The organism is Curtobacterium sp. PhB190, from assembly GCF_004365385.1.
Taxonomy (GTDB): Bacteria; Actinomycetota; Actinomycetes; order Actinomycetales; family Microbacteriaceae; genus Curtobacterium.
The window spans coordinates 1-112,804 of sequence record NZ_SODN01000007.1 but is presented as its reverse complement, the minus strand read 5'-3'; the positions used below and the strand labels follow the sequence as shown (position 1 = coordinate 112,804).

The window sequence follows — 112,804 nt, the reverse complement described above, 5'->3', positions numbered from 1 at the left end:
GTACGCGATGCGGTCGCTGTGCTCGGCGGCGAAGCGGACGGGGTCCGTGCCACCGAGGAACAGGTGCCCGGTGTCGAAGCAGAACGGGATCGTCGAGCCGGCGAGCACGGCGTCGACGTCGTCCTTCGTCTCGACGACGGTCCCGACGTGCGGGTGCAGGGTCGCCGTGACGCCGACCGCGGCCGCAGCCTCGGTGATCCGGTCGAGGTTGGTGAACAGCGTCGCCCACTGCTCGTCGGTGAGCGGCTCGCGCTGGGCGTCGTAGCCGGTCTGCTCGCTGTCCGCGCAGACCACGAGCACGGTCGCTCCGGAGGCCGCGTAGTCGGCGAGTTCCTGTTCGATCCGGGGCAGCGGGTCGGTGCCGGGCTGGTGTGCGATGACCGGCACGAAGCTGCCGATCGCCGTCATGCCGAACTCGGCGAGCCGGGCCGCCTTGTCCTCGGGCGCCGGGGGCAGGAACCCCTGGGCGCCGAGCTCGGTGGCCTCGAAGCCGAGGGACGTCATCTCGGCGAGGACGCGCTCCGGCGGCAGCTGGTGGCCCCAGCCGTCGACCTCGCTGACACCCCAGGAGATCGGTGCGGTCGCGATGCGGAGGCTCATGCGCGCACCCCGTCGATCTCGGCTGCGACGGCGCTGGTGTTGGCGGTGGTGCCCGGTTCGACGGGCAGGTCGACCCACAGACCCGACTCCGCCGATTCCTCGGCGGCGCTCAGCACGCGGGCCGAGGCGACGGCGTCGTGGATGTTCGATCCGGTGGCCTCGCCGCCGGTGGCCGCGGTGAGGAACTTCGCCGCCTCGATCACCTTGAGGTCGTCGTAGCCCATGCTCGTGCCGGAGCTCGGCTGGAACCGGGAGTAGTCGGGGAAGTACCCGTCGGCGAACGCGCGGGTGTAGCCGACGTGCTGCCCGGTGCGGGCGAGGGCCACCTCGAGCTCGTTGAGCCGCTCGAAGTCCCAGCGGACCGACCCCTCGGTGCCGAAGATCTCGAACGCGTACTCAGAACGCGGACCGACGGCGATGCGGGAGGCCTCGAGGTTGCCGATCGCGCCCGCGCCCACGGCGGAGTCGCCGAATCGGACGAGCATCGTGGCGTAGTCCTCGTTCTCGACGGGCAGCAGCTTGCCGGCGTCGGGCGTGCCGGGCAGCCCGGGGCGCTCGGTCAGGTAGGTGCCGGTCGCAGCCGAGATCGAGCCGATCGGGCCGAGGACGTAGTGCATGAGGTCGACGAGGTGCCCCATCAGGTCACCGAGGACCCCGCTGCCCGAGGTCGCCCGGACGAAGCGCCACGTCAGCGGGTCCGCCGGGTTCGAGGAGAAGCCGCCGAAGAACCGGCCACGGACGTTCGTGATCCGGCCGAGGGCACCGTCGAGGACGAGCTGGCGTGCGTGCTGCACGGCCGGGACGTGCCGGTAGTTGAAGCCGATCGTGGTGGCGACACCGGCGGCGTCGGCGGCTGCGGCGACGGCTTCGGTCTCGGAGGCCCCGCGGCCGACGGGCTTCTCGATCCAGAACGGCTTGCCGGCCTCGGCCGCGGCGATGCCGATCTCGGCGTGCAGCGAGTTCGGAGCGCAGATCGACACGACGTCGACCTCGGGGTCGTTCAGGACCTCGCGGTAGTCGGAGACGACCTTCTCGTAGCCGAGGACGTCCTTCGCGTAGTCGCGACCGGCCGGTGCCACGTCGGCGGCGACGACGAGGCGGGGACGGATCCCGAGCTCCGGGTAGACGAGTGGGAGGAGGGCGTAGGAGCGCGAGTGGAGGCGCCCCATCCAGCCGACACTGATGAGCCCGACTCCGACCGAGCGGGGTGCGCTGTTCTCTGCCACGGGTGCTCCTTTGCTTCCTGGCGAGGATTTTGAACCGGTCCAAAATCTGGACCGGTTCAATGTACGACCGCGGTTTCGCCGGTGTCAACCTCGGCGCATCACGCGCCGGTCGCGCACTGTCAGTCGCGCGGCACCGATGACGACCTGACGCGGAGCGTCGGCGCGATGAGCACCTCGCCGGGGTTCTCCTCCGAGAGCAGGAGTTCCGCGGCACGCCGCCCGATCGCAGCGTTGTCCGGGTCGACGGACGTCAGGTCCACTGCCCCGAGCGCCGCCAGGTACGTGTTGTCGTACCCGGTGACCGCGACCGAGCCGGAGAGTCCGCGCTGCCGGACGGCCGCTGTCACGCCGATCGCGGCCAGGTCGTTCACGGCCGTGATCGCCGTCGGCGGTTCGTCCCGGTCGAGCAGCTCGAGGGCCGCTCGGTAGCCGGCGGCCTCGGAGAAGTCGCTCTCGGCAACCAGCCCCCCGTCCAGCGCCCCGTCGAGCCCGTGTTCATGGACCGCGGCACGGAAGGCCTCCGCCCGTCCGGTGGCGACGCGACCCCCGGCTCCGCCCACGTGCCCGATGCGCCGGTGCCCGATGTCGACCAGGTGGTCGACGACGAGCCGGATCCCGACCTCGTCGTCCCCCCGGACCGTGGCCGCTCCCGCGAGTCGACCGGGTCGGGCACTGGCGATCACGATGCGTGCGGCACCCATCACCTGCACCACCCGGTCCATGGTGGGCACCGACCCGACGACGATGAGCCCCGACGGCTGCAGGTCCCCGAGCATGGCGACCGCATCGAGGTCGAGGCGCGGGCGTGAGGAACCGTTCGGCAGCACCGCACTGGTCATCAGCCCGAGGCGACCGCCCGCCGCCAGGGAGACCCGCGCCGCGTCGACGACCTCGGCGAGCACGGGGTTCCGCGAGTCTGCGACCAGGATGCCGACGAAGTCATCCCGGGCACCGTTGAGCGAGCGCGCCACGCGGTTCGGCCGGAACCCCAGCGCGTCGGCGGCGTCGAGGATCCGTGCGCGCCGCTCCGGACTGACCGAAGCGGGCGAGCTGAACGCGAGCGAGACGAGCGACTTCGACACCCCGGCACGGTCGGCGACGTCCCGCATGGTCGCGCGCCGCGCCGCCGTGGTGGACCCGTCGTCAGCCATGCTCCACATCTTGCAGCACGGTCACCGCTCGTCGCGAACTGCCCGCTTCGCCTTGCCCTTGATCGTGTCGATGTAGATCGCGCCGGTCGTGACCTCCTCCTCGAGCCGCTCGAGCGACCAACCTCGGGTCTCCGGCACCTGCGTCACGATGAAGGCCAACGCGATCGCACCGATCACGGCGAACAGGAAGAACGTTCCGGTGATGCCGACGCCTTCGATGAGCGACGGCACGTAGAGCGCCAGGACACCGTTCATCAGCCAGCCGGCGAACGCCGCGATCCCGGTCCCGAGGCCGCGCATGTTGAGCGGGAAGATCTCGGCCAACCACACCCAGACCGCGATGTTGAGGCATGACTGCATCGACAGCACGAAGGCGCAGATCAAGAACAGGAGCACGTAGGGGCGGATCGGGTTGCCGTCCGGGATGACCAGGGACGAGACGCCGATCAGGATGTGGCAGGTGGTCGTCAGGGAGAGCCCGAGGATGAACGTCTTCCGGCGGTCGACGCGGTCCATGTTCCGGAGGGCGATGAGCCCGCCGACGACGGCGAGGATGCCCGGGGCGATGTTCGCGATCAGAGCGGCGTTCGCCCCGAACCCGGACTCGATCAGGATGCGCTGGCCGTAGTACATGATCGAGTTGATCCCGGTGACCTGCTGGGCGATGGCGACGCCGCACCCGATCAGGACGATGCGGATGAGCCAACGACTGGAGAGCAGGGCCTTCAGACCGTTCAGGCGGGTCTCGCTCGGCTCCTCGGCCGTCACGCGACGGATCTCCTCGAGTTCGACCTCGGCGCGGCCCTCGTTGCGGACGGTCTTGAGGATCGCGAGCGCACGCTCGTCGTGACCGTGCTCGACGAGCCAGCGCGGGGACTCCGGCATCCGGAGCATGCCGATGAACAGTGCGGCGGCCGGGATCGCGCAGATGAAGAACATGACGCGCCACACGCCACCCTCGTCGCCGAGGATGATCCCGATGATCGCGTTGATGACGAACGCCGCGAGCTGCCCGCTGACGATCGCGAGCTCGTTGCGGCCGGTGATCATGCCGCGGATCTCGAGCGGCGCGAGTTCAGCCAGGTACACGGGGACGACGATCGACGCGGCTCCCACCGCCAGGCCGACGGCGATGCGCCCGGCAAGCAGCACCTCGAAGTTCGGCGAGAACACGGCGAGCAGCGTGCCGCAGAAGAAGAAGACCGCCATCGCGAGGATCGTGGAGCGCCGGCCGATGCGGTCGGACACCGGGCCCCCGATCAGCCCGCCAACGGCCGCGGCGAAGACGAGGGACGAGATCACGACGCCGAGCCCGATGTCGTCGAGCCCGAGCTGCGACTGGATCGAGATCTCGGCACCGTTGCTGACGCCGGTGTCGTAGCCGAACAGGAGCCCCCCGAGGCAGGCGACGACCGAGATGAGGCCGATCCGTTTCCGGTGCGGTCCCGTTGTCAAGGGAGGTAGTTCGAGCGCCTCGCGCGGTTGACCCTGTCCAGACATGTTGACTCCTTCGTCATCGACTCCCGCAGTTATCACTTCGCGGACGGACTGTTCACACGGTAGCAGGCGGCGGTTTTCGTCGCAGCCCGGCCAGTTCTCGATTTGGTGCTTGTGGAGGGGTGAGCGCGTGTCGTATCGTTCGGCGGACAAGTTGTTCGTTGGGTAGTAACCAGCGGATCCAGGCCACCAATGGAGGTGGCAGATGGAGGCCTTCAATGAAGAAAGTCGTCACACGAGCAGCGATCGCTGCCGCGTCAATCACGCTCCTCGCGGGGTCGCTCACCGCGTGCTCGAACGGATCCCAGGCATCGTCGTCGGGAGGCGGCGGATCCGCGACGAACGCGAAGATCGGGCTGCTGCTGCCCGACTCGGTCACGGCACGGTTCGCCAGTGCCGACCGTCCGCTCTTCACCGACCGCATCAAGGAGAAGTGCCCGGACTGCTCGGTGCTCTACCAGAATGCCGGCGGCGACGCGTCGAAGCAGCAACAGCAGGCCCAGGCGATGCTCACGCAGGGCGTCAAGGTGCTCGTCCTCGATGCGTTCGACGGCGAGGCAGCCGCCTCGATCGTCAGCTTGGCGAAGTCGAAGAACGTCCCGGTCATCTCGTACGACCGGCTGATCAACTCGGGCGATGTCAGCGCCTACATCTCCTTCGACAACAACAAGGTCGGCGAACTGCAGGCGACCGCGCTCGTCGACCGGATGAAGGACCTCGGCATCGCAGACGATGCGGGCGTCCTCGAGGTCAACGGCTCGCCGACTGACAACAACGCCTCCCAGTTCAAGGCCGGCGCGCAATCGGTGCTCTCCACCACCAGCTACGACGTCCTCGGCGAGTACGACACCCCCGGTTGGGACCCTGCCAAGGCGCAGAGCTGGGCGGCGGGCCAGATCTCCAAGGTCGGCGTCGACAACATCAAGGGGATCTACGCGGCGAACGACGACACCGCGGGCGGCGTGATCTCCGCGATGCAGGCGGCGGGCGCGACGGATCTCCCGCCCATCACCGGCCAGGATGCGACGCTCGCAGGACTGCAGCGGATCCTCGCCGGCAAGCAGTACATGACCGTCTACAAGGCGTTCAAGCCGGAGGCAGAGGGAGCGGCTGACCTGGCACTGGAACTCGCGGCGGGCAAGAAGGCCTCCACCACGAGCACCGTGAAGACCGCCAGCGGCAAGACCGTGCCGTCGGTGATCCTCACGCCGGTGGCCGTCACCGCGGACAACATCAAGGACACGGTCGTGAAGGACGGACTCTTCACCGCGAAGGACATCTGCACCACGCAGCTCGCCGACGCATGCACGAAGTACGGCATCAAGTGACCCGCAGGGAGGGGGACGCACTTCCGTCTCCCTCCCCTGAAGCCAAGGAGTCCCCCGTGACCATCGCGGAACCCACACCCGTCCCCGTCCAGAAGGACCTGGTGATGTCCCTCCAGGGCATCAGCAAGCGGTTCGGTGCCGTCCAGGCGCTCTCCGGGATCGACTTCGACGTCCACGCGGGCGAAGTCGTCGCCCTCGTCGGCGACAACGGCGCGGGGAAGAGCACCTTCGTCAAGATCCTCGCCGGCGTCTACACCCCGGACGAAGGAACCATCACCTTCGAGGGCGAGCCCGTCCACATCGGTTCGCCGGCGGCTGCGCAGGCGCTCGGGATCGCGACGGTCTTCCAGGACCTCGCACTCGCCGACAACCTCGACGTCGTGTCGAACCTGTTCCTCGGGCGCGAGGTCTCGCACTTCGTCCTCGACGAAGAGGAGATGGAGCGGAAGTCCTGGGAGCTGCTCCGACAGCTCTCGGCTCGGATCCCGTCCGTCCGCATTCCCATCGCGTCGCTCTCCGGCGGTCAGCGGCAGACCGTCGCGATCGCCCGGTCGTTGATCGGCGACCCGAAGATCGTCATCCTCGACGAGCCGACGGCCGCGCTCGGCGTCGCGCAGACCGCCGAGGTCCTGAACCTCGTCGAACGCCTCCGCGACCGCGGCCACGGCGTCGTGCTGATCAGCCACAACCTCGCCGACGTCCGAGCCGTCGCCGACCGCGTCGCAGTGCTCCGCCTCGGCCGCAACAACGGTGACTTCACCGTTGCCGACGTCAGTTACGAGGACATCATCGCCGCGATCACCGGCGCCACCGACAACGCCGTCACCCGTCGCGCCGCCGCGCAATCCGAACGAGAGACAGACCGATGAGCAGCACCCGCCAGAGCAAGCGGCCACGAGGCACCTCTCCGGACCCCGTCACCATGAGCACACCGACCTCCCGCGCCGCAGCAGACCTGCAGGACGAACGGCTGTTGCGCGAAGAAGGCGTTCGCGGCGCGATCACCAGCTTCAGTCGCCGGGTCCGCGCAGGCGACCTGGGAAGTCTCCCGGTCGTGGTGGGGCTCGTCGTCATCTGGGTCGCCTTCGGTCTCCTGACGCCCGGCGGGAGCTTCCTCTACGCGACGAACCTCGTCGACCTGGCCGTCCAGTGCGCCGCGGCCGGCACGATCTCCATCGGGATCGTCCTGGTGCTCCTGCTCGGCGAGATCGACCTCTCGGTCGGTTCCGTCAGTGGTCTCGCCGCAGCGATCCTCGGCGTCGGGCTCACACAGCTGCACTGGCCGCTCATCGCGGTGATCGCAGTCGCACTCGGCGTCGGAGCCCTCATCGGCCTGCTGTACGGCCTCCTGTACACGCGGTTCGGTGTCCCCAGCTTCGTCATCACACTCGCTGGGCTCCTCGCGTTCCTCGGTGTGCAGCTGCTCGTCCTCGGCCAGAACGGCTCGATCAACCTGCCGACGGAGTCCTTCATCGTGCAGTTCGCGCTGTTCTCCTACCTGCCACCCTGGCTCGTCTACGTGCTCGCGGCGCTGGCGGCTGGCGGCACCCTGTTCGCGGACCTCCGGCGAGATGCCCGACGAGCCCGGGCAGGGCTGTCGACGGGCTCGAAGTCGCTCGTCGTCCTCAAGGCGGCGCTGCTGCTCATCGGACTCAGCGCGATCGGTTGGTACCTCTCGACCGACCGCGGCACCGGGACGTCCTTCGTGTTCTTCGTCCTGCTGGTCGTCGTGATGAACTACCTGGTGAAGCGGACGAAGTGGGGCCGGTCGATCTACGCAGTCGGCGGCAACGTCGAAGCCGCCCGCCGGTCCGGCATCAAGGTGCGCCTCGTGTACATCTCGGTGTTCATGCTCTGCTCGGTGTTCGCCGTCATCGGCGGGCTCCTCGCATCGGCACACCTCTCGGCCGCGACGCTGAGTTCGGGTGGCGGCGACGTCAACCTCAACGCGATCGCAGCGGCGGTCATCGGCGGGACCAGCCTCTTCGGTGGACGCGGCAACATCTGGTCCGCACTGCTCGGCGTCATCGTGATCCAGTCGATCGCGAACGGCCTGAACCTGCTGAACTTCGAGGACTACACCCGCTACATCGTCACCGGGGCCGTCCTGCTCCTCGCGGTGATCATCGACTCCCTCTCCCGCCGCTCCCGAGCGAGCCACGGAGCCGCCTGACCGCGCGTGGCGCGAAGACGGGCCGCGGATGGACGGGAGGCCCGGTGCCAGCTGGCACCGGGCCTCCCGTCCGCGCGTCAGCGCTCCGGAGCCTCGGCAGCGATCACCACGCGACGTGCGTCGGTGAGACCCGTTCCCAGAACGCCGACGCGGCGAACCCGGATCAAGCCTCGGCTCCGCCTCCAGGATTCGAACCCGGACCTAACGGCACCAAAGGCCGTCGTGCTGCCATTACACCAAGGCGGAACGCACCCGTGGGTGCACGTCCATCCTCCCATGACCGACGAGGCTGGCCGTCCGCCCCGGGTTCGGCCAAGATGGAGGGATGCCGCACCAGGACGAGGTCGACCGGATCGTCGCGGCGTGGGGTCGTGAGCGTGCCGACCTCGACTTCGGCCCGCTCGAGGTCCTGTCCCGCGTCGACCGGCTCGCGCGGCACCTGGACCGCGCGCGGCGAGCAGCGTTCGACGCGGGTGACATGGAGCCGTGGGAGTTCGACGTCCTCTCGGCCCTGCGGCGGGCGGGTGAGCCGTACGAGCTGAGCCCGAAGACCCTGCTGCAGCAAACCCTGGTGTCGAGCGGCACGATGACGAACCGTGTTGACCGGCTCACGGCGCGGGGCTTCGTGGGGCGACGGACCGACCCGAGGGACGGCCGCGGCATCCTCGTGTCGCTGACGGGCAAGGGCCGAGTGGCGGTGGACGCGGCGATCGCGGACCTGCTGGCCGCCGAACGCGACATCCTGTCCGGGGTCTCCGCCGACGAGCAGGGCCAATTGGCCGGGCTGCTCCGCCGACTCATCCTGGGTCTCGGGGACTAGCCTCCGGGCCATGCACGCGATCACCCTGGCCGTCGCCGACGTCGCACGATCGGCGGACTTCTACCGCGCCCTGCTCGGGATCGAGGGCAGCGGCGTCATCGGCACCGAGTACCCGCCGACCGAGACCGAGGCGGGTGGCACCACGGCGATGTTCACCCTGGACGACGGTCTGATCGTCAGCGTCTACGGGCGGGACGACATGGCGAAGGACTCCGGGCTGGCACTCGCGACGGCACCGAGCAGCACGATCGGGCACTTCGTCGACAGTCAGGCCGACGCCGAAGCGTTCCTCGACCGGGCCCGGATCGCCGGCGCGACGATGCTCGCGGCGCCGTACACGCGGCCGTGGGGCATGTGGTCCGGCTTCTTCCAGGACCCGGACGGCCACCTGTGGGAGGTCGTCGCGAACCCCGGCGGCGGGGCCCCCGAGGATGCGAAGCCAGCGGAGTAGACCCGCTCAGACCCCGAGCAGCTCCGCGACCTCGAGCCAGCGCTCCTCGAGCTGCTCGATCTCGGCCTCGTGCGCGGCGAGCTTCGCCTGCAGCTCCCCGAGCCCGGCGTAGTCCGACTGGTCGTGGGTGGCGAAGTCGTCGAGCAGCTTCTTCCGGTCCGCGCCGACCTTCGCGATCTTGCGGTCCAGCGCCGACATCTCCTTCTCGGCCGTCCGACGCTCCGCGCCCGACAGGCCCGAGGCCGCCGCAGCCGACGCGCCGGAACCGGCCGACGCACTGGATCCGGCCACGGCACCGGCCGAGCCGGTCCCGCCTGCGGTGTCGGGCCTCCCGGCAGACGCGGCGGCAGCCGCAGAAGCGGTCCCGCCACCGGTGCCGGCCGCACGCAGCCGCATGTACTCGTCGACGCCGCCGGGCAGGTGCCGCAGGTGCCCGCCGAGCACGGCGTACTGCTGGTCGGTGACGCGCTCGAGCAGGTACCGGTCGTGGGAGACGACCAGCAGGGTGCCCGGCCAGGTGTCGAGCAGGTCCTCCATGGCGGCGAGCATGTCGGTGTCGAGGTCGTTGGTGGGCTCGTCGAGGATCAGCACGTTCGGCTCGTCGAGCAGGATGAGCATGAGCTGCAGGCGGCGCTTCTGGCCACCGGACAGGTCCTTGACCGGCGTGGAGAGCTGCTCCGCCGTGAAGCCGAGACGTTCGAGCAGCTGCGCCGGCGTCATCTCCTTGCCGTCCGCGACGTAGCTCGTCTTCTTGCGGGCGACCACCTCGCGCACGCGATCGTTCGCGAACTGGGCCAGGTCGGCGAGCTGCTGGTCGAGGATCGCGACCTGCACCGTCTTGCCCGTCTTCACGCGGCCGCTCGTCGGCGCGAGCGTACCGGAGACGAGGTTGAGCAGCGTCGACTTGCCGGCACCGTTCGGGCCGAGGATGCCGGTCCGCTCCCCCGGTGCGATGCGCCACTCGATGCGGTCGAGGATCTGGGTGCCGTCGAACGAGACGCTGACGTCGAGCAGGTCGACGACGTCCTTGCCGAGGCGGGCGGTCGCCGTCTTCGCCAGCGCGACCGTGTCGCGGATCGGCGGGACGTCGTCGATCAGGGCGTTCGCGGCGTCGATGCGGAACTTCGGCTTGCTCGTCCGAGCCGGTGCGCCGCGGCGCAGCCACGCGAGCTCCTTGCGGGCCAGGTTCTGGCGGCGCTGCTCGCTGGCGGCTGCCTGCCGGTCGCGCTCGACGCGCTGCAGGATGTACGCCGCGTAGCCGCCCTCGAACGGGTCGACGACGCCATCGTGGACCTCCCACGTGTCGGTCGACACCGCGTCGAGGAACCACCGGTCGTGCGTCACGACCACCATCCCGCCCTGGTTCGACGACCAGCGACGGTTGATGTGCTCGGCGAGCCACTGGATGCCCTCGACGTCGAGGTGGTTCGTGGGCTCGTCGAGGAACAGGACGTCCCAGTCGCCGACGAGCAGCCGCGCGAGTGCCACGCGGCGGCGCTGGCCACCGGACAGCTCGTCGACGCTGACGTCCCACGGGATGTCCGACACCAGGCCGCCGATGACGTCGCGGATCTTCGGGTCGCCGGCCCACTCGTGCTCTTCGAGGTCGCCGACGACGGTGCTGCCGACGGTCGCGCCCTCGGGCAGGATGTCGCGCTGGTCCAGGTAGCCGACGGTCAACCCGCGGCGGTGCGTGACACGGCCGTCGTCGGGTTCGAGGCGCTGGGACAGCAGCGCGAGGAGGGTCGACTTGCCGTCGCCGTTGCGTCCGACCACGCCGATCCGGTCCCCCTCGTCGATGCCGAGGGTGACGTTGTCGAAGACGACCTTGGTGGGGAACTCGAGATGCAGGTTCTCGGCGCCGAGGAGATGAGCCACGCGTCAAGGGTAGGCGGCGTGGCGGGGTGGTCGGTGCGGGGGGGGGTGTGGGTGGGGTCGGCCGGGGCCGGGGCGGGCGCACGGTGCGGGCTTGTTCGAGTGGTGCGAGGTTGACCGCTCGGTGCGAGGTTGTAGCGGCGCACGGAGTGGGCAACCTCGCACCAGCCGACCGACCGCGCACGGTGCGACGGTGCGACGGCGCATCGGTGCGTCGGCCTGGAAGCGCGGGTCAGCGCGGTCGCACGGTGCGGGCTTCGGCAGGTGGTGCGAGGTTGACCGCTCGGTGCGAGGTTGTAGCGGCGCACGGAGCGCACAACCTCGCACCGGCCGACCGACCGCGCACGGTGCGCCCGTCGCGTCGGTGCGCCGGCGCGTCGACCTGGAGGCCCGGGTCAGCTCGCGGGGGCCGGCGCGGCTCCGGCGGTCGGGTACGTCAGTTCGCCGGAGCGGCGTCGCCCTCGCCGGCGGCTTCCTTCGCGCGCTTCAGGCGAGCCTGCGCCTCCCAGTACTCGATCTCGCGCTCGAGCTCGGCGAGCTCCTGCTCCGTGCCGCTGATGCGCTTGGCGCCGTGGGCGTTGCGGGCATCGCCGAGGGTGGCGTACCGGTCCTCGTGACGGGCGGGCTCGATGTAGCGGCCGTGGTTTCGCTCACCCGGGGCCCAGTCGTGGCCGATGGCGAACCAGACGATGCTGCCGACGACGGGGACCAGGATCACGAGGATCACCCACGCGATCTTCGGCAGTCCGCGGATCTGGTCGTCGTTCTTCGTCAGGATGTCGATCAGGGCGAAGACCAGCAGGATGACGGTGATCCCGGGCAGCAAGACGCTCATGTTCGCGATTCTATGGAGAACCTGAGGGCTGTCGCCACGCCCCGAACGCGTGCCGGTGTTGCGATCCGGCCACGGTCAGCTGCGGGGCCGTACAGGGTCGACGTCCGTGCGGTGCTGGGCTGCGAGACAGCGCCGGGCGAGCACGGTGCGACGCACCGACCACAAGAACTGGGCACCCGTGAACAGACTTCCGGTCAGGTAGACCGGCCAGAAGGCCGTCCCCGCGACGCCGATCGACGACCAGACGACGAGCAACCCGGCCTGCATCGGGAGTGCGGCACCGCTCGCCAGGTCGGTCGCGACGGCGTCGACCACGATCCGTCGATCCGCCGGCGCGTCCGCCTGGCCGACCGCCGCACGGGAGACCGCACGCTGCTCACGCTGCAACAAGGACGCGACGACCTGCTCACGGACGACGGTGCGTCCTGCACGGCGCCGGAGCCGGACGGCTCGGATGATCTCCACCACCAGGATGAGCACCGCGATGCTGAGTCCGACGGTCGAGAGCATCAGCCGTGCATCGGAGTCCGGGGGCAGCGCGACGCCGACGAGCACCAGCAGCGCGATCACGAGGGCCACCGCCAGGACGAACCCGCGGATGGGCAGGTCACGACGATCACGCGACTGCGCGAGGTACGCCTTCGCCCGGATCTCCGCGTCGGCCCACCGCCGATCGGCGGCCGTCTGTGCTTCGGTCACCGATCTGAGCGAACCAGCTCGACCTGAGCATCCGTCACAGGGCGGCGACCCACTCGTCCGTGCCGTCGGTGAACCGCTGGTGCTTCCAGATCGGCACTCGCTCCTTCACCAGGTCGACCAGCTCCCCGCACGCTGCGAACGCCTGCGCCCGGTGCGACGACGCCACCGCTGCGGCGAGCGCGACGTCCCCGATGCCGAGCGACCCGACGCGGTGCAGCACGGCGATCCGGACGTCGGGATGGGCGTCGGCGATGGTGCGGGCGACCTCGGCGATGACGTCGCCGGCGCTGGGGTGTCGCTCGTAGTCGAGCGCGGTGACGCCCTTGCCGCCGTCGTGGTCGCGGACGACGCCGGCGAACGTGACGACCGCGCCGTCCTGGTCGGTGGCGACGACGGCGGAGACCTCGTCGACGGTGATCCCCCGGTCGACGACGTCAGCGAGCACGACACGCGCGTCCGGTGCCGGGGACGGGGCCGGCGACGCGCTCACGACGCACTCCGCGGCGCGTGGCCCTCGCCGTGCACCTGCGCGAGCACGTGCTCGACCAATCCGTCGAGCACGGCCAGTCCGTCCGCCACCCCGCCGCGCGACCCGGGCAGCGTGACGATCAGGGATCCGCCGGTGCTGATGCCGGCGATGCCGCGGCTCAGCAGTGCGGTCGGACCGGCCCCCGCGAGCCCGCGACGACGGACCTCTTCGAGGACACCGGGCAGCTCCAGGTCGATGAGGGGCGCGACGGCCTCGGGCGTCCGGTCGGTCGGGGTGACGCCGGTGCCGCCGGTCGTGATGACGATCCGGGCCCCGGCCAGCAGTTCGGCGGTCACGGTCTCGGTGATCGCCCCGCCGTCGGGGACGATCACGGGCTCGGCGACGGTGAAGTCCCGCTCGCGCAGCCACCCCGCGATGACGGGCCCGGTGCGGTCGAGTGCCGGATCGGCGGCGGCCTGCGTGGACACCACCACGACGGCGGCACGGCCCCTGGTCGGCTGCGAGGTCATCGGTTGCTCCAGTCTCCGGACCGACCGCCGTGCTTCTCGAGCACTCGGACGTCCGTGATCGAGGCCGCCCGGTCGACGGCCTTCACCATGTCGTACACGGTCAGCGCGGCGACGCTCGCGCCGGTCAGCGCTTCCATCTCGACGCCGGTGCGCGAGGTCGTGCGGACCGAGACCTCGATCAGCACGCGGTCGTCGGCGCCGGTGATGTCGACCTGCACCCCGGCGATGGGGAGCGGGTGGCAGAGCGGGATGAGGTCGGAGGTCTTCTTCACGGCCATGATCGCGGCGATGCGGGCGGTGCCGATGACCTCGCCCTTCGGCAGGGAGCCGTCGAGGATGCGAGCGACGACATCGGGCCGGGTGACGAGCGTGGCGGTGGCGGTCGCCGAGCGGTCGGTCACGTCCTTCGCGGACACGTCGACCATGTGCGCGGAGCCGTCGGCGCGCACGTGCGACAGCTCGGCCGCGTCGGACGGATCGGCCTGCTCGGACGGACCCGACTGATCGGACGGACCTGATTGATCGGACGTGTCGACGGGTGCGGTCATCGGAGGCTCCAGACGGTCAGGACGTCACCGGGTTCGACGGCGTCGGCCCCCACCGGGACGTGGACGAGGTGCGTGGCGGCGGCGTAGTGCGCGAGCAGGTGGGAACTCGGTCCGCCCACGAAGTGGACGACCCCGTCGGCCACCCGTCCACGCCGCACCTGGTGCTTGCCACCCGGTGACTGCGCAGCCGAAGCAGCGGGCAGGTGCAGCACGGGGCGGTCGGCCGGCAGCCCGACGAGGGGCGCGAGCAGCGGACGGAGGAAGACCTCGAACGAGACGAGCGCCGACACCGGGTTGCCGGGGAACGACACCACCGGCACCGGTCGACCGGCGAGCTCCACGCTGCCGAACGCCTGCGGCCCGCCGGGCTGCATCGCGACCGGGGTGACGGCGAGCCCGCGGGGTTCGAGTGCCTGCCGCACGACCTCGTACGCACCGGCACTGATGCCCCCGGTGGTGAGCACGAGGTCGGCCCAGTCCCCCACGGCGTCGTCGAGCGCGGTGACGAACGCGTCGACGTCGTCGGGAACCCGGACCGTGCGGGACGAAGCACCGACCTCGGCGAGCGCCGCCTGCAGCGCGATGCCGTTCGCGTCGCCGATCGTCGCCGCGTCGGTGTCCGCGCCCTGCAGCTCGGACCCCGTCGAGACCACAAGCACCCGCAGTGGTCGACTAACCTGCACGGTGGACACACCGGCGGCTGCGAGCGCACCGAGCAGGGCGGGGGTGATCGGCGCTCCGGTCGGAGCGATGGATGCACCGAGGGCCAGGTCGCTGCCGGTCGCCCGCACGAAGGTGCCCGGCACGAGGTCAGCGGGCACCGTGACGTGCACCAGTTCGAGCGCAGCCGGGAAGGACCCCGGCGACGTGGCCTCCACCGGGAAGACGGCATCGGCGCCGTCAGGGATCCGCGCGCCGGTCATGATCGGTGCCGCTGTGCCGGCGGAGAGCGGTGCGGGGACGACCCCGGCGGGGATGGGCGCGACGACCCGGACGTCCTGCCCGGCATCGGCCACCCGGACCGCGAAGCCGTCCATCTGACTGTTGTCGAAGGGCGGCAACGGGACCGGTGCGGCAACGGGTGCAGCGAGCACGCGGTGCCCGTGACCGGCACGGCCGTCGACGGCCAGGTCGTCGATCCGCCACGACGCACCCCCGAGGCCCGCCAGGACCGGCGCGAGCAGCGCTGCCAGGTCGTCGCGGTGCTGACCGATCGTTCGCACAGGTGCCTCCGAACAGGGATGGTGTCGCCGCTCCCGGTTCGTCCGGGGCCGGCGTCAGTAGCGTATCCAGCGCGCAGACCGCGCCGACGACCTTTCGGAGGACCTGTGGAGAACGACGAAGCCGTGACGATCGGTGTCATCGGGGGCTCCGGCCTCTACCAGCTGTTCGAGGAGGGGACCGCCGAGGAGCTGGACGTGCCGACGCCGTTCGGCCCGACGTCGAGCCCGATCAGCATCGGCACGATGTCCGGCCGTCGGGTCGCGTTCCTCACCCGGCACGGTCGTGAGCACTCCGTCGCGCCGCACCGCATCAACCACCGCGCGAACCTCTGGGCGCTCCGCTCCCTGGGCGTCCGGGCGATCGTGTCCTCGAGCGCCGTCGGTGGTCTGCACCCCGACTACGCCCCGGGCACCTTCGTCGTGACCGACCAGCTCATCGACCGCACCTTCGGCCGCGCGGACACGTTCTTCGAGGAGGACGTCCAGCACCTGTCGTTCGCCGACCCGTTCGACCCGACGCTGCGCCGCGCGGCCGTCGACGCGATCGCAGCACTCGATGTGCCGTTCCGTCCGACCGGCACGTGCGTGGTCATCCAGGGCCCCCGCTTCTCGACGCGCGCCGAGTCCGTCTGGCTGCGCGAGGCCGGCGGCCACACCATCAACATGACGATGACCCCCGAGGTCCCGCTCGCCGCCGAGCTCGGCATCGCGACGGTCAACCTGTCGTTCGTCACCGACGCCGACGCCGGCCTGGCCCCGACCGAGGACGAAGCCGCAGCCGCAGCCGCCCACGCGGCCACGGCGGACGCAGCGGCCACGGCGGGCACAGCGGCCACGGGCGACGCAGCCGACGACGCCGGCGCACCCGTCACACACGCCCTCGTGATGGAGCGTCTCGCCCGCGCCAACGAGGTGATCGTCCGCGCCATCGGCGGGATCGTCGGCGCGATCCCCGCCGACTTCACGCCGCGCGAACTCGTCCCGGCGAGCGCCAGCGCCAGCATCGTGCAGACCCAGCCCACCGCCGCGACCACGGGACCCACCGCATGACCCGCCTGCTCGTCACCGGCGGCGCCGGCTTCATCGGCTCCGCGATCGTCCGCCGCGCGCTGGCCGACGGCCACGAGGTCCGCGTCCTCGACTCCCTCCGCGACGACGTCCACGGCGATCCCGGCGAGGTCGTGCGCGCGCACCAGCAGCAGGGCATCGAGTTCGTGCACGGCGACGTCCGCGACCGGGTCTCGCTCGACGCCGCGCTCGACGGCGTCGACGTCGTCTGCCACCAGGCCGCCAAGGTCGGCCTCGGCGTCGACTTCCAGGACGCCCCCGACTACGTCTCGTCGAACGACGCCGGCACCGCGTACGTCCTCGCCGGCATGGACCGGCACGACATCGGCCGACTCGTCGTCGCGAGCTCGATGGTCGTCTACGGCGAGGGCGCCTACACGACGTCCGACGGCGAGCCCGTCCGTCCGCCGGCCCGCCGCCGCGAGGACCTCGACGCCGGTCGCTTCGACCCGATCGGCGCGGACGGTCACCCCCTGCTGCCCGGACTGATCGACGAGTCCGCCGCGCTCGACCCCCGCAACGTGTACGCGCAGACGAAGGTCGCGCAGGAGCACCTGGCCTCGAGCTGGGCGCGCGCGACGGGCGGGCGGGCGATCGCGCTCCGCTACCACAACGTCTACGGACCCGGCATGCCCGCGAACACCCCCTACGCCGGTGTCGCCTCACTGTTCCGCTCGGCACTGGCCCGCGGCGAGGCCCCCCGCGTCTTCGAGGACGGCGCCCAGCGTCGTGACTTCGTGCACGTCGACGACGTCGCCGGAGCGAACGCCGCCTCGATCGCCGCGACCGCCGACCTGCCCGCCGACTCGTTCCGCGCGTACAACGTCGGGTCCGGCGTCGTGCACACGATCGGCGACATGGCCGCGGCGATCGCGGGCCCCGACGGCCCCCAGCCGGTCGTCACGGGCGAGTACCGCCTGGGCGACGTCCGCCACGTCACGGCGAGCTCGGACCGCATCGCCGACGAGCTCGGCTGGCGCGCCGAGGTCGACTTCGCGGCCGGCATGCGCGACTTCGCGACCGCTCCCCTCCGGAGCGCCGTCCAGTAGCCCCACTTCGTGAGCAGGAATGGTCGGGTCGCCGGACGCGACCCGACCATTCCTGCTCACCAAGCGAGCGCACCGCGCGCCCCGCGCGCCCCGCGCCCAGCGCAACCACGCGGCGGACGCGACCGGACCAGAACGCCCGCCACGGACCTCCCGTCCGCCTGTCCCCCGTTCTGGGGACCCCGCCCCGAAACAGTGCGCTGACTGACCATCGGGTACAGATTTCCTGTACCCCGACGCGCGTCGTCGTGTTACGTCGAGTGCATGACAGGACACACCCGTCGATCTGACGACCGGCACCGAATGACGGACATGAGTGTCGACGTCATCCTCCCGTGCCTCGACGAGGCCGATGCCCTGCCGAAGGTGATCGCACGCCTGCCGGAGGGCTACCGCGCGATCGTGGTGGACAACGGCTCGACCGACGGTTCCGCCGACGTCGCCCGCGCCCACGGCGCCCTCGTCGTCACGGAACCGGTGAAGGGCTTCGGCTCCGCCTGCGCCGCGGGCGTCGCGGCCGCCACCGCTGACTTCGTCGCATTCTGCGACGCGGACGCCTCGATGGACCCCGCCGAACTGCCGCCGCTGGTCGACCGCGTCGCGAGCGGCCGCGTCGACCTGGCGCTCGGACGACGTGTCCCGACGAGCAAGGGCGCCTGGGCGCCGCACGCACGGTTCGCGAACCGCGTCCTCGCCGTCCTCATGCACCGCGCGACCGGCTACCGCCTGCGCGACCTCGGCCCGATGCGCGTCATGCGCCGCGAGGACCTCGTCGCCCTGGACCTGCAGGACCGCCGCAGCGGCTACCCGCTCGAGATGGTGCTGGCCGCGCACGCGGCGGGCTGGCGCGTCGACGAGTCCGACATCGGCTACGCGCAGCGCATCGGCGACAGCAAGGTGACCGGGACGCTCCGCGGCACGATCAACGCGGTCCGCGACATGACCCGCCTGCTGCGTGCGTACCGCCGGGAGGCCCGTGTCCGGGTCGTCGCACCGGCGTCCGTCCGCCACGTGGCCGGCTCCACCGCCGCGACCGGTTCCGCGGCACGGCCCGACTCCGCACCCGTCACCGCCTCGGTCGAGGGGACGCGCGCATGACCGCCGGCATCACCGTGGCCGTGGTCGCGAAGGAGTGCCTGCCCGGCAAGGTGAAGACCCGGCTGACCCCGGCGCTCTCCCCCGAGGGTGCCGCCCGTGTGGCGTCCGCGAGCCTCGCCGACACCCTGTCGACCGTCCGCGCCCTGCCCGCAGAGCGCCGCGTGCTGTTCTTCGACGGTGACGTCGTCCCGGAGTCGGCCGAGGGCTTCGACGTCCTCCACCAGCCCGGCGGCGGGCTCGACGAGCGCCTCGGGTTCCTGTTCGACGCCATCGACGGCCCGTTGCTGCTCGTCGGGATGGACACCCCGCAGGTGTCCACCGACGCACTCGCCCCGGTGTTCGACCAGCCCGAGCGCGACGCGTGGTTCGGCCCCGCCGAGGACGGCGGCTTCTGGTCGCTCTACCTGCAGGCCCCGACCGGCGACCTGCTCCGGGGCGTCCCGATGTCGCAGGACGACACCGGCGCCGTCCAGCTCGCACGTCTGACCGACGCCGGCCTCGACGTCGGGATCCTCGGCGAGCTGCTCGACGTCGACACGATGCCCGACGCCGAACGCGTCGCCGAACTCGCGCCGGACTCCGGCTTCACCCAGGCACTCCGTGCCGAGACCGCGGGGAGTCTCCGATGACCATGCACGCACCCGTCTCCTTCGGCGCCGGCGGCGGCGAGCCGTACGCCCGGGCACTGCGCTCGGACGGACGGCTCCGGCTGACCGACCCGGACCGCCCCGACGTCGTCACGACGATGGACGTCGGCCGGTGGAGCGCCGCGGCCGACCGGGTCGACCGCTCGCTGCTCGACGACGCCGACGGCCCCGTGATCGACATCGGCTGCGGCCCCGGGCGGATGCTCGTCGCCGCGCGCAACCGCGGCATCCCCGCACTCGGCGTGGACGTCTCCGCCGAGGCCGTGGCGATCGCCCAGCGGTCCGGTGGCACCGCGATCCAGGGGTCGGTGTTCGACGCGGTCCCCGACGAGGGGCACTGGGACACCGCCCTGGTCATCGACGGCAACATCGGCATCGGTGGCGACCCCGCCGCCCTGCTCGAGCGCTGCGCCGAGATCGTCCGCGCCGGTGGCCGGGTGATCGTCGAGACGAACCCCGACCCGCTGGCCGACCGGGTGTACACCGCCCGCGTGGTGGACGCCGACGGCCACGAGAGCGCCGGGTTCCCCTGGGCCGAGGTCGGACTCGACGCGCTGCACCGGCACGCGGCGGACGCCGGCCTCGTGGCGCGGCAGAGCTGGACGGTCGCGGGCCGGAGCTTCTGCGAGCTCATGGCCTGATCACGCACGTTCGTGCACTTGTTTTGCATCATGCAAGACAGTCACGTACGGTCGAGCACATGACGAACAGCACCTTCCCGCTCGGCGGCACCTTCGTGTCCGGACTCCGCGGCCGTGACGAGCGCGGGTCCTTCACGGGCACCCGCTCCACCGACTCGGTCGGCACCTACACGGGTGCGCCGATCACCGGACGCCTCGGGCGCTTCACCGACGTGCAGCGGTCGCGTCCCGGCACCTGGACCGCGTCCACCCGCACCGCGACGGGCTCGTTCCGCACGGCGACCGGCTCGTTCCGCACCGCCTGAGCCGTGCCGTCGACCCGGTCGGCGGACACGGCTCAGGCCGCGCTCTGCGGCCCGGGCTGTGCGCCGGCCGGACGCGTCCGGGTGCGCGATGCCAGGATGGACCCATGAACGACCGCGCCGGCACCCCCGCGACCGCAGACGACCTCGTCGACATCGACGCGCTCGTCGCCGCCTACTACGACCGTGTGCCCGATGTCTCCGTCGCCGAGCAGCAGGTCGTGTTCGGCACCTCCGGCCACCGCGGCTCCTCGCTCGACTCCGCCTTCAACGACACCCACATCGCCGCGATCACGCAGGCGATCGTCGAGTACCGGCAGTCGCAGGGCACCGACGGCCCGCTGTTCATCGGGCGCGACACCCACGCCCTGTCCGGCCCCGCCGAGCGCACCGCGCTCGAGGTCCTGGCAGCGAACGGCGTGCACGTCCTGGCCGACAGCGACAACGGCTACGTGCCGACCCCGGCGTTGAGCCACGCGATCATCCGCTACAACCGCGCCGGCAACCCCGACACGGCGGACGGCATCGTCATCACGCCGAGCCACAACCCGCCCCGCGACGGCGGCTTCAAGTACAACCCCCCGCACGGCGGCCCCGCCGACAGCGACGCCACGAGCTGGATCGCCAACCGGGCGAACGCGATCATCGAGGGCGGCAACGCCGAGGTGCAGCGCACCGAGCACGCCACCCCCGACCGCTACGACTTCCTGCACACCTACGTCGCCGACCTCGAGAACATCATCGACATCGCCGCGATCAAGCGTGCCGGGGTGAAGATCGGCGCCGACCCGCTCGGTGGTGCATCGCTGCCGTACTGGAACCTCATCCGCGACCACTACGGGCTCGACCTGACCGTCGTGAACCCGGACGTCGACCCGACCTGGTCGTTCATGACGCTCGACTGGGACGGCAAGATCCGGATGGACCCGTCGAGCCCCTCGGCGATGGCCTCGGTCCTGGCGCACAAGGACGAGTTCGACGTCCTGACGGGCAACGACGCCGACTCCGACCGGCACGGCATCGTCACGCCCGACGGCGGCCTGATGAACCCGAACCACTACCTCGCCGTCGCGATCGAGTACCTCTACGCACACCGTCCGGCCTGGCGCGACGACGCCGCCATCGGCAAGACCCTGGTGTCGTCGAGCATCATCGACCGCGTCGCAGAATCGCTCGGGCGCCGTCTGTGGGAGGTCCCGGTCGGCTTCAAGTGGTTCGTGCCCGGCCTGATCGACGGCTCCGTCGCGTTCGGTGGCGAAGAGTCGGCGGGTGCGTCGTTCCTGCGCACCGACGGCACGGCGTGGACCACCGACAAGGACGGCATCATCCTGGCGCTCCTGGCGTCCGAGATCGTCGCGGTCACCGGCAAGACCCCCTCGCAGCTGTACGTCGAGCTGACCGAGCGCTTCGGTGACCCGGTCTACCAGCGCGTCGACGCCGCGGCCTCGAAGGAGCAGAAGGCACGCCTGTCGAAGCTCGACGGCGACGCCATCACCGCCGAGACCCTGGCGGGCGACCCGATCACCGCGAAGCTGTCGAAGGCCCCCGGCAACGACGCGGCCGTCGGCGGCGTCAAGGTCGTCACCGACAAGGCCTGGTTCGCCGCACGACCGTCCGGTACCGAGGACGTCTACAAGATCTACGCCGAGAGCTTCGTCGGGCAGGAGCACTTGGAGCAGGTGCAGCGCGAGGCCAAGGAGATCGTGGACGCCGCGCTCGGCGCCTAGCCGACCACCCGCAGGACCCGCACTGGCGGCGGTCGAGGATCAGTCCTCGGCCGCCGCCAGTGCCAGTTCGCAGAACATCGCGTCGGCCCACGAGAACCACGGGCGCGAGAACTGTGTCGGGTCCTCGACGTCGAACGACTCGTGCATGTCGCCGGTCCCGCCGTCGGTCGCCACGAGCACGTCGAGCAGCTCCCGACGGCGCGCCGGCGACCCGGACACGAGGCCCTCGACCGCCAGGGCGATCGGCCACACCCGCTGCGGCAACGTGTGCGGGCTGCCGACACCGGCGGCCGCGGTGCCGCTGAACCAGAACGGGTTCGCCGGTGACAGCACGAAGTCCCGCGTCGCCGCCCACACCGAGTCGTCGAGCACCGACGGCGCCGACAACGGCAGGGACAGCAGCGACGGGGTGTTCGCGTCGTCCATGCGCAGCACACCACCGAGCCCGTCGACCTCGTAGGCGTAGACGTCCTCCCCCGCCGGCCCGGGCACGACGCCGTGCTGCCGGACGCCGTCCAGGATGCTCGCGCGCAGCACGTCGGCGTCGTCCGCCAGGCCCGTGTCGGACCAGACGTCCCGGGCGATCGCGGCGACGGCGAGCAGCGCCTCGGCGGCGAACAGGTTCGCGGGCACGTTGTAGCCGTACGTGCAGGCGTCGTCCGACGGGCGGAACCCGCACCACGTCATGCCCGTCACCGCGACCGGGGTGCCGCGGCCGTCGCGCGCGAGGGTCTCGGTCGGGATCGCCCCGTCGCGCACGAACCGGTAGGCCGATGCGTCGTGGTCCTGTTCGGTCCGCCACTGCGCCACGATCGTGCGGAACACCCGGTGCGCCCGTTCGTCCAGCACCGCGGTCGACCCGGTCGCCCGCCACAGCGCGTACGCGAAGGTCACCGGGTAGGCCAGGCTGTCGACCTCGTACTTCTGCTCCCACACCAGCGGGTCGGCGTTCAGGTCGTCGGGGTCGTAGTGCGCGCCGTTCGGCTCGCGGTTGAACGAGTTGGCGTAGGGGTCGTGCTCGATCAGCCGGAACTGCCGCCGCACGACCGCCCAGAGCAGGTCCGCGAGCGCCGGGTCGTCCGCCACGAACCGCAGGTACGGCGTCATCTGCGTCGTCGAGTCGCGGAGCCACATCGCCGGGATGTCCCCCGTGATCACGAAGGCGCCGTCGTCGTCGAGCGAGATCGTGTCCCGCAGCGTGCGGACCAGCGCGCGCTCAACGCGGTCGCCGACCTCGGTGCCGACCGCGGCTCGGACCCGGTCGGCGGCCGCCACCAGCGTCGGCGTGATCTCCTCGAGCTGCGTCTGCGTCACGACACCCATCGCACTGACTCCTGTCCGTCGGTGACGCGGACGGTCCGCGTCGACCCGGGTGGATCGAGCACGTCGTCCGTCCAGCAGTCGAGTTCGAGCGGCCGTGCACCGAGCCGGAGACCAGCGTCCCACGTGCCGAGCGCATCGAGTCCGAGCGCGTACGCGGTGTCGACGGTCCCACCGGCGGGCACGTCGACCGTCACCAGGGCGAGCAGTCGTCGTCGCCGCGGACGGACACCGGGTTCACGCCGCCGCCCCCACAGGGGCACCGAGACCCGACGGGGTGCGTCCGACGTGTTGCGCACCGTCACCGGGACGGTCACCGTGCCCCCGGCCAGGAGGCGCACAGCAGTCACCGCGTCGCTCCCCTCCGCCAGGCGGACGTCCACCCCGCCACCCGGCCCGGGTGCACCGGTCACGGTCGAGCGGCTGGTCACGTCGACGTAGCCGCGCGCCGTCTCGAGGCGTTCGTCGTGCGCCACGGGCAGGACGCCGTCGGCGCCGGGCCACGTCGCGGGGAGTCGCCCCTCGGCCGGGGCGCCGAACAGCACGTCCGCGACGGCTCGACCGCCGGAGGGCCCCGGGAACGGCACGACGAGCACGCTGTCGGCCAGGGCGAGCACCTCACTCAGGACCCGTGGTCGACCGTCGACGACGACCGCGACGACCGGCAGACCGCTCTCGCGGGCGGCGCGGAGCACGTCGAGCTGCGCGTCGGGCACGGCGATCGAGGCCAGGTCGACCCCCTCGCCGTTCGTGGTGTCCGGTGCCGGACCGCTGACGGCGCCGTTGTCCTCGAAGCCGTCGTCGTACGCGCGACGACTCGAGCCGCCGAGCACCACCACCGCCACGTCGGCGCCGAGGAGCGCCGTGCGGACCGCGAGGAGCCCGTCGGGGCCCGGCAGGGGCTGTCGGAGCCCGCTGCCCCGGGCGGTGCGGATCCGGGCGGGGCCGAGCCGGGCCTCCAGGGCGGAGCGGACGGTGGACGCACCGGGGTCGACGGGCGGCCGCGGAGGTGAGTAGTCGCCGAGCAGGGCGTCGACGTCGTCGGCGTTCGGGCCGACCACGGCGACGACGGCGTCGGGTGCGATCGCGGGCAGCGCTCCGCCCAGGGCGACCACGGCGCGGTGAGCGGCGCGTTCAGCGAGCGCGATGGTCGCGCGTTCCGGTGGCTCGGCGTTCTCGGCCGGGCCGGGTGCTGGTGCAGGTGCAGGTGTCGCCGGTGGTGCTGTCGGTGTCGCGAGCAGGCCGACGCGGCGCTTCAGGGCGAGCACCCGGTCCACCGCGCGGTCCAGGTCGCCGGTGCTGATCAGGCCCCGGTCCAGTGCCCCGTCGAGGTGCGTGTAGGACTCGTCCCACAGGCTCAGGTCGACCCCGGCACGGAGCGCGAGCGCAGCCGCCGAGGCCGGGTCGGGGGTGACGTCGCGCAGCCGGTCGATGGCGGTGCCGTCGGCCATCACGAGCCCGTCCCAGCCCCACGTGTCGCGGATCGTGGTGGTGAGCAGGTCGCGGTTGCCGCAGCACGGCACCCCGTCGACGTCGTTGTACGCCGCCATGAACCCGGCGACGTGTTCGCGTGCCGCGGCGAGCGCTGGCGGCAGGTGCACCTCGGCGAGCTCACGGCGGCCGATCGGGGCGCCGGAACCGTTCCGCCCACCGATGCCGGCGCCCTGCCCGGCCAGGTGCTTCGCGACGACCGCGACGTGTCGGTCGTCGATCGGGCCCGGACCGCCGCCCTGCATGCCCCGGACGGTGGCGGCGACCATGATCGCGGCGAGCGCGGCGTCCTCGGACCAGCACTCCTCGCTCCGACCCCACCGGGGATCGCGCAGGACGTCGAGCCCGGAGACGAGGGCGACGTGGGTACCGCGGGCGCGGACCTCGGCGGCGACCGCGGCCGCGAGGTCCTCGACGAGCTGCTCGTCCATCGCGGCGCCGAGGGCGAGGTTCACCGGCACTGTCGTGCCGCCGAGGGCCTGCAGCCCGTGCGGGACCTCTTCCACGAAGAGCGTCGGGACGCCGCCGTCACTGTGCGCGACGACGTGGTCCTGCACGGCGGCGTAGGCCTCGGCGGAGCGTTCGGGTGGGATGCCGTTGCCCCAGTGCACGCCGGACCAGGGGTCGGCGCGGAGCACACCGTAGACCGCGCCGATCCCGCCCCACCGGTCGACCTCGGCGCGCAGGACGTCGGTGATCCGCGGGCGGCCGTCGACCCAGCGGACGGCCTCCCAGCCCTTCAGGCGCTGGTTGAGCTGGCCGATGCGGGCGCGGACGTCGAGGCTGGTCGCGGTCGGGTGCGCGGTCTGGTGCTCGGTCATCCCTTGATCGCTCCGGAGACCAGAGCGCGCTGCATCTGGCGCTGCAGGATCGAGTACACGAGGTACACCGGCAGCAGCGTGAACAGCGTGCCGGCCATGAGCATCCCGTAGTCGGTGCCGGCGTCGACCTTCAGCGTCGGGAGCGCCACCTGGATCGTCCGCTGCGCCGTGTCCGGCCCGATGAGCACCAGGGCGTACAGGTACTCGTTCCAGAACGACAGGAAGTTCAGCAGCAGCACGGTGGCGATGCCCGGGATGCAGATCGGCAGGTACACCTGGCGCATCACCTGCCACGCCGAGGCGCCGTCCATCGACGCGGCCTCCTCCAGCTCGCGCGGGATCGTTCGCATGAACTGGGTCAGGATCACGACGGCCAGGGGCATCGCGGTCGCGGGCAACAGGAGCACGAGGAACGTCCGGGTGTGGAACAGCCCCATCCCGGCCGCGAGCAGGAACGTCGGGAACAGCGCCGCGAACGACGGGATGAGGAACCCGAGCGAGAACAGTCCCTCGACGATGCGTCCGGCGCGGCCGGTGGCCCGGGCGAGGGCGAACGACGCCGGCAGCGCGAGGACGAGGGTCAGCACCAGGGCCGCCACCGTCGTGATCGCCGAGTTCGCGATGGCCGGTCCGAGCGAGGCCTGGCGGATCGCCTCGGTGAAGTTCGACAGGTCCCACGACGCGGGCAGCGCCAACGGGGACTCGAAGATGCCGTCGTTGTCCTTGAACGACGACACCACGAAGTAGTAGAAGGGCAGGATCAGCAGGGCGGCGTAGATCCACGCCACGGTGCCGCTCGTGATGGAGCCGATCCGGTCACGCAGCCGGATGCCGGCGGTGGGTTTCGCCATGGTGGTCTCCCGGGGTCTGTCGGTCAGGGGCGGTCAGTGGGTCTTGCGCAGGACCCGGCGGATGACGAACATCCCGGCGAGTCCGAGCACGAACAGGACGACGCCGACGGCCTGGCTGTAGCCGAGGTCGGTGTCGACGAACGCCTTCTGGTACACGAGGTACGACAACGTCGTGGTCGCGGTGCCCGGGCCGCCCTGGGTCAGCAGGAGCACGTTCTGCGCCGAGCTGAAGAGCATCGAGAGGAACTGCAGCATCGCCACCACCCCGATGAAGTCGCGGGCGATCGGCCAGTACACACCCCACGCCAGCCGCCACGATCCGGCGCCGTCCATGCGGGCGGCCTGCACGACCTCGGTGTCGACGCCGTCGAGCCGGCTCGCGATGAGCACCGCCGAGTACCCGATGCCTGCCCACAGGTCGACGACGATGAGCGCGCCGAGGGCGGTCGCGGGGTCGGCCAGCCAGGCCTTGCCGCCGATGCCGAGCGTCGCGAGCACCCCGTTGACCAGGCCGTCGGGGTTGAGCATCGCGTAGAACATCATCGCCGTGGCCGGTGCCGAGATGAGCGCCGGGATGAAGAGCAGGTAGCGGAGCACCTTGTGCCCGCGCGGCTTCTGCACGACGTGGAAGGCGAGCAGGAACGCCAGCACGATCATGATCGGCAGCCCCACCACGATCTGCACCGTGCTGTTCCGGACCGCGGCCCAGAACGTCTCGTCGGAGAACAGCACCCGGAAGTTGTCGAGCCCCGCGAACGTCGGCGACACGAGCATGCCGGGCCAACTCAGGAAGGCGATCACGATCATCGCGACGACCGGCCCGATCATGAACAGGCCGTACCAGACGAGCGCCGGGATCGCGAAGGTCGGGAAGCTGCCGCGGCTGCTGCCGACGGCGCGGGATCCGCGGCGGGCGGGCCCGGGCGGGGTCGACGCCGACCGGACGGGTGGTTCCTCGACGAGCACTGCCATGGGGAGCTCCTTCTCGCAGGGTCGGGTGGGTCAGGCGGCCGTGTAGGCGCGCTCGAAGAGGTCGATGATGCGGTCGGCCGAGGTGCCCGAGCCGTACGCCAGGCTGGTCGCACGGATCATCGGCTCGTACGCCGAGTCGGGCACGAGCAGGTCGGGCAGCATCACCGGGGTGACCTGGTCGTCGGTGAGCTTCGACGCCTGGGCGACGAGCGGGAAGTCACGGCTGACGGTGTCGGTGATCCGGCTCATGTCGCGGCCGGAGTCGAGGACGAACTCGGTCGTCACCGCCGACGAGTACAGGTACTGCACGAACGGCTTGATGAGGTCGAGCTTCGCCCGGCCGTTCTCGCTGATCCAGATGCCGTGCCCGTTGTAGCTCTTGATGACGCTCGGGTGCGCGATGGCCGCGTGCTGCGAGGGGACCGGCCAGCCGCCCACGGTGACCTCCTTCGCGCGTTCCTTCGACACCAGCGCCAGCGCGGAGGACATCGCGGGGACGATCGCGGCCTTGCGCGTCGTGAACTGCGTCAGTTCGGAGTCCGAGGTGAACCCCTGCACCGAGTCCACGAAGACCCCGGCGTCGCGGAGCTCGACGAAGTGCTCGACGCCGCGGACCGCACCGGCGCTCTCCGAGATCCTGCCCGTGGAGAAGACCTTCGCCGCTTCGCCCTGGGACACGAACCCCTGGATCACCTGCATGAGGAGCTTCTGCCCGCTCCAGTCCGACCCGCCGACGGTGACCGGCCCGATGCCGGCGGAGCGCAGGCGGTCGGCTGCGGCGATGAGCGCGTCCGAGGTCGTCGGGATCTCGCTGACACCGGCCTGTTCGAGCAGCGCCGTGTTGAACGACACCGGCCAGTTCGTCCGGGTGAACGGGAACGCCCGGAGCCGGCCCTGGTCGTCGGTCCACTCCTCGAGCGCCTCCGGGATGATCTTGTCGCGCAGGTCCCACTCGTCGAGGTACCGGGAGACGTCGATCGTGGCGTCCTCACCCGTCCAGGACAACGTCCGCCCGACCATGTTCACGATGGCGACGTCGGCTTCCTTGCCGGCGAGGGAACTCGTCTCGAAGACGATCGGCAGGTCGGACCCGTTCGACAGCAGGGCGACCTTGCGGTCCGTGCAGCGGCGGTAGGCGGCGACGACGTCCGTGAACGTCTGCGCGCCCGCGACCGCGCCGCTGAGCTGGGTGTGCACGCTCAGCGTGCCGGGGCCGCTCGAGGCCGGGGTGAGGGCGCTGCACCCGGCCAGGATCGGCGCGAGGATGCCGGCGCCGAGCCCGGCCCCGATGAGGGTGCGCCTACTGATGCCGTCCGTCACGGTGCCTCCCTGGCAGTGGATGGTGGAGCGATCGCGATGCATTTGGTACAGCGGTGTACTTCAGGTGACGAGCAACGTATACCGCTTTACACGACGTGGTCAAGCCTCTACGCTCGACGGCATGAGCGACACCACCGCCGGAGCCGTCGACCGACGCCGCGTGACCATCGCGCAGGTCGCCAAGCGCGCCGGCGTCTCGACCTCGGCGGTCTCGCACGTGTTCAACGGGCGGCCGAACGTGTCCGCCGCCACCGCGGCCCGCATCCGCAAGGCTGCCGACGACCTGAACTGGCGGCCGAACCTGGCGAGCCGCAAGCTCTCCGGCAACGCGGGGCACAGCCTGGGACTGGTCCTCGCCCGCTCACGCGACACCTTCCAGCGCGACCCGTTCACGATGCGGCTGATCGCCGGGCTGACCGAACCCCTCGCCGCGATCGGGTGGTCGCTGTCCGTCACCCTCGTGCAGGCCGACGACGAAGCCGCCGTCTACCGGCAGTGGTGGACCGAGCAGCGGGTCGACGGCTTCCTGCTCGTCGACGTCCGTACCGACGATCCCCGCATCCCGATGCTGCAGCACCTGGCGGCCCCGGCCGTCATGCTCGGCGCACCGATCGCCGGCAGCACCGTCCCGGCGGTCACGGTGGGCGACGCCGACGCGACCGAGTCCCTGCTCGACCACCTCGGTTCGCTCGGCCACCGCCGGATCGCCCGCGTCGGGGACGGCCCGGCACTCGCGCACACCGGCGCCCGCGACGCCCGCTTCACCGCCGCAGCCGCGCGCCGGGGCGTGGACGCGCTCGTGCTCGGGTGGCGAGCCGACGCCGAGGACCCGGTGGCCGACCTGCTCGCCCGACTGGACCGCGCCACCGCGATCGTCCTGGACGGCGAGGCGATCGCGGCCGAGGTGATCGCGCACGCCCCCGAGCTCGGCGTCCGCGTGCCCGAGGACCTGTCCGTCGTCGCGTGGGAGGACTCGTGGGTCTCGTCGATCGTGCGTCCGTCGCTGACCGCCCTGGACGCCCCCGTCGAGGAGTCCGCCCGCACCGCCGTCGCCCTGGTCGAACGACTCGTCCGCGGCGACGAGGTCACCGATGCCGAGGTCGGCGGGCGCGCCCTGCACGTCCGCGGCTCGACCGGCCCCGCCCCAGCCGCCGCCACCGTTCCCTGACCGAAGGAGACCGATGACCACCGCCACGCGCTTCGGCGTGAACTACGTGCCCTCGACCGACTGGATGTTCCAGTGGCAGTCGGTGGAGGAATCCGCGATCCGCCGCGACCTCGAGGCGATCGCCACCCTCGGCCTCGACCACGTCCGGCTGTTCCCGCTGTGGCCGACCCTGCAGCCGAACCGCACACTCATCCGCCGACGGGCCCTCGACGACGTGGCCCTGGTGGTCGACATCGCCGCCGAGTTCGGGCTGGACGCCAGTGTCGACGTCGTCCAGGGGCACATGTCCGGCTTCGACTTCGTCCCCGCCTGGCTCGTGAACTGGCACGACGGCAACATGTTCACGGACCAGCCGGCGATCGACGCGCAGGCCGCCCTGGTCGCCGCCGTGTACGACGCGGTGCGCGACCGCCCGAACTTCACGGGGCTGACCCTGGGCAACGAGCTCAACCAGTTCCAGCCACCGAACCCCGCCGCGATGCCCGCCGACACCGCGCAGGTGACGCACTGGCTCGAGTCCCTGCTCGGCGCACCCCGCGACAAGGACCCGCGACACGTCGTCACGCACTCCGAGAACGACCACCTCTGGTACCGCGACGGCCACCCGTTCGTGCCAGCGCACGCCAGCCGCCTCGGGGACGTCACGACCGTGCACTCCTGGATCTTCAACGGGGTGGCCGGTCGGTACGGCGCACTCTCCGACGAGTCCGTCCGGCACGCCGAGTGGATGATCGAGCTCGCCCGCGCCTTCGCCACCGACCTCGAGCGGCCCGTCTGGCTGCAGGAGGTCGGGGCACCCGACCGGCACCTCGCCGAGTCCGAGATGCCCGAGTTCCTCGAGCGCACGGTCGCGGCGGCCCTCACGACCGAACGCCTCCACGCGGTCACGTGGTGGTGCTCCCACGACGTCTCCCGCGACCTGGGCGACTTCAAGGACCTGGAGTACTCGCTCGGTCTGCTCGACGTCGACAACCGCGTGAAGCCGCTCGGCCGGCGCTACGCCGAGGTCGTCGCCGACGCACGGCGCTCCGCCCCGGTCCCGACCCCGCGCACGAGTGCCGTCGTGGTCGACGTCGACGCGGCCGACCTGCCGATCCGTCGGGCGGACCTGGCGCCGGGCGGCCCCGTCTTCGAGCGCTGGCACCGCCTGCGCGCCGCCGGTGAGGCCGTGACCGTCGTGACGAGCCGGACCGCAGCCGACCCCGCGGCGCTGGCGGCACGGGGTGTGACCCGGGTCGTGGAGACCGCAGCGGTCTGACGGGGCCGAGCCGGGCCTCCTGGCCATTAACCGGGATCGTCACCGAGCCCGCGATCCGGGCGTACCGTGACTGCCGATCCACACAGGAAGCCGCTCCTGAGCAACCGAGCACTTGCGGCAGATGTAACTTTGCAGGCAGCGCAAAAATCGTTTCGCCAGCGCATCGGTACCGGGAGACCCTGCTCATGACCCAGACGGCGACCGCACCCGCGGCCCCCACCACGGCGTCCAACGTCGTGATGAACCACCGACAGATCCTGTTGGTGATCTACGGCCTGATGGCCGGGATGTTCCTCGGAGCCCTCGACCAGACGATCGTCGGCACCGCGATCCGTACCATCGGTGACGACCTGCACGGCCTCGACCAGCAGGCCTGGGTCACCACCGGGTACCTGATCGCCTCGACCGTGACGACGCCGATCTACGGCAAGCTCTCCGACATCTTCGGTCGGCGGCCGCTGTTCATCACGGCGATCGGCATCTTCATCGTCGGGTCGTTCGCCGCGTCGTTCTCGACCTCGATGCTCATGCTCGCCGGGTTCCGTGCGCTGCAGGGTCTCGGTGCCGGTGGCCTGATGTCCCTGCCGCTGGCGATCATGGGCGACATGCTCGCCCCCCGCGAGCGGGCGAAGTACCAGGGCTACTTCCTGGCCGTCTTCGGCATCTCGTCCGTGATCGGCCCGCTCGTCGGTGGCGTCTTCGCCGGCGCGAGCGAGCTGCTGTTCATCTCCGGCTGGCGCTGGGTGTTCCTGATCAACGTGCCGATCGGCGTCATCGCGCTGTTCATGGTGCTGACGTTCCTGCACCTGCCGAAGTTCGGCGACCGCGGCAAGCCCCGGATCGACTGGTGGGGCGCGACGCTCGTCATCGTCACCCTCGTGCCCCTGCTGCTGATCGCCGAACAGGGCCGCGAGTGGGGCTGGAGCTCCCCCGGCGCCTTCGCCTGCTACGGCATCGGTGCAGCCGGCCTGATCGCGTTCATCATCGTCGAACGGGCGATGGGCAGCGACGCGATCCTGCCGATGAAGCTGTTCGGCTCGCGGGTGTTCTCGATGTCCGCGATCCTGTCCGTGCTCGTCGGCTTCGGCATGTTCGGCGCGATGCTGACCATCCCGCTGTACCTGCAGATCGTGAAGGGCGTCACCCCGACCGAGTCCGGGTTCGCGATGCTCCCGATGGTGCTCGGCCTGATGATCTCGTCGATCGCCTCGGGACAGATCATCTCGCGGACCGGCAACTACCAGGTCTTCCCGATCACGGGCACGGCGTTCACGGCCATCGGCTTCACGATCCTGACGTTCCTGACCGCCGACCGCCCCCTGTGGTTCCTGATGCTCGGCATGTTCGGCATCGGCCTCGGGCTCGGGCAGCTCATGCAGACGCTGACCCTCGCGGCGCAGAACTCGGTGTCCCCGCGGGACATCGGCGTCGCCACCAGCGCCGCGACGTTCTTCCGGCAGATCGGCGGCACCATGGGCACCGCCGTGCTGCTGTCCGTCCTGTTCACCCTGATGCCGACGAACATCACCGCGGCGATGCAGAACGAGACCGACCTGAAGAGCGCCCTCAACGCCGCGCTCACGCCCTCGGTCGCGAACGCCTCCGAGAACAAGGGCGTGATGGACCAGATCTGGACGAAGATCGTCGATCCCGTGCAGAAGAACGTGCAGGACGGCCTGAACAACGGCGCCGTACAGGCGAAGGAAGCCGCCGACGCTGCCGTCACGAAGCAGGTCACGGCCGCCGTGCAGCAGCAGGTCGCGGCCGGCAAGCTCCCCGCCGCCGCAGCCGACACCGTCATCGCCCAGCAGGTCGACGACGCCAAGCCGGCCGCCGAGCAGCAGGCCCTCGAGACGGCTGCGGCCAAGGCGAACGCGACCGTCGTCGACGGCACGCTGCAGGTCGACTACTCGGACAAGGCACAGCGCGAGAACGTCGTCGACGAGGTCGCCCCGACGCTCATCAAGCAGCTGAAGAGCGGCGACTCGAGTGCGAGCTCGTCCGGTTCCGCGGCGACGAGCGACACCTCGTTCCTGAACGGCGCGGACAAGCGACTCACCCGTCCGTTCCTGGTCGGTTTCAGCGACTCGGCCGTCCGCGTGTACTACGTCGGCCTCGCGGTGATCCTGCTCGCGTTCGTGCTGACCTGGTTCTTCCGGGTGCCGCCGCTGCGCAAGACCTCGGCGCTGCAGGAGCAGGCGGACGCCGCACGGACCGCTGACGCTGACGCTGCGGCTGCCGGTGCGGGCGCGGGTGCTGCCGGCGCCGGATCGGGTTCGGCCGCGATCGCGTCGTCGGACTCGGTGCCGACCTCGCCCGACGTACCCGCCCAGCCCCGGTCAGCACGCGCAGTGGGATCCTCGGACGTGTCGGTGCTACCGAACGACGTCGCCACGGATGACACCCGTGCTCCCCTGCCCGACGCCACAACGCACGGCGCGCACTCGGCGGCAGCGCCCGTGGACGAACCCCCGACGATGACCGGTGCCATCCGGACCCGGGCTGCGCACGCTGCCCCGGTGGTGGACGCCGGCGCCCCTGCGACCGGGGCCGACGCTGCGGAGGCGAGTCGGGCCTCCCGGCTGGACGACGCCGACGACGCGGCGCACCCGCACGGGCGGCACTCGGCCGAGTAGGCGCTGGCGCAGGTCGGCCCTGCCGACTCGGAACGACAAGGTCGACGTCGCACGACGTCGACCTTGTCGTCTCTGCGCGCGTGCAACTGTTGCGGGCGCGCGGTTGCGTCAACCTCGATGTCGTACGACGTCGAGGGTGTCGCACTGCGCGCGCCCTCGGTGCGTGTGCATGTTCCGACGAACCACGCGTCGATCACCTCGTGGATCGTCGCAGCATGCACCCGCATCGTGTGCGTGCGCATGTTCCGACAGGACACGCGTCGATCACCTCGTGGAACGTCGCACGATGCACCCGCATGTACCCACGCGCGGCCGCGCACTCGCGCCGCCCCCGCGCCCCCGCGCCCCCGCCCGTCAGCCCGCCGGCACCGCTCCCGCGCGACCACCCGGGGCCGCACCCGCCACCTCGAACGACGCCCCCGGCAAGCGCTTCCGCATCACGTCGATCGCCGCCGGGTTGTCGTCCACCAGCACGTACCGCCGCCCGAGCGCCGACGCCACCGCGCCGGTCGTCCCGCTGCCGGCGAAGAAGTCGAGCACCCAGTCGCCCTCGCGCGAAGAGGCCTGCACGATCCGCCGCAGCACCCCCTCGGGCTTCTGCGTCGGGTAGCCGGTCTTCTCCTTGCCGGTCGGCGACACGATCGTGTGCCACCAGACGTCGGTGGGGAGCTTGCCGCGCTCGCGCTTCTCCGGTGTGACGAGCCCCGGCGCCATGTACGGCTCGCGGTCGACCGCCGACGAGTCGAACCAGTACTGCGACGGGTCCTTTACGTAGACCAGGATCGTGTCGTGCTTGGTCGGCCACCGCGACTTGGACTTGGCGCCGTAGTCGTAGGCCCAGACGATCTCGTTCAGGAACGACTCGCGGCCGAACAGCGCGTCGAGCAGGACCTTCGCGTAGTGCGACTCGCGGTAGTCGAGGTGCAGGTACAGGGTGCCGTCGGTGGTGAGGAGTCGCCAGGCCTCGATCAGTCGGGGTTCGAGGAACGTCCAGTAGTCCTCGAACCGGTCGTCGAACCGCATCAGGTCGCCGCGGACCCGCTCGTAGGTCCGTCCGTGGAACCCCATCACCGGCCCGTCGGCGCTGGGTACCGCGGACGAAGCATGCCGACGCTGGTACCGCCCCGTGTTGAACGGCGGGTCGAGGTACACGAGGGTGAACGTGCCGTCGGCGAGCGCCGGGGTCACGTCGAGGGCGTCGCCGAGGACGACGCGGTCCGGGCCTCGGTCGTCTCCCGTGTGCACGGGACCATTCTGGCGCAGCCAGCGGCGACTCGGCCTCGCGGCGTAGCCTCACCGCATGGCAGCACCCGAGGTCCGCAACGACACCGACAAGCAGCAGTACTCCCTGGTCGAGGACGGCGAGGTCATCGGCTTCGCGGCGTACGAGGTCGACGGCGACGAGATCCGCTTCGTGCACACCGAAGTCGACCCGTCGCACCGCGGTGGCGGGCACGCGTCGATCCTCGTGCAGCACGCGCTCGACGACGTGCGCGACGGCAGCCTCCGGGTCGTGCCGCAGTGCAGCTACGTCCACGCGTGGATCGAGCGGCACCCGGACTACCAGGAACTCACGACGCGCTGACGCGAGCGGCGAGCGGCGAGCGACCGCCGGCGGTTCAGTACGACCGGTTGTGCGTCCCGACGCGCGCTTCGTGCCGACCGGCGCTCCGCACCGTCGGCACCTTGATGAGCACGCTGCCGCTGAGCAGGTCGTGGTCGTCGTCCGCCGGTGACGGTGCCTCCTTCGGGAGGCGCGACTGCCGTTCGTACTCGGCTTGCGTCTCGTGGCGGGTCGGCGCGAACACCTCGTCGAGCATCCCGCCGATGCCTCCGGATCCGCCGCTGCGCGTGGACTTGTTCGACAGGTCGATCCACCCCACGCGATCGGCGATCCACACCACGACGGCCACGGCGGCCACCGCCCCCAGGAAGATCAACCAGTTCACGCGAGCGACGCTACGTGGACGATCCGGCCACGACATCAGCCGCGCGGGGGATTCTCATGATCCGCACGTGTGGTTCATGGAGTCGGTCGTCACACTGGTCGAGCGGCGGCCGGAGCGTCCCCCCTCTGCTCCGGCCGCCCACCACGAGCTCGCTCAGGGCACCCGCTCGAGCCACTCCTTCGTCGCGAACTTCGTCCGCACCAGCTCCTGCGCCTTCTCGCGCTCGGCATCGGTCACCGCGCCGGGAGTCGCCCCGTACAGCTTCGTGAACGTGCCGATCAGCCGGTCGATGATCTCGGCGCGGGACAGCCCGGTCTGCGAGCGCAGCGGGTCCACGCGCTTCGCGGCCGACGTGGTCCCCTTGTCGCTCATCTTCTCGCGCCCGATCCGCAGGACCTGGACCATCTTCTCGCCGTCCATGTCGTAGCTCATGGTGGCGTGGTGGAGCAGGGACCCGGTGCCGAGGCGCTTCTGCGCAGCGCCGCCGATCTTGCCCTTGGCTGAGGTGATGTCGTTGAGCGGCTGGTAGTACGCGTCGATGCCGAGGGACTTCAGCGCCTCGATCACCCACTCGTCCAGGTACGCGTAGGAGTCCGCGAACGTCATGCCCTGCACCAGGTCGGCGGGGACGTAGAGCGAGTACGAGATGATCGCGCCGGCGTCCATGAACATCGCGCCGCCGCCGGAGATCCGCCGCACCACCTGCACGCCGAACTTCTCGGCACCGGCCGGGTCGACCTCGTTCTTCAGCGACTGGAACGACCCGATGACGACGGCGGGCTGGTCCCACTCCCAGATGCGCAGGGTCGGACCGCGGCGTCCGGCGCCGACTTCTTCGGTCAGCACCTGGTCGAGTGCGAGGTGCTCGTTCGGGCTGATCGGGCCTTCGTGGATGATCTGCCAGTCGTAGTCCTGCCACGACGATGCGCGGGACAGCGCGCGGCGGACGGCGACCCCGACGGACTCGGGTGTGAAGCCGAGCAGCACGGCGTCGGCGGGGAGCGCCCCACGGACGGCCGCGGCGATGCCGGCGGCGTCGGTCGTCGCCGGCAGCCCGTTGACGGCCTCGTCGATGAGCGGCAGCGCGTCGTCGGGTTCGAGGAAGAAGTCGCCGGCGAGCCGGAACTCCTGGATGTTCCCGTCCACCACGTCGAGGTCGACGACGACCAGTTTTCCACCTGGGACCTTGTACTCACCGTGCACGCGTCGAGCCTACGCCCGCCACCTGTCGGACTGGAGGCGCGGGTCGGCGCCGCCACGGGCCTCCCGTCCGCCAGCCGGTACCGTCTCAGGACGCGGCGCGCGCCGTCACCCGGTCCAGCCACGCGACCAGGTCGGCCACGACCTCGTCGCGGTTCGTCTCGTTGTAGACCTCGTGCCGCGCACCCTCGTAGACCTGCACCGTGACGTCGGACAGTCGTCCGCGCCGCCGGTAGGCCTGCGCCAGCCGCTCGACCGACCGCGGCCCCCCGAGCGCGTCGTCGGACCCGACCTGCAGCAGCATGGGCAGGTCGTGCGGGATCCCCCGCCGCGGGACCCCGAGCAGCCGGAGTGTGTCGGGCAGCCCGAACAGGCCGATGACGTCGGCCTCGACGGCGAGCGGGTCGACGGACATCGCGTCGATGATCTTCCGGTCGCGGGTGAGCCACTCGAACTTGGTCGGACCGGAGCCCGCGTGCCGTGCGTTGAGGTCGCCGCTGTTCATCCAGCCGGGCAGCCGGTAGGCCGTGGCGGAGAGCACGACCCCGTCCCACGACTCCGACGAGCTGTTCACGATCCGCTGCGCCATGAGCGAGCCCCACGAGTGCCCGAGCAGCACCAGTGGCACGCCGGGGGTGTCCGCTCGGGCGACCTCCCCCATCTGCTCGACGGCGGCGATCGCGGCGCGCAGTCCGCCGGGGCCGAGCCGACCGAGCTTGGCGTGGTCGCCGTCCCACTGGCCGAGGCCGGTGCGCCCGTGCCCGCGGTGGTCGTTCGCGTGCACGGTGTACCCGGCACGCACGAGGTCCTGTGCCAACGGCTCGTACCGCAGCCCGTGCTCGCCGACGCCGTGCGCGATCTGCACGATGCCCTTGGGGCGCGCCGCTCGCCAGGTCGAGTAGACGATCTCGACGCCGTGGGCGTCGGTGAACGAGGCGTCGCCTCGCGCTGCGGAGAAGGTGGGCACGTGAGCATCTTCGCAGAACCGGGTGACCCAGCACCTGTTCATCCGGCGTTCACGCAGGGGCTTCGGGGCGGGCCTACCGTCCCCGGCATGGACGTCCTCGTCATCGTCGTGCTCGTGATCGTGGTGGCCCTCGTGTTCGACTTCACGAACGGGTTCCACGACACCGCCAACGCCATGGCCACGTCGGTCGCCACCGGGGCGCTCAAGCCCCGGACCGCCGTGCTCATCTCCGCCGTCCTCAACGTGGTCGGCGCGTTCCTCTCCACCGAGGTTGCCAAGACCGTCTCGCAGGGCATCATCCGCGAGGGCCAGGACGGCGTCCACATCTCCCCCACGATGATCTTCGCCGGGCTGGTGGGCGCGGTCCTCTGGAACCTCGCCACGTGGTACCTCGGGCTGCCCTCGTCGTCGACGCACGCGCTGTTCGGCGGGCTGATCGGCGCATCGATCATCGGCGCCGGGCTGAACTCGGTGGACTGGGCGACGGTGGTGTCGAAGGTCGTGCTGCCGGCGCTGCTCTCACCGGTCATCGCCGGGGTCATCGCCCTGGTGGCCACCTACCTGGCGTACGTGCTCACGAAGAACGCCACGACGCACGGTGCGGCGACGGGCTTCCGGCACGGCCAGACCGTCTCGGCATCGCTGGTGTCGCTCGCGCACGGCACCAACGACGCGCAGAAGACGATGGGTGTCATCACCCTGACGCTCATCGCCGCGAACTACCAGGACAGCGGGACCGGCCCGGCGCTCTGGGTGATCCTGGCCTGCGGACTCGCGATCGGCCTCGGTACCTACACGGGCGGCTGGCGGATCATGCAGACGGTCGGCAAGAAGATCTCCGACGTGCAGTCGCCGCAGGGCTTCGCGGCCGAGACGAGTTCCGCCGCGACGATCCTCATCTCGTCGCACCTCGGCTTCGCCCTGTCGACGACGCACGTCACCAGCGGTTCGGTGATCGGGTCCGGGCTCGGCAAGAAGCTCGCCGACGTGCACTGGTCGGTCGTCGGCCGCATCGTCGTCGCGTGGGTGATCACGTTGCCGGCGGCCGCGGTGGTCGGCGGGTTGGCGACCTGGCTCGCCTCGACCTCGGCGGTCGGCCTCGTGCTGGTGGCGGTGCTCGCCCTGGCCGGCGGGCTCACGTTCTACGTCCTCGCCAAGCGCAAGCCGATCTCGCACGACGACGTCGCCGCCGGATCGACCGAACCCACCGACCAGGCCGAGCCGCAGCCGGCCGGCGCGCAGGACTGAGGGGAACGACGATGGAGATCGACTTCACGAGCATCGGCCTGGTCGCGGGCGTCGGCTTCGTGGCCGCGGTGGGCATCGTGCTCGTCTACACGCTCGGCCTGCGGCTGCTCGGCGCCGGGCAGCCGCTCGACACCGGGGGTGAACGCACCCAGTACTCCGAGGAGACCCCGCGGTCCGGGCACACGCCGCCGGCAGCACTGGCGGGTGCCGTCCTGTGCTTCGCGGTCTGTGCGGCAGCCGTGCTCGCTGGCATCTGGCTCACGATCCCCCAGTTCCACTAGCACGTTCCTTCCCATCGCCCCCGCGCTGGGAAGCGGAAACGGGCGTACCTGGTCGAAACTTCCGACCAGGTACGCCCGTTTCGACCAGGTACGCCCGGAACGCCTACGCGACCGACGTCAGTGCGCGGAGTACCCGCCGTCGACCAGGTGGTAGCTGCCCGTGATGAACGAGGCCTTGTCGCTCAGCAGGAAGAGCACGAGCGCGGCGACCTCCTTGTCGGTGCCGAGACGCTTCGTGGCGTGCTCCGCTTCCAGCGCCGAGATGGCCTCGGGCGTCATGGCGTTGCGGAGCAGCGGGGTGTCGATGAAGCCCGGGCCCACGGCGTTGGTGCGGACGCCCTGCGCCGAGTACTCGAGCGCGGCGACCTTGGTCAGGCCGGCCAGGGCGTGCTTCGATGCGACGTACGCGGCGTTCTGCGCGATGCCGACCGTGCCGAGCACCGACGCCATGTTGACGATCGAGCCACCGCCGGCGGCGACCATCGCGGGCAGCTCGTAGCGGAGCCCGTAGAAGACGCCGTCGAGGTCGACCGCACGGACGCGGTCCCAGGCGGCGATGTCGTACTCGCCGATCTTCTGCGGGGCGGCGCCGATGCCGGCGTTGTTCACGGCGAGGTGCAGCGCGCCGTACGTCTCGACGGCGTACTGGACCATGCGCTCGTTGTCGGCGGCGACGGCGGAGTTGGCCTCGAACGCGCTGGCGGTGCCGCCGGCCTCCGTGATCTCGGACGCGACCCGCTGGGCAGCGTCGAGCTTGATGTCGGTGACGACGATCGTGGCACCCGCCGCGGCGAGCTCCTTCGCGACGGACTCGCCGATGCCGCTGCCACCACCGGTGACGATGGCGACCTTGCCCTCGAACTCGGACATGATTCCTTCTCTCTGAACAACACCTGTTGTCCAGGACAACGGTACACCCGAAAACCAGTTCGTTCACTGAACTAATGAGCTAGGCTAACGACCTGTGACCGACGCCACCGACCTCCGCATCGCCGTGAACCGGCTGTCCCGGACGCTCCGCGCGCAGAAGGCCGACACGACCGTCACCGACGCCCAGTTCGCGGCGCTCGCCCGGCTCCACCGCGACGGCGCGATGACCCTCGCCGACCTGAGCCGCCAGGACGGCGTCACCCCGCCCTCGATGACGAAGACCATCGCGGTGCTGGTCGAGCGTGGCCTGGTGTCCAAGGGCGGCCACGACGACGACCGGCGCAAGGTCGTCCTCTGCGCCACCCCGGCCGGGGCCGCGTTCGTCGAGGAGACCCGTCGCCGCCGTGACGGCTGGCTCACCCCGCGGCTCGCCGCACTCACCCCCGTCGAGCGCGCCACCCTCGCCGACGCCACCGAGATCATGAGGAGGTTGGCCCAGCAGTGACCGCCATGTTCCGCTCCCTCGCCGGACGCAACTACCGCATCTGGTTCGCCGGTGCCCTGGTGTCGAACGTCGGTACCTGGATGCAGCGCACCGCCCAGGACTGGATCGTCCTGACCCAGCTCTCCGACAACGACGCCGTCGCGGTGGGGATCACGATGGCGCTGCAGTTCGGCCCGCAGCTGCTGCTCCTCCCCCTGACCGGCCTCGCCGCCGACCGCTTCGACCGTCGCAAGATGCTCATGCTCACCCAGGCACTGATGGGCCTGCTCGGGCTGGGCCTCGGCGTCATGGTCCTCACGCACACCGCCACGCTGCTCGCGCTGTACGGTTTCGCCCTCGCGCTCGGCATCGTCGCCGCGTTCGACACCCCGATCCGGCAGGCGTTCGTCTCCGACGTCGTGCAGGGCGAGAACGTCGCGAACGCCGTCGCACTGAACTCCGCCTCGTTCAACGCCGCCCGCCTGATCGGCCCCGCGGTCGCCGGCGTGCTCATCGCTGCCATCGGCTCCGGCTGGGTGTTCGTCATCAACGCCGGCTCGTTCCTGGCGGTCCTCATCGCCCTGCGCTTCGTCGACCCCGCGCAGCTCGCCGAGCGGGTGCACGCCGGCCGCGGCAAGGGGCAGATCGTCGCCGGCTTCCGGTACGTGCGCACCCGGCCGGACATCATCGTCGTGCTCTGCATGATCTTCGTCGTCGGCACGTTCGGCGTGAACTTCCCGATCTTCACCTCGACGATGGCGCGCGTCGAGTTCCACCAGGGCGCCGGCGAGTTCGGCCTGCTCAACTCGGTGATGGCGATCGGATCGGTGTTCGGCGCCCTGATGTCCGCCCGCCGGGACAAGCCGCGGATGCGCACGCTGGTGCTCGCAGCCGGAGGCTTCGGCCTGGCGTGCACGGCTGCCGCCCTCGCACCCACGTACTGGACGTTCGCGTTCGTCCTGGTGTTCGTCGGACTCGCGGCGCTGACCTTCATGACCACCGCGAACGCCCTGGTCCAGACCACCACCAAGCCCGCGATGCGCGGCCGCGTGATGGCGCTCTACATGGCGATCTTCGCCGGCGGCACCCCGATCGGCGCCCCGATCGTCGGTGCCATCGCGGACGCGTGGGGTCCCCGCTGGGCCATCGCGGTCGGCGCGGCGTCGGGCTTCGTGGCGCTCGCCATCGCGATCGTCTGGCTCGTCCGCTTCCAGCGCCTCCGGCTCCGGTACGACGCGGACACCCGCCTGCACCTCGCGGTCACGCACGCGATGCCGGTGGTCGGCACTCGCGCCTCGCGCGCTGCGCTCCGCCGGGAGCTCGAGCGCGAAGAGGCGGTCGCCGACCGCTCCAGTGCCGTCTGACGCGTCCAGTCCGCGAAAGCGACAGATCTCCGAGACGCGGCAGCGTCCATCTCGCGAAAGCGACAGATCTCCGCGAACCGTTGGCGGGGCTCTGACGCTTTCGCGTGGCGGACGGGAGGCACGGGTCGGGCCCGCCACGGGCCTCCCGGCCGTCGCCGGTCCGGTCCAGGGCCGCGATCAGTGCGCGGGTTCGGTCACCGCGAAGACGCGCTCGTCGAGCGCCGCGGTGACACGGTCCGCAGCGGCCGCGAGCCGGTCGCCGGCATCGCCGACGACGCCGAGCGCTGCGTCCGGCGGGACGGCCTCGAGCCGGTCGCGGGCGGCGGAGAACGCCGCAACTTCCTCCGCGACGCAGGACGGAGCCACGTCGGCCAGGCACTCGGCGGCCCGTCGGACGGTGAAGCGCAGCGACCGCGGACTGTGCTCGTCCAGGAGCAGGAACGCCGCGGCGTCGTCCGGCACCGGATGGTGGTCCCGGCCACGCAGGAAGGCCTCGCCCGCACCGCAGGACCGGAGCGCCGCCGTCCACGAGGTGACCGAGTCCGGTTCGAGCAGCCCCGAGGCGAGCAGCCGGGCGGTCGAGGCGACCCGGGTCAGGGAGCGGCCCAGGGTGAAGAACTCCCAGACCTCGTCGCGACTGGCGTCCCCTTCGACCACGCCGATCGCAAGGGCGCTGCGTTCCCGAGCCCAGCCGAGGAACTCGTGCGCGCGGCCCGGGGCGATCTTGCGCGGCATGCGCGAACGGGTGACGTCGAGGCAGTCCCAGAGTTCGCTCGAGACGACCTCGCGGGCTCGACGGGCGTGGTCCCGCGCGACGGCGACCGCGGCGGCGATGGACGCCGGCTCGTGGCGGTCCAGCGCCAGGGCGTCGATGGTCGCGGACCGGTCGGCGTCGTTCGCCGGTCCGGCGGTCCCCACCACCGAACGGAGCTCCGCGGCGACGGCCCGGTCGTCCTCGACGGTGCCGGGTTCGCGTCGGGCGACGTAGACGTCGAGCAGGCGTGCGACCACGTCGGTGCGCTCGACCGCGCTCCCCACGTGGAAGACGTTCCCCGCGAGTCGGCTCAGCACGGCTGCTCCTGCATCCCCAGAACCTAACCAGCGGGCGTTGCGGGAGTGTTTCGGAGCCGCGTCACGGGTGTTGCAGTGTCCGATGTCCGCGCACGGGCCTGGGTCTCCGCCGCGATACCGACCCCTCGCTAGACAATCTAACTAGAGCGTCTAGCATTGCAGGATGACGTCCGAGGTCCTGACCAGCACCGCGGGGTTCTGGTACGAGGACTCCCCGGTCACCGCCGTCGACGTCCTGAACGCCCTGCGCCGGTACCGCACCGCCGAGAGCGCCGCGCAGCGTCGGGCTCGTGAAGCCCTGGGGATCGGCGAGAACGCGCTTCTCGCACTGCGGGTCCTCATCGACGCCGAGCACGACGGCCGGACCGTCAACGCGAAGGACCTGGCCGAGCGCCTCGAGATCACGGCGGCGTCGACCTCGGCACTCGTCGACCGGCTGGTCCGCAGCGGCCACGTCGAGCGGCACCAGGACCCGATCGACCGCCGCGGCGTGATCCTCACCGCCACGGGGACGTCGATGGGCCATGCCCTGCGCGTGATCGAGGAACTCGACGCCCGTGCCCTCGAGGTCACCGAGCACGTGCCGTCCGACGAGATGGCCGTCGTCGTGGACTTCCTCGACGAGATGGTCCGCGTGGTCGACGACGTCGACGCAGGCGCCCGCACGCTCCGCCGCGCGTAACCTGCTGTCCATGGACCCTCGCGGCACGCACGACCCCGAGGACGACATGCCGTTCGCCGAACTCGACTCGCGGGCCCGCGCCGACGCCGCACTCCGACGGATCCAGGGCGGGGCCGATCCGGCGCGCGAGGCCTTCGACCTGGCGAACACCATGAACGACGAGGCCGTGGGGCGGCTCACGGCACGGCTGCGACGGTTCCTCCGCCGCGACTGACGCGTCGACTCGCGCGCCGACTCGCGCGCCGACTCGCGCGCCGACTCGCGCGCCGACTCAGAAGGCGGTGCCGACCGCCGCGATGTCGTCGCCGCCGTGCCCGGCTGCGCTCGCGTCGGCGTAGACCCGCCCCAGGGCGTCGAGGAGCGTGGTGGACACGTCGTTCGCCCGCGCGGCCTCGGCGATCAGCCCGATGTCCTTCCGCAGCCCGTCGAGCGCGAACTGTGCCGGGAACTCCCCCGCGATGATCGCCGCGCCCTTGGTGTGCGCGTAGGCCGAGTCGCTCGCGCTGCCGTCGATCGCGTCGAGGAACAGCTGCGGATCGAGCCCGAGCGCCGCGGCGAGGGCGAGCGACTGCCCCGTGGCCGCGGTGATCGAGGCGATCCAGGCGTTGGCCGCGAGCTTGAGCGCGGTCCCGTCGCCGACCCGCTCGCCGGCGCGGATGGTCTTCGCGCCGATCGCGTCGAGCACGGGGACGACGCGGTCGACCTGGTCGGCGGGGCCGGCCGCCAGCATGGTGAGCTTCCCCTGCTCCGCCGGGGCCTTCGTGCCGAGCATCATCGCTTCGACCAGGGTGATGCCGTACTTCGCGGCGAGCTGCACGACGGTCTCGGTGCCGTCGACGCCGATCGTGGACGCCTGGATCCACACGGCGTCGGTCGGAGCGTCGCCGGCGGCCTGTTCGAGCACGTCGACCACGGCGTCGGTGTCGAAGAGGGTCAGGAGGACCACCTCGGCGTGCTCGACGGCGGTACCCGGGTCCGTGGCGACCGTCGCACCGTGCTCACCGAGCGGCGCGGCCTTGTCGGCACTCCGGTTCCAGACCGTGACCTGGTGCCTCTCGCGCAGCAGTGATCCCGCCACGCCGGCACCCATCGCCCCGGTCCCCAACACCGTCACTCGCACGTGCGTCTCCGTCCTGCCACGGCTCGGTGCCCCGGCGTTCCCGACGCTACGCGCTCGACCGTCGTCGCTGTCAGAGGAGCCCGCGGGCCTGCAGCCAGGTGGCCGGATCGACCGGGACCCCGCCGACGATGACCTCGAAGTGCAGGTGCGCCCCGGTGGAGACGCCGGTGTTGCCGACGGCGCCGAGGCGTTGACCGGCCGACAGGACCTGACCGGGTCGCACCCCGATCGCCGACAGGTGGCCGTACCGGGTCTGGGTGCCGTCGGCGTGCTGGAGCAGGACCTGGTTGCCGTAGCCGCCGAGGACCCCGGCGGAGACGACGCTGCCGGGCATCGCGGCGACGACGGTGGTGCCGATCGGAGCCGCGAAGTCGATGCCCTGGTGGTTCGTCGTGCAGGCGGAGCACCCGGTCACCCAGCGCGAGCCGAACCCACCGGCGGCCGGCACGTTCCCCGCGGTGGGGCGGGCCGCGGCATCCGACGAGCCGACGGCGGTCGCACGTGCCTGCGCGGCGGCAGCCCTGCCGATGGAGAAGCCGTCGCGGTCGACGGAGAGCCGGGCGGAGCCGTCGGCGACGAACTGCTGCACGCCGAGCACGGGGCTACTCGGCGACGGGGTCGATGCCATCGCGGTCTGCGGGGAGCCGACGGCGACGAAGAGACAGGTCACCGCGGCGGTCGCCGTCGCGGGCAAGGCGCGGCGGACGGAACTGCGGAAGGAGGAGGGGGAAGCCGGGGTGGCGGAAGGGGGAGCCACCACCCCGGCGGCTCTGGGGGCGTCCGGACGCGTGCCGTGCCCAGCACGGCGCCGCTCGGACGCTTCGGGTCGGCGAGTACGGGAGCGGTTCGCGGCCCGCCGCTCGGCACCGCGCGGGCGCAGCGGGAGGCCGTCAGCGGGCGTCGTCATCGCTCGGGGACCGCCGGGCTCAGACGCGGACGACGCCGTCGCGGGCGATCCGGTCGAGTTCGGTCGCGACGGCGTCGACGACCGCTCGGGTGATGGCGTCGGCGACGGTCTCGACCAGGACGAGCTGCTCGGGCTGCACGCGGAGCTCGGTGACCACCGACGGGGTGACGCGGACCGTGATGTCGTCGATCGCGGCGACGAGGGCCGCGGGCACGAGGGTCGAGTCACCGGCACGGACGGGAGCGGTCATCGGTGAGGTCGGTGCGGGCGCTGCGGCCGCGCGAGCCGGGGTCGGAACCGGTGCCGGGACGACGTGGGCCTCGGGCTGGTCGCGTCGCTGGGCGATGGAGTCGAAGAGCGGGGTGGAGGACATGCTGCTGACCGTCCGATCTGAGTCGTGGTTGCGGGCCGTTGTCGGGCGACCCGTCGGGGATGCGTGCCGTGCGGCACGTCCCTCATTCAACCATCGATATTTCAGATGTGCAATAGTGACCGAACAGATCGCGATCAGTCGGGGTCGACGGCAGCCGCGGTCGGGTCGTCGGGCTGCAGTGCCCGCTTGACCCGCTCGACGATCGTCGCCGGCGGGTTGTTGTACGTGTTCGCCGGCTCCTGCCCGCTGAGCTCCTGGATCGCGGTCATCACCGCATCGGTCGCGTGACGGCGCGCGCGTCCGGACGATGCCTCACCGAACGAGGACAAGTCGATCGGCTTCCCGAACTCGATCGTCACCTTCGCGAGCTTCGGCAGCTTCGAGCCGACGGGCTGCACGTCCTGCGTGCCCGTCAGCGCCACGGGCACCACGGGCGCGCCGCTCGTCAGTGCCAGCCAGGCCACACCCGTGCGGCCCTTGTAGATCCGGCCGTCCAGGGAGCGGGTGCCCTCCGGGTAGATCGCGAAGGCCTCGCCCTCGTTCAACCGCGCGAGCCCCAGGTCGAGCGCCTGCTGTGCCGCGGCCCCCGCACCGCGCTCGACGCCGATCGCACCGATGCCGCCGAAGAACGCCCGCGACACCGCGCCGCGGAACCCGGTGCCGGTGAAGTACTCCTGCTTCGCGAGGAAGGCGACCTTCCGCGGTGCCATCAACGTGATCGCCGGGGAGTCGATGAAGGAGCGGTGGTTGCTCGCGAGGATCACCGGTCCGCGCCTGGGGACGTTGCGGCGTCCGATGATCTTCGGTCGCCAGAGCATCCGCGCGAGCGGTGTCACCACTGCGCGGCTCAGCACGGTGGCGAACTTGGTCGAACCGGACACCGGGCCTCCTCGTCGTGACGGCGAACTCCCGAGTGTAATCACGCCTGCGAGCAGTACATGCCCACGGCGGCATGCGCGTCCGACCGTGGGGTCAGTCGGCCTCGGACGCGACGACGTCGAGCACCGCGCGGCCGTACCGCTCGAGCTTCGCGGCACCGACCCCGGAGATCTCGGCGAGCTGGTCGACGTCGGACGGACGCACCGCCGCGATGCCGCGGAGCGTCGCGTCGTTGAACACCACGTACGCCGGCACACCCTGCTCGCGCGCCTGGGCTGCACGCCAGACCCGGAGGGCCTCGAACAGGCCGACCGCCTGCTGGGGCATGTCGGTGACGACGGTCCGGCGGGACGACCGGCTCGCCCGCGGCGCCTTCACCGGATCGCGACGCATCCGCACCTGGACCTTGCCGGTCAGGACCTCGGCGCTCGTCGGGCTGAGGACGACCGTGCCGAACCCGTCGCCCGAGACCGCGGCGTAGCCCTGCGCGAGCAACTGCCTGGCCACAGCGCGCCACTCACCGTCGGACAGGTCGGAACCGATGCCGAAGGTCGCCAGGGACTCGTGCTGCAGTTCCTGCACCCGCGGTGACTGCTTGCCGACCAGGATGTCGACGAGATGGGCGACGCCGTACCGCTGACCGCGCTCACGCTCGAGCCGGACGACCGTGGACAGCAGCTTCTGCGCGGGCACGGTGCCGTCCCACGACTCGGGCGGGGCGATGCACGTGTCGCAGTTGCCGCAGGCCGTGGACGGCTGCCCGAAGTACGCCAGGAGCCGCACCCGGCGGCACTCGATCGTCTCGCACAGGCTCAGCATGGCGTCGAGGTGGGCGCTGAGCTGCCGACGGTGTGCGGCGTCGCCCTCGGACTGGTCGATCATCCGTCGCTGCTGCACGACGTCGTTCAGGCCGTACGCCAGCCACGCGGTCGAGGGCAGGCCGTCGCGCCCGGCACGACCGGTCTCCTGGTAGTACCCCTCGACCGACTTCGGCAGGTCGAGGTGCGCCACGAACCGGACGTCGGGCTTGTCGATGCCCATGCCGAAGGCGATCGTCGCGACCATGACGATGCCGTCCTCGCGCAGGAAGGTCGACTGGTTGCGCGCACGCACCCGGGCGTCGAGCCCTGCGTGGTACGGCAGCGCCTGGATGCCCTGTTCGGCCAGTGCGGTGGCGGTCCGCTCGACCGACTTGCGCGACAGGCAGTAGACGATGCCCGAGTCGCCGCTGTGCTCGGTGCGGATGAAGGTGAGGAGCTGCTGCAGCGCGCCGGTCTTCGGTTCGATGCGGTACTGGACGTTCGGGCGGTCGAAGTCGGCGACGAAGTGTGCGGCGTCGTCGAGGCCGAGCCGCGCCGAGATCTCCTGGTGGGTCTGCGGGGTCGCCGTGGCCGTGAGGGCGATCCGGGGCACGGTCGGCCAGCGCTCGTGCAGGACGCTCAGCTCGAGGTAGTCCGGCCGGAAGTCGTGGCCCCACTGGGCGACGCAGTGCGCTTCGTCGATGGCGAACAGCGACACCCGCGCCCGGTCGAGGAGCGCGCGCGTGGACTCGAGCCGGAGCCGCTCGGGCGCGAGGTAGAGCATGTCGACCTCGCCCTGGACGACCGCGCGCTCGACCCGGGCACGCTCGTCGGGCCCCTGCGTCGAGTTGAGGAAGGCGGCACGCACCCCGTTCGCCGCGAGGGCGTCGACCTGGTCCTGCATGAGCGCGATGAGCGGCGACACCACGACCCCGACGCCGTCGCGTACGAGCGCGGGCACCTGGTAGCAGAGCGACTTGCCACCGCCGGTGGGCATGAGCACCAGGGCGTCACCGCCGGCGACCACCTGGTCGATGATCGCCGCCTGCTCGCCACGGAAGTCGTCGTAGCCCCACACGCGGTGCAGGACGTCGAGCGCGGCGGCTCGCGAAGCAGACACGGCGGCGGGCGCGGGCGTGGTGCTCATGCCACGAGCCTACGGGCGACCGGCGACACCCACGGCACTGTCCACAGCGGCACGGTCCACAGCAGCTGCGTCGACATCGTTGGCGTTAGCCGGCGCGACGGCCCAGCCCGTGCCCGCCGGGCCGAGCCAGCGCTTGCCACCCGCCCACACCGGCGGCGTCCCGCGGAACCGCGGCGCCTGGTGCCCGGCGAACGTCCGGTCGAGCTTCCGCCACCACGCCAGGACCTCGACCATGCCCCAGAACGCGAGCGAGGTGCCGAGGGTGACGAGCCAGCCACCGAGCGTGCCGTTGGCGTCCGAAGACGCCAGGTCGATCCCCGACCAGCCCGGCGCCTGCAGCACGAAGATCATGATGTTGTTGAAGGCGTGCTGCAGCACGGTGGCCTCGAGACCGCCGGTGCGGAGCACGATGATCGCCGCGATCAGGCCGAACGAACCGACGTCGAGGATGCCCCAGACGTTGTAGCCGTTCGGGATGTGCAGCACCGCGAAGACGACGGTCGACACCGCGACGGCGATGATCGTGCCGGTGCGTCGCGGGATCCACGAGGCGATCGTCTGCATGAGGAAACCGCGGAAGATGAACTCCTCGGCCGCGCCCTGGAACGGGACGAGCAGCACGACGAGGACGAGCGTGAGCGTGAGGGTGCCGAGGGAGACCGACGACTGCCCGATCGCGGCGTGGTCCCAGCCGAAGCCGCCGTCGAACGTGAACATCCCGCTGGTCTGCACGAGGAACATCACCACGGCGATGACGAGGGTCGGCAGCACGCACCACGCCGTCCACGCCCACCGCACCCGGAAGCGCGTCGACGTCAGGATCGCGCCGGGCCCGAGCCGTGCGACCTTTACCGCCAGCAGGATGCCGGGCAGCAGGACGACCAGCGACACCAGGGTCAGCGACAGGATCAGCGGATCGGTCGGGTCCAGGGCTCCGCGCTGCAGGTCGTCGAGCAGGTCGTACAGGCCGGACTCGCCCCCGACCGCCGCGACCGGGACGAAGTACGCGACGGTGAGGAGCACCTGCGAGGCGAGGTACCAGCCCGCCAGGAACGCGAGGGCGACCAGCGGGCGCCACCACCTCCATCGTGCGTCGACACGGGTCAGGCGGTGGTAGGGAACACTCACGCCCCGCAGGCTACCGGGCCGGGCAGGATGGGACCCGTGCTCACCGTGCTGTTCGGCCTGACCGGAGCCGTCGTCTACGGTTTCGCCGACTTCCTCGGCGGGCTCGCCTCGCGGCGCATCCGTCCGGTGGCGGTCACCGCCGTCGCCGCGGCGATCGGGATCGTGCCGCTGCTGATCGGTCTGGCCGTGCTCGGGGGCACGCCGTCGTGGGCGGGCACCCTCTGGGGCGCCGTCGCCGGACTGTCCGGCGCGGTCGGGGTCCTGTTGCTCTACGCCGCGTTGGCGATCGGCCCGATGAGCGTGCTGTCCCCCCTGACCGCGGTGTTCGCCGCCGTCGTCCCGGTCCTGGTGGCCGTGGCCCGCGGGACCGTCCTGTCACCGCTGGCCGTCGCCGCGGTGGTCGTGGCCGTCGTCGCGGTGGTGCTGGTGGCGGCCGTGCGGGACACCTCGGGTGCACGACTCACCGTGCGTGGGGTCGTCGCGGCCGCGGTCGCCGGGTGCGGGTTCGGCGGGATCGTGCTGGCGTACGACGCGACACCGCCCGGCGCGGGCATCCACCCGCTCGTGGTCGCGCGGGTGCTGCAGACGGTGCTGCTGGGTGCGGCGGCGCTCGTGGTGACGGTGCGTGCCGGGCGCGGGGCGCGGTCTGGAGGCGCGGCAGACCCCGCAGCGTCGGTCGGCGTCGCAGGGTCTGCCGTGCCTCCAGGGCGCTGGTGGCCGCCGCGTCTGCTGCTGACGGTCGCGGCGTGCGGCGTCCTCGACGCCCTGGCGAACGTGTGCATCCAGGCGGGGCTGCACGCGAGCGACGACCCGGGCACCCTGCCCGTCGTGAGCGTGCTCAACGCGCTCTACCCCATCGGCACGGTCGTGCTGGCCGGGGTGGTGCTGCGGGAGCGGTTGACCGCGCCGCAGTGGATCGGCATCGCGCTGGCGTTCATCGCGTCGGTGGGCCTGGCCCTGGCGTGACCGGACGACTCAGACGTCGGGGATGAGTCGCTTGCCGAGCGACACGGTGCGGTCGTCGGAGTACCCGAGGGACTCGTAGAAGCCGAGCACCCGCTCGTTGCCGGCACGGATCTGCAGGTTCACCTTCGGGCAGCCGAGGTCGGTGAGCAGCCGCTCGAACTCGGCCATCAGTGTCCGGCCGAGACCGGAGCCCTGCAGGTCCGGCTGCACGGCGAGGTAGTTGACCCAGCCGCGGTGCCCGTCGAAACCGACCATCCCCGCGGCGACGACGGCGCTGCTCTCCGACTCCGCCACCAGGAAGAGCTCGGGCTGGACCGTGGCCTTGCGCGCGATGTCGCGGCGGGGGTCGTTCCACGGGCGGACGAGACCGCACGATTCCCAGAGGGCGACGACCGCGTCGGTGTCGTCGGCGCGGAACGGGCGGATCCGGTACTCCATCCCCCCACGTTACGGGGTGTGGAGAACGTCGTCACCGGACCGTCGTCGTGATCTGATAGACCTGTCCGACCGACCAGCCGATCAGGAGCCCCGTGACCGCACACGACACCATCCCGTCGCGCCGCAGCGCGCGGGACGACGACGGCGGCAGACGGTCCGGGCGCCGTTCCCCCCGGCGACGGCAGACGGTCGGTGGCGCGATCGTCTCGCTCATCGCCGAACTGCTCATCATCGCGGGTGCCGGCACCGGGCTGTACGTGGTGTGGACCGCGTGGTGGACGGACGTCGTGGCGGTCAACGAGCAGTCGAAGCTCGTCGAGGGGCTCGACCAGCTGAAGACCCCGGACGGGGCCGGAACCGAGCACCGCGGCACCGCACCTGTGCTCGCCGAGCCACCGGATCTCTCCGACGTGTTCGGCACGATGCAGATCCCCCGCTTCGGCAAGGACTACAACCGGCCGATCGGCGAGGGCACGGACCGTGAGAAGGTCCTCAACACCATCGGGCTCGGGCACTACCAGGACACCGCGATGCCCGGTGCTCCCGGCAACTTCGCCGTCGCCGGGCACCGCGTGACCTACGGCAAGCCGCTCAACCAGATCGCGGAGCTCAAGAAGGACGACTCCGTCGTCGTGCGGGTCACCGACGCGAAGGCGAAGTTCGACGTCTGGTACGTCTACAAGGTCACCGACAGCCAGATCGTCACGCCGGACCACATCGAGACGATCGCGCCGGTGCCGAACAAGCCCGGAGTCGACCCCTCGCCGTCGGACCGCTGGCTGACCCTGACCGCGTGCCACCCGATGTGGTCGGCAGCCGAACGGTTCGTCACGCACGCGAAGCTCGACTACTGGATGCCCGCTTCCGAGGGCACCCCGAAGGAACTCTCGGAGACGGCCAAGTGATCTTCCCCCTCGTCTGGCGGCTGCTGCCCGGCCCCACGTTCCTGAAGATGCTCGAGCTGCTCGTGCTGCTCGCCGCGATCGTGTTCGTCCTGTTCCAGTGGGTGTTCCCGTGGATCGCGGCGGACATCCTGCCGCCGCCGGACGGCACCGTGGAGTCCACGCCGACCCCGTGACGGGTTACACCCGGAACCAGGACCGGCGCCGGACGGCAGGCGGCGTCAGACCGTTGTCGTCACCTGCGAGCCGCCGGCCGCGGTGCGACGCACGGCGATCCGCTCCGGGATCCGCTGCTTGAGTTCCTCGACGTGGCTGACGATGCCGACCTGCCGTCCACCGGCGGTCAGTCGCGACAACTGCCCGATGACGTCGTCGAGGGTCTCCGGGTCGAGCGTGCCGAACCCCTCGTCGACGAAGAGCGTGCCGAGCGAGACGCCACCGGCCTCGGCTTGCACGACGTCGGCCAGCCCGAGCGCCAGGCACAGCGACACGGTGAACGTCTCGCCGCCGGACAGGCTGCGGGGGTCCCGCACGGTGTCGGTGGAGTGGTCGTGCACGGCGAGTGCCAGGCCGGTCCGGCGTGCCCGTGACCCGGACTCCCGCTCGTCCGAGGTCTCGAGCGTGAACCGCCCCGCGAGCATCGCCCGGAGTCGGTCGTTGGCCGCGGCGACGACGTCCTCGAACCGGCGCATGAGCACGTAGGTGCCCAGGGTGATCCCCGTCGGGTTCGCCGCGGTGACCCCGTTCGCGATGTCGGCGAGCCGGACCACGGCGCGGCTGCGTGCCGACGTCTCGTCACGGGCACGGGTCGCCCGGGTGACCTCGGTCGCGCACCGGTCGACCGCGTCGGCACGGTCGGCCGCGGAGACGGTGACCGCGGCGGCCTCGTCGAGTGCGGCGGCAGCGCGCTGGCGTCCGGCCCGGGCGCCAGCGCGCTGGCGTCCGGCCCGGGCGCCGTCGAGGTCGAGGCGTTCCGCGGAGTCGTCCGCCGCGGCGACCACGGCGGGTTCGGCCAGACCGGCCACGACGACGGCCCGCTCGGCCTCGGCCGCACTGATCAGCGCCCGCAGCCGGTCGGTGCTGTCGGGTTCGAGCCGTCCGGCCCGCGCTGCGGCGACGTCGGCGAAGTCCTGGTCGTCGAGGACCCGGTCGACCTCGGTACGGCGGTCGTCGCGGGCACGGGTCGCGGCGGCCACCCGTTCGTCGGCCTGCACGACCGCGCGGTACGCCTCGAGTCGCTCGTCGAGGAGCTCGACGGCTGTCCGGAGCGTCGCGGGACGCTCGTCGAGGAGTGCTCCGAGCCGCTCGAGCGCCGCGGCCACGGTGCCGAGGTCGGTGTCGAGCCGCTCGGCGTCGGCCAGCGCGGTCGAGACCAGGACGGTCCGCCGTGCGTCGAGGTCGTTCCGCTCGCGCTGGAGCCGTCCGGTCGTCGTGTCGTGCTCCGCCCGCTGCCGCTCGTGCTGCAGGACGAGCGCGGCAGCGTCGTGCGCGGCCCGGACCCGTTCGTCGGCGGCCGCGGTCAGGGCGTCGAGCGCGGCGGTGTCGACCGTGCCGACGACGTCGACGAGCCGCTGGTGTTCGGCACGTTCGACCGCCAGGTCCGACGCGGCGTCGGCGAGGTGCTGGTCCGCTCGGCGAGTGGCGTCGCCGGCGGCGTCGACGGCCGCGGTCGTGGGGTGGTCGTCCTGCGGGGTCGCCACCGACGGGTGCGCCGTCGACCCGCAGACCGGGCACGGGTCGCCGGCCGTGAGCGCCGCCCCGAGTTCTCCGGCGAGCCCGGCGATCCGGCGTTCGCGGAGTGCCCGCTCGGCCGTGAGGGCGTCGGTCGCCGACCGGCGCGCGGCAGCGACGGACTGCTCGGCCGTGGCGACCCGCTGCGCCACGTGGTCGCGCGCCACGAGGTCGGCTCGGAGGGACCGGATCCGGGTGACCTCGTGCGCGGCGGCGTCCGAGTCGGCTGCCGTGCGGGCCGCGGTGCGTGCGGCCTCGACGATGCGGGCCCGCTCGGTGGGACGGGCGTCGAGTGCGGCGTCGCGTTCGAGCAGCTGCTCGGCGATCTGCTCGGCGTCCGCGGTGGCCCCGGCGATGGTGGACCGACGGGCAGCGGCGCCGTCCTCGACCGCGACGAGGTGCCGGACGGCCGACAGGTCGTCGGCCAGGGCGTCGCGTCGCAGCACGACGGCGTCGGCGTCGGCGGTGATCCCGTGGCGGTCACGCAGCGACCGGGCCGCCGCAGTGGTCTCGTCGGCGCGCATGACTGCGGCGTCGAGTCCGTCGGCCACGGCGGTCACCCGGGCGGCGCGTTCGCCGAGTGCGAGGGCCGACCGGGCGGCGTCGACGGCGGGGGCGTCGTCGTCGAGCGCGGCCCGTCGCACGAGCAGTCCCGCGCGTCGTTCGAGGGCGGTCGCACGCGCCGTGACCGCCTGTTCGTGCTCGGCAGCGGTCGTCGCCGCCGCGGCTGCTGCAGCACGGACGGCGGCAGCGGCATCGGCCGCCGCACGGACCGACGCCACCGTCGACGGCACGACGGTCTCGTCGGCGTCGTCGAGACCGGCGGCCTGGGCGAAGCGGTTCAGGGCATCACGCACGCGGTCGTCGGCACCGTCGACCTCGGCCTGCACGGCACGGCGCCGCGCGGCGAGTTCGTCGGCCGTGCGGTCGTAGACCTGCGTGCCGAACAGGGACTGCAGGAGCTTGCGGCGCTCTTCGCCCGGGGACCGCAGGAACCGTGCGAACTCGCCCTGCGGCAGCACCACGGTCTGCAGGAACTGCGCGCGGTCGAGCCCGACGATGCGGCCGATCTCGACGCCGACCTCGGGGATGCGTGACGACATCGGTTCGCCGGCGACGTCGGACGGGTTCGCCAGACGGAAGAGCTGCACGGACGCCTGCTGCTTGACGGTGCCGGTCCCCCGTTGCTTCGGGCGGTCGTACTGCGGGGTGCGGCGGACCCGGTAGGTCCCTGCGCTGGTCTCGAAGACGAGCTCGACGAACGGCTCCACCGCGGGGTCGGCGTGCTGGCTGTGCAGCCGGTCGGAACTGGCGTCGGACCCGGCGAGCCCGCCGTACAGGGCGAACACGACGGCGTCGATGATGGTCGACTTGCCGGAGCCCGTCGGCCCCTCGAGCAGGAACACCCCGGAGGCCGCGAGCGCTGCGAAGTCGATGGACACCAGGTCGGGGTAGGGCCCGATGGCGCGGAGTTCGAGTCGGTGCAGGTACATCAGCGGTCCCCCTCGCGCTGCAGCGCCAGCACAGCGGCCTCGTGCGCCTCGGTCAGGACGGCGTGTTCGTCGTCGTCCGGGGCGGCACCGGTGGCGAAGGCCACGAAGTCGGCTGCGACCTCGACCGGGTCGGACGTCGCCGTGACCGCACGGGCCACCGAGGCCGGACCGCGGTCGGCGGGTTCGTGCGTGATCGCCAGCGCGTGCGGGAAGTGGTCCTTCACCCGGGCGTACATGCGCTCGGGGTGCACCGTGTCGGTCACGGCCACCCGCACCCAGGCGTCGGCGTCGGCCCGGAAGACCCCGGACTCGATGTCGTCGATGCTCCCGCGCACGTCGACCAGGCGGCGCGGCACGGGAGCGGGCACGAGTTCGACCGAGACGCCACCGGCCGCGTCGAGCTCGGCGATCGTCACCGACTTCTGCTGGTGCCGCTCGCCGAACGAGAACGCCAGCGGTGAGCCGGCGTACCGGATCCGTCCACCGTCGCCGACCCGCTGCGGGCCGTGCAGGTGCCCGAGGGCGACGTAGTCGAAGCCGTCGAAGACCGACTCGGCCACCCGGTCGACACCGCCGACGCGGATGTCCTGCTCGCTGTCGCTCGGGTCCGCCCCGCCGACGAAGGCGTGTGCGACGACGACGCTGCGGGTACCGCCGCGCAACGCGAGGTCGGACCGGATCCGCTCGGTGGCGGCGTGCACGACGGCGTGGTGCGACCGCGCGAGGGGCTCGTCCGGCACGTCGGCCAGTGCGTAGCGGGTGAGGTCGGGGTGCAGGTACGGGATGCCGTAGACCGCCACCGGGCCGTCGGCGTCGTTGACGAGCACCGGGTCCGCGATCCGGGCGGGTTCGGCCAGGATGCGGACGCGGCGGTCCATCACACCGGCGCCGAAGCCCAGGCGTGCGGCGGAGTCGTGGTTGCCGGGCGTGAGCACCACGGTCGCCGTCTCGGCCAGGCGTTCGAGCACCCGGGACAGCATCCGGACCGCGTCGATCGGCGGGATCGCCCGGTCGTACACGTCACCGGCGATCACGACCAGGTCGACGGAGCGGTCCCGCACGAGGTCGACGAGCCAGTCGGTGAACGCCGCCTGGTGCTCGAGGAGGTCTGCACCGAGCAGCGTGCGGCCGAGGTGCCAGTCGCCGGTGTGCAGGATGCGCATGCGGACACGGTAACGCCGGCCGGGGACATCGCCGGACGGCCGCGCGCCGCCTGTGGAGAACTCAGGGCACGCAGCTCGCCGACGCCAGGCCGAGGACCGAGACGACCCGCACCTTCACGGTCGGGGTGCTGGTCGCGGTCCAGTTGTTGCCGAGGTTCGTGCGGAGGTTCAGCGTGTAGGTCGTGCCCAGGTCGAGCAGGCCCGCCCCGCCGTAGACGAGCGAACGTTGTCCAGCGGTCGTGGCGGTCGCGAGCTGGGTCGACCCGTTCATGAGGTCGAACGAGTTCGGCACGGTGGGGTCCGTGTAGGTCCAGGTGATCGTCACGGTGCTCGACGACGCGGCCGTGCAGGTCAGCGTGGGGACACCGGTGGCCGTGCCCGCCGTGAAGTTCGAGACGGGGTTCACGGTCGTCCGCGACCACGGCACGGCAACCGCCTGCGCCGGCACGAGCACGCCGATGCTCCCCGCGATGACGAGGACCGCCGCCGCACCGCCGAAGCGGCGCAGCCGCTGCACGCGACGCTCGTGCACCCGGAGCGAGCGACGGGTGACGACGGTGGTCCCGCCGGACGGGAGGCGCGTGGCGGCGTCGTCCCGCGCCTCCCGTCCGGCATCGGTACCGTCCGACGGCCCGTCACCCGACCCGTGGGCGGTGTCGCCCCCGTCCGAGCCGTCGGCGTCGTCGTCGTCGATCGCCGTGAGGCGGCGGAGCGACCCGTCGACCGTGCAGAGCGCCAGCAGCGCGGTCAGGCCGAGTGCGAGCACGACGACCCTGACCCATTCCCCCTGCCGGAGCCACAAGATCGGCGCCCCGACGAACGGGATGCGCAGGAAGGCGACCCCGTGCACGGCCGAGCGTTCGAGCGGTGTGGAGTCCTGCTGCGGGTTCGCGTCGCCCTTGGTGACCAGGGTGCCTCCCGGGCCGTCCTCGACGTAGCGGTGCATGCGGAGGTGACCCGGCTGGTCCGGGTCGTCCGCGAGCAGGATCTTGCCCGTCCGGACCTCACCGGACGCGACCGGGCGCGAGACGACGACGTCCCCGGGCGTGAGGCGCGGCTCCATCGACCCGGTCATCACCGTCGTCGGTTGCCAGCCGATCAGCGCGGGGGCTGCCGCCCACAGGGCGAGGCCGAGGAGGGTCGCGACCACACCGCGTGCAACGGTGCCGACGACGACGCGCCCCCAGTCGACGACGTCACGGAGCACGGCGTGCGGTGTGGGACCACCGTGCACTGCGATGCTGCTCATGACTGCCTTCGACCGGGGGCGCGTTCTCGGGGGTGGTGACCGAGGCGGGCTCGGGCCGAGCCCCGGTCACCGGGTGGGGAGGGCTCCCGGCTCAGCTGTTCTGGGCCTCCCAGGTGAGGCCGAGGGACGCGGTGCCGCCCTGCACCGTGTTCGGCGCGGTGCTCGAGACCGTGTAGGTGAAGCGGTAGACGCGCGACTCGGACGCGGACCCGGTCGGGGCCCAGGTGCCGAGGCCGGTGGCGAAGTTCGTCGAGCCGGTGCCGAACGCGGCGAGGGTGCCGTTGTAGAGCGTTCCGCTGGTCGCGGCCGGGGTGAAGCCGGTGCAGGAGCCGAAGCCACCGCCGGTGCCCTGCTCGACCTGCAGGTTGATGTTGCCCGAGAGGTTGTTCGTGGTGGCCGGGTTCGTGCCGTACAGCTTCACGGTCGAGGCCAGCGAGCCGGTCGACGTGACCGTGATGCAGTTGGCGCCGGTGGAGCCGGGCTTGAGGCCCGTCGCGGTGAAGAGCGCGGTGTTGTTGTCGTCGTCGGTGAGGGCGACGCTGCCGGCGGTCCAGTTGCTGGTCGGGTTGACGGTGGTGGCCGAGAACGCCGAGTAGGACGCGGTCGAGACGACGACACCCGAGGCGACGAGGGCGGCGGGGATGGCGATCCAGGCCGCGAGACGGGCGGCGCGAGGGGTGACACGAGACATTGCGGGAGCTCCTGATCCGGAAACGGTGGCGCCGTGGTCGCGGTGGTTGGTCGCGTCGGTGCCGTGGTGTTTGCTACGACGATCAAGTTACTTTTCCGCCGAGCAACTCACAAGGGAAGGAACCACCCCGTGCTGGGGGTATCTTGACGAGTGAGATACTTGTTGACTGAGTCTTCCCACCCCCTGCCGAGAAGAGCCGCCGATGACGGACACCACCCAGCCCGTCCTGCCCGACACCCTGCCGCCCGCGCCCGTGTCGCCGACCGTCTCCGTGCCGGAGCGCGTGGACTCGGACACCGACCTCGCGAAGCTCCTCACCGCCTTCCGCCTGCTCCAGACGCAGCACGCCCGCGTCCTGCACCACGAGAGCGTCGTGCGCGGGCTGAACGCCACCGACACCCGCTTCGTGTTCTTCCTGGCCGCGGCCGACGGCGAGGGGATCACGCCGAAGCAGGCCGGCGAGTACCTCGAGCTCACCACAGGCGCCATGACCTCGCTCGTCGACCGGCTCGAGCAGCGCGGACACCTCGAGCGCCGCCCGAACCCGCAGGACCGTCGCAGCGTCCTGCTGCACCTCACGGCCTCGGGCGCCGAGGTGGCCCGGCAGATCGGCGCCGTCTACTCGGACGCCTTCCGCGAGGTCGTCGCCCCCGCCGACCGGGTCCGCCTCGCCGCCGCGTTCGCCGGGCTCGGCGACGCCCTGGACCGCCACTCGCGCGCGGAGACCGCAGCCCGCTCAGCGTGACGGTCGGCGCGACGATCTGCGTGACCTCGCGTGTCGGGGCGCGCGCGTAGCGTGGTGCGCATGACACCGTCCGAAGTCCTGATCGAAGCGTTCTCCCGCGTCCCCGAGACCGTCGAACGTGCCGTCGACGGCCTGTCCGAGGACCAACTCGCAGCGCGTCCGGCCGCCGGGGCGAACACCCTGGCGTGGCTCGCGTGGCACACCGCCCGTGGGCAGGACGTCCAGATCGCCGACCTCGCCGGCACCGCGCAGGTGTGGACCGCCGACGGCTGGTACGAGCGGTTCGGCCTGCCGTTCCCGGCCGAGGCCCTCGGCTACGGCATGTCCCGCGACGACGTCGGTCGCGTGCGTGCTTCGGCCGAGCTGCTCACCGGGTACCTGCGTGCCGTCCACGACCGCACCGTCGCGTACCTCGGCACGCTCGGCCCGGACGACCTCGACCCCGTGGTCGACGACGCGTGGGACCCGCCCGTCACCGCCGGTGCCCGGCTCGTGAGCATCCTCGACGACTGCACGCAGCACGCCGGCCAGGCCGGTTTCGTGCGCGGGTTGCTGTTCTTCAACCGCTGACGCGGTCGCGCGCACGCGAGGGCGTGCTCGCTTCGTGAGCAGAAATGGTCGGGTCCGATTTCGGGACCCGACCATTTCTGCTCACCACGTGACGGACGGGAGGCCCGGTACCAGCTGGTACCGGGCCTCCCGTCGTGCGTCTGGTCGCGACTAGCGCGCGGCGAGCTCCGACACGATGCCGTCACCGGGGGCGGCCTGCACGAGGTCCGCCGCGATCTCGGCACGCTCGAGGATGCCCTCGATCTTGCGGATGCGACCACGCGGGACCAGGGTCACGACGGTGCCCTCCTTGCCGGCACGACCCGTCCGGCCGGAGCGGTGCATGTACGCCTTGTAGTCGTCCGGGGCGTCCGCCTGCACGACGAGCGACACGTCGTCGACGTGGATGCCGCGGGCGGCGACGTCGGTGGCGACGAGCACGTTCACCCGGCCGCTCGTCAGGAGCTGCAGGTTCCGGGTCCGGCGCGACTGGTTCAGGTCGCCGTGGAGCGACGTGGCACGGATGCCGGCGTCCTCGAACTGGTCGGCCAGGCGCTCGGCGTAGGCACGGGTCCGGGCGAAGACGATCGTCTTGCCGTCGCCGGCGACGAGCTCCTCGAGGACACGGTCCTTCTCGCGCTGCTCGACCACGAGGACACGGTGGTCGATGGTCGAGGACGCCTGGTCCTCACCCGCGACCTCGTGCACGCTCGGCTCGTGCAGGAACTGCTCGACGAGCGCCGCGACCTGGGTGTCGAGCGTCGCGCTGAACAGCAGCTTCTGTGCACGGTTGCCCTGCGGGGTGACCTCGGCGGTGGCGGAGAGGATCTCCTGCACCGGCTCGAGGAACCCGAGGTCGCACATGTGGTCGGCCTCGTCGAGCACGGAGATGACGACCTCGCTGAGGTCGAGCTTCCCCTTGTTCATGAGGTCCTGCACACGACCAGGGGTGCCGACGATGATGTCGACGCCACGCTCGAGCGCGCCCTCCTGGCGGCCGTACGGCACGCCGCCGTAGATCTGCGTCGTGAAGAGGCCCACCGAGCGGGCGATCGGCTGCACCGTGCGGTCGATCTGCAGGGCCAGCTCGCGGGTCGGCGCGAGGATGAGCGCACGCGGGGCGCGGCCCATCTTGCGCTTCGTGCCGCCGCCGTGCTCCATGAGCTTCTCGACGAGCGGGGCGCCGAACGCGATGGTCTTGCCGGAGCCCGTGCGGCCACGGCCGAGGACGTCCTTGCCGGCGATCACGTCGGGGATCGTCGCGGCCTGGATCGGGAACGGGCTGCTCGCGCCGAGCTCCTGCAGGGCGCGGGAGATGTTGCCGCCGATGCCGAGGTCGCCGAAGGTCACGCCCTCGACGTCCGACGCCACGGTGGACTCGGCCTGGAGCTTCGCGAGCTTGACGTCGTCGGCGGGGACGAACTTGCCGCGCTCCGGCTCGTCGAAGGAGCGGCGGGGAGCGCTGCGGTCGTCGCGGTCGAACTTACGCGGAGCGCGGTCGTCGCGATCGAACTTGCGCGGGGCGCGGTCGTCACGGTCGAAGCTGCGACGGGGACGGTCGTCGTTGTCACGACGCGGAGCGCGGTCATCGCGGTCGAAGCTGCGACGCGGGCGGTCGTCGTTGTCACGACGGGGCGCACGGTCATCGCGGTTGAAGCTGCGGGGAGCGCGGTCGTCGCGGTCGAAGCTGCGACGGGGACGGTCGTCGTTGTCACGACGCGGGGCGCGGTCGTCGCGGTCGAACGAACGACGGGGACGATCGTCGTTGTCACGACGGGGCGCACGGTCGTCGCGGTTGAAGCTGCGCGGGGCCCGGTCGTCACGATCGAAGCGACGCGGACGGTCGTCGTTGTCACGACGGGGCGCACGGTCGTCGCGGTCGAAGCGACGGGGAGCGCGGTCGTCACGGTTGAAGCCGCGTCCACCACGGTCGTCGCGCTCCGGGCGGCGCTGGCCGCCGCTGTCGCGGGGCTCCCAGTTCGGGCGCGCGGGGCGCTCGCCCTGCGCCGAGCGGCCGCGACGCTCCTCGGCGTCCCAGCGCTGCTTCTGGCGCGGCGCGGTCGGCTCGGCGGCGCGGAACCCGCGGTGCTTGCTGCTGCGTGCGGCGGGGGTGCCGTTCGGGTGGCGGGGACGATCGGAGGCGCGGTTGTCCGCGCCCTTGTTGTACGGAGCCATGACTGCTTTCTCGGGTGCGCAACGAACCGCAGCGCCCGACAGCGACATCGGCGGGGGCTGCTTGCGGAGAGGGGGTTCATCCCGTCGCGATTCGACGTGATTCCAGCCCTCGAGCAACACACACCCAACAAAAAGCCCGTGATCACGATGTCACGGCGTCGAAGGCCGACCGAGCGAGTCTACGCGACCCCGCGCTCTGATGCCAGCCCCGTCGTCGACGGACGGCCGCGAGCCGGACCCGGCCCGTGCCTCCCGGCCTGCCCGTCGGTCAGGACTCGGCGAGCCGCTGTCGTTGCTCGGCCACGTCGAAGTCCGCCTTCGGCCACGAGAGCTGCATGTCCTCGAGGGCCCGGAGCAGGAGCTGCTGCACCGCCAGGCGGGCGTACCACTTGCGGTTCGCCGGCACGACGTACCAGGGCGCCTGCGGGGTCGAGGTCCGGTCGAACACGATCTGGTACGCGTCCTGGTAGCGGTCCCACAGCAGGCGCTCGTCGATGTCGGCCGGGTTGAACTTCCAGTGCTTGTCGGGACGGTCGAGTCGCTCGCCGAGGCGTTCGCGCTGCTCGTCCTTCGAGATGTGCAGCATCACCTTGACGATGGTGGTGCCCTCGGCGGTGAGGCGGTCCTCGAACTCGGTGATCGCGCCGTACCGTCGTTCGATCTCGTCCGGCGCCGCGAACGCCCGGATGCGCTGGATGAGGACGTCCTCGTAGTGCGAGCGGTCGAAGACGCCGAGCTGCCCGGCACTCGGGAGCTGCCGCTCGATGCGCCAGAGGAAGTCGTGCTCGCGCTCCTCGGCCGTCGGGGCCTTGAAGCCCGCGTACCGCACGCCGTTGGGGTCGACCGCACCGACGACGTGCGAGACGATGCCGCCCTTGCCGGCGGTGTCCATCGCCTGCAGGACGAGCAGCACCCGGCGCTGGTCGCCGGCGGTCGACGCCGCGTACAGGCGCTCCTGCAGGGCGGCGAGGCGGGACGCCCCCGCGGCGAGTGCTTCGAGCCCGTCGATCTTGCGGCCGGGGAAGCCCGGCGTCGCATCCGGGTCGACCTGGTCGAGGCGGAAGCCCGGGTCGACGCGGAGCAGTGGTTCGGGATCGGCGTTCCAGGCCTTGCGACGGCTCACGGGTCCTCCTGCGGTCCTGGCGGCGGGTGCCCCCAGCTCTCATCCTGGCACTGTGGCGGTTCCGCCGTCGGGCTGCGCCGTCCGGTTCCGCCGTCGGGTTGCGCGGTCGGGTGCGCGGTCGGGGTTCCTCCGCTCGGGTGACGTGGCCGGCCTCGGGTGCGGCTACCGTGGAACCGATGAAGTCCGGCCGTCGCACAGTGCTCGCGCTCGTCGCCGCGGTCGTGGCGCTCGGCGCGGTCGCGTCCTGCAGTACGGACCCCGTCGGTGACGAGAACGCGACGGTCACCGCGGACAGCGTCATCTACCCGCTGTCCCTGCAGTACCACGGCATCGACGTGGTCGCGGATGTGCCGTACGGCACGGCTCCGCTGCAGCGACTCGACGTCTGCCTGCCGGCCGACAGCGCCCCGGAGACGACCGCGACCCCCACGGCGACGCCGTCCGCCACCCCGACGGCCGACCCCGCCGAGGCCGCAGCCAGCACCGGTCGGCCCGCGGTGCTGATGATCCACGGCGGCAGCTGGTCGCACGGCGGCAAGGCCACGGCCGCCTACCGGTCGGTGTGCAAGTACCTGGCGTCCGAGGGCTTCGTCACGTTCAACGTCGACTACCGGCTCGCCCCCACCGACCCGTTCCCGGCCGGTCTCGACGACGTCCGACGGGCACTCGACTACGTGTTCCGCCCCACGACGCTGTCCACGTACGACGTCGACTCCCAGCGGGTCGGGGTGTTCGGCGGGAGCGCGGGCGGCAACCTGGCGGCGATGCTCGCGGTGACCGACCACGAGTCCGCCGCCTACGCCGAGGGCGACCGGATCCGTGCGGTCGTCGACCTGAGCGGCCCCACGAACCTGACGTCACGCTCGACCCGGGCCGACGGGGTCTCCGCGTCCTTCCAGCGGAAGCAGCTGCTGTACCTCGGCTGCCGGACCTACGCGAAGTGTCCGGCGGCCACCCGGGCGTCGCCGGAGTACCACGTCACCTCGGACACGGCGCCGTTCTTCATCGGGCACTCGACGGACGAGTTCATCCCGCTGTGGGAGTCGCAGGAGTTCGCGGCGACGCTCCGGTCGCACGACGTGCCGGTCACGTTCGTGCAGGTCGAGGGGACGGCGCACTCGATCGCGCAGCTCGACGAGGCGATGAGCCGCCGCGTGGCGACGTTCTTCCGGACCCAGCTGGGCTGAGGCGCTGCGGGGGCGCCGTGCGCACGGCCGCGGGGGCGCCGTGCGCGGGTTCGGCCGCGGGCGGGTTGTGTGCCGCCGAAGCGACATTTCTCGCCGACGAGCGGCCGTCCGTGCCGCGAGAGCGACGTTGTGCCGCCGATGTTCGGCGGAGAAGTGTCGCTTTCGCAGAGACGCCAGAGCGGGCGCGCTCGCGGAGCCGCACTGCCGCGTGCCCCGGGTGGGTGGCACCCGGAGTCGGGACTACTGCCGGCAGCCACCACGTCGCAGACTTCCGGGGTGACCGACACCTCCACCCGCCCTGCACGCGCCGCCGCGACCCGCTGGGACCGTTCCGCGCTGCAGACCTCCGCGGAATTGCTGCTCGGGCTGTCGTTCGCCGCCACCATGGCCTTCGGCGGGTACGCGGCTGCGACCGGGCACCTCGCTGTGTTCGCGCAGGGTGCCGGGATCGTCTTCCTGGTCACGCTGACCTGCGTGCTCGTGTCGTGGTTCCGCGCCGTCGAGCGCGAGGAGCGGGCCGACCGTCCCGCCGTCTCGCCCCTCGCCGCGATCGACGCCGAGTACCGCCGCTAAGCCGCGCTGTCGGAACGCGCCGCTCGACGCCGCTGTCGTTCCGCCCGATGCTCCGCGCGTTCCTGGCGTCGCTCAGCGCGCGCCTGCTTCCGGGTCTTGCCCGCGGCGATCCGGTCCGCGTTGCGCTCGCGTGCCCGCTCGACCACGAAGTACAGCGCCGGCAGCACCACGAGCGTCAGCAGTGTCGAGGACACCAGCCCGCCGATCACGACCAGTGCCAGCGGCTGCGAGATGAACCCGGACTTGCCGGTCAGGCCGATCGCCATCGGCAGCAGCGCGAAGATCGTCGCCATCGCCGTCATCAGGATCGGGCGGAGGCGTCGCGTCGCGCCCTCGATCAACGCCTCACGCACCCGCAAGCCGCGCCGTCGGTACTGGTTGACGAGGTCGATGAGCACGATCGCGTTCGTCACGACGATGCCGACGAGCATGAGCAGACCGATGAGCGACGCGACGCCGATCGGGACACCGGAGGCGATCTGCAGCAGGATCGCGCCCGTCGCCGCGAACGGCACCGACACGAGCAGCAGCAGCGGCTGGAGCAGGCTCCGGAACGTCGCGACCATGATCACGTATACGATCAGCACCGCGACCAGGACCGCGAGGCCGAGCTGCGAGAACGCTGACGACTGGCTGGCGGCGACGCCACCGATGGACGCGGTCGCGCCCTTCGGCAGGTCGAGCTCGTCGACGGCGGTCGTGACGGACTGCACGGCCGCACCCAGGTTGGTGGCGTCCGGCGACACGGTGATCGTGGCGGTGCGGGCGGCGTTCGTCGTGGTGACCGTGGTGGGACCCTCGGACTCCTCCACCGTGGCGACGTCGGAAAGCGGGACGGTGCCGGTACTCGTCGGGACGTCGAGGGCACGGAGCACGGCGATCGTGGTCGGCGGCTCGGGGTCGGCGATGTAGACGTCGAGCGTCGCGTCGTCGATCTCGATGCTGCCGGTGTCCCGCGGTGAGACGGCGGCGGCGACGAGGCCACCCACCTGGGTCTCGGTGAGGCCGAGCGACGCGGCCTTCTGCCGGTCGACCCGGACGGCCAGGAACGGCTCCGCGGCCGACAGGTTGCTCGTGGCGCTCGTGGTGTCGGGGACCGACTGCATGGTCTTCAGCACCTGGCGCGACGCGGTCTCGAGCTGCGCCTGGGTCGGCGCGGTCACGTCGACCTCGATGTCGCTGCTGCCGCCGAACCCGCCGCCGGACGACGCGATGGTGACCTCGCCGACGTCGTCGATCCGCGCGATCGACTTCCGGGCGTCGGCTTGGATCGTGGGCTGGTCGGCCTCGGCATCGGTCGTGACGGCGTACTGCACCGACGCGCTGCCGCCACCGCCGAACGCCGCCTGGATCGACTGGCCGCTCGTGCCGATGGTGGTCTGCACGGTCTCGACGCCGTCGACGCCCTGGAGCGCCCGCTCGACCTTGCGCGCGGATTCGGACTGGACGGCGAGGCTGGAGCCGGCCTTCAGGTCCTGCGTGACCGTGAAGGTGTTCTGCCCCGAGTCGCCGAGGTAGTTCGTGGTGACGAACGGCAGCGTGGCGACCGTGCCGCCGAGGACGATCACGGCGAGCAGGATGACGACGACCGGCTTGCGGACGACCCACCGGAGCACCGGCAGGTACACGCGGCGCAGGCGGTCCACCCGGCCGGCGTCGTGCAGGTCCGCTGCGGAGGCGAGCGCTCCCTCTGGACGATCGCGCTCGGCATCGACCGCCGACGGTACCGCCGCCGCTTCCGCGTCCGTGTCCGCCGCCGCTGCCGCCGCGTCGCCCGGCTTCACCTTCGACGGGCGCAGCCACCAGTACGCCAGCACCGGGACGATGGTGAGCGAGACGAACAGTGACGCGACGAGCGCCAGGGTGACCGTCACGGCGAACGGACGGAACAGTTCCCCTACGAGTTCGGCGACGAAGGCCACCGGCAGGAACACCGCGACGGTGGTCAGGGTCGAGGCGGTGACCGCTCCGGCGACCTCGCGCACGGCCTCCCGCACGGCCTGGCCACGGTCGACTCCGGGGAGCATGTGCCGCTTGATGTTCTCGATGACGACGATCGAGTCGTCGACCACGCGGCCGATCGCGATCGTGAGTGCCGCCAGCGTGATGATGTTGAGCGTGTACCCCGCGGCGCGCATGCCGATCGCGGCGAGGAGCACCGACGTCGGGATCGAGATCGCGGTGACGAGCGTGGAGCGCCACGACAGCAGGAAGACCAGGATGACGATCACCGCGAAGGCGAGCCCGAGCAGCCCTTCTTCGGCCAGGGAGTCGATGGACTGCTGGATGTAGGGCGCCTGGTCGAAGACGACGGTGAAGCGGGGGTCGCCCTCGATCTTGTCCTCGATGCCGGGCAGGGCGTCGCGCACGGTCTTCGAGACGTCGACGGTGTTGGCCTCCTGCGTCTTGGTGATCGAGATCGTCAGGGCCTGCTCACCGTCCACCCGGCTGATCGAGGTGCGCGGTGACTCCGTGATCGCGACCTTCGCGACGTCGCCGAGCGTGGTGTCGGTCGGGGTGGCGGCGGTCGTGGACCCGCCCGTCGCGGCGTCACCCGTGGGCGCGGAACCGGTCGCACCCGTGCCGGTCCCCGTCGTACCCGTCCCCGTCGTACCCGTCCCGGTCGCGCCCACGGCCGTACCGTCACCGGACGCCGTCCCACCGGCGCCAGCGGACCCGGCCCCGTCCGAACCCGACGAACTCGACGAGCTCGACGAACTCGTCAACGGCAGCGCGCGGATGTCCTTGAGCGAGGCGATCCGCTCGCCCGTCTGCACCGACAGCGTCGAGCCGTCCTCGGTGATCGTGCCGCCGGGGATCAGGGTGCCGTTGTCGTCGAGGGCGTCCGAGATCGCCGTCTGGGTGAGGCCACGGGCGGCGAGCTCGTCCTGGTCGGGCGTGATGACGACGCGACGGCCCGGGTTGCCGAAGACGTCCGCCTGCCGCACGCCGTCGAGCTTCTCGAGGTCGGGGATCGCCGAGGCCTGCAGCCGGTCGACGAGCTGCTCCTGGTTGCCGGACGCCGAGACCGCGACCTGCAGCACCGGCAGGTCGTCGAAGGACCCGGTGACGATCTGCGTCTGCACCGAGTCGGGCAGCGACAGCGCGTTCACCGCGGTCTGGATCTTGTCCTCGGCGCTGGCCAGGTTCGATCCGTACTGGAACGACGCCGACACCACGCTCTGTCCGGTGGACGAGGTCGCGCTGGTGGACTCGAGGTCCGGGACGACCTGGATCGCCTGCTCGATCTTCGTCGAGACGTCGTTGGACACCACCTCGGGCGTGGCACCCGGGTACGCGCTGACGATCGCGACCTGCGGGAACTCAACGCTCGGGATCAGCTCCTGCTTGAGGTTTGACAGCGCGATGCCGCCGAAGATCGCGACGACGATGGTGACGAGCGCGATGAGGGCCCGGTTGCGGAGGCTGAAGACCGAGAGGAGGTGCACGTCATCGATCCTCGCAGCCGTAGCCCGTGCGCGTCCGCATCAGGCCTTCGGGTCAGCCGTCGGGTCAGCCACCGAGCAGCAGGTACGCGCCGAGCACGCCGACGGTGCCGAGCACGCCGCTGCCGAGGGCGATCACGCGGCCGACCGACGACCGGGCGGTGGCCACCCCGACGACGAGCACGAGGATGCCGACGACGATCTCGACCACCCAGGTCACCGGGCCGGTCGTGGCCACCACCTGCAGCAGCGCCCGCACCCCCTCGCCGATCAGGATCGCGGCGGTGACCCCGAACGCTCCGGCACGCCAGCGGGCGTCGCGGGAGCGGACGAACACGGCGACCGCACCGGCGAGCAGCCCGGCGGGGACGCCGAGCAGCACCCACAGGTTTGTGACGGACAGGAAGTCCGGGTAGCCGCGCAGGTTCGTCGTGGCCCAGTAGCCGACGTGCATGAGTTCGAGCAGCACGACGCCGAGCAGCATCGCGAGCGGCAGGGCGAACCGGCCGGCACGGGCTCCGGCGCCGATGCACAGCGCGACGGCGACCAGGAACCAGGGGCCGGCCGAGTTGGCGACCGACGACAGTGCGGGCACGGTCTGCCCGAACGAGGTCAGCACACCGGCGAGCAGCGCACCGCTCAGGGCCATCGTGACGCGCACCAGAGCCGGCACCGCGGGGCACGGCTCGGACGGCGACGCGGACGACGGGGACGCAGCAGCGGCCGGAGCACCGGCGGACAGGGTCGCGTTCATGGCATCAGCATCGCGTCGTCCGCCGCCGCGCACATCACCCCACGGAGCGAGAACGACCCCGGCCCATCACCCCAGAGGATGACCCCACGACTGCTCACACCACCGCGGCGAGCGACCCCCGCACCCCGGCGGACTCCCCACCGACCCGAGCCCACGCCCGTTCGAGCACGTCCACCAGACGACCGCGGTCCGCCGGCGCCATCGTGAACGGCACCCGCAGGAACCGTTCGAACCCGCCGTCCGGGCCGAACACCCCGCCGGACGCCAGCACCACGCCCTCGGACCGCGCGGCCAGCACGAGCGCACTCGACACCGGTCGCCCGAGGCCCACCCACGTCGTCAGCCCACCTGCGGGCGACGGCACGTCCCATTCCGGCAGTCGTGCCCTGAGCGCGCCCACGACGTCGTCGCGACCCTGTCGCAGGTACTCGCGCCGCGCCTCCAGGACGGCCGCCGTGCGTGGGACCAGCTCCCGCGCGACCAGCTGGTCGAGGACGGGGGTGCCGAGGTCGCCCGTCGGGCGGGCGGCGAGCAGCCGCTGCAGGAGCGCCGGTGCGGCCCGGATCCAGCCGATCCGCAGGCCACCCCAGAAGACCTTGTCAGCCGACCCGATCATCACGACCGACGCCCCCGACGGGTCCGCTGCTGCCAGCGGCAGCGACGGCGCGCCGTCGATCCGCAGCTCGCCCATCGTCTCGTCGGCGACCACCGTCGTGCCGACCGACGCCGCGACCGACAGCAGCAGCTGGCGGGTCGACACGGACATGGTCGCTCCGGTCGGGTTGTGCAGCTCGGGCATGACGTAGGCGACGGCCGGGGCGGTCCGGCGCAGCGTCGTCTCGAGCGCGGCGGCGTCCCACCCGGTCCGCGCGTCGACGGGCACGCCGACGAGTCGTCCGCCGGCCTCGCGGAACGCCTCGTGCGCGTGCGGGTAGGTCGGGGACTCGACGAGCACGGCGTCACCGCGGCGGACGAGCACCCGGGCGAGCAGCGCGATGGCGTGCTGCGCGCCGATCGTCACGATCACCTGGGACGGGTCGGTCGGCAGTCCGCGCTCGGTGTACCGGTCGGCGATGGCGGCGCGGAGCCCGGGGTCGCCGACGGTGTCGTACCCGATGCCGGCGAGCGCCGCGGGCACGTGTCGCACCGCCCGCTCGACGGCCTCGGCCATCCCCGGTGCCGAGTGCAGCGCGGCCTTCCGCAGGTCGAGGAGCTCGCCGTCGACCACCCCGCCGAGCCGTTCCGGGTCGGGACGGCCGATCAGGGACGCGGGCAGGTGGACCACGCTGCCGGAGCCACGGACCGACACGACGAACCCGTCGGACCGCAGTCGGGCGTACGCGTTCGCCACGGTCGTGCGGGAGATGCCGAGCGCGGTCGCGAGTCCGCGCTCCGCCGGCAGTCGCACGCCCTGTGCGACCCGGCCGTCGATGACGAGGACCCGGATGGCGTCGGACAGGGCCTCGTACGCCGGGGCGTCGGTGCCGTCGCGCCAGTCGGTGAGCAGCAGGGCAGCAGATCGGGCACTCAACAGCACGGGTGTCATGGGTCCACGGTAGCGCGATTGGCTCTCGACCAGCAGTCCAATCCGCATCGACGATGAACCCATGTCCCGCAGCACCGCCCTCACGTTCCGCTTCGTCCAGCTCTTCGTCGGCCTGTTCCTCTACGGCGCCTCCACCGCGCTGCAGGTCCGAGCGGTCGTCGGCGTCTCGTCGTGGACCGTCCTGACGCAGGGCCTCGAGAACGTGGTGCCGTGGTCGTTCGGCGTCATCACCGTCGTGTCGAGCGGCGTGATCCTGCTGTTCTGGATCCCCCTGCGCCAGAAACCGGGCATCGGCACGCTGCTGAACGCGCTGGCGATCGGGCCGAGCGCCGACCTGGTGCTCTGGCTCGTGCCGGAGCCGTCCGGTCTACTCGCCCGGATCGCCCTGTTCGTCGCGGGACTGGTGCTGCTCGCCGTGGCGACGGCGTTCTACATCGGCGCGGGGTTCGGCACCGGGGCCCGTGACGGCCTGATGGTCGGGCTGCACGAGCGCCTCGGCTGGCCGCTCTGGCTCGCGCGCACCCTGGTCGAGGTGTCCGTCGTCGTCGTCGGCTGGATCCTCGGCGGGAACGTCGGGGCCGGCACCGTCATCGCCGCCTTCGCGATCGGCCCGATGGTGCAGCCGCTCATGCCGTTCTTCCGGCGGTTCCCGTGGAGCCCCGAGCGCCGGGTCGTCCGGGAGGCCCGCCCCACTTCCGTCGCGCACGCTTCGTGAGCAGGAATGGTCGGGTCGCAGGGCCCCACCCGACCATTTCTGCTCACCATCCGCCCGGCATCCTTGCGCCGCGTCGAGTCGCGATATAGCGTGACTCGCACAGACGCGATACATCGCGAGTTGGAGGAAGCAACATGACGCAGGAGAAGTGGCTCGTCGACGAGCCCAAGGTCATCGACACCGGCATCGTCCGCACACTCCGTGTCGGACTCGTCGGTGGTCAGGTGGACGTCGTGGCACACGACGAACCCACCGCACGGGTCGAGGTCCACAGCGTGTCCGGCAAGCAGCTGAAGATCGAGGTCGACGGCGACACGCTCACCGTCGACCACCCGCAGATCCGGTGGGACGACCCCATCGGGTTCCTGAAGTCGTTCCGCGGCAAGGCCCACGCGGACGTCAGCATCCTGGTCCCTCGCGACGCCTCGGTGCACCTCGGTGTCGTGTCGGCCGGTGCGCTGCTGTCCGGCACGAACCGCGGCGCGATGCTCAACACGGTGTCCGGTGACCTCGTCGTCGACGGTGTCGCCGGCGACGTCACGGTCAACGCCGTGTCGGGCGCGACGACCATCCGCGAGCTCGACGGCGCGCTGACGGTGCACACGGTCTCGGGTGACGTCGTGGCCACGGGCGAGATCCCGCGGTTCCAGGCGGACGGTGTCTCGGCCGACGTCGTGCTCGACCTGCACGGCGTGCCGGAATCGGCGCGCGTCAACACGGTCTCCGGTGGCGTGAGCGTCCGGCTCGAGGACGGCGTCGCCTACCAGTGCACCGTCAGCACGGCGTCCGGCAAGCTGCAGTTCGACGACTCCGAGATCCGCGGTGTGCGCGGCTCGTACGTCAAGCAGGGCGGCGAGCTGGCCGGCCAGTGGCTGGACCTGCGCGTGAACTCGGTCTCCGGCGACATCGCGGTGCTGCACGCCCCGCCGGTCGCCGCCGAGCCGACTGCACCGACGACCCCGGCCGCACCGACCACCCCGACGGCCCCGACCGCCCCGACCAACGACGGCGAGGTGCCCGCATGAGTCCCGTCTTCGCCCACGGCCACCTCCGCCTGTACCTGCTCGTGCTGCTGGCGGACCACCCGATGCACGGCTACGAGCTCATCCAGGCCCTCGGCGACCGGTTCGGCGGCACCTACGTGCCGAGCGCCGGCACCGTGTACCCGCGGCTCGCGAAGCTCGAAGAAGAGGGCCTCGTCTCGAAGACCGCCGACGGCCGCAAGACCGTCTACGCGATCACCGAGGCCGGCCGCACCGAACTCGCGGCCCGTGCCGACGAGATCGCCGCGGTCGAGTCCGGGGTCGCCGACTCGGTGAAGTCCCTGGCCGACGGCGTCCGCGCCTCGGTCGGCGAGGCGATGCGGTCCCTCCGAGCCGACCTCGCCGCCTCGGCGGAGAGCCCCGGCGCCGGTTCCCACGAGGACCCCGTCTCGGTGCCGTCGGAGAGCGCCCGTGCCCTGCGCGAGCTCGAGATGGCGTTGTCGTCGTTCCGGCAGCAGGTCCGCGCGGACCTGCGCCGACGTGCGACCCGCGGCACACTCCGTGCGGACACCGTGACGCGTCTGCGTGACGGCCTGGAGGCCCTGCGCAAGTCGCTCTGACGGCCCGCGGCCGACAGGCGGTCGCGCCCAGGGCCTCCCGGCCGCCCGTCGCACCGCCCCACCCCGCACAGCCCCACCCACGGAACCAGGTTCCGGACACAGCACCACGCCGATCCGTGGTGTCGTGACCGGAACCTGGTTCCGTCTGCGCACTACGGCCCGCGGTTCGTGCGCTACAGCCCGCGGTCGGCGAACGCGACCATCGCGTCGCGCAGCGCACGTGCCGCACCCGCTCCGGCCCAGTCGTAGGCGTGCGCGAACCGCTCGTCGTGCACGTACATCTCGGCGAGTGTCCGGAACCGCTCCGCAGTGAGGTCCGCCGGCGGCGTCGACTCGGCGAGCCACGCGAACTGCCGCCGCGCCAGTGCCTGCGCGGCCGGCGAGTCCGGGCCGTCGCCGGACGCGGCGAGCGCTGCGGCGTCCTGGGCGATCGCGCGCAGTTCGTCCTGGAACGCCTGCTTGCCCGCGGTGTCCTTCGCGTCCCACCAGGCGGTGCCGCGCTGCCAGGCGTCCGCTCCCCAGCGCTCCTCGACCTCGTGCTTGAAGCGGGTCTGGTCGAACCCGTCGAAGGTGTCCGTGGCGTTCATGGTGTCCCCGTTCTCGATCCTGGTGATGGTGGTGCGCACGGCGGCGAGTTGCCGGGCGAGGCGGTCCCGCTCGCGTTCGAGCCAGGCGACGTGTGCGGTGAGCGCGGCGACGTCGTCCTGCTCGCCGTCGAGGACCCGGCGGATGTCGGGCAGCCCGAGGCCGAGGCCGCGCAGCAGCAGGATGCGCTGCAGCCGGACGAGTGCCCGGTCGTCGTAGCGGCGGAGTCCGCCGTCGCCGACGGCGGTGGCCGGCAGCAGCCCGATGGCGTCGTAGTGGCGGAGCGTGCGGCTCGACACCCCGGCGGATCGCGCCACGTCGGCGATGCCGTGCGGTGCTTTCGCAGCTGCGGTGGCGATGTCTGACGGATCCCTCATGCAGCCCACCGTAGAGGTTGACGCAACGTCAACCGCAAGAGGTGATCGGGGTGCGACGTCGACGACACGCGACCGAGCGGGAATGACCGCCCGGGCACCCGTGTTGACTCCCGCCCGGAACTGAGTAGGTTTGCCGCTCGTGACGAACGAGGTCCGGTCGCTGAAAGCGCGACTGATCGGGGATCCCCTCCCCTCTGAGAAGCTCGAAGGACAGCTCCTCCCGAAGCACCTGGCACTGCCGATCTTCGCGAGTGACCCGCTGTCCTCCGTCGCGTACGCACCGCAGGAACTGCTGATGATCCTGCTGCTCGGCGGGATGTCGTTCCTGACCTTCGCACCGTGGGTGGCCGCGCTCGTCGTGCTGCTGCTCGTGGTGGTCGTCGCGTCGTACCGGCAGCTCATCAAGGCGTACCCGTCCGGCGGCGGCGACTACGAGGTCGCGCACCGGAACCTCGGCGAGAAGGCCGGGCTGGTCGTCGCGAGCGCGCTGCTCGTCGACTACGTCATGACGGTCGCCGTGTCGGTGGCATCCGGCGTGGACAACATCATCTCGGCCCTGCCGATGCTGAACGACGTCCGCGTCGAACTCGCGCTCGTGTTCGTCGTGCTCCTCGCCGCCACGAACCTGCGCGGCGTGCGGGAGTCGAGCAAGGCGTTCGCCATCCCCACCTACCTGTTCGTGGCGTCGGTGTTCGTCATGGTCGTCACCGGACTGGTCCGCGTCGCCGCCGGGCACGCACCGGTCGCCGAGTCCGCCGGGTACACCGTCGACAACGTCGAGCACACGACGCAGGCGGCGTTCATCCTGCTGCTCCTCCGGGCCTTCGCCTCCGGCTGCTCGGCCCTGACCGGCGTCGAGGCCATCGCGAACGGCGTGCAGGCCTTCCGACGCCCGAAGATCAAGAACGCGCAGGCGACCCTGGTGGCGATGGGCGGCATCGCGATCGTCCTGTTCATCGGGCTCATCACGCTCGCGCTCGTGTCCCGCGTGCACTACGCCGAACGCGCCTGCGACCTGCAGGGGTTCGCGGACTGCGCCACGACGCCGCAGCGCTCCCTCATCGCCCAGATCGCGGCGGCGACGTTCGGTGACAACTCGGTGCTGTTCTTCGTCATCCAGGCGACGACGGCGGCGGTCCTGCTCCTCGCCGCGAACACGGCGTTCAACGGGTTCCCGCTGCTCGGCTCGATCCTGGCCCGCGACTCCTACGCCCCCAAGGCCCTGTCCACCCGCGGCGACCGGCTCATCTACTCGAACGGCGTCATCGTCCTGGCGCTCGTCGCCGCAGCGCTGCTCGTGGTGTACCGGGCGAACGTCACGAGCCTCATCCAGCTCTACATCATCGGCGTCTTCGTGTCGTTCACCCTCGGGCAGACGGGCATGGTCGTGCACTGGACGCGACTGCTGCGCGCGGACCGGGCCGGCACCGCCGATCCGTCCGTCAACCGCGCGCAGGTGGTGCGCTCCCGCACCATCAACGCGATCGGCGCCACGTTCACCCTCGTCGTCCTGGTCATCGTCACGATCACCAAGTTCACGCACGGCGCCTGGCTCGTGTTCCTGATCATGCCGATCCTGTACGTGCTCATGCTCGGCGTGAACCGTTACTACCGCGACGTCTCGCACGAGATCGAGGCCGACGTCGAGACCGAGTTCGGTGCCACCGGCGACCACGCCGTCGTGCTCGTGAACAAGCTGCAGAAGCCCGTGCTGAAGGCCCTCGACTACGCGATCGCCGCCGAGCACGCCAGCTGCGAGGCGGTCCACGTCGCGATCGACGACGCCGACGCCCAGAACCTGCGCGACCAGTGGGCCGAGTACGGCATCCGGATGCCGTTGACCATCGTGCCGAGTCCGTACCGCGACATCTCGATGCCGCTCATCAAGTACATCAAGGCGCACCGGCTCGAGCACGGCTCCGAGGTCGTCACCGTCTACACCCCGATCTTCATCGTCGGTCACTGGTGGGAGGGCCTGCTCCACAACCACCGCGGTCGTCGCATCCGCAAGAAGCTCCTGCTCGTGCACGGCGTCACCGTGGCGCTGGTGCCGTGGCTGCTCGACTCGTCCGAGCTGCTGTACGGCCGCCGGTCGCGTCCGCTCCCCGGCCAGGAGCGTCGCGGCGAGCCCGTGCGGCCGCCGCTCCGCCGGTCCCTCGCCGGCTCGGCCGGAGCGCCGGTCGACGGTGTCGTCGACGATCGCCTGGCCCGGTCCGCGCAGCGGAACAGCCTGCAGCCGCGTCGCGCGACCCGACCGGCCGGTCCCGCCGAAGGCGTCGACCCCGCGCAGTGCACCGGTGAGCTGCACGCGCTCGTGCCGACCTCGCCGCGCCGGGGCGACGAGTCGTAGCATCTGACGTCATGACGATCACCGACCTGCGGACGTTCGCCACGTTCGACGGCCACGGCGGCAAGGTGTCGAAGCGCGTCGAGGTGCTGGACCACGAGCCCGTCGCGGGCAGCCGCCACGAAGGACTCGTCGCCGTGCGCGGCGAACACCCCCTGGGTGCGCTCGACGAGCGCGCCGCCGACGAGTCGGCAGCGCTGTCGCGCGGCGTCCCCAGCGTCGGGTGGGTCGACCCGTCGACGCTCCGCGACTGGTACCGCCCGGACCGCGTGGTCATCACCCGGCTCGAAGCGCGGCAGTCCGGCATCGAGCCCGGTCTCTACGCCGATTCGCGCGGTCGCGGACGGGTCCGGATCGACGGCCTGGAGGCACGGCTCGCCCCCGACGGTCGCCCCGCCTTCCGCGCACTGGCCGGTTCCGAGGCGCCCTGGGTGGTCGACGTCCCCCTGCCGACGGACCAGGCGGTGCGCCTCGTGGCGGTCGCCGAGGTCGACGAGGGCTTCGAGGTCGTGACCGCTCCGGTGTCCCCGTTCCTGCAGCCCGGCGAGTACGCCGCGTACGACGACGACGTCCCCGGTCTGCCCCCGCGGCCGTCCAGCGGCCGGGTCGTGGTGTCCGCGACCGTGCTGCTCGACGGCTCGCTGCACGAGGTCGAGCGGATCGACGAGCAGGCCGCGACGATCTGGGTCCGTCGCGAGGGACGGACCGTGCCGATCGCCACGAGTGCGGTCGGACCGGACCTGGTGCGGTACTCGGCCACGCCGGTCTGACGGGGGACAAGGGCCTGCGGGGTGCGTCGGAGGTGCGGCGTAGCGTCCTCGGCATGAGTGATGCAGAAGAGACCCTCGGCGGCGCCCGTCCGGACCCGTCGACCGACGCGAGCAAGGACCCCGAGCAGTGGGTCACCGGTGACGAGCCGATGACCGGACCCCAGCGGAGCTACCTCGACACCCTGGCCCGCGAAGCCGGCGAGGAGCTCTCCGCTGACCTGACCAAGGCCGAGGCCTCGGAGCACATCGACCGCCTGCAGCAGCAGACCGGACGCGGCACGGACGCCACGGGTTCCTGAGAGCGGGTCCGCCCTTCGGCGGACCCCAGCCTGGGCATGTTCTGGTGATGTCCGGGCAGACCCCCGGACGAGGGGGTTCGATGACGCGTCACCGGTTAGCTTCGTGGCCATGCGAACGACATCGACCTCCATCGGCCTGACCGCGCTCCGCATCGTCCTCGGGGTGGTGTTCATCGCCCACGGCGCGCAGAAGTTCGCCCAGGGCATCCCGAACGTGGCCCAGGGCTTCTCCGGCATGGGCGTCCCGCTCGCCGACGTCGCTGCACCCCTGGTGGCGGGCCTCGAACTCGTCGGCGGTGTGCTGCTCGTGCTCGGCATCGCGACCCGCGTCGTGGGCGTCCTGCTCGCCGTCGACATGGTCGTCGCGGGGTTGCTCGCGCACGCGTCGTCCGGCTTCTACTCGCAGGACGGCGGCTTCGAGTACGTGCTCGTCCTGGCAGTCGGGTCGCTCGTCGTGGCGCTGACCGGCCCGGGGCGGTTCTCGCTCGACGCCGTGTTCCTGGCGTCGTCCCGTCGCCGTCGTGGCGTGCAGGAGCCCCTGCCCGCCTGACCCGCGCTGCGCCGCCCTGCGCCCCCTGGTGCGAGGTTGATCACTCGGTGCGCCGAAAGAACCTCGCACCGGGTGGTCAACCTCGCACCAGGCGGAGCGGCTCACGCGGCGGCGAGCACGTCCATCACCTGGCGGGCGATGAGCCGTCCGGCCCGGTTCGCCCCGATCGTCGACGCCTGCGGCCCGTAGCCCGCCAGGAACAACCGCGGCTCGTCGACCGAGCGCCCGTCCGCCACGACGACCCCGCCGGCCGCGGTCCGCAGGTGCAGCGGCGCGAGGTGCCGCAGGTCGGCCCGGAACCCGGTCGCCCAGAGCACCGCGTCGGCGTGCACGTGCGCGCCGTCGGCCGTCACCACGCCGGTCTCGTCCATCCGGGTGAACATCGGCTGGTCGCGAAGCACCCCGCGGTCGATGCCCGCGCGGATCCGCCGCGAGACCGGCACGCCCGTGCCGCTCACGATGCTCGGCAGCACCTCGCCGGCACGGGCCGCCCGGTCCTGCTCGTCGACCGCTGCGACCGCCGACTCGAGGTCGAGCGACGACGAGTCCGCCCACACCGTCGGCCGTCGGGTGAACCAGTGGGTCGACCGGGCGACGCCGTCGAGTTCGAGCAGGAATCCGATGGCACTCGTCCCGCCGCCGACCACGACGACGTCCTGCCGGGCGAACTCCGCGGCGCTGCGGTACTCGGTCGTGTCGAGCTGTCGTCCGCGGAACGCGCCTCGGCCCGGGTACCACGGCACGAACGGCGTGCCCCACGTGCCCGATGCGTTCACCACGACGTCGGCGCGGATCCGGGTCTCGGTGCCGTCGGCGGAGCGGGTCGTGACGCACAGTCGGCCGTCTGCGGTGCGCGAGACCGACGGCACCGAGACCGGACGCCGGACCCGCAGGTCGTAGTGCTGCTCGAACCGCCGGTAGTACTCCCCCACGACGTCCCGGGCGGGTCGTGACCGATCGGCGTCGTCGAACTGCAGCCCCATCGCCCGCATCCCCGGCAGGTCGTGCACGCGGTGCGCCGCGCCGAGGCGCAGGGCCTCCCACCGGAACTGCCAGGCGCCGCCCGTGCTCGGGGCACGATCGAGCAGCACCAGGTCGGTGCCGGGCACGAGCCCCAGCCGGCGCAGGTGGTATCCCACCGACAGTCCGGCCTGCCCCGCACCGATGACGACGACACGGGCGGACTGGTCGGCTGGGTTCTCGAGGGGTTCGGTCATCACTTCGATTCTCCTGTGCGCGGAGCCGTCGCGGCGACGTCCAGATCGAGGTACATGGTAGAGTGATCGGCAGATTTCAAACCACGAACCGTCTGGTTCCCCGAGTGATCTTCCGTCATTCGCCAGGACCGGACCAGAGCCGAACGAGGGGGTCACGCATGGGGCGCGGCCGTCAAAAGGCGAAGCACACCAAGGTCGCCCGTGAGCTGAAGTACTTCAGCCCGCAGACGAACTACGGTGCACTCGAGCAGGAGCTCTCCGCCGGACAACACTCCGATGACGATCTCGTCGACCGCTGGGCGGACCAGTACGGTCCCGAAGCGGCAGACGAATCCGACGAGTTCGAGACCGAAGCGGACCAGAACAAGTCCGCCTGACCGGCACAGCCGTCACGCCGCGCGCCTCCGGGCAGCGCGGCGTTTCTGCGTGCCCACGCGGATGACGCGGACCGGTCACGACTCCCCACGCGGGGAACGCCGAGTGGTCACGAAGTGCCGCCCGCGGCCGGACCGAGCGGCACTTCGTGACCACTCGGCGGACACCTGACGGCAGGTCGTGCGGCCTGGAGGCACGACGAACGCCCGCCACGCGGCCTGCGTGACGGGCGTGGCCGGCTCGCTCAGGCGGCGTAGCTCCCGACGAGCCGCACGGCACCGCCGTCGACGCCCTTGGCGCCCTGCTCGAAGCCGGTCAGGTCGCGGGCCGACGTGGCGATCGTGCCGACGGGCCACGCGGGCATCCCGGCCACGCCGAGCGACTCGATGACGTCCACCGCGGCGCTGGCGGACACCACGGCGAACATGCCGATGCCCAGGTTCCAGGTGCCCTCGGTGTCCTCGATCGGCGTGCCGGCCATGTCGGCGAGCACGCGGAAGACCGGAAGCGGCTGCCAGGTCGAGCGGTCGACCTCGATCCACGAGCCGACGGGCAGCACGCGCGCCAGGTTCGCCGCGATGCCACCACCGGTCACGTGCGACAGGGAGTGCACGGCGCCCGGGTGCTGCTCGAGCAGCTCCAGCAGCGGCGTCGTGTACAGGCGGGTGGGCTCGAGCAGGGCTTCGCCGACCGAGACGCCGCCGAACTCGGCCAGCTGGTCGGTGTACCCGACCCCGCGCGACGCCAGGATGTGCCGGACGAGCGAGTACCCGTTCGAGTGCAGCCCGGACGACTCGATGGCGAGCACGACGTCGCCGTCCTGCACCAGGTGGGCACCGAGCTGCGAACCGGCCTCGACGACACCGGTCGCGGCGCCGGCCACGTCGTAGTCGTCCGGGCCGAGCAGCCCGGGGTGCTCGGCGGTCTCGCCACCGACCAGCGCGGTGCCCGTCGCCGAGCAGCCGCGGGCGATCCCGGCGACGATGTCGGCGATGCGGTTCGGCACGACGCGCCCGCAGGCGATGTAGTCGGTCATGAACAGCGGCTTCGCACCGACCACCACGATGTCGTCGACGACCATGCCGACCAGGTCCTGCCCGATGGTGTCGTGCTTGTCGATCGCCTGGGCGATGGCGACCTTGGTGCCGACGCCGTCGGTCGAGGTCGCGAGCAACGGGTGTGAGAAGTCCTTCAGGAACGACACGTCGTAGAGTCCGGCGAAGCCGCCCACGCCGCCCAGCACGTGGCTGTTGTGCGTCGCCGCGACTGCGGACTTCATGAGTTCGACGGCCAGGTCACCGGCAGCGGTGTCCACTCCGGCTTCGGCGTACGGGTTGGGCATGCGGAGTCCTTCGCGGTGACATGGCAGACTTGTTCGGTACCCCCCGATTCTACGGTCTGGAGCACACCCGCGAATGTGCGGCATCGTCGGCCTCGTTGCACAGGGCCCCGCCAACCAATCCATCTACGACGCACTGCTCCTCCTGCAGCACCGCGGGCAGGACTCGACGGGCATCGCCACGGTCGAGGGTCACGTGCACCACATGCACAAGACCCGCGGCCACGTGCGGGAGTCGTTCCGAACCCGTGACATGCGCGCCCTCCTCGGCACCATGGGCCTCGGCCACGTGCGCTACGCCACCAAGGGCGCGGCGAGCAACGAGGAAGAAGCGCAGCCGTTCTACGTGAACGCGCCGTACGGCATCGTCCTCGTCCACAACGGCAACCTCACCAACACGCGGGAACTGACGCGTGAACTGTTCGACATCGACCGTCGGCACCTCAACACCACGTCGGACACCGAGCTCCTGGTGAACGTGCTGGCGCACGAGCTGCAGGGACAGGTCCGCGGCACGGACCTCGATCCCGGGCAGGTCTTCGACGCCGTCGAGCGCGTGCACGAGCGGGTCGAGGGCTCGTACGCCACGATCGCCACGATCGCCGGCCACGGGCTCCTGGCCTTCCGCGACCCGTTCGGCATCCGGCCGCTCATCCTCGGCCACAAGTTCGACGAGGCCGGCCAGCCCGAGTGGGTCGTCGCGAGCGAGTCGCTGGTGCTCGAGTCCGGCGGCTACGAGATCGTCCGCGACGTCGCCCCGGGCGAAGCGATCTTCATCGAGATGAACGGGCAGATGCACGCCCGGCAGTGCGCGAAGAACCCGCGGCTCGTGCCGTGCTCGTTCGAGTACGTGTACCTGGCCCGTCCCGACTCGGTCATGAACGGCATCTCGGTCTACGACGCCCGCCTGCGCCTCGGCAACCGGCTGGCGGACACCATCGAGCAGTACGCGCCGACCGGTGACATCGACGTCGTGATGCCGATCCCGGACTCGTCCCGACCGGCCGCCATGCAGGTCGCGCGGAAGCTCGGCATCGAGTACCGCGAGGGCTTCTACAAGAACCGCTACGTCGGCCGGACCTTCATCATGCCGGGCCAGGCGGAGCGCAAGCGGTCCGTCCGGCAGAAGCTCAACGCGATGTCGTCGGAGTTCAAGGGCAAGAACATCCTGATCGTCGACGACTCGATCGTGCGCGGCACGACGAGCAAGGAGATCGTGGAGATGGCCCGCGCCGCCGGTGCGAACGAGGTCACCTTCACGAGCGCCGCTCCCCCGGTCCGGTTCCCGCACGTGTACGGCATCAACATGCCGACGCGCGACGAGCTCATCGCGCACGACCGGAAGATCCCGGAGATCAACCGCGTGCTCGGCAGCGATCACCTGATCTACCAGGAGATCGGCGACATGCGGGACGCCATCATCGAGGGCTCCGACGTGACCGACCTCGAGATGAGCTGCTTCACGGGCGAGTACGTCACGGGCACCGTGAGCCCGGAGTACCTGTCCTGGGTCGAGGCGAACCAGCTCAGCTAGGTCGCGTCCGAAACGGAGCCAGACGGACGGACAGGAGGCCCGTTGCCAGCTGGCAACGGGCCTCCTGTCCGAAGACGGTTGCGGCTACGGCCGCTGGTCGCCGTGCTCGTCGATCTCGCCGTCGACCGTCTCGGGCGGCAACTCGACCTCGACACGCTCCGCCGTCAGGCGGGCCGCGCGCCGGGCGAAGACCCGGTCGAACACGACGGCGACGACCGCGCCGACGAAGGCACCGATCGTGACGCCCCACAGGCTGAAGTAGCCCACCAGGCTGCCGAAGCTCGACTCCTCCTGCTGGCCACCGAGGTTCATGGTGAGCGAGACGACGATCAGGGTCGCGATGAACCCGAGCACCGCACCGCCGACGATGAACACCCCGAACTTCGGGGCACGACGGATCGTGACCTCGTCAGAGGTGGAGACGGCGTTCGGCGCAGGGGCCGGGACCGGCTGGTCGTCGGGTCGATCGGTGTTGCTCACCCACCCATTGTCCCCCACTGTGGGACGTCTCCCGGCCTGTCCGCGCAGTCCGATCCAGGAGAGGATGATCCGTACGCGTTGGTATCCCAAGGGCTGGAGGTGACACGGATGCGAGAACGGACCGTACGGGGGCGAGGTCGCACCCCGAGCACCCCGGCGCGCGTGACCTGGCCCGTGATGCAGCGCCACGAAGAGGACCGTGCCGTGTCCGTCGTCGCGGAGCACCAGTGGAGCGTCGCGCTCGTCGGCGCCCCGGGTCTCGGCAAGAGCACCGTCGCCGCCCGCGTCACCGACCGCGTCGCCGGACGGGACGCCACCGGGCGCACGGTCGTGGTGCCCATCACCGCCGTCGCCTCCGGGCGGTCGATGCCCTTCGGCGCGATCTCGGACCGCTTCGGTGAGCTGCCGGCGACCCTGTCCGAACTGTCCGACGACGCCGGGGCCGAGCAGCGCCTCCGGGCGATCGCCGACCTGGCGGACCGCGACGTCCTGCTGCGCGTCGACGACGCCGACCACCTCGACGCGATCTCCGCCCGGTACGTGGCGTGGCTCGTCCGGCACCAGGGTGCGCGGCTCGTCCTGACCTGCCGTGACTTCACCGCGCTGCCGGAGCCGCTCCGCGCCCTGTGGCAGGACGACCTGCTCGAGCGCATCGACCTCGAGCCGCTCACCCTGCGCGAGACGTCGGCCCTGGTGGCCGAGGCGCTCGGCTCGCAGCTCGAGAACGCCTCGGCCGAGCGGGTGCACCGTGCGACCGCCGGCAACCCGCTCTACCTGCGCGAGGTCGTCCGCGCCGCCCGCTCCTCGGGTGCCCTCGAGCACACGGCGTCCGGGTGGTACTGGCGCGGCCGGGTGACGGCGTCGAACAGCCTCGCCGACATGTACCGGACGGAACTCGGCTCGTTGCCGGAGGACCTGCGCGACGTCGTCGACATCGTGGCACTGGCCGACCCCATCCCGCTCGCGCGGCTGCTCGGCCTGGTCAGCGGCGGCGACGTCGACCGCGTGGTCGCACTCGGGCTGGTCCGGATCGACTCGCTCGACGACGGCGCCGCGGTGGCCCGTCCGCAGCACCCGCTCGTCGGCGACGTGATCCGCGGCCTGGTACCGGTCGCCCGCCGCACGGCACTCTTCGCCCGCGCGAACGCCTTCCGCACCGACAGTCCCGAGGGCGCCCCGCCCGCCGCACGGTTGCGGTCAGCGCTCTGGGCACTCGACTGCGGTGTCGTGCCCCCGGTCGAGCAGCTGCTCGACGCGGCGCAGGTCGCGGTGCGGCTGCAGGAGCACGAGAGCGCGATCGCCCTCGCCTCCGCAGCGCTCCGGCGGACGCTGCACCCGAACGAGCAGGTCGCCGCGCGCTGCCTGCGGTCGCTGGCGTACTCGTACACCGACGGGCGCGAGGCCGGTCGCGCCGACGCCGAGGCTGCCTGGGCCGTCGCCCGCGCGGACCCTGGCACGGTGGACGACGCCCTCGTGGTCGAGGCCTGCGAGATCCTCGCCAACATCCGGCAGTTCCACGACGACGACGTGCTGGCAGCGGTCGCGCTCACCGACGTCGCCAGCCGGCTGGTGTCCGGCGACGCGGTCGAACGGCTCCGCCTGCTGCGACTCGCACACCTCGGGTGGGGCGGACGGTTCGACGAGGTGCGGGCCGAACTCGAGCGCAGCGGCATCGTGCACGCCCCGACCATCCCGTTCGCGTTCCTGTGCGTCGCCCCCTGCGCGATCATGGCGCTCGCCACGGCCGGCCGGCTCGACGACGCCTCGGCCCTCGGTCGCCGGGCACTGGCCACCGCGATCGAGCACCTCGAGGACGCACCGTGGAGCGTCGGCGAGATCTTTTCAGTGCTGCACCAGGTGCAGGTCTGGCGCGGCGACCTCGCCGACCTGCTCACCGAGGTGCCGGTCCGCCGGTCGAACCCGTACCTGAAGTACGACTTCACCCTCGAGCTCATCGGCGACGGCAACCTCGCCATCGGCCAACGGCGCTGGGACGACGCGATCGCGGCGTTCTCGGCTGCCTGCGAGCGGTACGACGTCGCGGACCACGGCGGCTTCGCGGCCTACCCGTGGGCACGACTCGCGATGGCGTACGCCTACGCCGGTCGAACCGAGGACGCGACACGTGCGCTCGACCGGGCGAGGGCCACCCCGCAGCGGGCGATGCGGATCACGGGCGAGCAGGTCGCGGTGACGATCGCCTGGACCGAGGCGGTGCTCGGCAACCCGGCCGGGCTCCGGCACGCCGACGACATCATCGACCGCGGGACGGCGAGCGGTGGGTGGACGCACGTCATGTACGCGCAGACGCTGCACTACGCGATGGACATGCTGAACGGACGCGAGACTGGTACCTCGCTCGGTCGCATGCGCGAGGCAGCGGCTCGGGTCGACGGTCCGCTCGCCGCGGCGATCGTCGAGTACGCCGACGCCCTGACCGCACGCGACCGGACGCGGGTGATCGCGGCGCAGGGGGCGCTCGCGTCGCACGGCATGGCGGTCACGGCCGGCCGGCCGAAACCACCGCTCACGAACCGCGAGTACCAGGTCGCCGAGCTCGCGGCGCAGGGGTTGAGCAACCGCCTGATCGGCGAGGAGCTCGGGCTCTCGACGCGGACCATCGACGCGCACCTGTCGCGCGTGTTCGGCAAGTGGGACCTGCATGCTCGTTCGGAGCTCGCCGGACTCTTCTGAGTCCACTCGTGACGCAAGAACGTTGCGCATTGCAGCACGACGCGCCGCGGCGGTTGACACGTTGTGTGGAACATCGCGTACCTTGGTCCCTGTCGCCGGGTTCGGACCCGTTCGGGTCGGGTCCGAATCCCGGCGACTTCAAGCGTAGGTTCGCAGTGCATGCGCCCGCATCGGTAGGGACTACCTAATTCGGTTCGTCCGCCTAGGTAGTGCTGAACGCGACTAGAGCGCGACCCGCACCGGCAGGAACGCCGTCAGGTCCGCACGCGAGCCGGAAGCGCTGACGCGTGACTGCGCGACGGCTTCGTCCCAGGTCAGCTCAGCGGTCGCGAGCGCGAGCCAGGTCGTGGCGTCCGTCTCGACAACGTTCGGCGGCGTGCCACGGGTGTGGCGCGGGCCGGGGACGGCCTGGACCGCGGCGAACGGCGGCACCCGCACCTCGACGCTGTTGCCCGGCACGTCGTCGGCGAGGCGCTGCAGGGTCCACCGGACGGCCGTCGCGACGGTCGCCCGTGCCGTGTCGCCCTGCTGCACCGCGGTCAGTGCGGCGCGGCCGGCGGCGTCCTCGATCCTCCTGGGTGGCATCTCCACAGGCTAGCCGTCGCCTCGCGGCGGGAGAGTCCTGATCGGTAGGGTGATCGGGTGCGAATCCTCGTCCTCGGTTCCGGTGCCCGCGAGCACGCGATCATCACGGCCCTCCTCGCTGAACAGGCGGGCCACGTCATCACGGCTGCTCCCGGCAACGCCGGCATCGCCGCCGATGTCGAGACCGTCTCCCTCGACCCCACCAACGGCGCGCTCGTCGCCGAGTACGCGATCGAGAACGGCGTCGAACTGGTCGTCGTCGGGCCCGAGGCGCCGCTCATCGCCGGTGTGGCCGACCCCGTCCGCAGCCGGGGCATCCCGGTCTTCGGGCCGGGCAAGGCCGCCGCGCAGCTCGAGGGCTCGAAGGCCTTCGCGAAGCGCATCATGTCCGAGGCGAACGTGCCCACCGGCCGCCCGGTGTACGCCGGCACGGCGGAAGAGGCCATCGCCGCGATCGACGAGCTCGGCGCACCGTACGTCGTGAAGGCCGACGGGCTGGCCGCGGGCAAGGGCGTCCTCGTGACCGAGGACCGTCAGGCCGCGATCGACCACGCCACCTACTGGCTGCAGCACGGGCACGTCGTGGTCGAGGAGTTCCTCGACGGCGAAGAGGTCTCGTTGTTCTTCCTGAGCGACGGCCACGACGTCCGCCCGCTCAGCCCCGCGCAGGACTACAAGCGCCTGGCTGACCGCGATCTCGGACCGAACACCGGCGGCATGGGCGCGTACTCGCCGCTGCCGTGGCTGGCCGATCGTTGGGCGTCCGAGCAGGCCTTCGTCGACGAGGTCACCGAGCTGGTCGCGCTGCCCACCGTCCGTCGCCTCGAGCACGAGGGCACCCCGTTCGTCGGGCTGCTCTACTGCGGGCTCATCGTCACCGAGCAGGGCGTCCGGGTCATCGAGTTCAACGCCCGCTTCGGCGACCCGGAGACCCAGGTCGTCCTCCCCCGCCTGGCGACGCCGCTGAGCGGACTGCTGCTCGCCGCCGCGACGGGCCAGCTCGGGGGGACCCCGGCACCCTCGTTCCGTCCGGATGCAGCCGTCACGGTCGTGCTCGCGAGCGAGGGCTACCCGGAGAACCCGCAGACCGGCCGTCCGATCACCGGCATCGACGCCGCGAACGCCCGCGACGGCGTCTCCGTCGCACACGCCGCCACCGGGGTGCTCGACGACACGCTCGTCGCCACCGGCGGTCGCGTGCTCAGCGTCGTCGCGACCGGAGCCGACTTCGCCCAGGCGCGCGAGCGCGCCTACGCGGGTCTCGGCGACATCACCCTGCAGGGCGCGCAGTACCGCACCGACATCGCCGCGAAGGTCACCCGATGAGCGCCGCGCCCGTGATCGCCGGCTGGGACCACGTCTCGTCGGGCAAGGTCCGCGAGCTCTACGTGCCGACCGGTACCGCCGACCTCCAGAGTGCGTCCGAGCTGCTGCTCGTGGCGTCCGACCGGGTCAGTGCCTACGACTTCGCCCTCGAGCCACCGATCCCCGGCAAGGGCGAACTACTCACCCGCCTGTCGCGCTTCTGGTTCACGCAGCTGAGCGACGTGCCGAACCACATCATCGGCCCGTCGTCCGGTGGCACCCCCGTGCCGGCCGAGGTCGAGTCGCGGTCGATGCACGTCATGCCGCTCGAGATGTTCCCCGTCGAGTGCGTCGTGCGCGGGTACCTGGTCGGCAGCGGCTGGGCCGAGTACCAGGCGTCCGGCAGCGTCTGCGGCGTCGCCCTGCCCCAGGGGCTGTCGAACGGCGACCGGTTGCCCGAGCCGATCTACACCCCCGCCTACAAGGCACCGCAGGGCGAGCACGACGAGAACATCTCGTACGAGCAGACCGTCGACCTGGTCGGCGCCGAGGTCGCGGCGACCCTGCGCGACCTGTCGCTGCACGTGTACACCGAGGCAGCGGCGATCGCCCTCGAGCGCGACGTCGTGATCGCGGACACCAAGTTCGAGTTCGGGCAGGACGCCGACGGCCGGATCCGGATCGCGGACGAGGTCCTGACCAGCGACTCGAGCCGGTACTGGGACGCCCGGGCCGACGGTCGGACGGACTCCTTCGATAAGCAGATCGTGCGCGACTGGCTCAGCGCCAACTGGGACCGCCAGGGCACGCCCCCGGTGCTGCCCGAGGCGATCGTGTCCCGCACCGCCGCGCGCTACGCGGAGCTCATCGAGCGCCTCGGCGCTTAGTCGGTTCCTGCTGCGGGCCTGCTGCGCGGACCCCGAGCGGGCCCCGACCGGTCACGACACCCCGCTCACGTCCGGCGACCGGTCACGAGCCGTCGTTCAGGCCCCCGGTACCCGACCGTTCGTGACCGTCCGGCGGCGCGCCGACGGCACGTCGTGACCAGTCGACGAGCGACCAGTCCTGACCTGCCGACGACCTGCCGACGGCTCGTCGTCAGAGGTCGCGCGCGACCACGACGACGGTCAGGTCGTCGCCCGGGTCGTGGTCGACCGCACGTGACCGCACCCGCTGCAGGAACGTCGCGATGTCCGGCGAGCCGCGGTAGAGCTCCCCGAGCTGCGACAGCGACGCGAGCGTGGAGTCCCACAGCTCGAGCGCGCCGTCGCTGACCACGATGACCACGTCGCCCGGGCGCATGACGAGCGACCCGGAGGCACGTTCGATGCCCGCGGGGTGCAGCCCGATCGGCAGGTCCGACGACCGCAGGATCCGCTCGGCGCCGTCGTCGCGGAGCTGCAGGACGAGTCCGTGTCCGGCGTCGGTGAAGTCGATCCGGCCGGTCGAGGGCGTGAGCCGGCCGTGGAACATCGTCGCGAACGACTCGGCGCGGCTGAGGTCGGGTGCGACCTGCGCCTCGAGCTCGGCGACGGCGACGTCGGGTGCCAGGTCGCCGCGGGCGAGCAGTGCACCGCGGATGTTCGCGGCGAGCAGCCCAGCCGACATGCCCTTGCCCATGACGTCCGCCACGGTCAGGTGCACGGCGTCGTCACCCGAACGGTGCCAGTCGTGGAAGTCGCCGGAGACGACGCCGTGCGGCACCGACAGCCCGGCGATCCGGTAGCCGGGCACGTCGACCGTGCCGGGTTCGAGCCCCGCGAGCACGGACCGCAGGCGGTCCTCGTCGGCGCCGGCTGCCAGTTCCCGCTCGGCCCAGACACCGAGTTCCTGGAGCAGGGCGACCTCGTCGGCGTCGAGGGTCCGCGGTTCCGGGTCGATGAGGCAGAGCGTGCCGACCTTGACGTCGTCGTCGCCGAGCCGCAGCGGGACCCCGGCGTAGAAGCGCACGTTCGGGTCGCCGACGACCATCGGCATGTCGGAGTAGCGGGCGTCGATGCGCGCATCCGGCACGAGCACGGGGCCGCGCTCCCCCAGCGTCCGCCCGCAGAAGGTGTCCTGCAGCGGGATGACCGGTCCGAAGTGGCTGTCGCTCTGCTGGGACTTGATGGTCAGCGAGGTCTCGCCCGCCAGGTTCAGGAAGGAGCCGGAGACACCGAGGGCTTCACGCGCGATGCGCGTGATCCGGTCGAAGCGCTCTTCGGCGCCACCCTCGACCACGTCGAGTGCGGCGAGCAGCGCTGCGCGGCGCACGGCGTCGGTCGCGCCGGTGACTGGGACGGTCGTCGCTGTCTCCGAGTGCATACACCCACGCTAACGCGCCAACCGGACAGGGCCTGTCCCCACTACGGAGGACGCACCACCCCAGTCCGCGGGGCAGGCTCGCCGAGCGCTCGGCCGTCGACCCTGGATCGGCGCGACCCGGCGCGGCCCGGCGTCGGACTACCCTGGACGCGTGTCCCGCCGTGTCCTGCCCGCTGTCGCCCTCGCTGCGGCGGCTCTGGTGACGCTCGCGGGGTGCGGCGCCCACGACTCGACCGGCCAGGTCTCGGTCACCGTGTCGGACAACGCCGCCGACCACCCGTACGAGGTCAAGGTCTTCGCGTCGACGGGCAAGCTCTCCGAGCACCAGCGGGTGTTCCCCGGAGGCACCGCGGACTTCGCGGGCGTCCCGCTCGGCAAGGTGACGGTCCGCGCGGGCTCGCTGTGCCCGCAGACGACGACGGTGACGAACGACGCCGTCGCGACGGTCACCCTGACGACGACGGGCTGCTGAGCGCGGGTCGGTTCAGACTGCGCCGGGACCCCGCGCGATCGTCTCGTGCGGCTGCTCGCCGAAGCGTGCGCGGTAGTGGGCGGCGAAGCGACCGAGGTGCGTGAACTGCCAGCGCCGGGCGACGTCGCTCACCAGCAGCCCGCCCGAACGCGATCGGCCGAGTTCGAGGTGGACCCGGTCGAGCCGGACCTCGCGCAGGTACTGCATCGGCGTCACCGCGAGCCGCCGGCGGAAGAGGTCCTGCACGCCGCGCTCACTCAGGCCGCACGAGTCCGCGATGTCGGCCACCGAGAGCGGCTGGTCGGCCTGGTCGTGCACGAAGCGGATCGCACGACGCATCCGGTGCTCGACGTCGGACCGTGACGGCGAGAACGTCGACAGCACGACCGTCGCGATGCGTCGGTTCAGGGCGGCTCGCTCGTCGACCGGCAGCGCGGGGTCGAGGACGCGACCGGTGACGTCGCGGAGCAGTGCTCGGAGGGGTTCGATCCGAGGGTCGGCGGCGTCCGGTTGCCGGAACTCGGCCGATGGGCGGTCGCCGCCGCCGTCGCCGTCGCGTCCGCCGAGCAACGCCGGCGACAGGTGCAGCAGGGTCATCGCCGTGGCGTCGGTATCGAAGCCGTACGCCACCGAGGCGGAGAGCATCATCGGGCGTTCGGCGCCGACGTCCCAGCTCGAGCCGTCGTCCGCGGTCAGGCGGGCACGGCCGTCGGCGAGCCAGAAGACCACGTGGTCCGGTCGGGGGCCGATCGTGCCGGAGCGGTGTCCGTGCGTCCCGATGCGCCGGATCGACAGCTCTGCGTCACCCCCGGTCACGTAATCGAAGGGCACAGCGTCCATCGGAACAGTGCCTCCGCTCACCCCGCTGCGGACGGTCCGGCACGGGAATCGGAACGCTACCGCACCGGACGACCGGGGCGGGCAACGACCGCCCCGAACCGCCCCGGACCGCTCAGGGCCGCTCAGGGCCGCTCAGGACGGGTCCGGCACCTGGTCCCACTCGTCGGCGTACCGCGAGAGCACCGTCCACCGCGACACCGGCCACGTGGTGATGAACGCACGACCGACCACGTCGTCGACCGGCACCGTGCCGTGCACGCGGGAGTCCGCCGAGTTGTACCGGTTGTCGCCCATCACCCAGATGCGCCCCTTCGGCACGGTGATGTCGAAGTCGGTGCCGGAGACCCGGTCCGACCCGATCTCGGGCACCACGTAGGGTTCGTCGACCGGGTGGCCGTTCACCGACAGGTGTCCGCCCGTGCCGCAGCACGAGACGGTGTCGCCGGGCAGGCCGATCACGCGCTTGATCAGGTCGTCGCCCTGCCCGGTGCCGAGCCAGCCGCCCGGGTCCTGGAACACGACGACGTCACCGCGCTGCAACGGCACGGCGCCGGGGACGAGTTCGTTGACGAGCACGCGGTCGCCGATGAGCAGCGTGTTCTCCATCGATGCGGACGGGATGTAGAAGGACCGGACCAGGTAGGTCTTCACCAGGAACGACGCCAGCAGCGCCACGACGACGATGACGACGAGGTCGCGGAGGAACTTCCAGCCGGCCCGCTTCGGCTTCGGCTCGGATTCGGTGGCGCTCAATGCGTCAACACCACCTTCACGAGACCGATCACGAACGCCACGGCGGCCAGCACGATGCCGCCCCAGAGCCCGAGGAACGTGGGCCGCTTGCCGCTGAACCGCTGCATGAAGACGCCGACCATGCCGATGCGCACGACCAGGATGACCAGGGCGGCCGTCTGCGCCCACCCCGTCGGGATCCACCCGATCCACGCCACCGCGTACAGCACCGCGGGGATGAGCCCGGACGTCGCGATCGGGTTCGCGTTCCGCATGATCGTCACGACCGATTCACGCCGGGCGTCGTCCGTCTGGGAGTCGTCGCCGCCGAGGCCGTGCGCCACCAGGTGCGCGAGCACGTGCGCCAGGTAGGTCAGGACCGCGGTCGCCAGGACGGCCCAGATCGCCGACCCGTGGTGGATCGCGGCCGGGTCGACGGCGATCGCGGCGGCGAGCACCGTGATGTTGCCGTAGATGTAGGACGACATCCGGTCGCGGACGTGCTCGATCGGCAGGTCGCGCGGGTCCGGACGACCGCCGCGGGGTCCGCGTCCGCGTCCGAGCGGTGGTCGTGTGCGTGGCATCCGTCCATCTTGGCCCTCGCGTGCCGGTCCTCGCCGACAGGACACCGAGTGCGATGGCCACGCGCGTGGCCGGTTCCGGCAGACTGGGTGGCGATCGGTGCGACGGCGCACCGGACAGGAGGCCCGTATGACGTCCGCACGACCACTCGCCCTGGTGACCGGTGTGGGCCGCAGAGCCGGCATCGGCGCGGCGCTCGCCACCCGTCTGGCGACCGACGGCTGGGACCTGGCCATCTCGTGGTGGGGCCCGTACGACGACCGCGTGAGCGGTGGGGCGGATCCCGACGGGGTCGAATCCGTCGTGCAGGAGTGCGAGTCGGTGGGTGCACGCGTGACGCGCCTCCCGGTCGACCTGGAGGACCCGGACCAGGCGGCCGCCCTGGTCGGCCGCGCCGAGACCGAGGCGGGCGCCCCCGTCACCGCGCTGGTGATGTCGCACTGCGAATCGGTCGACTCGGACGTCCGGACCACGACGGTCGAGTCGTGGGACCGGCACTTCGCGGTCAACGCCCGCGCGCCGTTCCTGCTCGTGCAGGCGTACGCGGCCGCACTCGAACGAGTTGGCGACGCCGCACCGCGGGACCGCCGGCGGATCGTCGCGCTGACGAGCGACCACATCGCGTACAACCTGCCGTACGGGGCGTCGAAGGGGGCGCTCGACCGTCTCGTGTTCGGTGCCGCGAAGGAGCTCGGCAGCCTCGGCGTCAGTGCGAACGTGGTGAACCCCGGCCCGAACGACACCGGGTGGATGTCCGACGACGTCAAGCGCTGGGCGGTCGAGGGCACGCCGCTCGGCCGACTCGGACGACCGTCGGACACCGCTGCACTCGTCGGGTTCCTCTGCTCGGAGCAGGGGCGCTGGGTGAACGGGCAGCTGCTGACGTCGGACGGCGGGATCTCGAACCGCGCGTGATCCGGGCGGCGGACCGGGTCAGCCGCGACCGGGCGCGGTCACCTCGATGCGGTTCGCCCACGGGTCCTCGAACGCGACCGTCCGGCCGTCGTCGGCGGTCTGCACCCCGGTGTCGTGCATGCGTGCGACGAGGGCACCGAGGTCGTCCGACCCGGGCACCTCGATCCGCACGAGCCCCAGCCCGAGCGCGAGCTGACGGCGCCCGGCCCCGCGGGAGTTCCAGGTGTTCATCGCCATGTGGTGGTGGTACCCGCCGGCGCTGACGAACAGGGCCTCGCCCCACCCGGCCGTCGTCGCGAAGCCGAGCTTGTCGACGTAGAAGTCCTTCGCGCTGGCGACGTCGCCGACCGACAGGTGCACGTGGCCGACCCGACCCGGCGCGTTCGGCGCGGACTCCAGCGCGTCAGCCGTCAGGTGCTCCTGGAGGAACGCGTTCGGGTCGACGTACTTCGTGTCCATGTCGACCATGCCGTGCGTCCACGACCACTCCGTGCGGTCGCGGTCCCAGTACAGCTCGACGCCGTTGCCCTCGGGGTCGGTGAAGTAGAACGCGTTGCTCACCAGGTGATCGGCGCTGCCGGTGAAGGTCTGCGGGAACTTCGTCGCGACCGAGTACAGCGCGGCGGCCAGGTCGGCCCTCGTGTCGAACAGGATCGCGGTGTGGAACAGGCCGGCGTCGTGCGGGCCGGCGTGCTGCATCGACGGCGCGTGCTCGAGGATCACGATCGGGACCGCCAGGCCACCGGCGCCCGGTCGCCCCAGCACGGCGACGCCGCCCTCGTTCGAGAGCAGCGAGAGCTGGACGCCGTCGCGGTAGTAGCCGATCATCCGGTCGAGGTTCGCGACGCGGAGGGTGACGGCACCCATCCCGGTGTCGGCGGCGAGGAGGTCCTGCGTGTGCATGGGACCAGTGTGCGCCCATTTGGTTGACGCGTCAACCAAATGGGCGCATCGGTGGTCACGGCGAGTTTCGTGGTGGGCGACACTTCTCGCGGCCCGGCGCCCGAGATGTGTCGCTCAGCGCGAACTGAAGTGGCGCAGCACCCGGCTGCGGTCAGCGGGAACGGAAGTAGCGGTGCAGCGCGCGCTCGCGGATCGCGGCCGCGGCGAGCGCCCCGCCGAGCAGCGCGCCCACGAGCCCGAGGGACGCGATCGCGATCGCCTCGCGCACGATCGGCAGTGCGTCGTCGACGTCGAGGCCGCGCACCGACACCACCGCGACGCTCGTCGCGACCAGGGTCCCGACCGATCCCCAGACCAGGTGCTGCAGGACGATGCCGAGGACCTGCGCGCACCGCGGCACCCCGACGTGCCGGTCGGAGGCCAAGGCGAGCCGGCGCCGTGCGACCGCTGCCGCGCCGATCGTCAGCCCCACGAGGACCGCTGCACCGAACGGGACGAGCACTGGCTGCCGCGCCGCGGGGGTGAAGACCGCGCCCAGGGTCGGGTTGAGCTGCCCGGCGGTGGGTCGGTCTTCGCCCTCGGCCCCGCTCGCCGGCAGGACGGTGCGCCGGAGCATGGAGACCGTGTCGTCGCGCTGCGGCCACACCGTCGCCCAGCAGGCGTCGAACGGCGACCCGTCGTCCACCGTCGGCGCGAGGACCGCGTACTCCAGGTCGGGGTCCCGGCCGTCGTCGGGGTAGTCGTACACACCGGCGACTCCGGTGCCCGCGCCGCCCACCGTCACGAGGCGATCGCCTGCGGCAAGCCCCAGGGTCTCGTGCACCGCGGGCGAGATGATCACTCCCGCGGCCCCGTCGGCAGCCGAGCCACCGAGCAGGCCACGCACCCCGGCGGTCACCTCGTAGGTCGGGATCGCCGAGCCCGGCAGCGCGGCGGGGACGACCCCGGCGTCGAGGCGACGGAACGCGCCAGACGCGATGACCCCTTCGGCATCCGCGAGGGCATCGCACACGCGGCCGTCGATCCGGCCCTCGGCCCGCTGGACGGTCGTCCCCGCACCGCTCGCGACGAACACCGCAGCCGCTCGGACGTCACCGGCGACCGCTGCGGCGCGCAGGCCCACGACACCGCTGAGCAGCACCGCGAGGACGGCAGCGGTCACGGCTGCCCACGAGGCTCCGGAGGCGATGTCGCGCCACGCCTCCCGCCAGACCTCGGTCACCTGCATCCGGCGGGGGCTCATCGGTACCGCCCGAGGTCGAGCACTCCGTCGCAGGCGTCGCGGGTCGCGTCGTCGTGCGTGGCGACGACGACGACCGTCCCCGACGCGGCGAGCGCACCGATCCCACGGTTCACCTCGATCGCGGTCGCCCGGTCGAGTTGCGCCGTCGGCTCGTCGACCAGCATCAGACCCGGCGCGCTGGCGATGGCGCGCGCGAGCATCAGGCGTTGCGCCTCGCCACCGGACAGCTCGGCGAACCGCGCGTGCGCCCGCGAGCCGAGCCCGAAGCGCTCGAGGACCTCGAGCGCCCGGACGTCCGCGGTCCGACGATCCGCGCCCTGGGCGACGAACGGCAGCGCGACGTGGTCGAGCACGCGGCGGCGGGCCACCCCGTACGGGTTCTGGAAGACCCAGAGCGGCCGACAGCCCGGCGGACGGACGGCGGCACCGCGCGTCGGACGGAGCATCCCGGCGAGGATCGCGAGCAGCGTGGACTTGCCGGAGCCACTCGGCCCGACGACCGCGGTCACGCTCCCCTCGGCGAAGGCGCGGTCGACGCGGTCGAACAGCACGGTGCCGTTCGGCCAGACATGTCCGACGCCCTCGAGCGTCACCGACACGAGCTGGACCGGTCCGGCGCGGCACGGATCCGGTCGAGCGTTCGTCCGCCGGGCACCCGGACGAACGACTGCCCGAGTTCCGACCCGAGGACCTGGACCCGGAGCGGCCGCCCCGTCGTCGGTTGCACGCACGCCCGGTCACCCTCGAGGTCCCAGAGAGCCGTCGGCGGCACCACCTGGACGGTCCGCGGGCGACTGAGGGTCCACGTCGCGGCCACCGTCGGTGCACCGTCCGCCGAAGCGACCGTCGCCGCGTACTCCGGCAGGGCGCTGATCGCAGCGAGGTCCGTCGGCGAGGAGACCACCCCGGCGTCGTCGATCGGGATGTCGGCGTTCCCGATCCGCAGCACGCGCTCCCCCGGCGCCGGATCAACCGGGAGCGCCTCGATGCGCGCGCCGCGGAGTTCGGCCGGGAGTTCGACGAGGACACCGTCGGCGCCGACCGCTGCCCCGACGACGGCCACGCACGCCAGGACGGCGTTCTCGGCGGCTGGCACCCATGCGAACGGGTCCCGCGGCACGACGTCGTCGGGCAGGTCGTCGCGGTCGACACCTCGGTCGAGCAGGAACTGGTGCGCAGCTCGGAGCGTGCCCGGGCCGAGGACGCCGTCGATACTCAGTCCGGCACCGAGGCGCGTGAGTTCCCGCTGCAGCCCCGTGACGTCGGCCCCGCGGTCGCCGAGCTCGAGGTCGCGCCACAGCGGCTCGTCACTGGCGAGCGCGATCACCGGCCGCCCGTCGACCCGCGCGAGGACGTCCCCGCTCCGCACGGGCGCCCCGGTCGAGCACGTCGACGTCGTCACCGTGCCGGTCCGCGACGTCACGACCGCCCGTGGGGCACCGGTGGCGAGTGCGAGCTGCACCTGTCGTTCATCGGCATCGGTGCGCTCGGTCACCCGGACGGTGCTCGTGGGGGCCGCCGTCCGGAGTGCAGCCGGGACCTCGGCCGGCACAGCGACCACGATGGCGGCGGCCGTCGCCGCCGCGACCACCATCGCCCCGAGCGCCAGGAGCGCGGCAGACGGGAAGCGCATCACTGCCGCCAGAGTCCGAGGGGGTCCAGCCGACACTGTACGGCTCCGGGGTCCCACTGCGAGAAGGAGAAGTTCCCGTCGTCGTTCTGGGTGCGCCATTCACGTTCGGTGTACGTGTCGTCGACGAGTCTCACGGCACGGAGGCACGCGACGGTGATCTCTGCCTCGTCCTGCTTCTCCGGGTTCCGCCGGACTTCGTTGAACAGGTACGTCACGTCGCTGTCGAAGTCCTTCGCGCACTTCGACTTCGAATCGTTGATGGCCGTTGCGTCTTCAGCCTTCCGCCCTGGGAGCGGCGACGCTTCGGACGTGCCGTCCTCTGCTGTCGTGTAGTCGTAGCCGAGATCCCGCATGCATGCGCTCATGCGGGACTGGGCATCTGCGACCTCCCGCGCCGAGATCGTTCCGTCCGAGAGGATCTGCCGCTGGTACGGGCTGGTGTCGGCGGCTGATTCCGCGAACTCACCCGCCCACGGCCCGGCCACTGAGAAGCCTGACGGATCGACGACCCGGGGCGCAGCATCTGCGGAGGCGCAGCCAGCGAGCCCCGTGGCGGCGATCACCACGACGACCAATGCTCCCCGAGCACGGTTCCGAACCACCGCGTCAGGCCCGGACCATGCCGTACCGGGCGATGTTGGTCCAGCAGGCAGCCTCGTAGGACCACTTGTTGCCACCGACCACGTTCCCCCACTTCATCGTCCCGCTCTTCAGCCGGTTGAAGTGCTGAGCACGGCCACACCCCGACTCGTTGAAGCCCATGCTCTGCGTCACCTTCCGCCAGCACGTCGCAGCACTTGCCTCCGGCGCCGTCACGGTGTCGACCGCGATCCCGCCGCCCACGACACTCCCCAGCACGACCGCACCCAGTACGACGTTCTTGATCGACATCGATCTCCCCTTTCATCGCGACATCGCCCCGATGTCACCGTTAACGTATTACCGGTCAGTACGCGAGCGCAACGACCATCAGCACATCCGTGCAGGATGGACGCGTGACTGATGACATCCAGTGGGAGGTGGTCGAGGAGAGCTCCCTCTCGCTCCCGGACCACGAAGCGATCGCAGCACTGCTCGCGCAGGCGTTCCCGGACTGGTCCCACTGGTACGTGGGCGGCCGCAGCTGGTCCGGCATGCAGCCCGAACGCCGGGTCCTCGCCCGCGACCAGGATGGCGTCGTCCTGGCGCACGTCGGGATCCGCCGCATGTTCATCACGGTCGGCGGGCGCGACGTCCTGGTCGGCGACACCGGCCTCGTCGCCGTGTCGCCCAGGCTCCAGGGATCGGGCAAGGGCCGGGAACTCATGGAGCGCACGCACGCCGTGCTCGACGGGCTCGCGGTGCCGTACGGCTTCCTCGGCGCGGGCGAGAACCGCATCCCCTTCTACGCGAAGCTCGGCTGGCACGAGTTCCCCGAGGTCGTCGGCACCTTCTCGGCGTTCACCGCCGAGGGCGCCGGCATCACGAACACGGAGCAGGGCGGCTGGATGGTGCGGCCGGTGGCCGCAGCCCTGGAGGACTGGCCGGCCGGCCCGATCTGGCTGAACGGGCAAGAGGTCTAGAACGCAACGACAGACGGACGGGAGGCCCGGTGCCAGCTGGCACCGTGCCTCCCGTCCGTCAGGTGGTGGACCGGGGCTCACGCCCCCGCGTCCACCGGACTACGCCTCGACCGCAACCGTCTCCGGGTCCTCGTTCGAACCCGGCGCGCTCGGCACGACCGCGGCGCGCACGCGCGCACCGAGGTCGGCGTCGACGTTCGTCCAGTACGCGAACACGCGCTCGCGCAGGTCGTCGCGCGTCACCTTCGAGACGTGACCGGCGATGTTGCCGACCAGGCGCTCACGGGCGGCGTCGTCGAGGACCTCTCGGACGAGCGTGCCGGCCTGACCGAAGTCGTCGTCCTCCGGGTGCAGGGTCGCGGCGGAACGCTGCAGCGCGCCGTCGGACTCCCAGCCGGGCACGTCGTCGGTCGCGGTCGGGTCGGCGTGTGCGCCACCGAGCGAGTTCGGCGCGTACACGGGCACCTCGGACTTCTGGAAGTCGAAGCGCATCGCGCCGTCCTTCGAGTACGAGTGCACCTCGTTCTTCGGGGCGTTGACCGGCAGCTGCGCGTGGTTGGTGCCGACGCGGTAGCGGTGGGCGTCCGCGTAGCTGAAGATGCGCGCGAGGAGCATCTTGTCCGGGCTGGCAGCGATGCCGGGAACGAAGTTCGAGGGGGCGAAGGTCGCCTGCTCGATCTCGGCGAAGTAGTTCTCCGGGTTGCGGTTGAGCTCCATCGTGCCGACCTCGATGAGCGGGTAGTCCGCGTGCGGCCACACCTTCGTCAGGTCGAACGGGTTGAAGCGGTAGGACTCGGCGTCCCCGTAGGGCATGACCTGCACCTTGAGGGTCCAGCGCGGGAAGTCCCCGCGCTCGATCGCGGCGTGCAGGTCACGGATGTGGAAGTCCGCGTCCTCGCCGGCGATGCGGTCGGCGTCCTCCTGCGTCAGGGTCTTGTGGCCCTGCTCGGTGATGAAGTGGTACTTCACCCAGAAGCGCTCGCCCTCGGCGTTGATCCACTGGTACGTGTGCGAGCCGAAGCCGTCCATCTCACGCCACGACGCGGGCAGGCCGCGGTCGCCCATCAGCCACGTGACCTGGTGCGCCGACTCGGGCGACAGGGTCCAGAAGTCCCACTGCATGTCGTGGTCGCGCAGGTGCGAGCCGGGCAGGCGCTTCTGCGAGCGGATGAAGTCGGGGAACTTGATGCCGTCGCGGATGAAGAAGACGGGGGTGTTGTTGCCGACGAGGTCGTAGTTGCCCTCGGACGTGTAGAACTTCAGCGCGAAACCGCGGGGGTCGCGCCACGTGTCGGGCGAACCCTGCTCACCGGCGACGGACGAGAAGCGCGTGAGCATCTCGGTCTGCTGGCCCGGCTGCAGGAACGCGGCGCGGGTGTACTTGCTGACGTCCTGCGTGACGGTGAAGGTACCGAAGGCGCCGCCGCCCTTCGCGTGGACGACGCGCTCCGGCACGCGCTCGCGGTTGAACTGGGCGAGCTTCTCGACCAGGTAGTGGTCGTGCAGCGCGAGGGGGCCGTCGGCCCCGACGCCCATCGAGTGCTCGTCGCTCGAGACGGGAGCGCCGGAGTTGGTGGTCGTGGTGGGGGTGCCGGCCGGCTGGCCGGGCGTCGTGTTCTGGTCGGACACGGTTCCTCCTTGGGTGGAACGGTTGGTTCGGTCAGGGGTGCTCGGGTGGTTCAGGGGACGCGCGGGGCGTCGGGCGCGGCTGCGTCGGGCTCGTCTGCGCTTGCGCCTGCGTCGCTTGCGCTTGCGCCTGCGTCGATTGCGCTTGCGCCTGCGTCGATTGCGCTTGCGCCTGCGTCGCCGGCTGCGTCATCGCCCGCGTCGTCGCGCTCGGCCGCGGCGCACCGCTCGCAGATGCCCCAGTAGGTGACCTCGGCGGTGGTGACCGCGAAGCCGTGCGCGTCCGACGGGGTCAGGCAAGGCGAGTGCCCGACGGCGCAGTCGACGTCCTCGATCGCGCCGCACAGGGTGCAGACGATGTGGTGGTGGTTGTCACCGGTGCGTCGCTCGTACCGAGCGGGGCTGCCGGCCGGCTCGATGCGTCGGACGAGGCCGACGCCGGTCAGCGCGGCGAGCACGCCGTACACGGCCTGGTGGCTGGTCGTCGGGAGCTCCGCCGTGAGCGCCGTGACGATGTCGTCGGCGGTGGCGTGCGGCATCGATTCGGTGGCCCGCAGCACCGCGAGTCGCGGCGTCGTGACCCGGAGGCCCGAGGTGCGGAGCAGATCGGCGTCGGCGTCCATGCTGAGCCTTTCTTTTGCAGGAATCAAGACAACACGGCCACTGTACACGAGCCGTCGTGGCGCGTACCCGTCGGAACACATTCCGCGACCGGTATGCGACGTGTCACGATCTGGCGGCGATCACCTGGAGGGACCCTGGAACGATCGGTCTGCACGCTAACGTCCCGACATGTCCACGAGCCACGGCCTGTCTGAACAGGCGAACAGCGCACCGGACGTCCGGGGGATCATCGCGAAGCGGGACCTGGTCGTCGACCTCATCCGGACGGCCTGCGTCGTCCTCGTCGTCATCGTGCACGTCACGATGGTCGGCGTCGCGTCCGACGACCACGGAGTGCGGGTGACGAGCCCCCTGCAGGAACTCCCGTGGTACGTCGCCGCCACCTGGGTCGGGCAGGTGATGCCCCTCTTCTTCGTGGTCGGCGGCTTCGCGAGCGCAGTCGGCTGGCGCAGCACCGTCGCGCGCGGTGCGCCGAGCCCTGCTCGAGACTACCTGGCCACCCGCCTCGTGCGCCTGTTCCGGCCCGCGGTCCCGCTGTTCGTGTTCCTCGCGCTCGGGCTCGGTGTGGCCACGGCCGTCGGCACCCCGCCGGACCTCCTCGCCGAGGTCGCGTTCGGCATCGGCTCACCGCTCTGGTTCCTCGCCGCGTACGGCATCACGCAGTGCTGCGTGCCGCTGATGATGCGGTTCCACGAGCGCGCACCCTGGGCAACCCTCGGCGTGTTGCTCGTGCTCGCCGCGGTGGTCGATGCGGTCCGCCTGGCCACCGGGGTCGCCGAGGTCGGACTGCTCAACCTCGGGCCGGTGTGGCTCTTCGCGCAGCAGCTCGGGTTCCTCTGGGCCGACGGGTGGTTCGCACGGCGGTCGAAGGCGCTCCTGCTCGCGGTGGCGGTCGTCGCCTACGCCCTGCTCGTCCCGATGACCTCGATCGGGCTGTGGGCACCGGACATGCTGCAGGACCTCAACCCGCCGATGCTCCCGCTGGCGTTCCTCGCGATCGCGCAGGCCTGCCTGGTCCAGCTCGTGCACGCCCCGCTCAGTCGCCTGATGCGCACCAGGGCCGCGCTCGGAGCCGTGTTCGTCCTCGGCCGCGACGGCATGACCATCTACCTGTGGCACCTGCCGCTGTTCATCGCGCTGAACGGGGTCGCCCTGCTGGTCGGGGTGCCGTTCCCGTCGCCGGGCTCGGGTGGGTGGTGGGCGTCCCGGCTGATCGCGCTGGTCGCGGTGCTCGCCGTCGCGCTCGGGGTTGCTCGCGCGCTCCGTTGGTTCGACCGCCCGCTCCCCCGGCTGCTGCCCTCGGCCGACCGCCCGTCCTGGCCGGTCGTCGCTGTCGCTGCGCTCTGCACGATCGGTCCGGCGTTCCTGGTGATGCAGCTGCACCTGTCGTTCGGGATCGCGGTCATCGGCGCCGTGGCCGTGCCGATCGGGGTGTGGTTGCTCTCGCGGACCACGCCGGCCCGGGGCGTCACCCGGATCTGAAACGGTTCTCACCGTTCGGGGCCACTCCGACCTGCACCGCCACACGCGCCGGGCAGAGGATGGCGGCAGGCCGATCCCCTGGAGGCACCCGACGCCGTCGACACCCGAGTTCTGGAGCACCTGGCGGTTCGATCCCCTGTCCGCGGTGATGATCGCCGTCGCCGCGGTCGCCTACGGCTGGTGGGTCGTCGCCGCCGCACGTCGCGGCGCACGCTGGCCCTGGTGGCGCACCCTCGCGTTCGTCGCCGCACTGGTGCTGTTCGGGATCCTGCAGTTCGGCATCGTCGGCGTGTACGACCAGCAGCTGCGGTGGGCGTTCGTGCTGCGGTCCGCCCTGCTCTTCTTCGCGGTCCCCACCTTCGCCGCGCTCGGTGCGCCCGTCTCGTTGCTCCGGACAGGAGGCCCGGATCGCCTCGCGCACGCCGCCGACGCCGCCATGCGGTCGCGTCCAGTGCGCCTGCTCGGCAACGCGATCGTCGCGCCGCTCGTCGCCCTCGTCCTGTTCGGCCTGTTGCTGACACCGTTCGCGGCGACCCTGCGGGAATCGTCCGTCTGGGCCGTCGTGATCACGGTGACGGTCCCGATGCTCGGGTTCGGGTTGCTCGCTCCGCTGTCCGAGCCCGGTGTGCTGCGGTCGTCGACGTTCGTCACCGCGGAGTTCCTGCTCGCCTTCGTGGAGCTGATGATCGACGCGGTGCCGGGCATCGTGCTCCGGATCACGAACCACGTGCTCGACGGGTCGGTGGTGCAGGCCGTGGGGCAGCCGTGGTTCCCGTCGCCGCTGCGCGACCAGCACCTGGCGGGCGACCTGCTGTGGTTCATCGCCGAGGTGGCGGACATCCCCGTGCTCATCTCGCTGTTCATCCGGTGGCAGCGGACCGATCGCCGCGAGGCCCGCGCCGTCGACGCCCTGACCGACGAGCAGATCGACGAGTTGACGCGGGAGCACCTGCAGCGCCGGGGTTGAGCGCGCGGGCGGGGCGCCGACCCGGAACGACGACCTCGATGTCGTACGACGTCGAGGGTGTCGCACCCCCGCGGCCGCAACTGTTGCAGACGCGGGACTGCGACGAACCCGTTGTCGTACGACGTCGACGGTGTCGCACCCCCGCGGCCGCAACGACTGCGCCGGGACCCCGGCTACACGCGGGCCCCGGGCCGCTCGTGGGAGCAGCCCGGGGCCCGGGTGGTCGGCGCGGGTCAGGCGTCGGCGTGCTTGCCGTGGTGGTCGATGGCGGCGAGCTCGGCCTCGGCCGTCGCCGGAGCAGCGGCCGCAGCGTGCACGCCGTGCTCGGCCGGCTTCGCGTCGCCCTCGGCCGGCGCAGTGCCCTCCGCGTCGGGCTGCGCGGTCACGCCACCGGTCTGCTGCCAGGCGACGGTCTGCTTCGGCTTCGCCAGGAACAGCGCCGCCACGATCGCCGCGATGAGCACGATCGCCGGAAGGAACAGCGACTCACCCATGGCCCGCGAGAACGGCTCGAGTAGGAACCCGGGCAGTCCGCCGACCTGCTGCTCGGCACCACCGGCGGAGGTCCCACCGGTCGAGGCCGGGAAGTTCGCGGTGATCCGGGCCTCCATCAGCGCCGCGATGCCGGCCGAACCGAGCACGGCACCGATCTGACGCGTCGTGTTGTAGACGCCCGAGCCGGCACCGGCCAGCTTCGGCGGCAGGTTGCGCGTCGCCGAGACGGACAGCGGACCCCACATGCAGGCGTTGGCGATGCCGAGGAGCGCGCTCGGCAGGAGCACCCATCCCCAGTCGGCACTCGACGACAGCAGGGCGCCGAACCAGAACAGTCCGGCCGAGAAGCACGCGAGACCGAACGCGGCGACCCAGCGCGGGTTCCACCGGTTGAGATTCTTGCCGACGAGCGGTGCGAGGCCGGCGGACAGCACGGCCTGCGGCACGAGGAGCAGTGCAGCCTGGGTCGGCGAGAACCGCAGGACGTCCTGCGCCCAGAGCATGATCGGTAGCGCGAACGAGGCGATCGCGACACCGACGGCCGTGATGGCGACGTTGGCCAGGGTGAAGTTGCGGTCCTTGAACAGGCCGAGGGGCAGCAGCGGCTCACCCTTCTGCACGCCCTGCCAGACGACGAACCCGGCGAGCACCACGAGCCCGACGATGATGAGCGACCACACCGAGATCGGTCCGGCGATGACGCCCCAGTCGTAGGTCTCGCCCTCCTGGATGCCGAAGACGAGCAGGAACAGGCCGGCCGCGGACAGGAAGATGCCGAGGTAGTCGAAGCGGTGCCCGTGACGGTCGAACGACGGCACGAAGCGCTGCGCGAGGACGAACGCCACGACACCGACGGGGACGTTCACGAAGAAGATCCACTCCCAGCCGAAGCCGTCGACGAGCAGGCCGCCGACGATCGGGCCGACGAGCGAGGCGACACCGGCGACGGCGCCCCAGAGACCCATCGCGGCACCGCGGTTCTGCGGCGGGAAGATGCGCGTGATGACGGACATCGTCTGCGGGCTCATCATCGCGGCGCCGAGGCCCTGCACGACGCGGGCCACGATGAGCATCTCGATCGAGCCGGCCAGACCGCACCAGAGGCTGGCGAGCGTGAAGACGACGAGGCCGATCTGGTACATGACCTTCGGGCCGAAGCGGTCACCGAGGCGGCCGGTGATGAGCAGCGGCACCGCGTAGGCGAGCAGGTACGCGCTCGTCACCCAGATCACGGAGTTGATGTCCGCGTCGAGCTTCTGGGCGATGGTGGGGGTGGCGACCGACACGATGGTCGAGTCGACGAGGATCATGAAGAAGCCGACGACGAGCGCCCAGAGCGCGGGCCACGGCTTCTTCTCGGTCGTCCGCGGAGGCGTGACGGTGGTCATCGAGTGGTGTCCTTGCTGTTCGTGGGGAAGTCAGTGTCTGTGGGGACGGCCGGGCCGTCCCATGGGAGGTCGCCGCTGGCGATGCGGTCGACGGTGGTGCTGAGCCACTCGATCTGCGCGGCGAGCATCGCACGGACGTACGACACGTCGAGCCAGTACCGCTCGGTCAGCTGCTTGGCCTGCACGCGCTGGAGTGCCTGGTCGTAGTCGTCGCGCTCCTGTTCGAGTGCGACGATCCGGGCCCGGACGGCATCGACCGCCTCGGAGTGCGGCAGGTTCTCGAGCACGGAGAGGGCCAGGTGGAACTCCGGGTACTCGTCCGCGGGCTCCGCCACCATGCGGCGGAGGCCGTCCGCGAGTGCTGCGCGGCCGGCTTCGGTGATCGTGTAGGTGGTGCGTTCCGGCCGGTTGCCGTCGCGGTCGGTGCCCACGACCTCGGCGAACCCGAGCTCGGCGAGGCGGCCGACCTGGTGGTACAGGGTGCCCGGGCGGACCTTGACGTTCCGCTCCTCCTGCCGGTGGACCATCGTCTGGAACATCTCGTACGGGTGCATCGGTGCCTCGTTCAGCAGGTCGAGCGCGGCGAACGCGAGGGGCGTGAGCGACGCCATGCGGGCCTCCTGACGGATCGATGCGGCAGTCTTCCGACTGGACTATTCGACTTCGAATATACGGAGTCGAACACAGGTGAGCAAACGCACAGCACGTTCTCCACAGGAGGCCCGGATCCGTCCCGGCGTGTCGCGCGCGCCCCGTAGACTGGTCGCGTCCCCCACCCCTGAAGCGCTGGAGAGAACACGTGCCAACGATCGTCGTCGAGGTCATGCCCAAGGCTGAGATCCTCGACCCCCAGGGCAAGGCGGTGGGCAACGCCCTCGCCCGTCTGGGCAAGGCCGACCTGACCAACGTCCGCATCGGCAAGCGCTTCGAGGTGACCGTCGACGGCCCCGTCGACGACGCCAAGCTGGCCGAGGTCCGCGACATCGCCGCCGACGTCTTCTCGAACGCGGTCATCGAGGACGTCGTCTCCGTGACCGTCGAAGGCCAGTGACCCGGATGCGCATCGGCGTCATCACCTTCCCCGGCTCCCTCGACGACCGTGACGCCCAGCGCGCGGTCCGTCTCGCCGGTGCCGACCCCGTCGCCCTCTGGCACGGCGACCACGACCTGCAGGGCGTCGACGCCATCGTGCTGCCCGGTGGGTTCTCGTACGGCGACTACCTGCGCGCCGGTGCGATCGCCGCGAAGGCGCCGATCATGGCCGAGGTCATCGACGCCGCCGGCAAGGGCATGCCCGTGCTCGGCATCTGCAACGGCTTCCAGATGCTGGCCGAGGCCCGCCTGGTCCCCGGCGCGCACACCCGCAACGCGCACCAGCAGTTCATCCGCCGCGACCAGAAGCTCCGCGTCGAGACGACCTCCACCGCCTGGACCTCCGGGTTCACCGCGCAGCAGGAGATCACGATCCCGCTCAAGAACGCCGACGGCCGTTTCGTCGCCGACGCCGACGAGATCAAGCGCATCGAGGACAACGGCCAGGTCGTGTTCCGCTACGTCGGGGTGAACCCGAACGGGTCGATCGACGACATCGCCGGCGTCTCGAACGAGCGCGGCAACGTCGTGGGCCTGATGCCGCACCCCGAGCACGCGACCGAGCCCGGCTTCGGCCCGGACACCGCCGCTGCCATGGCCTCCGGCACGGACGGCCTCACCTTCTTCACCTCCGTGATCGAGTCGACGCTCGTCAAGTGACGGCCGCGACTCCAGTGACAGGGAACGACAACACCGTGACGACTTACGTGCGCCCGAAGCCCGACACCGTGCAGGATGCCGCGGCGACTCCCGACAAGGACCAGCCGTACGACGCGCTCGGCCTGAAGCCGGACGAGTACGCCCGCATCAAGGAGATCCTCGGCCGCCGCCCCACCTCGGGCGAGCTGGCGATGTACTCCGTCATGTGGTCCGAGCACTGCTCCTACAAGTCCTCGAAGAACTACCTCCGTCAGTTCGGCAAGAAGGTCACGCCGGAGATGACGAAGAACCTGATGGTCGGCATGGGCGAGAACGCCGGTGTCGTCGACGTCGGCAACGGCTGGGCGGTGACCTTCAAGGTCGAGTCGCACAACCACCCGTCCTACGTCGAGCCGTACCAGGGCGCCGCGACCGGCGTCGGCGGCATCGTCCGCGACATCATCTCGATGGGCGCACGCCCGGTCGCCGTGATGGACCAGCTCCGCTTCGGCGCGATCGACCACGAGGACACCGCACGCGTCGTGCACGGCGTCGTCGGTGGCATCTCGTTCTACGGCAACTGCCTCGGCCTGCCGAACATCGGCGGCGAGACCTACTTCGACCCGGTGTACCAGGGCAACCCGCTGGTCAACGCCCTGGCGGTCGGCGTCCTGCGGCACGAGGACCTGCACCTGGCGAACGCGTCCGGAGCCGGCAACAAGGTCGTGCTGTTCGGTGCCCGCACCGGTGGCGACGGCATCGGCGGCGCATCGATCCTGGCGTCCGACACCTTCACCGAGGGCGGCCCGACCAAGCGTCCCGCCGTCCAGGTCGGCGACCCCTTCGCCGAGAAGGTCCTGATCGAGTGCTGCCTCGAGCTGTTCCAGAAGGAACTGGTCGAGGGCATCCAGGACCTCGGCGCCGCGGGCATCTCCTGCGCCACGTCCGAGCTCGCGAGCAACGGCGACGGCGGCATGCACATCTCGCTCGACGACGTCCTGCTGCGCGACCCCACGCTCACGGCCGAAGAGATCCTGATGTCGGAGAGCCAGGAGCGCATGATGGCGGTCGTCCGCCCCGACAAGCTCGACGAGTTCCTCGCCGTGGTCGGCAAGTGGGAGGTCGAGACCAGCGTCCTGGGCGAGGTCACCGGCACCGGCCGTCTCGTCATCGACTGGCAGGGCCAGGAGATCGTCAACGTCGACCCGCGCACCGTCGCCGTCGACGGCCCGGTCTACGACCGCCCGGTCGCCTACCCGACCTGGATCGACGCGCTGCAGGCCGACACCGCGGCGTCGCTCGACCGTCCGGCCGACGGCCCCGCGCTCAAGGCGCAGTTCCTCAGCCTGCTCGGTTCGCCGAACCTGGCGTCGAAGAACTGGGTCACGAACCAGTACGACACCTACGTGCTCGGCAACACGGCCCTGTCCTTCCCCGACGACGGTGGCATGATCCGCGTCGACGAGGAAACGGGTCTCGGTGTCGCCATCGCCACCGACGCCAACGGCCGCTACTGCCAGCTCGACCCGAAGCAGGGCGCGCGTCTGGCCCTGGCCGAGGCGTACCGGAACGTCGCCGTCACCGGTGCCGTCCCCGCTGCGGTCACCGACTGCCTGAACTTCGGCTCACCCGAGAACCCCGAGGTCATGTGGCAGTTCTCCGAGGCGGTCGAGGGACTGGCCGACGGCTGCATGGAGCTCGGCATCCCGGTCACCGGCGGCAACGTGTCGTTCTACAACCAGACCGGCTCGACCCCGATCCACCCGACCCCGGTCGTCGGTGTGCTCGGTGTCATCGACGACGTCGCCAAGCGCGTCCCGTCGGGCTGGCAGGACGACGGCCACAACATCTACCTGCTCGGCACCACGAGCCTCGAGCTCGACGGGTCGGCCTGGGCCGGCACGGTGCACGGACACCTCGGCGGTCGTCCGCCGGCGGTGGACCTCGGTCGCGAGAAGGAGCTCGCCGAGCTGCTCTTCGCAGCGAGCGGCGAGCAGCTGCTGACGAGTGCGCACGACCTGGCGGACGGTGGCCTCGGCCAGTCGCTCGCCGAGTCGGTGCTCCGCTTCGGCCTCGGTGCCCGCGTGGTCCTCGACGAGCTCGAGTCCCGCGACGGCGTCGACACGGCGACCGCGCTGTTCTCCGAGTCGACCGGTCGCGTCATCGTGACCGTCCGGCGCGAGGACGACGTCCGCTTCCAGGGCCTGTGCGCCGGTCGGGGCTTCCCGGTCCTGCGCATCGGCGTGACCGACGCCACGTCGAACGCGCTCGAGGTCCAGGGTGCGTTCACGGCGACGCTCGACGAGCTCCGCGGCACGCACAACGCGACGCTGCCGGCCCGATTCGGCGACGTGATCGTCGAGGACGTCACCGAGGGGTACGTCGGCCGTGGGCCGCTCGACTCCGACGGTGCGTTCTCGCCGCGCACGGACTCCTAGGCCCGGCGGACACCGCGTGCCCATCGTCACCCTGCCCTTCGCGGAGCTCGTCGACCGGTTCGGCCCCGTGCCGGACGGCATCGAGCTGGACGTGTGGGACGTCGAGGCGCCGTACGGTCGCCCGGACGACGTCGCCATCACGTTCCTGCCGTTCTACTTCGGTGGACGGCACCGCTGGCAGTTCGTGCACGACCTGCCGGCGCTCGAGCTCCTGCAGCTGCCGAGCGCCGGCTACGAGCACGCGGTGCCGCACGTGCCCGGTCACGCCCAGCTGGCGAACGGTCGGGGGATCCACGACGACGAGACCGCCGAGCTCGCCGTCGGCCTGGCGCTGACCTCGCTGCGTGAACTCGGGGCGTTCCAGGCCGATCGCGCGAACGGTGTCTGGGACGCCCGGAAGACCCGTTCCCTGGCCGACCGCCGGGTCACGGTCGTCGGCTACGGCGCGATCGGTTCGGCGATCGCAACCCGGTTCGAGGCGTTCCGCACCGAGGTCACCGTGGTGGCCCGTACGGCTCGCGACCAGGACGGTCGCCACGTGCACGCGTTCGGCGAGCTGCCCGAGCTGGCACCGACGACGGACGTCCTCGTACTCATCGCGCCGCTGACGGACGAGACCGAACGGCTGGTCGACGCCGAGTTGCTGGCCGCGCTGCCCGACGGTGCCCTGGTGGTGAACGTCGCCCGCGGCAAGGTCGTCGACACCGATGCACTGGTGGCGGAGCTGCAGTCCGAGCGGCTGTTCGCGGCGCTCGACGTCACCGATCCCGAGCCCCTGCCAGACGGCCACCCGCTGTGGACGACGCCGAACACGGTCCTCACGCCGCACGTCGGGGGCAACACCGACCTGAGCGTCCCGCGGTCGATCGAGCTGATGCGTCGGCAGGTCGCAGCGCTGGCCGAGGGTCGCCCGTTCGAGAACCTGATCGAGCGCTAGCGACCAGTCGGAACACGCCGTCGTCTGCGCGCGACGGCGTCAGGCGCGCACCAGCAAAACGGTGGTCAGAGCGGGACGATGCACGTCGGGGTCCCGACGGCGATCTGCTCGACGGCCTCGCCCGGCACACCGTCGACACCGATCGGCAGCACTGCGATGGCGTCCGACCGCTCGTTGGCGACGAGCACGTACCCCGGCACCCGGGCGAAGTGCCGCGGCCAGGCTCCCCCGCACGACGCGGACCCGACGAGCGCGAGCCCGTCGTCGGCAGCGTCGAGCACCACGATCAGGTCGCGGCCACGGACGGCGACGGTGACGAGTCCGGCGTCGTCGACCTCGATGTGGCTGAGGAGCGACTCCCCCACCGCACCCTCGAACGTCGGGGTCGAGGCGATCGTCACGAGCGAGCCGGACTCGTCGCGGCGGAGTCGGTGGACCGCGCCGTCGAGCTCACCGGCGACGAACAGGTCGCCTGCGTACCAGGCCAGGTGCCGCGGGCCGACGCCGGGCGCCACGTGGTGCACGCGCAGCGCCTCGAGCGTGGGGACGCCGTCGGCCGACACGGTCACGCGGAACTCGTGCAGCGCGTCGCCACCCAGGTCGGCGACGAGCACCGTGCCGTCCGGCGTCGCGACGGACTGGTGCGCGTGCGGCGCATCCTGCCGGTCCTGCACCGGGCCGGTGGCGGCGGGCAGGGTCGCGACGGCGATGGCCGAGGCAGGGACGGCGAGCCGGTCGGTTCGGCCGTGCACGCCGTCTGCGGGCAGGACGACGCCGTCGCTCGCGAGGACCGAGGCGGAGAACGACTCAGCCGCCGCCAGCGAGACGGCGGTGACGGTGCCGGAGACGTAGTTGGTGACGATGAGCGCCCCGGACGGGTCGACCCGCAGGTGGCACGGGGCGTCACCGCCGGCGGAGGCGTCCCACAGGTGTTCGAGCGCGCCGTTCTGCATCCGGAAGGCGGAGACCCCGCCGTCGTTCGTCTCGGACACGGCGTAGACACGGTCGCCCGACACAGCGAGGAACGAGGGATCGTCGAGCACCGCGACGGTACGAGCGACCGCGACGGTACGAGCGCCCTCGCCCTCGCCCGCGCCCGTGCGGGCAGCGCCGCCGTCGACCAGGGAGATGCCGGTCGCGTTCCCGCCGCCGGTGGCGGTGTAGGAACCGACGAGCAGGGTCGGCAGGTCGACGCTCATTCGTCGCGTCCGGCGATGCGCTCGTGGTGGTGGATGACCTCGGCGACGATGAAGTTGAGGAACTTCTCGGCGAACGCGGGGTCGAGGTGCGCCTCGGCGGCGAGGCTCCGGAGCCGTGCGACCTGGATCTGTTCGCGGTCCGGGTCGGCGGCGGGCATGCCCGATTCGGCCTTCAGGTGCCCCACTCGCTGGGTGTACTTGAAGCGCTCGGCGAGCATGTGGATGACGGCGGCGTCGATGTTGTCGATGCTCTGCCGGATGCTCCGGAGTTCGGCGACAGCCGTCGCTTCGGGCTCGGGCGGGGTGACGTCGTCGCTCATGCCCCGAGCCTACTGGCGGACGCGCAGCCGAACCCCGCCGACGCCTGCGAGAATGAGCACATGTCGGTCTTGCTCGTGATCTCGGGCGTGTGTGCGGTCCTCGCTGGCCTCGTCCACGTGTACATCTGGTTCCTCGAATCCATCATCTGGACGAGTCCACGCGCCCGCAAGGTGTTCGGCATCGCGACCGAGACCGAGGCCGACGCGACCCGCTCCCTCGCGTTCAACCAGGGGTTCTACAACCTGTTCCTGGCGATCGGCGCGATCCTCGGTGTCGTGCTGGTGCTGGCGGGCAACACCGCGACCGGCTGGACCCTCGTCGTGTTCTCGACCGCGAGCATGCTCGGCGCCGCGGTGATCCTGGTCGGCTCCGGCCGCAAGTACGTCAACTCCGCGTTCAAGCAGGGCACGCTCCCGCTGATCGCCCTGCTCTTCGCGCTGCTCGGCTCGAGCTTCCCCGTCTGAGCCGTCTGAGCCGTCTGAGCCATCTGAGCCGTCTGAGCCGTCTCGACCAGACCGTCAGCCCCGCCACGCAAAAGCGACAGGGTGCCGCCTTGGGTTCAAGGGGTGGTTGCAACACCTTGAGTGGTGAGGTGTTGGTGTGGGTCGTTGGCACACGCGTGAGGACAAGCGACGGTTCTGGG

The 112,804-nt window shown here is 71.5% G+C and carries 109 protein-coding genes, 1 tRNA gene and 1 pseudogene (1 of these 111 cut by a window edge); 51 read left to right on the top strand and 60 right to left on the bottom strand.

Annotation, left to right across the window (positions count from 1 at the left end):
* The 4 genes from EDF47_RS12995 to EDF47_RS12980 form a co-directional block, all read right to left on the bottom strand.
* On the bottom strand, window positions 1-600 hold the 5' portion of the coding sequence (locus tag EDF47_RS12995; protein ID WP_131846985.1) for a sugar phosphate isomerase/epimerase. Its footprint begins 303 nt before the window's first position; only the first 600 of its 903 coding nucleotides appear in the window; the start codon lies at window positions 598-600; its stop codon lies off the left edge, out of view.
* A complete protein-coding gene (locus EDF47_RS12990) occupies window positions 597-1,826 on the bottom strand; it encodes a Gfo/Idh/MocA family oxidoreductase (protein ID WP_279387371.1) in 1,230 nt (409 codons plus the stop codon). Before EDF47_RS12990 ends, EDF47_RS12995 begins: the two co-directional genes overlap by 4 nt.
* Window positions 1,827-1,945: 119 nt before the next feature.
* A complete protein-coding gene (locus EDF47_RS12985; RefSeq protein ID WP_165901473.1) occupies window positions 1,946-2,977 on the bottom strand; it encodes a LacI family DNA-binding transcriptional regulator in 1,032 nt (343 codons plus the stop codon).
* A gap of 21 nt (window positions 2,978-2,998) precedes the next feature.
* Window positions 2,999-4,477 (bottom strand): sugar porter family MFS transporter, encoded by a 1,479-nt coding sequence (locus tag EDF47_RS12980; protein ID WP_131846983.1) that lies wholly within the window; start codon window positions 4,475-4,477, stop codon window positions 2,999-3,001.
* A gap of 215 nt (window positions 4,478-4,692) precedes the next feature.
* Here EDF47_RS12980 and EDF47_RS12975 point away from each other — a divergent pair, with 215 nt between their 5' ends.
* The 3 genes from EDF47_RS12975 (at window position 4,693) to EDF47_RS12965 (ending at window position 7,975) form a co-directional block, all read left to right on the top strand.
* Window positions 4,693-5,802: a substrate-binding domain-containing protein gene (locus EDF47_RS12975; RefSeq protein ID WP_131846982.1), complete on the top strand. Its 1,110-nt coding sequence runs from the start codon at window positions 4,693-4,695 to the stop codon at window positions 5,800-5,802.
* A gap of 104 nt (window positions 5,803-5,906) precedes the next feature.
* The gene (locus tag EDF47_RS12970) at window positions 5,907-6,671 is read left to right on the top strand and encodes an ATP-binding cassette domain-containing protein (RefSeq protein ID WP_131847029.1); all 765 of its coding nucleotides are present in this window, start codon (window positions 5,907-5,909) and stop codon (window positions 6,669-6,671) included.
* 53 nt (window positions 6,672-6,724) lie between these two features.
* The gene (locus EDF47_RS12965) at window positions 6,725-7,975 is read left to right on the top strand and encodes a sugar ABC transporter permease (protein ID WP_131846981.1); all 1,251 of its coding nucleotides are present in this window, start codon (window positions 6,725-6,727) and stop codon (window positions 7,973-7,975) included.
* Between the two features lie 174 nt (window positions 7,976-8,149).
* On the opposite strand, the gene EDF47_RS12960 is transcribed toward EDF47_RS12965, so the two are convergent.
* A tRNA-Gln gene (locus EDF47_RS12960) sits at window positions 8,150-8,221 on the bottom strand.
* Between the two features lie 79 nt (window positions 8,222-8,300).
* Here EDF47_RS12960 and EDF47_RS12955 point away from each other — a divergent pair.
* On the top strand, window positions 8,301-8,795 hold the full coding sequence (locus EDF47_RS12955) for a MarR family transcriptional regulator (protein WP_123340195.1): 495 nt from the start codon (window positions 8,301-8,303) through the stop codon (window positions 8,793-8,795).
* Window positions 8,796-8,805: 10 nt separating this feature from the next.
* A complete protein-coding gene (locus EDF47_RS12950; RefSeq protein ID WP_131846980.1) occupies window positions 8,806-9,246 on the top strand; it encodes a VOC family protein in 441 nt (146 codons plus the stop codon).
* A gap of 6 nt (window positions 9,247-9,252) precedes the next feature.
* Here EDF47_RS12950 and EDF47_RS12945 read toward each other — a convergent pair whose 3' ends face one another.
* The 7 genes from EDF47_RS12945 to glp form a co-directional block, all read right to left on the bottom strand.
* Window positions 9,253-11,124: an ABC-F family ATP-binding cassette domain-containing protein gene (locus tag EDF47_RS12945; RefSeq protein WP_123293713.1), complete on the bottom strand. Its 1,872-nt coding sequence runs from the start codon at window positions 11,122-11,124 to the stop codon at window positions 9,253-9,255.
* 433 nt (window positions 11,125-11,557) lie between these two features.
* On the bottom strand, window positions 11,558-11,956 hold the full coding sequence (locus EDF47_RS12940) for a PLDc N-terminal domain-containing protein (protein WP_133938305.1): 399 nt from the start codon (window positions 11,954-11,956) through the stop codon (window positions 11,558-11,560).
* Between the two features lie 75 nt (window positions 11,957-12,031).
* Window positions 12,032-12,655 carry a hypothetical protein gene (locus EDF47_RS12935; protein WP_131846978.1) on the bottom strand — a complete coding sequence of 208 codons (624 nt, stop codon included), beginning with the start codon at window positions 12,653-12,655 and terminating at the stop codon, window positions 12,032-12,034.
* 34 nt (window positions 12,656-12,689) lie between these two features.
* Window positions 12,690-13,073 (bottom strand): molybdenum cofactor biosynthesis protein MoaE, encoded by a 384-nt coding sequence (locus EDF47_RS20075; RefSeq protein ID WP_243834058.1) that lies wholly within the window; start codon window positions 13,071-13,073, stop codon window positions 12,690-12,692.
* 68 nt (window positions 13,074-13,141) lie between these two features.
* Window positions 13,142-13,654: a molybdopterin-binding protein gene (locus tag EDF47_RS20070; RefSeq protein ID WP_123937576.1), complete on the bottom strand. Its 513-nt coding sequence runs from the start codon at window positions 13,652-13,654 to the stop codon at window positions 13,142-13,144.
* Window positions 13,651-14,079 carry a cyclic pyranopterin monophosphate synthase MoaC gene (gene moaC / locus EDF47_RS12925; protein ID WP_235035952.1) on the bottom strand — a complete coding sequence of 143 codons (429 nt, stop codon included), beginning with the start codon at window positions 14,077-14,079 and terminating at the stop codon, window positions 13,651-13,653. The genes EDF47_RS20070 and moaC overlap by 4 nt, the downstream gene beginning before the upstream one ends.
* A 119-nt stretch (window positions 14,080-14,198) precedes the next feature.
* Window positions 14,199-15,425 carry a gephyrin-like molybdotransferase Glp gene (glp, locus tag EDF47_RS12920; RefSeq protein WP_133938303.1) on the bottom strand — a complete coding sequence of 409 codons (1,227 nt, stop codon included), beginning with the start codon at window positions 15,423-15,425 and terminating at the stop codon, window positions 14,199-14,201.
* 105 nt (window positions 15,426-15,530) lie between these two features.
* Between glp and EDF47_RS12915 the strand changes: the two genes are divergently transcribed.
* From EDF47_RS12915 to pgm, 7 genes are all read left to right on the top strand, one after another.
* Window positions 15,531-16,475, top strand: a complete 945-nt coding sequence (locus tag EDF47_RS12915; protein ID WP_133938301.1) for an MTAP family purine nucleoside phosphorylase — start codon at window positions 15,531-15,533, stop codon at window positions 16,473-16,475.
* Entirely contained in the window at window positions 16,472-17,542 is a 1,071-nt protein-coding gene (locus EDF47_RS12910; protein WP_133938299.1) for an NAD-dependent epimerase/dehydratase family protein, read from the top strand. The genes EDF47_RS12915 and EDF47_RS12910 overlap by 4 nt, the downstream gene beginning before the upstream one ends.
* A gap of 309 nt (window positions 17,543-17,851) precedes the next feature.
* Complete coding sequence (locus EDF47_RS12905; RefSeq protein WP_323742915.1) at window positions 17,852-18,637, top strand: glycosyltransferase family 2 protein; 786 nt, start codon at window positions 17,852-17,854, stop codon at window positions 18,635-18,637.
* Window positions 18,634-19,266: a DUF2064 domain-containing protein gene (locus EDF47_RS12900; protein ID WP_133938297.1), complete on the top strand. Its 633-nt coding sequence runs from the start codon at window positions 18,634-18,636 to the stop codon at window positions 19,264-19,266. The genes EDF47_RS12905 and EDF47_RS12900 overlap by 4 nt, the downstream gene beginning before the upstream one ends.
* Entirely contained in the window at window positions 19,263-19,925 is a 663-nt protein-coding gene (locus tag EDF47_RS12895) for a methyltransferase domain-containing protein (RefSeq protein WP_133938295.1), read from the top strand. The genes EDF47_RS12900 and EDF47_RS12895 overlap by 4 nt, the downstream gene beginning before the upstream one ends.
* Window positions 19,926-19,984: 59 nt before the next feature.
* Entirely contained in the window at window positions 19,985-20,230 is a 246-nt protein-coding gene (locus EDF47_RS12890) for a hypothetical protein (protein ID WP_123293701.1), read from the top strand.
* 104 nt (window positions 20,231-20,334) lie between these two features.
* A complete protein-coding gene (pgm, locus tag EDF47_RS12885) occupies window positions 20,335-21,954 on the top strand; it encodes a phosphoglucomutase (alpha-D-glucose-1,6-bisphosphate-dependent) (RefSeq protein ID WP_131846971.1) in 1,620 nt (539 codons plus the stop codon).
* 39 nt (window positions 21,955-21,993) lie between these two features.
* Here the strand turns inward: pgm and EDF47_RS12880 are convergent, their stop codons facing one another.
* The 5 genes from EDF47_RS12880 to EDF47_RS12860 are packed head-to-tail and all read right to left on the bottom strand — an operon-like array spanning window position 21,994 to window position 28,729.
* Entirely contained in the window at window positions 21,994-23,268 is a 1,275-nt protein-coding gene (locus EDF47_RS12880) for a glycoside hydrolase family 125 protein (RefSeq protein WP_243650108.1), read from the bottom strand.
* The gene (locus tag EDF47_RS12875; protein ID WP_131880784.1) at window positions 23,265-25,586 is read right to left on the bottom strand and encodes a glycoside hydrolase family 3 N-terminal domain-containing protein; all 2,322 of its coding nucleotides are present in this window, start codon (window positions 25,584-25,586) and stop codon (window positions 23,265-23,267) included. The genes EDF47_RS12880 and EDF47_RS12875 overlap by 4 nt, the downstream gene beginning before the upstream one ends.
* A complete protein-coding gene (locus tag EDF47_RS12870; RefSeq protein WP_123293697.1) occupies window positions 25,583-26,437 on the bottom strand; it encodes a carbohydrate ABC transporter permease in 855 nt (284 codons plus the stop codon). Before EDF47_RS12870 ends, EDF47_RS12875 begins: the two co-directional genes overlap by 4 nt.
* Window positions 26,438-26,470: 33 nt before the next feature.
* Window positions 26,471-27,409 (bottom strand): sugar ABC transporter permease, encoded by a 939-nt coding sequence (locus EDF47_RS12865; RefSeq protein ID WP_123293696.1) that lies wholly within the window; start codon window positions 27,407-27,409, stop codon window positions 26,471-26,473.
* 30 nt (window positions 27,410-27,439) lie between these two features.
* Window positions 27,440-28,729: an ABC transporter substrate-binding protein gene (locus tag EDF47_RS12860; RefSeq protein ID WP_131846968.1), complete on the bottom strand. Its 1,290-nt coding sequence runs from the start codon at window positions 28,727-28,729 to the stop codon at window positions 27,440-27,442.
* A gap of 121 nt (window positions 28,730-28,850) precedes the next feature.
* On the opposite strand from EDF47_RS12860, the gene EDF47_RS12855 reads away from it, so the two are divergent.
* The 3 genes from EDF47_RS12855 to EDF47_RS12845 all read left to right on the top strand — a co-directional run bounded on the left by EDF47_RS12855 (window position 28,851) and on the right by EDF47_RS12845 (window position 33,791).
* Window positions 28,851-29,897, top strand: a complete 1,047-nt coding sequence (locus EDF47_RS12855; RefSeq protein WP_111085521.1) for a LacI family DNA-binding transcriptional regulator — start codon at window positions 28,851-28,853, stop codon at window positions 29,895-29,897.
* A 13-nt stretch (window positions 29,898-29,910) separates the two neighbouring features.
* A complete protein-coding gene (locus EDF47_RS12850; RefSeq protein WP_131846967.1) occupies window positions 29,911-31,155 on the top strand; it encodes a glycosyl hydrolase in 1,245 nt (414 codons plus the stop codon).
* A 146-nt stretch (window positions 31,156-31,301) separates the two neighbouring features.
* Entirely contained in the window at window positions 31,302-33,791 is a 2,490-nt protein-coding gene (locus EDF47_RS12845; RefSeq protein WP_279387372.1) for an MDR family MFS transporter, read from the top strand.
* A gap of 354 nt (window positions 33,792-34,145) precedes the next feature.
* Here EDF47_RS12845 and EDF47_RS12840 read toward each other — a convergent pair whose 3' ends face one another.
* A complete protein-coding gene (locus tag EDF47_RS12840; RefSeq protein WP_207896266.1) occupies window positions 34,146-35,036 on the bottom strand; it encodes a site-specific DNA-methyltransferase in 891 nt (296 codons plus the stop codon).
* 55 nt (window positions 35,037-35,091) lie between these two features.
* On the opposite strand from EDF47_RS12840, the gene EDF47_RS12835 reads away from it, so the two are divergent.
* Entirely contained in the window at window positions 35,092-35,376 is a 285-nt protein-coding gene (locus EDF47_RS12835) for a GNAT family N-acetyltransferase (RefSeq protein ID WP_131846964.1), read from the top strand.
* Window positions 35,377-35,410: 34 nt separating this feature from the next.
* Here EDF47_RS12835 and EDF47_RS12830 read toward each other — a convergent pair whose 3' ends face one another.
* From EDF47_RS12830 to EDF47_RS12820, 3 genes are all read right to left on the bottom strand, one after another.
* Entirely contained in the window at window positions 35,411-35,740 is a 330-nt protein-coding gene (locus EDF47_RS12830; RefSeq protein WP_131846963.1) for a hypothetical protein, read from the bottom strand.
* A 153-nt stretch (window positions 35,741-35,893) separates the two neighbouring features.
* The gene (locus tag EDF47_RS12825) at window positions 35,894-36,943 is read right to left on the bottom strand and encodes a biotin/lipoate A/B protein ligase family protein (RefSeq protein WP_131846962.1); all 1,050 of its coding nucleotides are present in this window, start codon (window positions 36,941-36,943) and stop codon (window positions 35,894-35,896) included.
* A gap of 85 nt (window positions 36,944-37,028) precedes the next feature.
* Window positions 37,029-37,907: an alpha/beta hydrolase gene (locus tag EDF47_RS12820; protein ID WP_131846961.1), complete on the bottom strand. Its 879-nt coding sequence runs from the start codon at window positions 37,905-37,907 to the stop codon at window positions 37,029-37,031.
* An 87-nt stretch (window positions 37,908-37,994) separates the two neighbouring features.
* On the opposite strand from EDF47_RS12820, the gene EDF47_RS12815 reads away from it, so the two are divergent.
* A complete protein-coding gene (locus EDF47_RS12815) occupies window positions 37,995-39,155 on the top strand; it encodes an inorganic phosphate transporter (RefSeq protein ID WP_131880780.1) in 1,161 nt (386 codons plus the stop codon).
* A gap of 11 nt (window positions 39,156-39,166) precedes the next feature.
* Window positions 39,167-39,436 (top strand): hypothetical protein, encoded by a 270-nt coding sequence (locus tag EDF47_RS12810; protein ID WP_131880778.1) that lies wholly within the window; start codon window positions 39,167-39,169, stop codon window positions 39,434-39,436.
* Between the two features lie 117 nt (window positions 39,437-39,553).
* On the opposite strand, the gene EDF47_RS12805 is transcribed toward EDF47_RS12810, so the two are convergent.
* Window positions 39,554-40,306, bottom strand: coding sequence for a glucose 1-dehydrogenase (locus EDF47_RS12805; RefSeq protein WP_131880776.1), 753 nt, complete (start codon window positions 40,304-40,306; stop codon window positions 39,554-39,556).
* Between the two features lie 94 nt (window positions 40,307-40,400).
* Between EDF47_RS12805 and EDF47_RS12800 the strand changes: the two genes are divergently transcribed.
* Both EDF47_RS12800 and EDF47_RS12795 read left to right on the top strand, forming a co-directional pair.
* Window positions 40,401-40,811 (top strand): MarR family transcriptional regulator, encoded by a 411-nt coding sequence (locus EDF47_RS12800; RefSeq protein WP_111085532.1) that lies wholly within the window; start codon window positions 40,401-40,403, stop codon window positions 40,809-40,811.
* Window positions 40,808-42,154 (top strand): MFS transporter, encoded by a 1,347-nt coding sequence (locus EDF47_RS12795; RefSeq protein WP_347812850.1) that lies wholly within the window; start codon window positions 40,808-40,810, stop codon window positions 42,152-42,154. The genes EDF47_RS12800 and EDF47_RS12795 overlap by 4 nt, the downstream gene beginning before the upstream one ends.
* A 177-nt stretch (window positions 42,155-42,331) precedes the next feature.
* Here EDF47_RS12795 and EDF47_RS12790 read toward each other — a convergent pair whose 3' ends face one another.
* Window positions 42,332-43,225, bottom strand: coding sequence for an alpha-E domain-containing protein (locus EDF47_RS12790; protein ID WP_165901469.1), 894 nt, complete (start codon window positions 43,223-43,225; stop codon window positions 42,332-42,334).
* 163 nt (window positions 43,226-43,388) lie between these two features.
* Here EDF47_RS12790 and EDF47_RS12785 point away from each other — a divergent pair, with 163 nt between their 5' ends.
* Together EDF47_RS12785 and EDF47_RS12780 are read left to right on the top strand one after the other, a co-directional pair.
* Window positions 43,389-43,907, top strand: coding sequence for a MarR family transcriptional regulator (locus EDF47_RS12785; protein WP_123340168.1), 519 nt, complete (start codon window positions 43,389-43,391; stop codon window positions 43,905-43,907).
* Window positions 43,908-43,917: 10 nt separating this feature from the next.
* Window positions 43,918-44,121 carry a hypothetical protein gene (locus EDF47_RS12780; RefSeq protein ID WP_131846957.1) on the top strand — a complete coding sequence of 68 codons (204 nt, stop codon included), beginning with the start codon at window positions 43,918-43,920 and terminating at the stop codon, window positions 44,119-44,121.
* 57 nt (window positions 44,122-44,178) lie between these two features.
* Here EDF47_RS12780 and EDF47_RS12775 read toward each other — a convergent pair whose 3' ends face one another.
* The 6 genes from EDF47_RS12775 to EDF47_RS12750 all read right to left on the bottom strand — a co-directional run bounded on the left by EDF47_RS12775 (window position 44,179) and on the right by EDF47_RS12750 (window position 50,261).
* Window positions 44,179-45,015, bottom strand: a complete 837-nt coding sequence (locus EDF47_RS12775; RefSeq protein WP_131880834.1) for an NAD(P)-dependent oxidoreductase — start codon at window positions 45,013-45,015, stop codon at window positions 44,179-44,181.
* Window positions 45,016-45,097: 82 nt separating this feature from the next.
* A complete protein-coding gene (locus tag EDF47_RS12770) occupies window positions 45,098-45,721 on the bottom strand; it encodes a M23 family metallopeptidase (protein WP_133938293.1) in 624 nt (207 codons plus the stop codon).
* Window positions 45,722-45,953: 232 nt separating this feature from the next.
* Window positions 45,954-46,307, bottom strand: coding sequence for a hypothetical protein (locus tag EDF47_RS12765; RefSeq protein ID WP_123937550.1), 354 nt, complete (start codon window positions 46,305-46,307; stop codon window positions 45,954-45,956).
* A 134-nt stretch (window positions 46,308-46,441) separates the two neighbouring features.
* Window positions 46,442-47,188: a lysophospholipid acyltransferase family protein gene (locus tag EDF47_RS12760; protein ID WP_131880770.1), complete on the bottom strand. Its 747-nt coding sequence runs from the start codon at window positions 47,186-47,188 to the stop codon at window positions 46,442-46,444.
* Between the two features lie 91 nt (window positions 47,189-47,279).
* Window positions 47,280-49,133: a DNA helicase RecQ gene (gene recQ, locus EDF47_RS12755; RefSeq protein ID WP_131880768.1), complete on the bottom strand. Its 1,854-nt coding sequence runs from the start codon at window positions 49,131-49,133 to the stop codon at window positions 47,280-47,282.
* Between the two features lie 9 nt (window positions 49,134-49,142).
* Window positions 49,143-50,261 carry a CPBP family intramembrane glutamic endopeptidase gene (locus tag EDF47_RS12750; protein ID WP_131880766.1) on the bottom strand — a complete coding sequence of 373 codons (1,119 nt, stop codon included), beginning with the start codon at window positions 50,259-50,261 and terminating at the stop codon, window positions 49,143-49,145.
* Window positions 50,262-50,297: 36 nt separating this feature from the next.
* Here EDF47_RS12750 and EDF47_RS12745 point away from each other — a divergent pair, with 36 nt between their 5' ends.
* Entirely contained in the window at window positions 50,298-51,227 is a 930-nt protein-coding gene (locus EDF47_RS12745; protein ID WP_165932408.1) for an EamA family transporter, read from the top strand.
* A gap of 9 nt (window positions 51,228-51,236) precedes the next feature.
* Here the strand turns inward: EDF47_RS12745 and EDF47_RS12740 are convergent, their stop codons facing one another.
* Window positions 51,237-51,665 carry a GNAT family acetyltransferase gene (locus EDF47_RS12740; protein ID WP_131880762.1) on the bottom strand — a complete coding sequence of 143 codons (429 nt, stop codon included), beginning with the start codon at window positions 51,663-51,665 and terminating at the stop codon, window positions 51,237-51,239.
* Window positions 51,666-51,757: 92 nt separating this feature from the next.
* Between EDF47_RS12740 and EDF47_RS12735 the strand changes: the two genes are divergently transcribed.
* Both EDF47_RS12735 and EDF47_RS19870 read left to right on the top strand, forming a co-directional pair.
* Window positions 51,758-52,570 (top strand): class E sortase, encoded by an 813-nt coding sequence (locus EDF47_RS12735; RefSeq protein ID WP_243698110.1) that lies wholly within the window; start codon window positions 51,758-51,760, stop codon window positions 52,568-52,570.
* Window positions 52,567-52,743, top strand: a complete 177-nt coding sequence (locus EDF47_RS19870; RefSeq protein ID WP_165932402.1) for a hypothetical protein — start codon at window positions 52,567-52,569, stop codon at window positions 52,741-52,743. Before EDF47_RS12735 ends, EDF47_RS19870 begins: the two co-directional genes overlap by 4 nt.
* A 45-nt stretch (window positions 52,744-52,788) precedes the next feature.
* Here the strand turns inward: EDF47_RS19870 and EDF47_RS12730 are convergent, their stop codons facing one another.
* The 4 genes from EDF47_RS12730 to EDF47_RS12715 all read right to left on the bottom strand — a co-directional run bounded on the left by EDF47_RS12730 (window position 52,789) and on the right by EDF47_RS12715 (window position 58,894).
* A complete protein-coding gene (locus EDF47_RS12730; protein WP_133938291.1) occupies window positions 52,789-55,791 on the bottom strand; it encodes an SMC family ATPase in 3,003 nt (1,000 codons plus the stop codon).
* On the bottom strand, window positions 55,791-56,954 hold the full coding sequence (locus EDF47_RS12725) for an exonuclease SbcCD subunit D (RefSeq protein WP_131880758.1): 1,164 nt from the start codon (window positions 56,952-56,954) through the stop codon (window positions 55,791-55,793). The genes EDF47_RS12730 and EDF47_RS12725 overlap by 1 nt, the downstream gene beginning before the upstream one ends.
* A 61-nt stretch (window positions 56,955-57,015) precedes the next feature.
* Window positions 57,016-58,203 (bottom strand): S24/S26 family peptidase, encoded by a 1,188-nt coding sequence (locus EDF47_RS12720; protein ID WP_123937541.1) that lies wholly within the window; start codon window positions 58,201-58,203, stop codon window positions 57,016-57,018.
* 91 nt (window positions 58,204-58,294) lie between these two features.
* A complete protein-coding gene (locus EDF47_RS12715; protein WP_111085548.1) occupies window positions 58,295-58,894 on the bottom strand; it encodes a hypothetical protein in 600 nt (199 codons plus the stop codon).
* 202 nt (window positions 58,895-59,096) lie between these two features.
* On the opposite strand from EDF47_RS12715, the gene EDF47_RS12710 reads away from it, so the two are divergent.
* Window positions 59,097-59,639: a MarR family transcriptional regulator gene (locus tag EDF47_RS12710; protein WP_123937540.1), complete on the top strand. Its 543-nt coding sequence runs from the start codon at window positions 59,097-59,099 to the stop codon at window positions 59,637-59,639.
* Between the two features lie 60 nt (window positions 59,640-59,699).
* Entirely contained in the window at window positions 59,700-60,209 is a 510-nt protein-coding gene (locus EDF47_RS12705; RefSeq protein ID WP_123293670.1) for a DinB family protein, read from the top strand.
* Between the two features lie 150 nt (window positions 60,210-60,359).
* Here the strand turns inward: EDF47_RS12705 and EDF47_RS12700 are convergent, their stop codons facing one another.
* Complete coding sequence (locus EDF47_RS12700; protein WP_131880756.1) at window positions 60,360-62,363, bottom strand: DEAD/DEAH box helicase; 2,004 nt, start codon at window positions 62,361-62,363, stop codon at window positions 60,360-60,362.
* Window positions 62,364-62,631: 268 nt separating this feature from the next.
* Window positions 62,632-63,486, bottom strand: a complete 855-nt coding sequence (locus tag EDF47_RS12695; protein WP_243648844.1) for a polyphosphate kinase 2 family protein — start codon at window positions 63,484-63,486, stop codon at window positions 62,632-62,634.
* Between the two features lie 176 nt (window positions 63,487-63,662).
* On the opposite strand from EDF47_RS12695, the gene EDF47_RS12690 reads away from it, so the two are divergent.
* A complete protein-coding gene (locus EDF47_RS12690) occupies window positions 63,663-64,673 on the top strand; it encodes an alpha/beta hydrolase (protein WP_133938289.1) in 1,011 nt (336 codons plus the stop codon).
* A gap of 276 nt (window positions 64,674-64,949) precedes the next feature.
* The gene (locus tag EDF47_RS12685) at window positions 64,950-65,246 is read left to right on the top strand and encodes a hypothetical protein (RefSeq protein WP_131880754.1); all 297 of its coding nucleotides are present in this window, start codon (window positions 64,950-64,952) and stop codon (window positions 65,244-65,246) included.
* On the opposite strand, the gene EDF47_RS12680 is transcribed toward EDF47_RS12685, so the two are convergent.
* The 3 genes from EDF47_RS12680 to EDF47_RS12670 all read right to left on the bottom strand — a co-directional run bounded on the left by EDF47_RS12680 (window position 65,243) and on the right by EDF47_RS12670 (window position 70,992).
* Window positions 65,243-68,695, bottom strand: coding sequence for an efflux RND transporter permease subunit (locus EDF47_RS12680; protein ID WP_131880752.1), 3,453 nt, complete (start codon window positions 68,693-68,695; stop codon window positions 65,243-65,245). The two genes, EDF47_RS12685 and EDF47_RS12680, sit on opposite strands and share 4 nt — an antisense overlap.
* Before the next feature lie 64 nt (window positions 68,696-68,759).
* Window positions 68,760-69,446 carry a DUF6518 family protein gene (locus EDF47_RS12675; protein WP_131880750.1) on the bottom strand — a complete coding sequence of 229 codons (687 nt, stop codon included), beginning with the start codon at window positions 69,444-69,446 and terminating at the stop codon, window positions 68,760-68,762.
* 94 nt (window positions 69,447-69,540) lie between these two features.
* Window positions 69,541-70,992, bottom strand: a complete 1,452-nt coding sequence (locus tag EDF47_RS12670; protein WP_123293665.1) for a PLP-dependent aminotransferase family protein — start codon at window positions 70,990-70,992, stop codon at window positions 69,541-69,543.
* 61 nt (window positions 70,993-71,053) lie between these two features.
* Between EDF47_RS12670 and EDF47_RS12665 the strand changes: the two genes are divergently transcribed.
* The 3 genes from EDF47_RS12665 (at window position 71,054) to EDF47_RS12655 (ending at window position 73,310) form a co-directional block, all read left to right on the top strand.
* A complete protein-coding gene (locus tag EDF47_RS12665; protein WP_123293664.1) occupies window positions 71,054-71,707 on the top strand; it encodes a hypothetical protein in 654 nt (217 codons plus the stop codon).
* Between the two features lie 134 nt (window positions 71,708-71,841).
* Entirely contained in the window at window positions 71,842-72,732 is an 891-nt protein-coding gene (locus EDF47_RS12660) for a DUF4097 family beta strand repeat-containing protein (RefSeq protein WP_131880748.1), read from the top strand.
* Window positions 72,729-73,310, top strand: a complete 582-nt coding sequence (locus tag EDF47_RS12655) for a PadR family transcriptional regulator (RefSeq protein WP_131880746.1) — start codon at window positions 72,729-72,731, stop codon at window positions 73,308-73,310. The genes EDF47_RS12660 and EDF47_RS12655 overlap by 4 nt, the downstream gene beginning before the upstream one ends.
* A gap of 173 nt (window positions 73,311-73,483) precedes the next feature.
* Here the strand turns inward: EDF47_RS12655 and EDF47_RS12650 are convergent, their stop codons facing one another.
* Window positions 73,484-74,272: a MerR family transcriptional regulator gene (locus EDF47_RS12650; protein ID WP_131880744.1), complete on the bottom strand. Its 789-nt coding sequence runs from the start codon at window positions 74,270-74,272 to the stop codon at window positions 73,484-73,486.
* 130 nt (window positions 74,273-74,402) lie between these two features.
* Here EDF47_RS12650 and EDF47_RS12645 point away from each other — a divergent pair, with 130 nt between their 5' ends.
* From EDF47_RS12645 to EDF47_RS12630, 4 genes are all read left to right on the top strand, one after another.
* On the top strand, window positions 74,403-76,622 hold the full coding sequence (locus tag EDF47_RS12645; protein WP_123937529.1) for an APC family permease: 2,220 nt from the start codon (window positions 74,403-74,405) through the stop codon (window positions 76,620-76,622).
* Between the two features lie 11 nt (window positions 76,623-76,633).
* The gene (locus tag EDF47_RS12640; protein WP_111085562.1) at window positions 76,634-77,389 is read left to right on the top strand and encodes a hypothetical protein; all 756 of its coding nucleotides are present in this window, start codon (window positions 76,634-76,636) and stop codon (window positions 77,387-77,389) included.
* 53 nt (window positions 77,390-77,442) lie between these two features.
* Window positions 77,443-77,688 carry a DUF3072 domain-containing protein gene (locus tag EDF47_RS12635; protein WP_131880742.1) on the top strand — a complete coding sequence of 82 codons (246 nt, stop codon included), beginning with the start codon at window positions 77,443-77,445 and terminating at the stop codon, window positions 77,686-77,688.
* Between the two features lie 109 nt (window positions 77,689-77,797).
* Complete coding sequence (locus EDF47_RS12630) at window positions 77,798-78,238, top strand: DoxX family protein (RefSeq protein ID WP_131880740.1); 441 nt, start codon at window positions 77,798-77,800, stop codon at window positions 78,236-78,238.
* A 101-nt stretch (window positions 78,239-78,339) separates the two neighbouring features.
* On the opposite strand, the gene EDF47_RS12625 is transcribed toward EDF47_RS12630, so the two are convergent.
* Entirely contained in the window at window positions 78,340-79,455 is a 1,116-nt protein-coding gene (locus tag EDF47_RS12625; RefSeq protein ID WP_131880738.1) for an NAD(P)-binding domain-containing protein, read from the bottom strand.
* Between the two features lie 158 nt (window positions 79,456-79,613).
* On the opposite strand from EDF47_RS12625, the gene EDF47_RS12620 reads away from it, so the two are divergent.
* Window positions 79,614-79,832 carry a DUF3073 domain-containing protein gene (locus EDF47_RS12620; protein ID WP_111085566.1) on the top strand — a complete coding sequence of 73 codons (219 nt, stop codon included), beginning with the start codon at window positions 79,614-79,616 and terminating at the stop codon, window positions 79,830-79,832.
* 242 nt (window positions 79,833-80,074) lie between these two features.
* Here EDF47_RS12620 and purM read toward each other — a convergent pair whose 3' ends face one another.
* Window positions 80,075-81,172: a phosphoribosylformylglycinamidine cyclo-ligase gene (purM, locus tag EDF47_RS12615; protein ID WP_123937526.1), complete on the bottom strand. Its 1,098-nt coding sequence runs from the start codon at window positions 81,170-81,172 to the stop codon at window positions 80,075-80,077.
* A gap of 73 nt (window positions 81,173-81,245) precedes the next feature.
* Between purM and purF the strand changes: the two genes are divergently transcribed.
* Window positions 81,246-82,703 (top strand): amidophosphoribosyltransferase, encoded by a 1,458-nt coding sequence (gene purF, locus EDF47_RS12610; RefSeq protein WP_111085568.1) that lies wholly within the window; start codon window positions 81,246-81,248, stop codon window positions 82,701-82,703.
* Window positions 82,704-82,787: 84 nt separating this feature from the next.
* Here purF and EDF47_RS12605 read toward each other — a convergent pair whose 3' ends face one another.
* A complete protein-coding gene (locus tag EDF47_RS12605) occupies window positions 82,788-83,183 on the bottom strand; it encodes a hypothetical protein (protein WP_111085569.1) in 396 nt (131 codons plus the stop codon).
* A 162-nt stretch (window positions 83,184-83,345) separates the two neighbouring features.
* Between EDF47_RS12605 and EDF47_RS12600 the strand changes: the two genes are divergently transcribed.
* On the top strand, window positions 83,346-85,877 hold the full coding sequence (locus EDF47_RS12600; protein WP_131880736.1) for a LuxR C-terminal-related transcriptional regulator: 2,532 nt from the start codon (window positions 83,346-83,348) through the stop codon (window positions 85,875-85,877).
* 222 nt (window positions 85,878-86,099) lie between these two features.
* Here the strand turns inward: EDF47_RS12600 and EDF47_RS12595 are convergent, their stop codons facing one another.
* The gene (locus tag EDF47_RS12595) at window positions 86,100-86,462 is read right to left on the bottom strand and encodes a sterol carrier family protein (protein ID WP_131846930.1); all 363 of its coding nucleotides are present in this window, start codon (window positions 86,460-86,462) and stop codon (window positions 86,100-86,102) included.
* A gap of 57 nt (window positions 86,463-86,519) precedes the next feature.
* Here EDF47_RS12595 and purD point away from each other — a divergent pair, with 57 nt between their 5' ends.
* Both purD and EDF47_RS12585 read left to right on the top strand, forming a co-directional pair.
* Window positions 86,520-87,788 carry a phosphoribosylamine--glycine ligase gene (purD, locus tag EDF47_RS12590; protein ID WP_131880735.1) on the top strand — a complete coding sequence of 423 codons (1,269 nt, stop codon included), beginning with the start codon at window positions 86,520-86,522 and terminating at the stop codon, window positions 87,786-87,788.
* Window positions 87,785-88,654, top strand: a complete 870-nt coding sequence (locus EDF47_RS12585) for a phosphoribosylaminoimidazolesuccinocarboxamide synthase (protein ID WP_131880733.1) — start codon at window positions 87,785-87,787, stop codon at window positions 88,652-88,654. Before purD ends, EDF47_RS12585 begins: the two co-directional genes overlap by 4 nt.
* 211 nt (window positions 88,655-88,865) lie before the next feature.
* On the opposite strand, the gene EDF47_RS12580 is transcribed toward EDF47_RS12585, so the two are convergent.
* Complete coding sequence (locus tag EDF47_RS12580) at window positions 88,866-90,071, bottom strand: GAF domain-containing SpoIIE family protein phosphatase (RefSeq protein ID WP_131880731.1); 1,206 nt, start codon at window positions 90,069-90,071, stop codon at window positions 88,866-88,868.
* Window positions 90,072-90,222: 151 nt separating this feature from the next.
* Between EDF47_RS12580 and EDF47_RS12575 the strand changes: the two genes are divergently transcribed.
* Complete coding sequence (locus EDF47_RS12575) at window positions 90,223-90,543, top strand: hypothetical protein (RefSeq protein WP_123340134.1); 321 nt, start codon at window positions 90,223-90,225, stop codon at window positions 90,541-90,543.
* A 12-nt stretch (window positions 90,544-90,555) separates the two neighbouring features.
* Here EDF47_RS12575 and EDF47_RS12570 read toward each other — a convergent pair whose 3' ends face one another.
* The 3 genes from EDF47_RS12570 to EDF47_RS12560 form a co-directional block, all read right to left on the bottom strand.
* A complete protein-coding gene (locus EDF47_RS12570) occupies window positions 90,556-91,374 on the bottom strand; it encodes a helix-turn-helix transcriptional regulator (protein ID WP_165918874.1) in 819 nt (272 codons plus the stop codon).
* A gap of 141 nt (window positions 91,375-91,515) precedes the next feature.
* Window positions 91,516-92,136: a signal peptidase I gene (gene lepB, locus EDF47_RS12565; protein WP_123293649.1), complete on the bottom strand. Its 621-nt coding sequence runs from the start codon at window positions 92,134-92,136 to the stop codon at window positions 91,516-91,518.
* Window positions 92,133-92,699, bottom strand: coding sequence for a hypothetical protein (locus tag EDF47_RS12560; RefSeq protein ID WP_123937518.1), 567 nt, complete (start codon window positions 92,697-92,699; stop codon window positions 92,133-92,135). Before EDF47_RS12560 ends, lepB begins: the two co-directional genes overlap by 4 nt.
* Window positions 92,700-92,826: 127 nt before the next feature.
* On the opposite strand from EDF47_RS12560, the gene EDF47_RS12555 reads away from it, so the two are divergent.
* A complete protein-coding gene (locus tag EDF47_RS12555) occupies window positions 92,827-93,612 on the top strand; it encodes an SDR family oxidoreductase (protein WP_123937517.1) in 786 nt (261 codons plus the stop codon).
* 18 nt (window positions 93,613-93,630) lie between these two features.
* Here EDF47_RS12555 and EDF47_RS12550 read toward each other — a convergent pair whose 3' ends face one another.
* The 6 genes from EDF47_RS12550 to EDF47_RS12525 all read right to left on the bottom strand — a co-directional run bounded on the left by EDF47_RS12550 (window position 93,631) and on the right by EDF47_RS12525 (window position 98,282).
* A complete protein-coding gene (locus tag EDF47_RS12550) occupies window positions 93,631-94,515 on the bottom strand; it encodes a VOC family protein (protein ID WP_131880727.1) in 885 nt (294 codons plus the stop codon).
* Window positions 94,516-94,666: 151 nt separating this feature from the next.
* Window positions 94,667-95,758 (bottom strand): hypothetical protein, encoded by a 1,092-nt coding sequence (locus tag EDF47_RS12545; protein WP_131880725.1) that lies wholly within the window; start codon window positions 95,756-95,758, stop codon window positions 94,667-94,669.
* Entirely contained in the window at window positions 95,755-96,357 is a 603-nt protein-coding gene (locus tag EDF47_RS12540) for an ATP-binding cassette domain-containing protein (RefSeq protein WP_131880723.1), read from the bottom strand. Before EDF47_RS12540 ends, EDF47_RS12545 begins: the two co-directional genes overlap by 4 nt.
* Window positions 96,348-97,391, bottom strand: a complete 1,044-nt coding sequence (locus EDF47_RS12535; RefSeq protein WP_131880721.1) for a hypothetical protein — start codon at window positions 97,389-97,391, stop codon at window positions 96,348-96,350. The genes EDF47_RS12540 and EDF47_RS12535 overlap by 10 nt, the downstream gene beginning before the upstream one ends.
* Window positions 97,391-97,957: a hypothetical protein gene (locus EDF47_RS12530; protein ID WP_131880719.1), complete on the bottom strand. Its 567-nt coding sequence runs from the start codon at window positions 97,955-97,957 to the stop codon at window positions 97,391-97,393. The genes EDF47_RS12535 and EDF47_RS12530 overlap by 1 nt, the downstream gene beginning before the upstream one ends.
* Window positions 97,958-97,997: 40 nt before the next feature.
* Window positions 97,998-98,282 carry a hypothetical protein gene (locus EDF47_RS12525; RefSeq protein ID WP_131880717.1) on the bottom strand — a complete coding sequence of 95 codons (285 nt, stop codon included), beginning with the start codon at window positions 98,280-98,282 and terminating at the stop codon, window positions 97,998-98,000.
* Between the two features lie 104 nt (window positions 98,283-98,386).
* On the opposite strand from EDF47_RS12525, the gene EDF47_RS12520 reads away from it, so the two are divergent.
* Entirely contained in the window at window positions 98,387-98,953 is a 567-nt protein-coding gene (locus EDF47_RS12520; RefSeq protein ID WP_165918873.1) for a GNAT family N-acetyltransferase, read from the top strand.
* A 99-nt stretch (window positions 98,954-99,052) separates the two neighbouring features.
* Here EDF47_RS12520 and EDF47_RS12515 read toward each other — a convergent pair whose 3' ends face one another.
* Both EDF47_RS12515 and EDF47_RS12510 read right to left on the bottom strand, forming a co-directional pair.
* Window positions 99,053-100,582, bottom strand: coding sequence for a catalase (locus tag EDF47_RS12515; protein ID WP_131880713.1), 1,530 nt, complete (start codon window positions 100,580-100,582; stop codon window positions 99,053-99,055).
* A gap of 227 nt (window positions 100,583-100,809) precedes the next feature.
* Window positions 100,810-101,202, bottom strand: a pseudogene (locus tag EDF47_RS12510) (Fur family transcriptional regulator); the annotation flags it as partial.
* 169 nt (window positions 101,203-101,371) lie between these two features.
* Between EDF47_RS12510 and EDF47_RS12505 the strand changes: the two are divergent.
* The gene (locus tag EDF47_RS12505; RefSeq protein WP_131880712.1) at window positions 101,372-102,685 is read left to right on the top strand and encodes an acyltransferase; all 1,314 of its coding nucleotides are present in this window, start codon (window positions 101,372-101,374) and stop codon (window positions 102,683-102,685) included.
* Between the two features lie 148 nt (window positions 102,686-102,833).
* Window positions 102,834-103,652 carry a cytochrome c oxidase assembly protein gene (locus tag EDF47_RS12500; protein ID WP_131880827.1) on the top strand — a complete coding sequence of 273 codons (819 nt, stop codon included), beginning with the start codon at window positions 102,834-102,836 and terminating at the stop codon, window positions 103,650-103,652.
* Between the two features lie 233 nt (window positions 103,653-103,885).
* On the opposite strand, the gene EDF47_RS12495 is transcribed toward EDF47_RS12500, so the two are convergent.
* Complete coding sequence (locus EDF47_RS12495; RefSeq protein WP_132100761.1) at window positions 103,886-105,535, bottom strand: DHA2 family efflux MFS transporter permease subunit; 1,650 nt, start codon at window positions 105,533-105,535, stop codon at window positions 103,886-103,888.
* The gene (locus EDF47_RS12490) at window positions 105,532-106,146 is read right to left on the bottom strand and encodes a PadR family transcriptional regulator (protein WP_131880708.1); all 615 of its coding nucleotides are present in this window, start codon (window positions 106,144-106,146) and stop codon (window positions 105,532-105,534) included. Before EDF47_RS12490 ends, EDF47_RS12495 begins: the two co-directional genes overlap by 4 nt.
* Window positions 106,147-106,334: 188 nt before the next feature.
* Here EDF47_RS12490 and purS point away from each other — a divergent pair, with 188 nt between their 5' ends.
* From purS to EDF47_RS12470, 4 genes are read left to right on the top strand one after another with little or no spacing between them, the layout of a single operon-like run.
* Complete coding sequence (purS, locus tag EDF47_RS12485) at window positions 106,335-106,586, top strand: phosphoribosylformylglycinamidine synthase subunit PurS (RefSeq protein WP_017886272.1); 252 nt, start codon at window positions 106,335-106,337, stop codon at window positions 106,584-106,586.
* Window positions 106,587-106,591: 5 nt separating this feature from the next.
* Window positions 106,592-107,287, top strand: coding sequence for a phosphoribosylformylglycinamidine synthase subunit PurQ (purQ, locus tag EDF47_RS12480; RefSeq protein WP_111085606.1), 696 nt, complete (start codon window positions 106,592-106,594; stop codon window positions 107,285-107,287).
* A gap of 35 nt (window positions 107,288-107,322) precedes the next feature.
* A complete protein-coding gene (purL, locus tag EDF47_RS12475) occupies window positions 107,323-109,704 on the top strand; it encodes a phosphoribosylformylglycinamidine synthase subunit PurL (protein ID WP_243692490.1) in 2,382 nt (793 codons plus the stop codon).
* A 16-nt stretch (window positions 109,705-109,720) separates the two neighbouring features.
* Complete coding sequence (locus EDF47_RS12470; protein ID WP_165901503.1) at window positions 109,721-110,641, top strand: 2-hydroxyacid dehydrogenase; 921 nt, start codon at window positions 109,721-109,723, stop codon at window positions 110,639-110,641.
* A gap of 65 nt (window positions 110,642-110,706) precedes the next feature.
* Here EDF47_RS12470 and EDF47_RS12465 read toward each other — a convergent pair whose 3' ends face one another.
* Entirely contained in the window at window positions 110,707-111,840 is a 1,134-nt protein-coding gene (locus tag EDF47_RS12465; protein WP_131880706.1) for a beta-propeller fold lactonase family protein, read from the bottom strand.
* Window positions 111,837-112,160, bottom strand: coding sequence for a chorismate mutase (locus EDF47_RS12460; RefSeq protein WP_123671988.1), 324 nt, complete (start codon window positions 112,158-112,160; stop codon window positions 111,837-111,839). Before EDF47_RS12460 ends, EDF47_RS12465 begins: the two co-directional genes overlap by 4 nt.
* Before the next feature lie 60 nt (window positions 112,161-112,220).
* On the opposite strand from EDF47_RS12460, the gene EDF47_RS12455 reads away from it, so the two are divergent.
* Window positions 112,221-112,625 carry a DUF1304 domain-containing protein gene (locus EDF47_RS12455; RefSeq protein ID WP_123293628.1) on the top strand — a complete coding sequence of 135 codons (405 nt, stop codon included), beginning with the start codon at window positions 112,221-112,223 and terminating at the stop codon, window positions 112,623-112,625.
* Window positions 112,626-112,804: the final 179 nt, after the last annotated feature.

Coding starts and splice junctions, on each gene's coding strand:
- EDF47_RS12740 (WP_131880762.1), bottom strand. CDS start 51,665: ATGGAGTACCGGATCCGCCCGTTCCGCGCCGACGACACCGACGCGGTC.
- EDF47_RS12705 (WP_123293670.1), top strand. CDS start 59,700: ATGACACCGTCCGAAGTCCTGATCGAAGCGTTCTCCCGCGTCCCCGAG.
- moaC (WP_235035952.1), bottom strand. CDS start 14,079: ATGGTCGACGTGTCCGCGAAGGACGTGACCGACCGCTCGGCGACCGCC.
- EDF47_RS12715 (WP_111085548.1), bottom strand. CDS start 58,894: ATGTCTCGTGTCACCCCTCGCGCCGCCCGTCTCGCGGCCTGGATCGCC.
- EDF47_RS12620 (WP_111085566.1), top strand. CDS start 79,614: ATGGGGCGCGGCCGTCAAAAGGCGAAGCACACCAAGGTCGCCCGTGAG.
- EDF47_RS12670 (WP_123293665.1), bottom strand. CDS start 70,992: ATGACACCCGTGCTGTTGAGTGCCCGATCTGCTGCCCTGCTGCTCACC.
- EDF47_RS12725 (WP_131880758.1), bottom strand. CDS start 56,954: ATGCGCATCCTGCACACCGGCGACTGGCACCTCGGCCGCACGCTGCTC.
- purF (WP_111085568.1), top strand. CDS start 81,246: ATGTGCGGCATCGTCGGCCTCGTTGCACAGGGCCCCGCCAACCAATCC.
- EDF47_RS12835 (WP_131846964.1), top strand. CDS start 35,092: ATGGCAGCACCCGAGGTCCGCAACGACACCGACAAGCAGCAGTACTCC.
- EDF47_RS12875 (WP_131880784.1), bottom strand. CDS start 25,586: ATGACCGAGCACCAGACCGCGCACCCGACCGCGACCAGCCTCGACGTC.
- EDF47_RS12560 (WP_123937518.1), bottom strand. CDS start 92,699: ATGCCACGCACACGACCACCGCTCGGACGCGGACGCGGACCCCGCGGC.
- EDF47_RS12805 (WP_131880776.1), bottom strand. CDS start 40,306: ATGTCCGAGTTCGAGGGCAAGGTCGCCATCGTCACCGGTGGTGGCAGC.
- EDF47_RS12585 (WP_131880733.1), top strand. CDS start 87,785: ATGAGCGCCGCGCCCGTGATCGCCGGCTGGGACCACGTCTCGTCGGGC.
- EDF47_RS12720 (WP_123937541.1), bottom strand. CDS start 58,203: ATGAGCAGCATCGCAGTGCACGGTGGTCCCACACCGCACGCCGTGCTC.
- EDF47_RS12865 (WP_123293696.1), bottom strand. CDS start 27,409: ATGGCAGTGCTCGTCGAGGAACCACCCGTCCGGTCGGCGTCGACCCCG.
- EDF47_RS12535 (WP_131880721.1), bottom strand. CDS start 97,391: ATGCGCTTCCCGTCTGCCGCGCTCCTGGCGCTCGGGGCGATGGTGGTC.
- EDF47_RS12780 (WP_131846957.1), top strand. CDS start 43,918: ATGGACCCTCGCGGCACGCACGACCCCGAGGACGACATGCCGTTCGCC.
- EDF47_RS12675 (WP_131880750.1), bottom strand. CDS start 69,446: ATGAACGCGACCCTGTCCGCCGGTGCTCCGGCCGCTGCTGCGTCCCCG.
- EDF47_RS12950 (WP_131846980.1), top strand. CDS start 8,806: ATGCACGCGATCACCCTGGCCGTCGCCGACGTCGCACGATCGGCGGAC.
- EDF47_RS12640 (WP_111085562.1), top strand. CDS start 76,634: ATGACGATCACCGACCTGCGGACGTTCGCCACGTTCGACGGCCACGGC.
- recQ (WP_131880768.1), bottom strand. CDS start 49,133: ATGAGCACCACGCCCGCGCCCGCCGCCGTGTCTGCTTCGCGAGCCGCC.
- EDF47_RS12985 (WP_165901473.1), bottom strand. CDS start 2,977: ATGGCTGACGACGGGTCCACCACGGCGGCGCGGCGCGCGACCATGCGG.
- EDF47_RS12460 (WP_123671988.1), bottom strand. CDS start 112,160: ATGAGCGACGACGTCACCCCGCCCGAGCCCGAAGCGACGGCTGTCGCC.
- EDF47_RS12495 (WP_132100761.1), bottom strand. CDS start 105,535: ATGACCACCGTCACGCCTCCGCGGACGACCGAGAAGAAGCCGTGGCCC.
- EDF47_RS12580 (WP_131880731.1), bottom strand. CDS start 90,071: ATGCACTCGGAGACAGCGACGACCGTCCCAGTCACCGGCGCGACCGAC.
- EDF47_RS12900 (WP_133938297.1), top strand. CDS start 18,634: ATGACCGCCGGCATCACCGTGGCCGTGGTCGCGAAGGAGTGCCTGCCC.
- EDF47_RS12815 (WP_131880780.1), top strand. CDS start 37,995: ATGGACGTCCTCGTCATCGTCGTGCTCGTGATCGTGGTGGCCCTCGTG.
- EDF47_RS12465 (WP_131880706.1), bottom strand. CDS start 111,840: ATGAGCGTCGACCTGCCGACCCTGCTCGTCGGTTCCTACACCGCCACC.
- EDF47_RS12890 (WP_123293701.1), top strand. CDS start 19,985: ATGACGAACAGCACCTTCCCGCTCGGCGGCACCTTCGTGTCCGGACTC.
- EDF47_RS12655 (WP_131880746.1), top strand. CDS start 72,729: ATGAGTCCCGTCTTCGCCCACGGCCACCTCCGCCTGTACCTGCTCGTG.
- EDF47_RS12595 (WP_131846930.1), bottom strand. CDS start 86,462: ATGCCACCCAGGAGGATCGAGGACGCCGCCGGCCGCGCCGCACTGACC.
- EDF47_RS12700 (WP_131880756.1), bottom strand. CDS start 62,363: ATGGCTCCGTACAACAAGGGCGCGGACAACCGCGCCTCCGATCGTCCC.
- EDF47_RS20070 (WP_123937576.1), bottom strand. CDS start 13,654: ATGACCTCGCAGCCGACCAGGGGCCGTGCCGCCGTCGTGGTGGTGTCC.
- EDF47_RS12980 (WP_131846983.1), bottom strand. CDS start 4,477: ATGTCTGGACAGGGTCAACCGCGCGAGGCGCTCGAACTACCTCCCTTG.
- EDF47_RS12660 (WP_131880748.1), top strand. CDS start 71,842: ATGACGCAGGAGAAGTGGCTCGTCGACGAGCCCAAGGTCATCGACACC.
- purQ (WP_111085606.1), top strand. CDS start 106,592: ATGCGCATCGGCGTCATCACCTTCCCCGGCTCCCTCGACGACCGTGAC.
- EDF47_RS12965 (WP_131846981.1), top strand. CDS start 6,725: ATGAGCACACCGACCTCCCGCGCCGCAGCAGACCTGCAGGACGAACGG.
- EDF47_RS12555 (WP_123937517.1), top strand. CDS start 92,827: ATGACGTCCGCACGACCACTCGCCCTGGTGACCGGTGTGGGCCGCAGA.
- EDF47_RS12650 (WP_131880744.1), bottom strand. CDS start 74,272: ATGAGGGATCCGTCAGACATCGCCACCGCAGCTGCGAAAGCACCGCAC.
- EDF47_RS12635 (WP_131880742.1), top strand. CDS start 77,443: ATGAGTGATGCAGAAGAGACCCTCGGCGGCGCCCGTCCGGACCCGTCG.
- EDF47_RS12970 (WP_131847029.1), top strand. CDS start 5,907: ATGTCCCTCCAGGGCATCAGCAAGCGGTTCGGTGCCGTCCAGGCGCTC.
- EDF47_RS12765 (WP_123937550.1), bottom strand. CDS start 46,307: ATGTCCTCCACCCCGCTCTTCGACTCCATCGCCCAGCGACGCGACCAG.
- EDF47_RS12665 (WP_123293664.1), top strand. CDS start 71,054: ATGTCCCGCAGCACCGCCCTCACGTTCCGCTTCGTCCAGCTCTTCGTC.
- EDF47_RS12525 (WP_131880717.1), bottom strand. CDS start 98,282: ATGTCGATCAAGAACGTCGTACTGGGTGCGGTCGTGCTGGGGAGTGTC.
- EDF47_RS12940 (WP_133938305.1), bottom strand. CDS start 11,956: ATGAGCGTCTTGCTGCCCGGGATCACCGTCATCCTGCTGGTCTTCGCC.
- EDF47_RS12505 (WP_131880712.1), top strand. CDS start 101,372: ATGTCCACGAGCCACGGCCTGTCTGAACAGGCGAACAGCGCACCGGAC.
- EDF47_RS12455 (WP_123293628.1), top strand. CDS start 112,221: ATGTCGGTCTTGCTCGTGATCTCGGGCGTGTGTGCGGTCCTCGCTGGC.
- EDF47_RS12545 (WP_131880725.1), bottom strand. CDS start 95,758: ATGAGCCCCCGCCGGATGCAGGTGACCGAGGTCTGGCGGGAGGCGTGG.
- purM (WP_123937526.1), bottom strand. CDS start 81,172: ATGCCCAACCCGTACGCCGAAGCCGGAGTGGACACCGCTGCCGGTGAC.
- EDF47_RS12785 (WP_123340168.1), top strand. CDS start 43,389: ATGACGTCCGAGGTCCTGACCAGCACCGCGGGGTTCTGGTACGAGGAC.
- EDF47_RS12905 (WP_323742915.1), top strand. CDS start 17,852: ATGAGTGTCGACGTCATCCTCCCGTGCCTCGACGAGGCCGATGCCCTG.
- EDF47_RS12730 (WP_133938291.1), bottom strand. CDS start 55,791: ATGTACCTGCACCGACTCGAACTCCGCGCCATCGGGCCCTACCCCGAC.
- EDF47_RS12855 (WP_111085521.1), top strand. CDS start 28,851: ATGAGCGACACCACCGCCGGAGCCGTCGACCGACGCCGCGTGACCATC.
- EDF47_RS12810 (WP_131880778.1), top strand. CDS start 39,167: ATGGAGATCGACTTCACGAGCATCGGCCTGGTCGCGGGCGTCGGCTTC.
- EDF47_RS12910 (WP_133938299.1), top strand. CDS start 16,472: ATGACCCGCCTGCTCGTCACCGGCGGCGCCGGCTTCATCGGCTCCGCG.
- EDF47_RS12895 (WP_133938295.1), top strand. CDS start 19,263: ATGACCATGCACGCACCCGTCTCCTTCGGCGCCGGCGGCGGCGAGCCG.
- EDF47_RS12870 (WP_123293697.1), bottom strand. CDS start 26,437: ATGGCGAAACCCACCGCCGGCATCCGGCTGCGTGACCGGATCGGCTCC.
- EDF47_RS12630 (WP_131880740.1), top strand. CDS start 77,798: ATGCGAACGACATCGACCTCCATCGGCCTGACCGCGCTCCGCATCGTC.
- EDF47_RS12625 (WP_131880738.1), bottom strand. CDS start 79,455: ATGACCGAACCCCTCGAGAACCCAGCCGACCAGTCCGCCCGTGTCGTC.
- EDF47_RS12490 (WP_131880708.1), bottom strand. CDS start 106,146: ATGGCGTCGCTCACGCCCCTCGCGTTCGCCGCGCTCGACCTGCTGAAC.
- pgm (WP_131846971.1), top strand. CDS start 20,335: ATGAACGACCGCGCCGGCACCCCCGCGACCGCAGACGACCTCGTCGAC.
- EDF47_RS12690 (WP_133938289.1), top strand. CDS start 63,663: ATGAAGTCCGGCCGTCGCACAGTGCTCGCGCTCGTCGCCGCGGTCGTG.
- EDF47_RS12850 (WP_131846967.1), top strand. CDS start 29,911: ATGACCACCGCCACGCGCTTCGGCGTGAACTACGTGCCCTCGACCGAC.
- EDF47_RS12500 (WP_131880827.1), top strand. CDS start 102,834: ATGATCGCCGTCGCCGCGGTCGCCTACGGCTGGTGGGTCGTCGCCGCC.
- EDF47_RS12710 (WP_123937540.1), top strand. CDS start 59,097: ATGACGGACACCACCCAGCCCGTCCTGCCCGACACCCTGCCGCCCGCG.
- EDF47_RS12975 (WP_131846982.1), top strand. CDS start 4,693: ATGAAGAAAGTCGTCACACGAGCAGCGATCGCTGCCGCGTCAATCACG.
- EDF47_RS12550 (WP_131880727.1), bottom strand. CDS start 94,515: ATGCACACGCAGGACCTCCTCGCCGCCGACACCGGGATGGGTGCCGTC.
- EDF47_RS12955 (WP_123340195.1), top strand. CDS start 8,301: ATGCCGCACCAGGACGAGGTCGACCGGATCGTCGCGGCGTGGGGTCGT.